Annotated in this window: 109 protein-coding genes, 1 pseudogene and 1 riboswitch (2 of these 111 cut by a window edge); of the genes and pseudogenes, 41 read left to right on the top strand and 69 right to left on the bottom strand. The window is 63.6% G+C overall.

The window, feature by feature from the left end; all coding sequences use genetic code 11:
• Positions 1-405, bottom strand: partial view of a PaaI family thioesterase gene (locus DBV08_RS26610; RefSeq protein ID WP_234036647.1) — the 5' portion only. Its footprint begins 42 nt before the window's first position; only the first 405 of its 447 coding nucleotides appear in the window; it begins with the start codon at positions 403-405; its stop codon lies off the left edge, out of view.
• Positions 406-460: 55 nt separating this feature from the next.
• Between DBV08_RS26610 and DBV08_RS26605 the strand changes: the two genes are divergently transcribed.
• Entirely contained in the window at positions 461-1054 is a 594-nt protein-coding gene (locus DBV08_RS26605) for a TetR/AcrR family transcriptional regulator (RefSeq protein ID WP_124569380.1), read from the top strand.
• A gap of 19 nt (positions 1055-1073) precedes the next feature.
• Here DBV08_RS26605 and DBV08_RS26600 read toward each other — a convergent pair whose 3' ends face one another.
• A complete protein-coding gene (locus DBV08_RS26600) occupies positions 1074-1970 on the bottom strand; it encodes a DMT family transporter (protein WP_124569379.1) in 897 nt (298 codons plus the stop codon).
• An 83-nt stretch (positions 1971-2053) separates the two neighbouring features.
• Between DBV08_RS26600 and DBV08_RS26595 the strand changes: the two genes are divergently transcribed.
• Positions 2054-2944 carry a LysR family transcriptional regulator gene (locus DBV08_RS26595; protein WP_124569378.1) on the top strand — a complete coding sequence of 297 codons (891 nt, stop codon included), beginning with the start codon at positions 2054-2056 and terminating at the stop codon, positions 2942-2944.
• A 1-nt stretch (position 2945) separates the two neighbouring features.
• Here the strand turns inward: DBV08_RS26595 and DBV08_RS26590 are convergent, their stop codons facing one another.
• The 3 genes and pseudogenes from DBV08_RS26590 to DBV08_RS33035 all read right to left on the bottom strand — a co-directional run.
• Positions 2946-3302, bottom strand: a complete 357-nt coding sequence (locus DBV08_RS26590; RefSeq protein ID WP_003941757.1) for a PLD nuclease N-terminal domain-containing protein — start codon at positions 3300-3302, stop codon at positions 2946-2948.
• A 57-nt stretch (positions 3303-3359) separates the two neighbouring features.
• Positions 3360-3983: a TetR/AcrR family transcriptional regulator gene (locus DBV08_RS26585; protein ID WP_095969912.1), complete on the bottom strand. Its 624-nt coding sequence runs from the start codon at positions 3981-3983 to the stop codon at positions 3360-3362.
• Between the two features lie 132 nt (positions 3984-4115).
• A pseudogene (locus DBV08_RS33035) lies at positions 4116-4235 on the bottom strand (DUF1918 domain-containing protein); the annotation flags it as partial.
• A 180-nt stretch (positions 4236-4415) separates the two neighbouring features.
• On the opposite strand from DBV08_RS33035, the gene DBV08_RS26575 reads away from it, so the two are divergent.
• Genes DBV08_RS26575 through DBV08_RS33030 form a run of 3 tightly spaced genes read left to right on the top strand, consistent with a single transcriptional unit; the run spans position 4416 to position 7158 of the window.
• Positions 4416-6428 carry an MFS transporter gene (locus tag DBV08_RS26575; protein WP_124569377.1) on the top strand — a complete coding sequence of 671 codons (2013 nt, stop codon included), beginning with the start codon at positions 4416-4418 and terminating at the stop codon, positions 6426-6428.
• Between the two features lie 11 nt (positions 6429-6439).
• On the top strand, positions 6440-7030 hold the full coding sequence (locus DBV08_RS26570; RefSeq protein WP_095970006.1) for a TetR/AcrR family transcriptional regulator: 591 nt from the start codon (positions 6440-6442) through the stop codon (positions 7028-7030).
• Positions 7027-7158: a hypothetical protein gene (locus tag DBV08_RS33030; RefSeq protein ID WP_260395768.1), complete on the top strand. Its 132-nt coding sequence runs from the start codon at positions 7027-7029 to the stop codon at positions 7156-7158. The genes DBV08_RS26570 and DBV08_RS33030 overlap by 4 nt, the downstream gene beginning before the upstream one ends.
• A gap of 28 nt (positions 7159-7186) precedes the next feature.
• Here DBV08_RS33030 and DBV08_RS26565 read toward each other — a convergent pair whose 3' ends face one another.
• From DBV08_RS26565 to DBV08_RS26550, 4 genes are all read right to left on the bottom strand, one after another.
• Positions 7187-7591, bottom strand: a complete 405-nt coding sequence (locus DBV08_RS26565; RefSeq protein ID WP_124569376.1) for an arsenate reductase ArsC — start codon at positions 7589-7591, stop codon at positions 7187-7189.
• The gene (arsB, locus tag DBV08_RS26560; RefSeq protein ID WP_124569375.1) at positions 7588-8688 is read right to left on the bottom strand and encodes an ACR3 family arsenite efflux transporter; all 1101 of its coding nucleotides are present in this window, start codon (positions 8686-8688) and stop codon (positions 7588-7590) included. Before arsB ends, DBV08_RS26565 begins: the two co-directional genes overlap by 4 nt.
• Entirely contained in the window at positions 8685-9071 is a 387-nt protein-coding gene (locus DBV08_RS26555) for a helix-turn-helix transcriptional regulator (protein WP_095969907.1), read from the bottom strand. Before DBV08_RS26555 ends, arsB begins: the two co-directional genes overlap by 4 nt.
• A 67-nt stretch (positions 9072-9138) precedes the next feature.
• Positions 9139-10023, bottom strand: coding sequence for a metalloregulator ArsR/SmtB family transcription factor (locus DBV08_RS26550; RefSeq protein WP_124569374.1), 885 nt, complete (start codon positions 10021-10023; stop codon positions 9139-9141).
• A 94-nt stretch (positions 10024-10117) separates the two neighbouring features.
• On the opposite strand from DBV08_RS26550, the gene DBV08_RS26545 reads away from it, so the two are divergent.
• Both DBV08_RS26545 and treZ read left to right on the top strand, forming a co-directional pair.
• Complete coding sequence (locus DBV08_RS26545) at positions 10118-11479, top strand: NAD(P)-binding domain-containing protein (RefSeq protein ID WP_124569373.1); 1362 nt, start codon at positions 10118-10120, stop codon at positions 11477-11479.
• A 70-nt stretch (positions 11480-11549) separates the two neighbouring features.
• Positions 11550-13271 (top strand): malto-oligosyltrehalose trehalohydrolase, encoded by a 1722-nt coding sequence (gene treZ, locus DBV08_RS26540; protein WP_124569372.1) that lies wholly within the window; start codon positions 11550-11552, stop codon positions 13269-13271.
• A gap of 42 nt (positions 13272-13313) precedes the next feature.
• Here treZ and DBV08_RS26535 read toward each other — a convergent pair whose 3' ends face one another.
• On the bottom strand, positions 13314-14858 hold the full coding sequence (locus tag DBV08_RS26535) for an MFS transporter (RefSeq protein WP_124569371.1): 1545 nt from the start codon (positions 14856-14858) through the stop codon (positions 13314-13316).
• 128 nt (positions 14859-14986) lie between these two features.
• Here DBV08_RS26535 and DBV08_RS26530 point away from each other — a divergent pair, with 128 nt between their 5' ends.
• A complete protein-coding gene (locus tag DBV08_RS26530) occupies positions 14987-15508 on the top strand; it encodes a TetR/AcrR family transcriptional regulator (protein WP_095969902.1) in 522 nt (173 codons plus the stop codon).
• Positions 15509-15521: 13 nt separating this feature from the next.
• Here DBV08_RS26530 and ilvA read toward each other — a convergent pair whose 3' ends face one another.
• From ilvA to DBV08_RS26515, 3 genes are all read right to left on the bottom strand, one after another.
• Positions 15522-16877 (bottom strand): threonine ammonia-lyase IlvA, encoded by a 1356-nt coding sequence (gene ilvA / locus DBV08_RS26525; RefSeq protein ID WP_095969901.1) that lies wholly within the window; start codon positions 16875-16877, stop codon positions 15522-15524.
• Between the two features lie 78 nt (positions 16878-16955).
• On the bottom strand, positions 16956-18731 hold the full coding sequence (locus DBV08_RS26520; protein ID WP_095969900.1) for a pyruvate dehydrogenase: 1776 nt from the start codon (positions 18729-18731) through the stop codon (positions 16956-16958).
• Between the two features lie 113 nt (positions 18732-18844).
• Entirely contained in the window at positions 18845-19279 is a 435-nt protein-coding gene (locus tag DBV08_RS26515; RefSeq protein ID WP_065456581.1) for a nitroreductase family deazaflavin-dependent oxidoreductase, read from the bottom strand.
• Between the two features lie 234 nt (positions 19280-19513).
• On the opposite strand from DBV08_RS26515, the gene DBV08_RS26510 reads away from it, so the two are divergent.
• Positions 19514-19747 (top strand): hypothetical protein, encoded by a 234-nt coding sequence (locus DBV08_RS26510; RefSeq protein ID WP_095969899.1) that lies wholly within the window; start codon positions 19514-19516, stop codon positions 19745-19747.
• 95 nt (positions 19748-19842) lie between these two features.
• Here the strand turns inward: DBV08_RS26510 and dnaE are convergent, their stop codons facing one another.
• From dnaE to lspA, 5 genes are all read right to left on the bottom strand, one after another.
• Positions 19843-23379 (bottom strand): DNA polymerase III subunit alpha, encoded by a 3537-nt coding sequence (dnaE, locus tag DBV08_RS26505; RefSeq protein WP_007733155.1) that lies wholly within the window; start codon positions 23377-23379, stop codon positions 19843-19845.
• 99 nt (positions 23380-23478) lie between these two features.
• On the bottom strand, positions 23479-24417 hold the full coding sequence (gene rarD / locus DBV08_RS26500) for an EamA family transporter RarD (protein WP_124569370.1): 939 nt from the start codon (positions 24415-24417) through the stop codon (positions 23479-23481).
• Positions 24414-25085 (bottom strand): hypothetical protein, encoded by a 672-nt coding sequence (locus tag DBV08_RS26495; RefSeq protein WP_124569369.1) that lies wholly within the window; start codon positions 25083-25085, stop codon positions 24414-24416. The genes rarD and DBV08_RS26495 overlap by 4 nt, the downstream gene beginning before the upstream one ends.
• Complete coding sequence (locus DBV08_RS26490) at positions 25082-26008, bottom strand: RluA family pseudouridine synthase (protein WP_007733161.1); 927 nt, start codon at positions 26006-26008, stop codon at positions 25082-25084. The genes DBV08_RS26495 and DBV08_RS26490 overlap by 4 nt, the downstream gene beginning before the upstream one ends.
• Positions 26005-26592, bottom strand: coding sequence for a signal peptidase II (gene lspA / locus DBV08_RS26485; protein WP_260395778.1), 588 nt, complete (start codon positions 26590-26592; stop codon positions 26005-26007). The genes DBV08_RS26490 and lspA overlap by 4 nt, the downstream gene beginning before the upstream one ends.
• A 167-nt stretch (positions 26593-26759) precedes the next feature.
• On the opposite strand from lspA, the gene DBV08_RS26480 reads away from it, so the two are divergent.
• From DBV08_RS26480 to DBV08_RS26470, 3 genes are all read left to right on the top strand, one after another.
• Complete coding sequence (locus DBV08_RS26480; protein ID WP_124569367.1) at positions 26760-27686, top strand: hypothetical protein; 927 nt, start codon at positions 26760-26762, stop codon at positions 27684-27686.
• Positions 27674-28450, top strand: a complete 777-nt coding sequence (locus tag DBV08_RS26475) for a sensor domain-containing protein (RefSeq protein WP_124569366.1) — start codon at positions 27674-27676, stop codon at positions 28448-28450. The genes DBV08_RS26480 and DBV08_RS26475 overlap by 13 nt, the downstream gene beginning before the upstream one ends.
• 142 nt (positions 28451-28592) lie before the next feature.
• Positions 28593-29984 carry a glutamate decarboxylase gene (locus tag DBV08_RS26470; protein WP_095969894.1) on the top strand — a complete coding sequence of 464 codons (1392 nt, stop codon included), beginning with the start codon at positions 28593-28595 and terminating at the stop codon, positions 29982-29984.
• A gap of 82 nt (positions 29985-30066) precedes the next feature.
• Here DBV08_RS26470 and DBV08_RS26465 read toward each other — a convergent pair whose 3' ends face one another.
• The 26 genes from DBV08_RS26465 to DBV08_RS26335 form a co-directional block, all read right to left on the bottom strand.
• A complete protein-coding gene (locus tag DBV08_RS26465) occupies positions 30067-30570 on the bottom strand; it encodes a hypothetical protein (protein WP_124569365.1) in 504 nt (167 codons plus the stop codon).
• A gap of 116 nt (positions 30571-30686) precedes the next feature.
• Positions 30687-32051 (bottom strand): DNA polymerase IV, encoded by a 1365-nt coding sequence (locus DBV08_RS26460; RefSeq protein ID WP_095969893.1) that lies wholly within the window; start codon positions 32049-32051, stop codon positions 30687-30689.
• Between the two features lie 36 nt (positions 32052-32087).
• Positions 32088-32426: a TfoX/Sxy family protein gene (locus DBV08_RS26455; RefSeq protein WP_095969892.1), complete on the bottom strand. Its 339-nt coding sequence runs from the start codon at positions 32424-32426 to the stop codon at positions 32088-32090.
• Between the two features lie 67 nt (positions 32427-32493).
• Positions 32494-35607, bottom strand: a complete 3114-nt coding sequence (gene ileS, locus DBV08_RS26450; RefSeq protein ID WP_124569364.1) for an isoleucine--tRNA ligase — start codon at positions 35605-35607, stop codon at positions 32494-32496.
• A 314-nt stretch (positions 35608-35921) separates the two neighbouring features.
• Entirely contained in the window at positions 35922-36230 is a 309-nt protein-coding gene (locus tag DBV08_RS26445; protein WP_124569363.1) for a hypothetical protein, read from the bottom strand.
• Between the two features lie 49 nt (positions 36231-36279).
• Positions 36280-37107, bottom strand: coding sequence for a DivIVA domain-containing protein (locus DBV08_RS26440; RefSeq protein WP_003941722.1), 828 nt, complete (start codon positions 37105-37107; stop codon positions 36280-36282).
• Positions 37108-37233: 126 nt separating this feature from the next.
• Positions 37234-37512 (bottom strand): YggT family protein, encoded by a 279-nt coding sequence (locus DBV08_RS26435; protein ID WP_003941780.1) that lies wholly within the window; start codon positions 37510-37512, stop codon positions 37234-37236.
• A 4-nt stretch (positions 37513-37516) separates the two neighbouring features.
• Entirely contained in the window at positions 37517-37663 is a 147-nt protein-coding gene (locus DBV08_RS26430; protein ID WP_235169615.1) for a hypothetical protein, read from the bottom strand.
• A gap of 38 nt (positions 37664-37701) precedes the next feature.
• Positions 37702-38352, bottom strand: a complete 651-nt coding sequence (locus tag DBV08_RS26425) for a cell division protein SepF (RefSeq protein ID WP_003941752.1) — start codon at positions 38350-38352, stop codon at positions 37702-37704.
• An 85-nt stretch (positions 38353-38437) separates the two neighbouring features.
• Positions 38438-39187, bottom strand: a complete 750-nt coding sequence (locus DBV08_RS26420) for a YggS family pyridoxal phosphate-dependent enzyme (RefSeq protein WP_124569362.1) — start codon at positions 39185-39187, stop codon at positions 38438-38440.
• A 6-nt stretch (positions 39188-39193) separates the two neighbouring features.
• Complete coding sequence (gene pgeF / locus DBV08_RS26415) at positions 39194-39961, bottom strand: peptidoglycan editing factor PgeF (protein WP_095969888.1); 768 nt, start codon at positions 39959-39961, stop codon at positions 39194-39196.
• Between the two features lie 108 nt (positions 39962-40069).
• Positions 40070-41257 carry a cell division protein FtsZ gene (gene ftsZ / locus DBV08_RS26410; RefSeq protein ID WP_095969887.1) on the bottom strand — a complete coding sequence of 396 codons (1188 nt, stop codon included), beginning with the start codon at positions 41255-41257 and terminating at the stop codon, positions 40070-40072.
• Positions 41258-41514: 257 nt separating this feature from the next.
• Positions 41515-42321: a cell division protein FtsQ/DivIB gene (locus DBV08_RS26405; protein WP_019748870.1), complete on the bottom strand. Its 807-nt coding sequence runs from the start codon at positions 42319-42321 to the stop codon at positions 41515-41517.
• Entirely contained in the window at positions 42318-43826 is a 1509-nt protein-coding gene (murC, locus tag DBV08_RS26400; RefSeq protein ID WP_124569361.1) for a UDP-N-acetylmuramate--L-alanine ligase, read from the bottom strand. The genes DBV08_RS26405 and murC overlap by 4 nt, the downstream gene beginning before the upstream one ends.
• Positions 43823-44992 carry an undecaprenyldiphospho-muramoylpentapeptide beta-N-acetylglucosaminyltransferase gene (murG, locus tag DBV08_RS26395; RefSeq protein WP_019748872.1) on the bottom strand — a complete coding sequence of 390 codons (1170 nt, stop codon included), beginning with the start codon at positions 44990-44992 and terminating at the stop codon, positions 43823-43825. Before murG ends, murC begins: the two co-directional genes overlap by 4 nt.
• Positions 44989-46467, bottom strand: coding sequence for a putative lipid II flippase FtsW (ftsW, locus tag DBV08_RS26390; RefSeq protein WP_124569360.1), 1479 nt, complete (start codon positions 46465-46467; stop codon positions 44989-44991). The genes murG and ftsW overlap by 4 nt, the downstream gene beginning before the upstream one ends.
• A complete protein-coding gene (gene murD / locus DBV08_RS26385; protein ID WP_124569359.1) occupies positions 46464-47987 on the bottom strand; it encodes a UDP-N-acetylmuramoyl-L-alanine--D-glutamate ligase in 1524 nt (507 codons plus the stop codon). The genes ftsW and murD overlap by 4 nt, the downstream gene beginning before the upstream one ends.
• A gap of 5 nt (positions 47988-47992) precedes the next feature.
• On the bottom strand, positions 47993-49075 hold the full coding sequence (gene mraY / locus DBV08_RS26380) for a phospho-N-acetylmuramoyl-pentapeptide-transferase (protein WP_003941699.1): 1083 nt from the start codon (positions 49073-49075) through the stop codon (positions 47993-47995).
• A complete protein-coding gene (murF, locus tag DBV08_RS26375; RefSeq protein WP_124569358.1) occupies positions 49072-50631 on the bottom strand; it encodes a UDP-N-acetylmuramoyl-tripeptide--D-alanyl-D-alanine ligase in 1560 nt (519 codons plus the stop codon). Before murF ends, mraY begins: the two co-directional genes overlap by 4 nt.
• Positions 50628-52262, bottom strand: coding sequence for a UDP-N-acetylmuramoyl-L-alanyl-D-glutamate--2,6-diaminopimelate ligase (locus DBV08_RS26370; protein ID WP_124569357.1), 1635 nt, complete (start codon positions 52260-52262; stop codon positions 50628-50630). Before DBV08_RS26370 ends, murF begins: the two co-directional genes overlap by 4 nt.
• A 151-nt stretch (positions 52263-52413) precedes the next feature.
• Positions 52414-54288 carry a penicillin-binding protein 2 gene (locus tag DBV08_RS26365; RefSeq protein WP_095969881.1) on the bottom strand — a complete coding sequence of 625 codons (1875 nt, stop codon included), beginning with the start codon at positions 54286-54288 and terminating at the stop codon, positions 52414-52416.
• Entirely contained in the window at positions 54285-54929 is a 645-nt protein-coding gene (locus DBV08_RS26360; protein ID WP_124569356.1) for a hypothetical protein, read from the bottom strand. The genes DBV08_RS26365 and DBV08_RS26360 overlap by 4 nt, the downstream gene beginning before the upstream one ends.
• Positions 54926-55939, bottom strand: a complete 1014-nt coding sequence (gene rsmH / locus DBV08_RS26355) for a 16S rRNA (cytosine(1402)-N(4))-methyltransferase RsmH (protein ID WP_007730079.1) — start codon at positions 55937-55939, stop codon at positions 54926-54928. Before rsmH ends, DBV08_RS26360 begins: the two co-directional genes overlap by 4 nt.
• Positions 55940-56129: 190 nt before the next feature.
• Positions 56130-56561 (bottom strand): division/cell wall cluster transcriptional repressor MraZ, encoded by a 432-nt coding sequence (gene mraZ, locus DBV08_RS26350; RefSeq protein ID WP_003941779.1) that lies wholly within the window; start codon positions 56559-56561, stop codon positions 56130-56132.
• A 596-nt stretch (positions 56562-57157) separates the two neighbouring features.
• Positions 57158-57604, bottom strand: coding sequence for a DUF3040 domain-containing protein (locus DBV08_RS26340; RefSeq protein ID WP_003941660.1), 447 nt, complete (start codon positions 57602-57604; stop codon positions 57158-57160).
• Between the two features lie 237 nt (positions 57605-57841).
• Positions 57842-58393 (bottom strand): SAV_6107 family HEPN domain-containing protein, encoded by a 552-nt coding sequence (locus tag DBV08_RS26335; RefSeq protein WP_235169621.1) that lies wholly within the window; start codon positions 58391-58393, stop codon positions 57842-57844.
• 147 nt (positions 58394-58540) lie between these two features.
• Here DBV08_RS26335 and DBV08_RS26330 point away from each other — a divergent pair, with 147 nt between their 5' ends.
• The 3 genes from DBV08_RS26330 to DBV08_RS26320 all read left to right on the top strand — a co-directional run bounded on the left by DBV08_RS26330 (position 58541) and on the right by DBV08_RS26320 (position 61591).
• Positions 58541-59146, top strand: a complete 606-nt coding sequence (locus tag DBV08_RS26330) for an N-acetyltransferase (protein ID WP_003941672.1) — start codon at positions 58541-58543, stop codon at positions 59144-59146.
• Complete coding sequence (locus DBV08_RS26325) at positions 59143-60741, top strand: NAD(P)/FAD-dependent oxidoreductase (protein ID WP_124569355.1); 1599 nt, start codon at positions 59143-59145, stop codon at positions 60739-60741. The genes DBV08_RS26330 and DBV08_RS26325 overlap by 4 nt, the downstream gene beginning before the upstream one ends.
• A 70-nt stretch (positions 60742-60811) precedes the next feature.
• The gene (locus tag DBV08_RS26320; protein WP_124569354.1) at positions 60812-61591 is read left to right on the top strand and encodes an LppM family (lipo)protein; all 780 of its coding nucleotides are present in this window, start codon (positions 60812-60814) and stop codon (positions 61589-61591) included.
• A gap of 43 nt (positions 61592-61634) precedes the next feature.
• Here DBV08_RS26320 and DBV08_RS26315 read toward each other — a convergent pair whose 3' ends face one another.
• Entirely contained in the window at positions 61635-62624 is a 990-nt protein-coding gene (locus DBV08_RS26315; protein WP_020908084.1) for a methylenetetrahydrofolate reductase, read from the bottom strand.
• A 170-nt stretch (positions 62625-62794) separates the two neighbouring features.
• On the opposite strand from DBV08_RS26315, the gene DBV08_RS26310 reads away from it, so the two are divergent.
• The 4 genes from DBV08_RS26310 (at position 62795) to DBV08_RS26295 (ending at position 68160) form a co-directional block, all read left to right on the top strand.
• Positions 62795-63934 (top strand): polyprenyl synthetase family protein, encoded by a 1140-nt coding sequence (locus DBV08_RS26310; protein WP_095969876.1) that lies wholly within the window; start codon positions 62795-62797, stop codon positions 63932-63934.
• 2 nt (positions 63935-63936) lie between these two features.
• The gene (crtI, locus tag DBV08_RS26305) at positions 63937-65529 is read left to right on the top strand and encodes a phytoene desaturase family protein (protein WP_124569353.1); all 1593 of its coding nucleotides are present in this window, start codon (positions 63937-63939) and stop codon (positions 65527-65529) included.
• A 98-nt stretch (positions 65530-65627) separates the two neighbouring features.
• Positions 65628-67196, top strand: coding sequence for an alpha-(1->6)-mannopyranosyltransferase A (locus DBV08_RS26300; RefSeq protein ID WP_124569352.1), 1569 nt, complete (start codon positions 65628-65630; stop codon positions 67194-67196).
• 19 nt (positions 67197-67215) lie between these two features.
• A complete protein-coding gene (locus DBV08_RS26295) occupies positions 67216-68160 on the top strand; it encodes a phytoene/squalene synthase family protein (RefSeq protein WP_124569351.1) in 945 nt (314 codons plus the stop codon).
• Between the two features lie 35 nt (positions 68161-68195).
• On the opposite strand, the gene DBV08_RS26290 is transcribed toward DBV08_RS26295, so the two are convergent.
• On the bottom strand, positions 68196-68564 hold the full coding sequence (locus DBV08_RS26290; RefSeq protein ID WP_095969872.1) for an Rv2175c family DNA-binding protein: 369 nt from the start codon (positions 68562-68564) through the stop codon (positions 68196-68198).
• 318 nt (positions 68565-68882) lie between these two features.
• Here DBV08_RS26290 and pknB point away from each other — a divergent pair, with 318 nt between their 5' ends.
• Positions 68883-70946 carry a Stk1 family PASTA domain-containing Ser/Thr kinase gene (gene pknB / locus DBV08_RS26285; protein WP_124569350.1) on the top strand — a complete coding sequence of 688 codons (2064 nt, stop codon included), beginning with the start codon at positions 68883-68885 and terminating at the stop codon, positions 70944-70946.
• Positions 70947-70973: 27 nt separating this feature from the next.
• Positions 70974-71402, top strand: coding sequence for a protein-tyrosine phosphatase family protein (locus tag DBV08_RS26280; protein WP_124569349.1), 429 nt, complete (start codon positions 70974-70976; stop codon positions 71400-71402).
• 81 nt (positions 71403-71483) lie between these two features.
• Here DBV08_RS26280 and DBV08_RS26275 read toward each other — a convergent pair whose 3' ends face one another.
• The 8 genes from DBV08_RS26275 to DBV08_RS26240 form a co-directional block, all read right to left on the bottom strand.
• Complete coding sequence (locus tag DBV08_RS26275) at positions 71484-72869, bottom strand: class II 3-deoxy-7-phosphoheptulonate synthase (RefSeq protein WP_007730070.1); 1386 nt, start codon at positions 72867-72869, stop codon at positions 71484-71486.
• 90 nt (positions 72870-72959) lie between these two features.
• A complete protein-coding gene (locus DBV08_RS26270) occupies positions 72960-73451 on the bottom strand; it encodes a polyadenylate-specific 3'-exoribonuclease AS (RefSeq protein WP_003941683.1) in 492 nt (163 codons plus the stop codon).
• Between the two features lie 66 nt (positions 73452-73517).
• Entirely contained in the window at positions 73518-74324 is an 807-nt protein-coding gene (locus tag DBV08_RS26265; RefSeq protein ID WP_095969868.1) for a 1-acyl-sn-glycerol-3-phosphate acyltransferase, read from the bottom strand.
• Between the two features lie 94 nt (positions 74325-74418).
• Complete coding sequence (locus tag DBV08_RS26260) at positions 74419-75459, bottom strand: ROK family protein (RefSeq protein WP_020969875.1); 1041 nt, start codon at positions 75457-75459, stop codon at positions 74419-74421.
• Between the two features lie 124 nt (positions 75460-75583).
• Positions 75584-75979 carry a hypothetical protein gene (locus DBV08_RS26255; RefSeq protein ID WP_124569347.1) on the bottom strand — a complete coding sequence of 132 codons (396 nt, stop codon included), beginning with the start codon at positions 75977-75979 and terminating at the stop codon, positions 75584-75586.
• A complete protein-coding gene (locus tag DBV08_RS26250) occupies positions 75976-77226 on the bottom strand; it encodes an ArsA family ATPase (protein WP_095969866.1) in 1251 nt (416 codons plus the stop codon). The genes DBV08_RS26255 and DBV08_RS26250 overlap by 4 nt, the downstream gene beginning before the upstream one ends.
• The gene (locus tag DBV08_RS26245) at positions 77227-77664 is read right to left on the bottom strand and encodes an SRPBCC family protein (RefSeq protein ID WP_003941701.1); all 438 of its coding nucleotides are present in this window, start codon (positions 77662-77664) and stop codon (positions 77227-77229) included. It lies immediately after the preceding gene.
• A 63-nt stretch (positions 77665-77727) separates the two neighbouring features.
• Positions 77728-78114 carry a polyketide cyclase / dehydrase and lipid transport gene (locus tag DBV08_RS26240; protein ID WP_095969865.1) on the bottom strand — a complete coding sequence of 129 codons (387 nt, stop codon included), beginning with the start codon at positions 78112-78114 and terminating at the stop codon, positions 77728-77730.
• Positions 78115-78273: 159 nt separating this feature from the next.
• Between DBV08_RS26240 and DBV08_RS26235 the strand changes: the two genes are divergently transcribed.
• Entirely contained in the window at positions 78274-80085 is a 1812-nt protein-coding gene (locus DBV08_RS26235; RefSeq protein ID WP_124569346.1) for a long-chain fatty acid--CoA ligase, read from the top strand.
• Positions 80086-80167: 82 nt separating this feature from the next.
• Here DBV08_RS26235 and DBV08_RS26230 read toward each other — a convergent pair whose 3' ends face one another.
• The 4 genes from DBV08_RS26230 to DBV08_RS26215 all read right to left on the bottom strand — a co-directional run bounded on the left by DBV08_RS26230 (position 80168) and on the right by DBV08_RS26215 (position 84740).
• Positions 80168-81295 (bottom strand): glycosyltransferase family 4 protein, encoded by a 1128-nt coding sequence (locus DBV08_RS26230; RefSeq protein WP_095969863.1) that lies wholly within the window; start codon positions 81293-81295, stop codon positions 80168-80170.
• A 77-nt stretch (positions 81296-81372) separates the two neighbouring features.
• A complete protein-coding gene (locus DBV08_RS26225; protein WP_260395766.1) occupies positions 81373-82731 on the bottom strand; it encodes a hypothetical protein in 1359 nt (452 codons plus the stop codon).
• Between the two features lie 74 nt (positions 82732-82805).
• Complete coding sequence (locus tag DBV08_RS26220; protein ID WP_124569345.1) at positions 82806-83858, bottom strand: C40 family peptidase; 1053 nt, start codon at positions 83856-83858, stop codon at positions 82806-82808.
• Between the two features lie 324 nt (positions 83859-84182).
• Positions 84183-84740 (bottom strand): C40 family peptidase, encoded by a 558-nt coding sequence (locus tag DBV08_RS26215; RefSeq protein WP_003941754.1) that lies wholly within the window; start codon positions 84738-84740, stop codon positions 84183-84185.
• 14 nt (positions 84741-84754) lie between these two features.
• A riboswitch (cyclic di-AMP (ydaO/yuaA leader) is annotated at positions 84755-84933 on the bottom strand.
• 521 nt (positions 84934-85454) lie between these two features.
• Here DBV08_RS26215 and DBV08_RS26210 point away from each other — a divergent pair.
• Together DBV08_RS26210 and DBV08_RS26205 are read left to right on the top strand one after the other, a co-directional pair.
• Positions 85455-87215, top strand: coding sequence for a DEDD exonuclease domain-containing protein (locus DBV08_RS26210; RefSeq protein WP_185564920.1), 1761 nt, complete (start codon positions 85455-85457; stop codon positions 87213-87215).
• 78 nt (positions 87216-87293) lie between these two features.
• A complete protein-coding gene (locus tag DBV08_RS26205) occupies positions 87294-87569 on the top strand; it encodes an Lrp/AsnC family transcriptional regulator (RefSeq protein WP_003941677.1) in 276 nt (91 codons plus the stop codon).
• 8 nt (positions 87570-87577) lie between these two features.
• On the opposite strand, the gene trpD is transcribed toward DBV08_RS26205, so the two are convergent.
• Both trpD and DBV08_RS26195 read right to left on the bottom strand, forming a co-directional pair.
• Positions 87578-88669 (bottom strand): anthranilate phosphoribosyltransferase, encoded by a 1092-nt coding sequence (gene trpD / locus DBV08_RS26200; protein WP_124569343.1) that lies wholly within the window; start codon positions 88667-88669, stop codon positions 87578-87580.
• 112 nt (positions 88670-88781) lie between these two features.
• Entirely contained in the window at positions 88782-89270 is a 489-nt protein-coding gene (locus DBV08_RS26195; RefSeq protein ID WP_124569342.1) for a hypothetical protein, read from the bottom strand.
• Between the two features lie 127 nt (positions 89271-89397).
• Between DBV08_RS26195 and DBV08_RS26190 the strand changes: the two genes are divergently transcribed.
• The 4 genes from DBV08_RS26190 (at position 89398) to DBV08_RS26175 (ending at position 93728) form a co-directional block, all read left to right on the top strand.
• A complete protein-coding gene (locus DBV08_RS26190; RefSeq protein ID WP_095969859.1) occupies positions 89398-90009 on the top strand; it encodes a heme-copper oxidase subunit III in 612 nt (203 codons plus the stop codon).
• 64 nt (positions 90010-90073) lie between these two features.
• Positions 90074-90925, top strand: coding sequence for a cytochrome c (locus tag DBV08_RS26185; RefSeq protein WP_003941682.1), 852 nt, complete (start codon positions 90074-90076; stop codon positions 90923-90925).
• Entirely contained in the window at positions 90922-92064 is a 1143-nt protein-coding gene (locus DBV08_RS26180; protein ID WP_007730058.1) for a ubiquinol-cytochrome c reductase iron-sulfur subunit, read from the top strand. Before DBV08_RS26185 ends, DBV08_RS26180 begins: the two co-directional genes overlap by 4 nt.
• Positions 92065-92123: 59 nt before the next feature.
• Complete coding sequence (locus DBV08_RS26175; RefSeq protein WP_007730057.1) at positions 92124-93728, top strand: cytochrome bc complex cytochrome b subunit; 1605 nt, start codon at positions 92124-92126, stop codon at positions 93726-93728.
• Positions 93729-93873: 145 nt separating this feature from the next.
• On the opposite strand, the gene DBV08_RS26170 is transcribed toward DBV08_RS26175, so the two are convergent.
• Positions 93874-94170, bottom strand: a complete 297-nt coding sequence (locus tag DBV08_RS26170; protein ID WP_124569341.1) for an antibiotic biosynthesis monooxygenase — start codon at positions 94168-94170, stop codon at positions 93874-93876.
• A gap of 66 nt (positions 94171-94236) precedes the next feature.
• Between DBV08_RS26170 and DBV08_RS26165 the strand changes: the two genes are divergently transcribed.
• A complete protein-coding gene (locus DBV08_RS26165; RefSeq protein ID WP_095969857.1) occupies positions 94237-94626 on the top strand; it encodes a DUF3224 domain-containing protein in 390 nt (129 codons plus the stop codon).
• A 102-nt stretch (positions 94627-94728) separates the two neighbouring features.
• On the opposite strand, the gene DBV08_RS26160 is transcribed toward DBV08_RS26165, so the two are convergent.
• A complete protein-coding gene (locus DBV08_RS26160) occupies positions 94729-95145 on the bottom strand; it encodes a cytochrome c oxidase subunit 4 (RefSeq protein WP_003941723.1) in 417 nt (138 codons plus the stop codon).
• Between the two features lie 39 nt (positions 95146-95184).
• Positions 95185-96249, bottom strand: a complete 1065-nt coding sequence (locus DBV08_RS26155) for a cytochrome c oxidase subunit II (protein ID WP_124569340.1) — start codon at positions 96247-96249, stop codon at positions 95185-95187.
• Positions 96250-96568: 319 nt separating this feature from the next.
• On the opposite strand from DBV08_RS26155, the gene asnB reads away from it, so the two are divergent.
• Positions 96569-98494, top strand: coding sequence for an asparagine synthase (glutamine-hydrolyzing) (gene asnB, locus DBV08_RS26150; protein ID WP_019748911.1), 1926 nt, complete (start codon positions 96569-96571; stop codon positions 98492-98494).
• Positions 98495-98557: 63 nt separating this feature from the next.
• On the opposite strand, the gene DBV08_RS26145 is transcribed toward asnB, so the two are convergent.
• The 3 genes from DBV08_RS26145 to DBV08_RS26135 form a co-directional block, all read right to left on the bottom strand.
• Positions 98558-99535, bottom strand: coding sequence for a carbohydrate kinase family protein (locus DBV08_RS26145; RefSeq protein ID WP_124569339.1), 978 nt, complete (start codon positions 99533-99535; stop codon positions 98558-98560).
• 196 nt (positions 99536-99731) lie between these two features.
• Positions 99732-100082: an iron-sulfur cluster assembly accessory protein gene (locus tag DBV08_RS26140; protein WP_007730053.1), complete on the bottom strand. Its 351-nt coding sequence runs from the start codon at positions 100080-100082 to the stop codon at positions 99732-99734.
• A gap of 149 nt (positions 100083-100231) precedes the next feature.
• Entirely contained in the window at positions 100232-101299 is a 1068-nt protein-coding gene (locus tag DBV08_RS26135) for a glycerate kinase (RefSeq protein WP_124569338.1), read from the bottom strand.
• 134 nt (positions 101300-101433) lie between these two features.
• Here DBV08_RS26135 and DBV08_RS26130 point away from each other — a divergent pair, with 134 nt between their 5' ends.
• From DBV08_RS26130 to DBV08_RS26105, 6 genes are all read left to right on the top strand, one after another.
• Positions 101434-102090 carry a DUF3043 domain-containing protein gene (locus tag DBV08_RS26130; protein WP_007730051.1) on the top strand — a complete coding sequence of 219 codons (657 nt, stop codon included), beginning with the start codon at positions 101434-101436 and terminating at the stop codon, positions 102088-102090.
• Positions 102091-102092: 2 nt separating this feature from the next.
• Positions 102093-102680 (top strand): bifunctional adenosylcobinamide kinase/adenosylcobinamide-phosphate guanylyltransferase, encoded by a 588-nt coding sequence (gene cobU / locus DBV08_RS26125; protein ID WP_260395765.1) that lies wholly within the window; start codon positions 102093-102095, stop codon positions 102678-102680.
• Complete coding sequence (cobT, locus tag DBV08_RS26120) at positions 102677-103825, top strand: nicotinate-nucleotide--dimethylbenzimidazole phosphoribosyltransferase (RefSeq protein ID WP_124569337.1); 1149 nt, start codon at positions 102677-102679, stop codon at positions 103823-103825. Before cobU ends, cobT begins: the two co-directional genes overlap by 4 nt.
• Positions 103826-103827: 2 nt before the next feature.
• Positions 103828-104595, top strand: coding sequence for an adenosylcobinamide-GDP ribazoletransferase (locus tag DBV08_RS26115; protein WP_080656754.1), 768 nt, complete (start codon positions 103828-103830; stop codon positions 104593-104595).
• A gap of 9 nt (positions 104596-104604) precedes the next feature.
• A complete protein-coding gene (locus DBV08_RS26110; protein WP_124569336.1) occupies positions 104605-105579 on the top strand; it encodes a GlxA family transcriptional regulator in 975 nt (324 codons plus the stop codon).
• 126 nt (positions 105580-105705) lie between these two features.
• Positions 105706-106527: a dienelactone hydrolase family protein gene (locus tag DBV08_RS26105; protein ID WP_124569335.1), complete on the top strand. Its 822-nt coding sequence runs from the start codon at positions 105706-105708 to the stop codon at positions 106525-106527.
• Here the strand turns inward: DBV08_RS26105 and DBV08_RS26100 are convergent.
• Both DBV08_RS26100 and gcvT read right to left on the bottom strand, forming a co-directional pair.
• Positions 106521-107624: a branched-chain amino acid aminotransferase gene (locus DBV08_RS26100; RefSeq protein WP_095969850.1), complete on the bottom strand. Its 1104-nt coding sequence runs from the start codon at positions 107622-107624 to the stop codon at positions 106521-106523. The two genes, DBV08_RS26105 and DBV08_RS26100, sit on opposite strands and share 7 nt — an antisense overlap.
• Positions 107625-107656: 32 nt before the next feature.
• Positions 107657-108757 (bottom strand): glycine cleavage system aminomethyltransferase GcvT, encoded by a 1101-nt coding sequence (gene gcvT / locus DBV08_RS26095; RefSeq protein WP_095969849.1) that lies wholly within the window; start codon positions 108755-108757, stop codon positions 107657-107659.
• A 158-nt stretch (positions 108758-108915) separates the two neighbouring features.
• On the opposite strand from gcvT, the gene DBV08_RS26090 reads away from it, so the two are divergent.
• Positions 108916-110433, top strand: coding sequence for a leucyl aminopeptidase (locus tag DBV08_RS26090; protein WP_095969848.1), 1518 nt, complete (start codon positions 108916-108918; stop codon positions 110431-110433).
• A gap of 55 nt (positions 110434-110488) precedes the next feature.
• On the opposite strand, the gene DBV08_RS26085 is transcribed toward DBV08_RS26090, so the two are convergent.
• Positions 110489-110839, bottom strand: a complete 351-nt coding sequence (locus DBV08_RS26085; RefSeq protein ID WP_003941713.1) for a hypothetical protein — start codon at positions 110837-110839, stop codon at positions 110489-110491.
• Between the two features lie 364 nt (positions 110840-111203).
• Here DBV08_RS26085 and sucB point away from each other — a divergent pair, with 364 nt between their 5' ends.
• The 4 genes from sucB to lipA form a co-directional block, all read left to right on the top strand.
• Positions 111204-112940: a 2-oxoglutarate dehydrogenase, E2 component, dihydrolipoamide succinyltransferase gene (gene sucB, locus DBV08_RS26080; protein WP_124569334.1), complete on the top strand. Its 1737-nt coding sequence runs from the start codon at positions 111204-111206 to the stop codon at positions 112938-112940.
• A gap of 120 nt (positions 112941-113060) precedes the next feature.
• Positions 113061-113948, top strand: a complete 888-nt coding sequence (locus DBV08_RS26075) for a TIGR01777 family oxidoreductase (protein ID WP_124569333.1) — start codon at positions 113061-113063, stop codon at positions 113946-113948.
• Between the two features lie 29 nt (positions 113949-113977).
• The gene (lipB, locus tag DBV08_RS26070; RefSeq protein ID WP_124569332.1) at positions 113978-114739 is read left to right on the top strand and encodes a lipoyl(octanoyl) transferase LipB; all 762 of its coding nucleotides are present in this window, start codon (positions 113978-113980) and stop codon (positions 114737-114739) included.
• 51 nt (positions 114740-114790) lie between these two features.
• Positions 114791-115343 carry the 5' portion of a lipoyl synthase gene (gene lipA, locus DBV08_RS26065; protein WP_003941610.1) on the top strand. 458 nt of this gene lie beyond the right edge of the window, so only the first 553 of its 1011 coding nucleotides appear in the window; it begins with the start codon at positions 114791-114793; the stop codon falls past the right edge of the window.

Here is a 115343-nt window from a genome sequence, read left to right as displayed (position 1 = left end):
GAGTGGAACCAACAGAGTGGTGCCGAACGCGACGAGCACGGATTCGCCTTCGCGTTCGGCATGTACCTCGGCAGTGACGAACACCTGCTTACGCCCGGCCTTGACCGAGCGTGCCGTGGCGACGAATGCGGTTCCGACTCCTGGGCTCACGAAGTTGACCGCACAGTTGGATGCGGCCACTACGCCCACCTGTGTGAAGGCGGCAAACCCACATGCGGTGTCCACGAGCCCCGCCACGAGCGCAGCGTGCAGGTGTCCGGAGTACTGGCCGAGATCCTCACGCCATTCGAGCCGCAGGCGCACGCGACCCGGTTCTGCTTCCGTGACCTCGAAGCCCGCCCACCGATTGAAGGCCGCCGACGCGTTGACCGCGCGCAATTGTTCGAGTATCTCCGCATTCTCCATGTAGACCAGTCTACATAGATTGTGATGGTTCGCTGGGGTGTTTAAGCTCCAACGCGTGGCGACTCCCCCGAAACACCGCGAGGCACTTGTACGAGCTGCGGCCGATCTGTTTCGCCGCCAGGGATATGCGGCAACAGGCCTCAACGAGATCCTCAAGTCGAGCGGGGCGCCGAAAGGTTCGCTCTACCACTACTTTCCCGGCGGCAAGGAGCAGATCGGCGAAGAGGTCGTCCGCGTCGGCGGGCAGTTGGTCACCGACACTCTGACCGAACTCGCCGAGAGCCAATCAGACGCCGGATCGCTGCTGCGCGAGTACGCGCGGTTGCTCACCGGATGGGTCAGCGATTCGGACTTCCACGAAGGCTCGCCGATCACGACGGTGTTGTTGGAACTTGCCCCCGATTCGGAGAGCGTGACAGCCGCCGGACAGGCGGTCTACCGACAGTGGACTTCGCTACTGCGCGACTCACTGGTCGAATCCGGGGTCGCACGTACGCGAGCGGAACGACTTGCCGTCCTTGCAGTGTCCGCACTCGAGGGTTCGCTGGTGCGGGCTCGCGTCGAACGATCAGGTCAGCCGATTCTCGATTCGCTCGGCGAGGTCGCCGACGTGTTCGACGGAGCAATCGCTGCGGCAGCCGTGCACTGAGCGAACGACACTCTCGGTCTCATGAAGGCGCCGAAAGGTACGTTCGCTCGGAATCGGAGGGTGGCGCGGCCGGCCCCTGAGCACGATCTCTCGCGCCACCTCGGGCCGCGCCGATACCGGCGACGACGACGCACGCGATACCTGCCACGGCCAGAAGGCTCGGGACCTGGTGCAACACAATCAAACCGATGAGCTGAGCGAACGCGGGTTCGAGACTCATCAGCGTGCCGAACGCTGCCGTCGACAGCCGCCGCAGCGAGACCATCTCCAAGACGAAGGGCACGACGGGCAGCAGAATCGCGAGCCCGAGGCCCACGAGGATCAGGTGCGGGGTCAGCCGCCCGATGGCCGAATGCCCCACGGCAATTGTTGCGGCCAAACCAGCTACGGCCATCGACACCGCCAGCCCGTTGATACCGGCAACCTCGTCGCCGACACGCTGGGTGAGCAGTATGTACATCGCCCAGCAGAGCGCTGCGCCGAGCGCGTACCCCACTCCCACCAGATCGACCGTCCCCGCCCACGGTTCGGTCAGAAGGACTACGCCGACACCGGCCAGAACCGGCCACAGAACACGGCTGCGCCCTCGCAGCAGAGCAACTGTCAGCGGACCTAAGAATTCCAAGGCGCTTGCCGTGCCCAGCGGCAGACGCTCCACGGCCGCCATGAACAGGAGCGTCATCCCGGCGGTCACCACACCCAGGACCACGCAGGCCAGAAACGCCTTGCGGGTGAACGCGGACGGCCGGGGCCTGACGATAATCAAGAGAATGATGCCCGCCCAGGCAAGGCGCACCCACGCCGCTCCGTCCGCGCCGAGCTGATCGATCAGACTCACCGAGACGGCGAGGCCGAGCTGTACGCACAACATCGCCAGAACAGCCAGACCGACGCCGGCTCGCGCTCTCGTATCCATATCTGCATTGAACGGGACACCAACCGTTCGCGTCCACGCGATTTCAACCCACATTATGTTCACGATTAGTGAATGATCGACGAATGGAAACCCGTCGACTTCACCTTCTTCTCGAACTCTCGCGTTTGGGTTCGATGCGCGCCGTCGCCGAAGCGCACAACCTCACGACGTCGACAGTGTCCCAACAGCTCGCTGCTTTGACCACCGAAACCGGAACAGCGTTGATCGAGCCGGACGGCCGACGCGTTCGCCTCACCCCCGCCGGGCAACGACTCGCGGATCATGCGGTCACTATCCTGGCGGCGCTCGACGCCGCTCGACTGGACCTCGATCCGGACGCGGAACCGGTGGGAACGCTGCGAGTCGGCGGATTCGCAACTGCCATCAGAACCGCCATGCTCCCTGTCGCCCGAAGCCTGCAACACAGTCATCCGCTGGTGGACGTGGTGATCTGCGAATACGAACCAGTCGAGGCCTTCGCACTCCTCGAACGCGACGACCTCGACCTCGCACTGACGTACGACTACAACCTCGCCCCCGCGTCGCCGAGTCCACTTCTCGAAGCAGTTCCGCTCTGGTCGACGCCGTGGGGACTGTGCGTTCCCGACAACGCCCGAACGCCCGACGAGGGAACGAATTCCAGGATCGATCTCCGAGCCTTCGCAAACACCCCATGGATCGTGAACTCACGAAACACCGCCGACGAGCGCGCCGTGCGAACCCTCGCGTCGCTGGCTGGATTCACCCCACGGATCACTCACCAGATCGACAGTCTCGACTTGGTCGAACTCTTGGTCCTCAGCGGCTACGGCGTCGGACTGATGCCGCTCGAACGTAAAACTCGCGAAGGCGTGCGGGTCGAACCACTCATCGATCCGCCCGTCATCCTCACGTCCTACGCGGTAACCCGTCGTGGCCGAACGTCCTGGCCGCCACTTCGACTCGTTCTGGACCAGCTCATGACGTATCGATAACTCACATTCGATCAGCGTCTCCGTCGCGGCGCTGCTGCTTGGCGATTCGGCGCTGCTCCTCCGCCCGCTCACGGCACTGACGAAGGAAGGCTTCGTCCGCCGCCGGATCCTGCGCGACCGCGCGTCCCGGACGCTCGTATTCGCCGTAGCCGGTGGGGCCGACGTACCCACGAGGTGCATTCTGCCCGCGACCCACCACGAGCCAGAGCACCGAACCGAGAGTGGGAAGGAAGATGATGATCAGAATCCAGACGACCTTGGGCAGGTACTGGATATAGGCGTCATCTCTCGTGATGGCGTCGACGATGCAAAAGATCCAGAGCAGCATCGTGATGAGGCCGAACAAGGCATAGGGCACGCTGGCGATTCCTCCCGAGAATAAAAAACCCTCGCCATGCTAACCAAAACAGACCAATTAGTACATTAGATTCTGTCGAATGTTGAACTCCAGCCACGAGCGGTATGCGTCGAGATCCCAACCACTGACTCGACGCAGTTGTTGATGGAGCTGTGGCGAGACGAAGGCGGCAAGTATTCCCGCGGCCTTCTCGAGCGAGATCTCCGGCCTCAGCAAACCGTGTTCCGACAGACCCTCCGCTATCGACATCGCATTGGCTGCCGATTGCTCGGCCGACTCCTCGGACAGACGTCGCATGTCGGAATCGGCACCTGACGATTCCACGGTGACCATCATGAGAGCACCGGCACGCTCGAGCATGCCGATGCCCTGTGCGACGATCTGCGAGACGATCCGCCGAACGTCATCGGGGTCCGAGGCCGAACTCGGCGCACCGAGAGGAAAGGGCTCGGCGTCGAGCGCTGCAGCAAGTGCCGCTTCGAAGATCTCGAGCTTTCCGCCGGGGAACGCCGTGAACACGGTCCGATTGGCCACACCGGCGGCGTCGGCAATCTGTTTGACGGTGGCGCTGACATACCCGTCGCGCACGAACAGAGTCGTCGCCGCATCACGAATGAGTTCCTTGGTTCGTTGCGCGGAAGCCTCACGCACACGGGAGTGATACTGGCGTTTACCCTCCATTGCGCACACTTTAGCCGCATTCGATGCAACAGCCGTGCAGGGAAAGAAGAGTGCAGATCAGGAGCCTTTTCCAGGGTGGTCGATCCAACCGTCACTGCCGGGAAACACGAGTGCCTCGTGTCCGTTGTCCTACCTGACCAGATAGGGCGGTCCCCCATCCTCACCGTGAACTTCGAGGACCTCGGCCGTCACCTCGGACTGACCGACCACTCGCCCCTGAACATGAAGGCGGTCACCTACTTCGGCACGCATCACTCCTCCTCGCTGCCCGCCAAGCGCAGGCACAGAACACCACTGTCGTTGTTCCCGCGATACCGGCGGGGAAACCAGTGACATCACCGAAGTCGTGACCGAAGACACAATCTACCGATGTGACAATCAGGGGTGAACAGTGATTCACTCAGGGGTGAACTACCGTTCACCCCACGCCTCGTGAAGGACCGTCTCTTGGCATTGCACTCGTCTCCGACCCCTCGCCGTTCGAGTCGGCTCATCACCGCAATCCTCTGTCTGTCCGGCACCGTGGTCGCACTGCAACAAACCATGGTCATTCCGTTGCTGCCCGAGTTTCCGAAGATCCTCGGCGTCAGCGCGGACGACGCTTCCTGGCTGGTCACCGTCACCCTGCTGACCAGTGCCGTCGCCACCCCGATCGTCACCCGCCTGGCGGACATGTTCGGAAAACGACGCATGATGCTGATCTCGATGACCACGATCGTGGTCGGATCACTGATCGCAGCGATCGGCGGCAACTTCGTTTCCCTCCTCATCGGGCGCGGACTTCAAGGCTTCGCCATCTCGATGATTCCGGTCGGAATCAGCATCATGCGCGACGAACTCCCCAAGGAGAAGGTGGCGTCGGCAACCGCGTTGATGAGCGCCACTCTCGGAGTCGGTGCCGCACTCGGACTCCCGCTGTCGGGGTTGATCTTCGAACACCTCGGCTGGCCCGCCATCTTCTGGCTCTCGGCGATCGTGGGCGTCCTACTGATCGTCGCAGTGGCCGTCGTTGTCCCGGAATCAAGTGTTCGCACCCGCGGCAAGTTCGACTTCCTCGGCGCAGTCATGCTCTCGGTTTCACTCGCCGCACTCCTCCTGGCCATCTCCAAGGGCGCCCGCTGGGGATGGACCAGTGAACCGACATTGCTGATGTTCGTCATCGGGATCGTGACACTCGCACTGTGGTTCCCGTACGAACTTCGGGTCACCCAGCCGATGGTCGACTTGCGCACGTCAGCCAAGCGGCCAGTACTGCTGACCAACGTCGCGTCGATCCTCGTGGGCTTCTCGATGTACGCGAACAACCTTTCGACAACACAACAACTTCAGATGCCGAAAATCTCCGGCTACGGCTTCGAACTGGGCGTGATGGCGGCTGGGCTGTGCATGATTCCGGCAGGACTCGCGATGGTCTTCTTCGCTCCCGTGTCCGCGAACATAACCAAACGATTCGGCGCGAAAACCACCCTGATCGTCGGCGGCACGGTGCTCGCGCTCGCCTACATCGCGCGCGTGTTCCTGACCGGATCGATCGCACTGATCATCATCAGCGCAGCGGTGGTCAGCATCGGAACTGCAATCGCGTACTCCGCGATGCCGATGCTGATCATGCGCTCGGTCCCGATCACGGAAACCGCGTCGGCAAACGGCCTCAACTCGCTCCTTCGCTCGGTCGGTACCTCGATCTCCAGCGCGGTGGTCGCCGCCATGCTCACCTCGATGGTTATTCCGTCCGGACCCGGCGAGGGCCTTCCGTCGATCGACGCCTTCAAGAACATCTTCTGGCTCGCCGCCCTGGCCGCGGTTGCCGCTGCCGGTGCTGCTGCCTTCATTCCTCGCCGCGGCGCAAAACCGGAAACGGCACTTCGCCCGGTCACACCGGAAGGTTTCGAGCTTCCCGACGCCGCCGTGAGCGATACGGAAATAGTGGTTGCCGGTCGCGTCGTCCGAGCGGACAGTCGCCCCATCAGGCAGGCCGTGGTCACCGTGATGGACATGGACGGGCGTCCGATCGACTGGAGCCGCGCCGACAACGAGGGCAATTTCTCCCTCGCTCTTCCGCAGCCCGGACGGTACTTGGTGGTGACGAGCGCCGACGGCTGGTCCCCGATCTCACAGGTGGTCGGTTTCGACAACGCGCAATCGACGCACACCGTCGAACTCGGTGAGCGCCTTACCATCTCCGGCAAGGTCGGTGTGGGTGGGCAGACAACTTCGGGAACTGTCGTCACACTCACCAAACCGACCGGCGAGTTCGTCGCATCCACCGTCACCGACGGAGCCGGATACTACGGAATCGCTCTCCCCACATCCGGTCGATACATCCTCACCGCGTTGACCGCGAGCGGACACGGCACACTCGCGAGGCAGATCGCGGTCATCGCGCAGTCCACCGTCGTCGACTTCGACGTTCCCCTCGATGCAGAGCCGCTGACAACCGTATGAGCAGGCCTGCCATGAGCACCGCTGAAGAGAGCATCCTCACGGCCGCGACATCCTTGTTCGCGGAACGCGGGTATGCCTCGACGAAGATCAAAGATGTTGCGGCAGCCGCCGGATACTCCCCCGCGCTGGTCATGAAGATCTACGGCAGCAAAGCTCGGTTGTATTCGGCGGCGATCCCGTCCGCACCTCCGATGGACGAGGAGCCGAACGGCGACTCCTCAGGTGGCTTCGGCTACTGGCTGGTCGAGAGACTCGTTGCCCGTAGGGAAGCCGACGAAACCGATCCGTGGGCAATGCTCGCCGTACATGTTCACGAAGCCCCGGATCCCGGCGCAGCCAGGGCTGAGATCAAGGAACGATACGTTCACGGGATCGCGCGACGCATCGGCGACACCTCGCCGGATTTGGTTCGTAGCCAGCTGGTCGTCTCACTCGTGCTCGGGCTTGCCACAGGTATGCGAACGCTGGACCTTCTTGGCGAGGATTCGTTGTCGTCGAAGGATTTGATCAAGCAGTACGGGAGACTCGTACAAACGATCGTCGACGAGATCGAACCCGTATCCGAGCAGGAACCGGACATCAATGGCACGGTGGAGGGATGACTACCTACCGATACCTCGACGCCGATCGGAACCTCCTCGAAGAGAAAGATTTCGAAACCGAGCAGGATGCACAGGAATACCGGCTCTCGGTCCTCGGTGCCGAACACATCGAGCCCGCCGACGGATGATCCGGTCGACCCCGATCGATCAGTGAGACTACGCAGGCGTCGTGAGTTCGGCGATCAGGGCTTGAACGCGACGCTCGATTTCGTCGCGGATCGGGCGAACCGCGTCGAGGCCCTGTCCGGCCGGATCATCGAGAACCCAGTCTCGGTAGCTCTTACCGGGAAAGATCGGGCACGTGTCGCCGCAGCCCATGGTGATGACGACATCCGAGTCCTGGACGGCGTCCGCTGTGAGGATCTTCGGAGACTGAGCTGAGATGTCGATACCGCGCTCTGCCATCGCCTCGACCGCTGCCGAATTGACGGCCTCGGCGGGTGCGGATCCGGCGGAACGGACCTCGATAGCATCACCCGCGAGATGGCTCAGAAACCCGGCTGCCATCTGCGATCGGCCGGCGTTGTGGACGCACACGAACAACACGGATGGTGTACTCATGACCTCGCGCTTTCTCGACCAGGTGAAACCTCTTCGACGGCAAAGCGTTTGCGTAGAGCAAGGGAGACGTACACCAGACCGACGAGCACCGGCACCTCGATCAGCGGGCCGACGACACCGGCAAGCGCCTGTCCCGAAGTGGCGCCATAGGTGGCGATGGCAACGGCGATCGCAAGTTCGAAGTTGTTGCCCGCGGCGGTGAACGCGAGGGTCGTGGTGCGTTCGTAACCCAATCCGATTGCGGCGCCGAGGATGTAGCCTCCGCCCCACATGAGTGCGAAGTACGCGAGCAACGGCAGCGCGATCCGGACGACGTCCCATGGTCGCGAGGTGATCTGTTCACCCTGCAAGGCGAAGAGGACGACAATCGTGAACAGAAGACCGTAAAGGGCCCACGGACTGATCGCCGGGATGAACCTGTTGTCGTACCAGTCACGCCCCCTTGCCCTTTCGCCGAAGTAGCGGGACAGGAAACCGGCAACCAGCGGGATTCCGAGGAAGATCAGAACAGATTTGGCGATCTGCCAGGGTGACGTGTCGATCGTGGTTTGTTCGAGGCCGAGCCAACCGGGTAGGACGGACAGGTAGAACCAGCCGAGAACGGCAAACATGAAAACTTGGAATACCGAGTTGATCGCGACCAGAACGGCGGCGGCTTCACGGTCACCGCAGGCCAGGTCGTTCCAGATGATGACCATCGCGATGCAGCGAGCGAGGCCGACGATGATCAGCCCGGTGCGGTATTCGGGGAGATCCGGCAGCATCAGCCAGGCGAGGGCGAACATCAATGCGGGCCCGAGAACCCAATTCAGGACCAGGGAGCCCGCGAGTAGTTTCTTGTCGCCGGTGACCGTGTCGAGTCGGTCGTAGCGAACTTTCGCCAATACCGGGTACATCATGATCAGCAAGCCGAGGGCGATTGGCAACGAGATCCCGTCGATCTGCACCTTCTCGATGACCGTGTTGACGCCGGGTATCCACCGCCCCAGCAGCAGTCCTGCAACCATGGCGACGCCGATCCACACCGGTAGATAGCGGTCGAGGGTGGAGAGTTTGCCGACCACTGCAGGGTGGTCGACGCCGGCAGCCTTGCTCATGCCGTGACCTCAGCGCAAGAGCCTGCAGCACTCACGCTCGTACCTTCAACCAGGAGTACCGCGGAAAGCTGCTGCAGCGCAGCCGGAATCACCCAGTAGTACACCCAGGTCCCGCGTCGTTCACAGTCGAGTAGCCCGGCCTGGCGCAACACCTTGAGGTGATGCGAGATAGTCGGTTGGGACAGGTCGAACGAGTCGGAGATGTCGCAGACGCAGGCTTCACCACCCTCGTGACTCGCCACCAAACTGAGCAGACGGAGGCGGACCGGGTCACCGAGCGCTTTGAACATCCGAGACAGGTCGCCGGCCCAATCCTCGGTCAACGGTTCACGCACGAGTGGGGTGCAGCACGCTTCGTACTCCAGGGCGCCTTGATTCGACATTCTTCGATATTGACAGACTTCGAATCAAGGCGCAATCAAGTGATCCGCGATTACGGACCCCGGCCCGTCAAACGGGGGCGGCCACCGCACGTCGTTCGAGGAGAACAGTGTCACGCCAGACACCGTCGAGTTGGGCAATCTTTTCCCGGAGACCGATAGTTCTGAATCCAGCCGAATGATGCAGTGAGATGGAGGCACGATTCTCCGGAAAGATCGACGTCTGCAAAGTCCAGAAACCATCAGCGTCGGCGGCCATGACTTGCTTGCGCAACAGCGCTTTTCCGACGACCCGACCACGCATGCCGTCCGCAACATACACGGAATTCTCCGCAACCCCGCGATAGCAGTCACGCTCGGAGACTGAACTCAGCGCCGCCCAGCCGACTACAGTGCCCTCGATAGTCGCCACCCATCGATGATGCAGCAGCCACCGATCTTGGAGGTACTCGCGCACGGGGACCTCCGTGGCGAAGGTGGCATTTCGAGTATCGATACCCTCGCCGTAAATCCGAAGAACCGAATCCCAGTCGTCGTCGGCCATCGCCCGGACAGCGACGTCGTCAGGCAGATCACTCGGGCAGCATGGACGCGGTCCGAGCACCCCCATCACCACATCCGCCGCCTGCGGCAGCGCAACACAGCACGTCGGATTCACCGCGACGACCGTGCTGGTCCCTTCCCTACGCAGGTTCACGAAACCCACGTCGGCGAGCTTGCGCAGGTGGTGCGACACCGTAGGCTGCCCGATCCCCAATGCCTCGGCGAGCGCTCCGACGGTAATACCACCGACCGCGCTCGCCACCCGGTGAAGCAATCGGACCCGCATCGGCTCCGCCAGGCAGGCGAACCACTGTGCGTAGGTATCGGCGTCGCCCTGCGCGAGGACGGAAGTACCCACCTGTTCCGGGCCCGAATCTCCGACGCGCACCGTTGGCGTCTGCAGCGATGTCATCGCTTCACTATATCGACAGCCGTCGATGGTTGCCTACATTGATGATTGTCGATACAGTCCGAATAGATCGATAATCGTCGATGAAAGGTACGACATGAACCCCCTACCCGTGGTCGTGATCGGAGCAGGCCCGATCGGCCTGGCAGCCGCAGCCGAATTGCGCGAACGTGGACTCACCCCGCTCGTCTTCGAGCGCGGAGGCGCAGCCGGTACCGCGATCTCCGAGTGGAATCACGTTCGACTGTTCTCACGTTGGTCCGAACTCGTCTCCCCAGCCGCACGCCGACTCCTCGACCAGAATGGATGGGACTCCCCCGACGGTGAGACGTACCCGACCGGCCGGCAATGGCGCGAGCACTATCTCGAACCACTCGCCGCTGCACTCGGCGACCTGGTCCAGTTCGACACCGAAGTGAGCGGCATAGCGCGGCGCGGGCGTGACCTGGTCGTCGACGCCGGTCGCGACACCGAACCCCTCTCGATTCACCTCCGCCGCCATGACGGAACCGAGGATCGCGTCTTGGCCCAGGCCGTTGTCGACGCATCCGGCACCTGGGGCACTCCCAACCCGCTCGGCGGTGAAGGTCTGCCAGCATTGGGCGAAGTCGCTGCTGGGTCCGCGATCAGGTACCGAGTTCCTGATCTCGACGATCCGACGGTGCGCGCACAGTTCACCGGCACGCACACTGTCGTCGCCGGAAGCGGCCACTCTGCGCTGACCGCGATCGTTGCGCTGTCGGGGCTTGCAGAGAAGGATCCGAGCACCCGTATCACCTGGGCAGTCCGCCGAGGAAACGTCGGCTCGGCATTCGGCGGCGGCGACGCTGATCAACTCCCCGCACGCGGCGCCCTGGGGTTGCGCGCGAAGAAGGCCGTCGATGCGGGATTTCTTCGGGTGGTCACCGGCTTCCGTACAGCCGCTGTGTCAACAATCCCGTCGGGGCGACTCAGACTTACCTCCGACGCCGGTGAGCACATCCAGGACGTGGACAACGTCGTCACACTGACCGGATTCCGCCCCGATCTGTCCTGGCTTTCGGAAATACGACTCGCCCTCGACCCGGTCTTACAGGCGCCGGTCGAGCTTGCTCCGCTGATCGACCCGAACGTCCATTCGTGCGGCACCGTGTATCCGCACGGTGCGAAGGAGCTTCGCCATCCGGAGCAGGGCGTGTACTCGGCAGGAATGAAAAGCTACGGCCGGGCACCCACCTTCCTGGCGATGACCGGCTACGAGCAGGTTCGCAGCATCGCAGCCGAACTCGCCGGCGATCACGAAGCCGCGGCCCGCGTCGAGTTGATCCTTCCGGAGACCGGGGTCTGCGGCGGCGCAGGCGTTTTCGACGAACCTGACACAGCAGAAACCGGCACAGGAAAAGCCGAGGGTGGATGCTGCGGCGCACCCACTCCGGAACTGATCACGCTGTCCGCACCGTCCGGCAACACCTGCGGATAGAAACCGTCCATGACGACCGATCCCGCCCCGCCAGGCTGCCGCATCCGACCGAACAAGGCATGCTGATCGTGTGCATACTTTCGAGGTCTGGGCGCCCACGCCGGAATCGGTCCGGGTCGACGTCAACGGAGTCACTCACGACATGGAACGCACCGACGACGGGTGGTGGCGAGCCGAGGTCGACTGCGACAGCCAGGCCCGTTACGGGTTTGTCGTCGACGGCGAAACGCTGCCGGACCCGCGATCACCGCGACAGCCCGAGGGCGTGCACCTTCACTCCCAACTGCACCGGTTGGACGAGTCGTCCTGGACCGACTCTCACTGGACCGGAAGGCAACTTCCGGGATCGTCCGTCTACGAACTGCACATCGGAACGTTCACCCCCGAAGGAACTTTCGACGCCGCGATCGAGCGCCTCGATCACCTGGTAGACCTCGGCATCGGGTTCGTGGAGCTCATGCCGGTCAACGGCTTCAACGGAACTCACAACTGGGGTTACGACGGTGTGCTCTGGTACACCGTCCACGAGGTCTACGGCGGCCCGGACGGATTGCAACGTCTGGTGAACGCTGCCCACGAACGCGGACTCGGCGTGATCCTGGACGTGGTCTACAACCATCTGGGCCCGTCGGGCAACTATCTCGAACGGTTCGGTCCCTACATCGCGGACGGGGCGAACACCTGGGGCCGAACCATCAACATCGGCGGCCCGCAGTCGGGCGAGGTTCGCGAGTACATCATCGGCAACGCCTTGCGATGGATGCGCGACTTCCACATCGACGGCCTACGCCTCGACGCAGTCCATGCCCTGGTCGATCACACCGGGACGCACATCCTCGAGGAACTCGCCGTCCGAACGGAAACACTGTCGACCCATCTGGGTCGACCGCTCACGTTGATCGCCGAAAGTGATCTCAACGACGCCACTCTCGTCACGCCACGCGCGGCAGGCGGGTTCGGCCTGGACGCGCAGTGGGACGACGACATCCACCACACCATTCACGCGGCCGTCTCGGGTGAACGCCAGGGCTACTACGCCGACTTCGGTTCGTTGGAGTCACTTGCGAATACGTTGCGGCGCGGTTTCTTCCATGCCGGAACCTATTCGTCGTTTCGTGAGCGGGTTCACGGTCGGCCGATCGACATCACGCATCAGCCGGCCAGTGCTCTGCTCGCGTACACGTGCACCCACGATCAGATCGGCAACCGCGCGATCGGCGACCGCCCGAGCGCCTATCTGACGCCAGGCCAATTGGCGATCAAGGCGGCGCTGGTCCTGCTCTCGCCGTACACGCCGATGCTGTTCATGGGCGAAGAATGGGGAGCCACCACCCCGTTCCAGTTCTTCACCTCGCACCCGGAACCGGAACTCGGCGAAGCCACCGCCACAGGCCGCAAGGCGGAGTTCGCGGCACACGGCTGGAACAGCGACGACATTCCGGATCCGCAAGATCCACAGACATTTCTGCGATCGAAACTCGACTGGGACGAGCGAGCCGACGAGACGCATGCTCGTATCCTGGCGTGCTATCGCGATCTACTTGCCCTGCGCAAGAAGCGAATCGAGATCACCGATCCTTGGCTTGGGCACTTGCACGTCGACTACGACGAGGACGGCCAGTGGATCACCCTGCGCCGCGGCGCATTACAGATCGTGTGCAATCTGGGAACGGACGCGGCCTCGGTCCCGGCCGGCGGAACCCCCATTCTCTGGTGGGATCCGCCGACACAGGACGAGACCGCGTCCGCAACCGTCGTGCCTGGGCACTCGTTCGTCGTACTCGAACGCTGACTACCGGGATTTCCGTAGGAGTCAGCGCTACTTCTGCACGGGTCAGCGCTTCGCGTTCTCTGGTGTACTCCGCAGCATCCGCAACACCAATGCGGCACTGACGAACAGAACCAAGGCGGTAGCGCCGGCAGCAACGTGCATACCGTCGACGAACGCCGACTTCGCGGAATCGGCAAGCACCGAACCGAGTTCACCGGGCAGGTACGTCGCTTCCTGCAGCGCACCACCCAAAGTGCCCTGCGCGGCGTGCGCCTGATCTGCTTCGAGCATCGACGTGTCGATTCCCTTGCGGAAGATCGCCATCACCACGCTGCCCAGGATCGCCACGCCGAGCGCGATACCGAGTTCGTACGCCGTCTCCGACACCGCGGACGCAGCACCGGCACGCTCGGGTTCCACCGAACTGACCACAAGATCCGACGTCAGTGTCAGTGCGACACCAACTCCTGCACCGGCCAGACCGAAGCCGATCACGAACATCAGCGGGCCGCTGTCGACGCCGAGGGCGAGCAGCATCGCAGCACCGATACCGGCAACCGCGAGGCCTGCGCTGAGCACGTGAGACACCGACCACCGGCGGATCAACCATGCCGCCGCAACCGCAGTGAACGCGCTGAGCAACATGCCCGGAAGCATCAACAAGCCGGCGTTGAACGCCGAGTTACCGAGTACCAACTGCAGGTACTGCGAACCGAAGAACAGCACGCCCGCCAGCGCGAAGATCGAGAGCAGGTTGGTGATGACCGCGGTGGAGAACGACGCGTTGGCGAACAGTTTCAGATCCAACATCGGATCCTTCAGCATCCGCTGACGACGCACGAACACGTAACCCGCCACGAGACCAACCAGGCCGATGACCAGCAGCGTGCCACTGACGCCGTGCACCACGGATTCCTTGACCGCGTACACGAGCGGCAACATGGTCGCCATCGACAGACCTGCACTGATGAGGTCGAATCGACCCGGATTGGGGTCCTTCGACTCCGGGATCAGAATCGGGCCGAGTACCACCAGCGCGATCATGACCGGGATGTTGATCAAGAAGACCGAGCCCCACCAGAAGTGCTCGAGCAACCAACCACCGACCAACGGGCCGGCTGCGGTACCGCCACCTGCCATCGCGCCCCAGACGCCGATGGCTTCGGTGCGCTGACGCGGGTTGACGAAGATCGTGCGGATCAGACCGAGGGTGGCCGGCATCAGCGTTGCACCGGAGATGCCCTGCAGCACGCGGGCGGCGATGAGCATTTCCGGACTGACTGCGAGGGCCGCGATGATCGAGGCCAGACCGAAGCCCACGGCGCCGATCAGGAGCAGTTTTCTCCTGCCGATCCGGTCACCGAGCGTACCCATCGTGATGAGCAGACCGGCGAGCACGAACGAATAGACGTCGATGATCCACAGCAACTGCGTGCTGCTCGGTTCGAGGTCCGCGCTGATGAACGGAAGCGCAAGATCGAGCACCGTGCCGTCGACTGCGATGAGCAACACAGCAAAGGCAAGGACTATCAAGCCCGCCCAGTCACGCTTTGTCGCCCGAACCTCGTCGGGATTGATTGCAGACGTGTGATCTGCCGACACTGACATTGCTCCCCTGCGACTTTCTCTGAGTTCTTTCGAAAAGATTTCACTGAACCGTCCAGCCGGTACAGTAGGTCTACGGTAACAGTGAACCGTCCGAGCGGTAAAGTTATTTCCGGGTAGGGTCACATCACATGGCTGCCGACACTCGCGATCGAATTCTCGACGCACTGGAGAAGCTGCTGCTGGTCAGCGGCGTCGCCCAAGTCACGCTCGAAGGCGTTGCCGCCGAGGCGGGGGTTTCCAAGGGCGGGCTGCTCTATCACTTCCCCAGCAAGGAAGCACTCCTCGCGGCGATGGTCCGCAGACTCGGCGAACGCTCGGATCAGCAACTCGAGGACGCCGTTGCCGGCGGTACGACGGTCACCGAGTTCTATCTACAGATTCCCGATGCCAACGAAAGCGAAGAACTCTCCCTCTTCCGCTCCATCATTGCCGCGCTCCGAACAGTCGACGGACAACACGACGAAATCCAGAAGGCTGTCACACATGTGATGCGGAGCTGGGACAAGGGTCTCCAGACCGAAATCGCCGATCCCGTACTGGCCGAGATCATCCGCCTCGTCGGCGACGGCCTGTACCTGGCGGCCATGCTCGGGCTCCCCCAGCCCGACCCCGAGCTGCATCGACAGGTTGTCGAGCGGCTCAGGCCCTGACCGGGGGCGTCCCTTACGTCAGATAGCGGTACGCCGGGCTTCCCGGCTCGAGCCTCTCGGACTGCATCGGCGCGCGCTCCATCCGCTCGAGCAACGACGCCAACCCGTCGGCGGAACCGAGTTCGATACCCACCAACGCGGCGCCCGTCTCACGATTGTTTCGCTTGACGTACTCGAACAGTGCGATGTCGTCGTCCGGCCCGAGCACGTCCGAGAGGAAGCGACGGAGCGCTCCCGGTTCCTGCGGAAAGTCCACCAGGAAGTAGTGCTTGAGCCCGAGGTGAACGAGCGAGCGCTCGAGGATTTCGCCGTAACGGGAGACGTCGTTGTTGCCACCGGAAATCAGACACACGACGGTCGATCCCGGCTCGAACGTCAGATTCTGAAGTGCCGCAACGGAGAGCGCCCCCGCCGGTTCGGCGATGATGCCCTCGCTCTGATAGAGCTCGAGCATCGCCGTGCAGATAGCGCCCTCGTCGATCTGATTGACGACGAACGATCCCGAACCGGAGCGCGTCTGAAGTTGACGAGCCACGAGCGGCAACGACGCGTGCGACACGACGGCAGCACCCAGACGTGAGACGACCTCGTAGGGAACGTCGCCGATGCGCTTGACGGCGGCGCCATCCACGAACGGATCGACGTCGGGAAGAGTTACCGGGCCGCCGGCAACGAGAGCGGCTGTCATGGATGCCGCGCCGGACGGTTCAATTCCGACGATCGACGTCTTGGGCGACCGCTCGTGCAAGTAGGTTGCTATCCCCGCGATGCAACCGCCGCCGCCGACCGGCACCACGATCGTGTCGAGAGGTGCGTCCAGTTGCGTGAGGATCTCGGCCGCGATGGTTCCTTGCCCCGCAGCGGTGCGCACGTCGTCGAACGGGGGGACCATGGTTGCGCCGGTTTCGGCTACGTCCTCTGCGGCGGCAGCAGCGGCGGCGTCATAGGTCTCGCCGATCATGAACAGTTCGACAAACGCTCCGCCGTGGGCGCGGATGCGATCACGCTTCTGCTTGGGGGTATTGGCCGGAACATAGATCCGACCCTTGATCTGCATGGTTCGGCACGCGAAGGCAACACCCTGAGCATGGTTTCCGGCGCTGGCGGTCACCACGCCTGCCGCACGCTCGGCCTCGTTGAGCTGAGCGATCAGGTTGTACGCGCCGCGAATCTTGTACGAACGGACGCCTTGGAGGTCCTCGCGTTTGAGGTACACGTGCGCGCCGGTCAACGCCGAAAGGCGGTCGCTGTACTGCAAGGGGGTAGCCGCAATGACGTGCTGAATTCGCTCGATGGCCGCGTCGATCTCCTGCGCGTCGAGCGCGGGGAGGGCGGACTTGGTTACTACGACATCGGGCGAGTTAGACACTCCGCCATTTTCGCACGTCGGGGATCAACCTTCCCACCGCCCCGCCCCGCATCGTCGGCAGGGCAGGGCGGGAGTAGGTCAGCCGCGAGGATCCAACTGCGAGGGGCGTGGCACGTTCCGCAGATTCGACTTGGCCATCTGTACTGCCTCGCCGACGCCGCCGTTCATCACCATCTTCGACATCGCCAGGGCGAAGCCCTTCATCTGACCACCGGTGATGGTGGGCGGCAACGACAATGCCAGCGGATCGGTCACCAGATCGACCAAGGCCGGACCGTCGTGATCGAGCGCGGCGCGTAGGCCCGCTTCGATGTCCGCGGGATTCTCGATTCGGCGCGAGAAGATACCGAGCGCAGCAGCAACCGCCGCGTAGTCGACAGCGGGCACGTCGACCCCGAAATCCGGAAGGCCGTCCACCAGCATCTCGAGCTTGACCATTCCGAGTGTCGAGTTGTTGAACACCACGATCTTGACCGGCAACTTGTACATCGCGACGGTGACCAACTCACCGAGCAGCATCGACAATCCGCCGTCGCCGGACACCGAGATGACCTGACGTCCCGGACTCGACCACGCCGCACCCATCGCGTGTGGGAGCGCATTGGACATGGATCCGTGCAATGCCGAGGAGATGAAGCGCCTCGACCCGTTCGGATTGAGGTAGCGCGCCGTCCACACATTGCACATTCCGGTGTCGGCGGTGAAGATCGCGTCGTCCGCAGCCAGATCGTCGAGGATCGAGGCCGCATACTCGGGATGGATGGGCGTGCGCTGCTTGACCGGATCCGTGTATGCACCAACCACTTTGGTCATCAGAGTGTTGTGCTTGGCGAGGGTGTCCTCGAGGAACCCGCGGTCGGTCTTGCGATCGAGCTGCGGAATCAGTGCACTCAATGTGCTCGCGACGTCGCCGTGCACAGCCAGGTCCAGGCTGGTTCGACGCCCCAACCGCTCGGCCGCGATATCGATCTGAGCAGTGCGAACATCATCGGGCAGGAATTGATCGTAGGGGAAGTCCGTACCGATCAGGAGCAGGAGATCGGCGCCGTGGATACCGTCATGCGCCGCACCGTAACCGAGCAATCCGGTCATCCCGACGTCGTACGGGTTGTCGTACTGGATCCATTCCTTGCCACGCAGCGAATGCCCGATGGGAGCACCGACGGTTTCGGCCAGCGCCAACACCTCTTCCCGTGCGTCTCGCACACCCGCGCCGGCGAAGATCGCAACCTTGCGCGAGCCGTTGATCACGTCTGCCAACGCCTTCACGTCACCGGCGTCCGGAACGACTGTCGGCCTACGAGTTTCAACGAGCGTCGGCGGGGTCCCTTCGGCCGGACAATCGGCGATGTCCCCGGGAAGCACGATCACCGAGACGCCGTTTCGAGCCACCGAATGCTGAATCGCCGACTGCACCACGCGAGGTGATTGGACTGCCGTGCTGACGAGTTCGGTGTAACTCGAACATTCGATGAAAATCCGCTCGGGATGCGTTTCCTGGAAGTAGCCCATTCCGATCTGGGCGCTGGGGATGTGTGAGGCGATCGCGAGGACCGGGGCTCCCGAACGATGAGCGTCGTACAGGCCGTTGATCAGGTGAAGGTTTCCGGGACCGCAGGATCCTGCACACACTGCGAGTTTTCCGGTGATCTGGGCATCCGCTGCGGCAGCAAACGCGGCTGCTTCCTCGTGACGGACGTGTATCCAGTCGATTCCGCCCTTTTCGGAACCACCGGTGCGACGAACCGCGTCGACGATGGGATTGAGACTGTCACCGACAATGCCGTAGATCCGACTGACACCCGCGTCGACGAGCTGCTGAACCAATTGATCTGCAACGGTTTTCGGACTCATCAGACCTCCATGACACACTCACGGGAGTCGGGATCGCCGACCCCCGCGAGTGACGATTTACTTGTGATTTATGCACTGATTCTTGCGAAATGGTTTCTTGTGGAAGGCTGGCGCTACTTGGGTTCGAGCACGAACACCGGAATCTCACGGTCGGTCTTCGTCTGATAGTCGGCGTAGTCGGGGTACGCAGCGACAGCGCGCTCCCACCAGATCGCCTTCTCGTCGCCGGTGACTTCACGAGCAACCAGGTCGAAGACCTGCGTCGCGTCACGCAGGGTGACGTGCGGATCGGCCTTGACGTTGTAATACCAGACCGGATTCTTCGGAGCGCCACCGAGCGAAGCCACAACGGCATACGAGCCGTCGTGCTCGACGCGCATCAGCGGCGTCTTCCTGACCTTGCCGGACTTTGCCCCGATTGTCGTGAGAACGACGACGGGCATGCCGTTCATGTCGTTTCCCTCGGTGCCACCGGAGTTCTCGATGCGTGCGACCTGATCGGCGGCCCACGACGCTGGACTGGGTTCGTACTCACCTGTGATTGGCATGTGTACCAGTGAACACCCCCTCGACTGCCTTGGCCACCGAACCGCGCCGACCAGGTCTGTAGCCGACATCTCCCCCTGGTTGATCGATTAAGTGAGCTGCCGATCATTAAAGTTCGCTTGCCCGAACTCTCATCTCTGGCTACTCTGAAACCACAGCTTCGAACAGCCGTATCGCCCCGGCGTCACCGAGAAGCCGGCACCACCGAGAACCGGCACCACCGAGAAAGGGACGAGATGACCACCGCAGATATCTCCACTCGCGAATCACGCCCCTCGTCCGACCATTGCATCGATCTCGCCGGTACTCGCTGGCCGCTGTACAAGATCGAAGCTCTCGCGGTTGGCTTCGTGCTGTTCGTCATAGCAGGCGCCGTCACCCAGTCGATGCAGGTTGCAGTGCTGACTGCCGCAACAGCCGCTGTGATCACCTGGTGGGCACGGCGCGTGTACTACTCGCGCACCACCTGATCACTTCACTCCCCGAACTCCAGCGGACCACGAAGGGACCTTGCTGCTGATGCAGCAAGGTCCCTTCGTGTGGTTCAGGTGCGCTCGATCGGTGGTCAGACCGTCAGGCAGCTTGGCCCGAGCAATGCCTTCAGGTCGCCCATCAGCGCCGAGGACGGTTCGACCCGAAGGACGTCGTCGACCTTCCACAGGCTGATCTCGGTTCCGCCGATCAGCCGGACGTGGACGTCGGACGTTCCCGGATGTCTGGTCAGCACCTGTTTGAGAGCACTGAGCTTGTCCTTGGTGCACTGCCGAAGCGGCAGCGAGACCGACAGGGGGCGTGCGACGCCGATGGCCGAAATATCAGGCACCGCGAGGTCGTTGCCGATCAGCGACATCCGATCGTCTCGGATCGAGACGCGAGCCTTGACCAACACGATGGCATCCTCGGCGATGTCCATTCCGTACACGGCGTACGCCTGTGGGAAGAACAGCACCTCGATCCCACCCACGAGATCTTCGAGCTGCACGATGCACCAGGTCAGACCGTTCTTGTTGACCCGGCGGTCCACCGAGGCAATGATGCCGCCGAGAGTCACCTGAGCGCCGTCCTGAACGCCGCCTTCGAGTATCGCAGCGATGGACGTGTCGGATTGCTGGCGAAGAATGTGCTCGACACCGTTGAGAGGGTGACCGGAGACGTACAGCCCCAACATCTCTCGTTCGAGTGCCAGGCGATGCTTGGAGTCCCACTCCTCCTCGGGAATCTTGACGTCGAACACCGAGGTGATCGACTCGTCGGCCTCGGCACCACCGAAGAGATCGAACTGTCCGATCGCCTCCGCCTTCTTGGTGCTCATCACGGAATCGATGGCGTCGGCATGAACCAACATCAGGCCCTTGCGCGGATGACCCAACGAGTCGAAAGCACCAGCCTTGATGAGAGATTCGGTGACCTTCTTGTTGCAAGCCATCGCGTCGATCTTGCCGAGGTAGTCGGAGAAATCGGTGAACTTCGATTTCTCGGTGCGCGCCTTGATGATCGAGGCGACGACGTTGGCGCCGACGTTGCGCACCGACCCCATACCGAAACGGATGTCGTCGCCGACGGTCGCGAAGTCGACTCGCGATTCGTTGACGTCCGGCGGGAGCACGGTGATGCCCAACTTGCGGCAGTCGGCGAGGTAGATCGCGGACTTGTCCTTGTCGTCACCGACGGAGGTCAGCAGACCCGCCATGTATTCGGCCGGGTAGTTCGCCTTGAGGTACGCAGTCCAGTACGACACGAGGCCGTATCCGGCGGAGTGCGACTTGTTGAACGCGTAGCCGGCGAACGGAAGGACGGTGTCCCACAGCGCCTTGATGGCCGCCTCGCTGAAGTTGTTGTCCAGCATGCCCTGACGGAACCCGGCGTACGCCTTTTCCAGCTCGGACAGCTTCTTCTTACCCATGGCGCGACGCAGCAAGTCGGCCTGGCCCAGGGTGTACCCGGCCACCTTCTGCGCCAGTTGCATGATCTGCTCCTGGTAGATGATCAGGCCGTAGGTCTCGGAGAGGATTTCCGCGAGCGGCTCCTCCAGCTCGGGGTGAATCGGCTTGACGTCTTCCAAGGCGTTCTTACGCTTGGCGTACGAGATGTGGGCGTCCACACCCATCGGTCCCGGGCGATACAGTGCCAAAGCGGCCACGATGTCGCCGAATCCGGTGGGCTGCATCAGTTTCAGCAACTCGCGCATACCGCCGCCGTCGAGCTGGAACACACCGAGGGTGTCGCCGCGGGCGAGCAGTTCGTATGTTGCAGCATCGTCCATCGGCAATGTGTCGAGGTCGAGGTCGATGCCGCGGTTGGCTTTGATGTTCTCGAGCGTGTCGCCGATGACCGTGAGGTTTCGCAGACCCAGGAAGTCCATCTTGAGCAGACCGATGGCTTCACACGAGGGGTAGTCCCACCCGGTGATGATGGCGCCGTCCTGGGCACGTTTCCACACCGGGATCGCGTCGGTGAGCGGTTCGGACGACATGATGACTGCGCAGGCATGGACGCCGGCGTTGCGGATCAGCCCTTCCAGGCCCACCGCGGTCTTGTAGATCTTCGCGACGTCGGGGCTCGAGTCGATGAGCGCCCGAACCTCGACGGCCTCCTTGTACCGCTCGTGCTTCGGATCGGTGATACCGGAAACCGAGATGTCCTTGGCCATGATGGGCGGCGGGAGTGCCTTGGTGATCTGATCAGCGATGGCGAAGCCCGGCTTGCCGAACTGGACGCGAGCCGAGTCCTTGATGGCAGCCTTGGTCTTGATGGTGCCGAAGGTGATGACCTGGGCGACCTTGTCGTTGCCCCACTTGTCCGTCGCGTAACGCACCATCTCGCCGCGACGGCGATCATCGAAGTCGATATCGATATCGGGCATGGACACGCGCTCGGGGTTGAGGAATCGCTCGAACAGCAACCCATACGGGATGGGGTCGATGTTGGTGATACCCATCGCGTAGGCCACCAACGAACCGGCGGCCGATCCTCGGCCGGGCCCGACGCGGATTCCGACGTCCTTGGCGTGGTTGATCAGGTCGCCGACCACGAGGAAGTAGGCCGGGAAGCCCATTTCGTTGATGACGCCGATCTCGTAGTCGGCGCGGGCGAGGTACTCCTGTGGAGGTCCGCTCGGGAAGCGGCGGTCGAGTCCGCGCATCACCTCGGCACGCAGGAAGGTCTGCTGTGTATGACCCTCCGGGACCGGGAAGATCGGCATGCGGTCGTGGAACGCCCAGACGTCCTCGTACGACTGCACACGCTCGCCGATGGCAACGGTGTTGTCGCATGCCCCCGGTACCTCGTTGTCCCAGATGGCGCGCATCTCGGCAGCGGACTTGAGGTAGTAGCCGTCGCCGTCGAACTTGAAGCGAGTGGGATCGGACAGCGTCTTGCCGGTCTGGATGCAGAGCAGCGCCTCGTGGTTCTCGGCTGCGTCCTTGGTGACGTAATGGCAGTCGTTGGTGGCAAGTGGCGGGATACCGAGTTGCTTGCCGATGTCGAGCAGTCCCTCGCGCACACGGCGCTCGATCGAGAGACCGTGATCCATCAGTTCGAGGAAGAAGTTGTCCGGTCCCCAGATCTCCTGCCACTTCGCGGCAGCTTCGAGGGCCTCGCGATCGTGGCCGAGACGAAGACGGGTCTGGATCTCACCGGACGGGCAACCCGTGGTGGCGATGATGCCCTCGGCGTGCGCGGCGATGAGCTCTTCGTCCATACGCGGCCATTTGCCGAGCTGACCTTCGATGGATGCGAGCGAAGACAGCTTGAAGAGGTTGCGGAGCCCGGTCGCGTTCTCGGCCACCATCGTCATGTGGGTGTACGCGCCGCTGCCGGAGACGTCGTCGGACTTCTGGCTGCGATCTCCCCACAGAACTCGCTTGGTGTTGAAGCGGGATTCCGGCGCGATGTAGGCCTCGATGCCGATGATCGGCTTGATGCCGGCACTCTTTGCCTCGTTGTAGAACTGGCTGGCGCCGTACATGTTTCCGTGGTCGGTCATGCCGACGGCGGTCATTTCGAGACGAGCGGCCTCCTCGAACATGGCGCCGACCTTGGCCGCACCGTCGAGCATCGAGTACTCGGTGTGATTGTGAAGATGTACGAACGAGTCAGCCACGTGCGCCTCTCTGAAGGTCTGGGAGCGAGATCGAGTGTATGCCGCGTTGCCGACACGTTCGGCGACCGCCATCGTGGAGTCGCAGCGTGCCGCCTCGGATCACGTGACCGGAACCTCAGGTTCGACGCTCGACCTCATCGAACGCCGAGAACGCCGACCGGCGACGAAGGTGTCTGTCGTGAAGATCACCAGCGCGGCCCAGATCAGAACGAAGCCGATCCAGCGTGACGCCGGCATGTCCTCGTGCATGACGGCCACTCCCCACGCCATCTGCAGTGCCGGGGTGAGGTACTGCAGCATGCCCATCGTCGCCAACGGAACTCGCTGCGCGGCGACGCCGAACAGGAGCAGTGGCAGCGCGGTGACCGGGCCGGCGGCAAGTAGCAACAGACTGTGTCCGGCGCCGCTGCTGATGAATGCACCGGCCCCGGTCAGGCCGAGAAACACGAGGTAGCCGACCGCGAACGGAGCAGCAACAACTCCCTCGGCGGTCAAACTGGTTCGAGGATCGAGCGGAACCACCTTCTTGACCAACCCGTAGGTTGCAAACGAACCGGCGAGAAGCAAAGCGACGATCGGGGGTTTACCGAAGTCGACCGTGATCACGACAACTGCCGTGGCGGCGAGGACGAGCGCAGCGATCTGCGCGGGACGCAATCGCTCGCGGAAGATCACGACGCCGAGCAGAACGGTGACCAGCGGGTTGATGAAGTACCCGAGGGCCGCCTCCACGACGCGGCCGGACACCACGGCATAGATGTACGTCCCCCAGTTCACTGCGATCGCCGCTGACGCCGCGGTCACCAGCAGCCAGGTGCGTGCGCTGATTCCGCGAAGCGATCCGAGACGGCCGGCAAAGGCCAACACGATCAGCATCAACAGAAGGGTCCACACAACACGGTGCGCAAGGATCTCGACCGGATCGGCGAAGTCGAGAAGCCCGAAGAAAGCCGGAAACGTTCCCCACAACAGGAAAGCCGCTACGCCGTAGAAGATTCCCGAGGACGATCGGGAATCAGCGCGTTTGTCCTCGCTCACGGGACCGGACCGTCGTCGGGACCGGGAGCAACGACGTCCACGTACTCCGGCAGCAAGGGACGGACGGCCGCCAACCAGGGCGAGGCGTCGGACGGCAATGCTTCCACTGCACGGACGTTCGACTCACGTGCGATCGCGTCGAGTCCTTCGGGAGTAGCTCGCACCAGTACACCTACCGCACAGGCGCACCCTGCGGACAGTTGCTTCGCCGACGCGAGAGCGACCTGTTGCTGACGGTCGGTGTCGCCGCCGAGCGAGGCCAGTCGCGTAGCTGCCACACCGGGCGATCTGCGCACTGCTTCGTCGTTGTCGGGAACGGGCACCGACATGAGCGGCGTCTGGACGCGCTCGATCGGTACTCGGTACATGACCCTCGCCACCCGAACATCGGGCACACGAACACTCGAAACCTGAGAACTGCTGGTCGTCGTGATGACCTCGTCGACGGTGAGTGCCTTCGTGAAGGAGACCAACGCCCACACCGGCCCGTCGAGGGCCGCAATCGAATCTCGCGCTCGGACGAGGTAATCCGGCACAGCTTCCCCACTGTCCGGGCCGAGAGTGTCCGTCCTGATCGGCGGGGTCGGCACGGGATTCGCGAACCCCACACCGACCACCGCCGCCACTGCGACGACGGCCAGCGCGGGAGCGAGCCCGCGCGGTGTCATGAGGACCGGAGAACTTCGAGTGCGTGTTCGAGATCCTTCGGGTACTTGCTCTTGATCTCGACCCAGCGGCCGTCCGCCGGGTGTGCGAAGCCGAGCGAGACTGCGTGCAGCCACTGGCGCTCGAGACCGAGCCTTTCGGCAAGTCGAGGGTCCGCGCCGTAGGTCAGGTCGCCGCAGCACGGATGGCGCAACGCCGAGAAGTGGACGCGAATCTGGTGTGTGCGACCGGTTTCGAGGTGCACGTCCAGCAGACTTGCTGCCTGGAACGCCTCGATGGTGTCGTAATGCGTGACGCTGGGCTTGCCGTCGGCCGTGACCGTGAACCGCCAGTCGTTCCCGTGGTGGCGTCCGATGGGCGCGTCGATCGTTCCGCTGCTCGGGTCGGGGTGTCCCTGAACGAGAGCGTGGTAGCGCTTGTCGATGGTCCGCTGTTTGAACGCACGCTTGAGCAACGTGTACGCGCGCTCGGAGGTGGCAACCACCATGACACCCGACGTTCCGACGTCCAGACGGTGGACGATGCCCTGACGCTCGTGAGCACCGGACGTCGAGATTCGGAATCCGGCCGCGGCAAGTCCACCGATGACGGTCGGTCCCGTCCATCCGACGCTCGCGTGCGCGGCAACTCCGACGGGCTTGTCGACTGCCACGACGTCGTCGTCGGCGTAGAGGATCTCCATCCCCTCGACGGGCGTCGCCTCGATGGTCAGTGGCCGCGGTGGTTCGGGCAGAACTACTTCGAGCCACGATCCTGCGGTCAGACGATCGGACTTGCCGACCGCCACACCGTCGACGAGAACCGAGCCTTCTTCCGCGAGTGTCGCGACCACGGTTCGCGAGAGTCCGAGGAGGCGCGCCAAGCCCGCGTCGACGCGCATGGCATCGAGGCCGTCCGGCACTGGCATCGAACGCGATTCCCTCACTTGGATTCTCCCTCGGCCGCTGTCTTCGTACCGGAGAGCTTCGTGTCGTCCGCCTTGTGATCACGCAAGCGCTCACCATTGGGTTCGAAGCCGAAGAGAGTCAGCACGACGAGCAGTATCGCTCCACAGACGATCGCGGAGTCGGCGATGTTGAACACCGGCCACCAACCGACGGAGACGAAGTCCACCACATGTCCGCGCATGATTCCGGGAGAGCGGAAGAATCGGTCGACGAGATTACCCAACGCGCCGCCGAGAACCAGGCCGAGGCCGAGCGCCCACCACGGTGATCGGAGCGTTCGACCGATCTTGATCACACCGATGACGACACCGATGGCGACGAGGGTGAGGATCCACGTCATCGAGGTCGCCATCGAGAACGCTGCTCCCGGATTGCGGACCATCGTGAATGTGACCACGTCACCGATGATTTCGATCGGCTGCCCCGGCTTGACCGCGGCGACGGCCCACACTTTCGTGAGAATGTCCGAGAGCAGGATGACAGCGGCGATGGCAATGAGCATGGTCAGCCGGCGGGGCTTTGCGGCCGGCGCAACTCCCAGGTCACCATCTTCCGATTTCATGGCTTCCGGTTTCACGGTGTGGGGCTCGTCGGCCTTCGAGATTTCGGTAATCGGCTGATCCTCCGCGCTGACATCTCGGTCTGGGTGGTCTGTACTCACGCAACCATCATCCCTCATGTTCACCGCACCCGGTCACGCACTCTGCAACTGCGGCTAGCCTGGAGCGCGTGCCACTGCTGTCCACGACCGGCCGACGAGTTCCGTTCGCCCTCGCTGCCCTCGCTCTCACCACCGTTCTCACCGCTTGCGGCGACTCGGATCAACCTCCGAACACCCCGACCTCCTCGCCGAGTGAGGTCACTGTTCCGGTGACCGCTGCGACGGTCGAAGTACTCGAGGCGGGAAGCGAGCCGCGCGAGGTTTTGCGTACGAACTTGCCTGTCGGCACCACGCAGACGGCGACGCTCGTCACCCAGGCCGTCGTGAGTCAGCAGATCGATCAACAGCCCGCGCAGGATTTCTCTTCGCCGGAGATCACGATCCCGCTCTCGGCAAACGTGACCGCGGACGACCCCACCGCTGTCGTGGACCTGACACTGTCGTCGATGACCTCGCCCGATGCAACGCTGCAGGCAGCACTGAGCGGGGCCGACGGATCTGCGGCCGGATTGTCGGTCACGGATTCGGGCGCCATCACCGCCCTACGGTTGAAGCCGTCCGTTAACTCGGCCAATGCTGCCCGCGCTGCAATCGAACAGGCGCTCGGCCAAGCGGTCTACCGGACCGTTGGACTCCCCGACGCTCCGGTCGGTGTCGGCGCACGTTGGGTGGTTCGGCAGCAAGTCAGCAGCGAAATCCTGCTCGATCAGACAACCACCGTCACGCTCACCGCGCGGGAGGGCAATCGGCTTTCGCTCGCGGTGGACGTATCGCAGACCCCGCAGAGCCCGGTCTGGAACCTGGCCGGTGACGCCGGAACGCTCAACATCGATCAGTACGTCATGGCCGGCTCCGGAAACCTCACCGTCGACCTCGCACTCCCCTTGCCGATCGACGGGCAGATGACCGTCGGCGGCGACCAGGCATACGGCGACCCGGACAGTTCCTCGGTGATCCGGCAGACCATCTCCAACAGCATTCGGTGGGAATCGTGACACGCCGATCGCTTCTCGCACTGGGCCTGACGGCAACGGCAGCACTGTTCGTCGTCACCGGTTGCGGCTCGGACGAATCCCCGAGTGCCGACACGACGACGCCGGTTTCCGCCCCACAGGTCGGTCTGGCGCCGTTCACGGCTGCTCCGGCCGCACCGCTGAGCGGGGCACCTCTCGACCGTGATGCGCTGCAACGAGCCGCGCTCACCCTCTCCGAACTACCTGTCGACTTCGACGTAGTTCCCGACCCGGTCGACGACCTCGGCCTCGCACCGGCGCCGGAGAGTTCGGAGGCGGACAAGTCGAGCACCGCCCCTGCCGTCTGCGCTCAGGTTCTGGCACCGATAGCCACCCAGGCCGCCGGATCCGTCGCCGACCTCTCCGACATGTTCACCGGCCCCGATTTCACGAGCATCGATCAGGACTCTGCTTCGTACGCCGACGGCGCAGCGGCAGCAGCAGCTTTCGAGAAACTTCAGACCACGCTGGCCGGGTGTGCGGAGTATTCAGGAACCGATGCCGACGGAACGACAATCACCTATCGCGTCGGCGGAGCCACGAACCCGAACGTCGGCGACGCGTCTTTCGCTTTCCGAATCATTACGGAGAGTGGCGGTTTCACCTTGGTCGCCGATGCAATCGTGGCCGCAGTCGGGACCACGTTGACTCAGGTGTCCGCGACGGCGCCGAGTCCGATCGCCCCCGATGTTCTGCACTCGATGGCATCGGCCGCCGCAGATCGCCTGCGCGCACAAACGCCCTGACAACGAGCGGATTCGTCCCGTCTCGGCCTGACGCGAATGATTCGGGACCACAGACCCTTTGACAACTGCCCGTCCACACTGAACGGTGAGAGTAGGTACGAAACAGACCAACGCGACACACTGATGTGAGGAGCAGAAGTTCATGCCGGAACCCAGAAGGTCAGATCACACCGATTACGTAGCCGTCAATCCGATCTTCTCGAGGCCTGGCGAGGATTCGGTTGCATCGAAGTACACACTCGAACCCGACGGCATGCTTCCCGAGACCGCCTATCAGATCGTCCACGACGAAACGATGCTCGACGGCAATGCGCGGCTCAATCTCGCGACGTTCGTCAGCACGTGGATGGACGATCACGCCACCAAACTGTATGCCGAGTCGTTCGACAAGAACATGATCGACAAGGACGAGTATCCGCAGACCGCCGCGATCGAAACCTACTGCTGGCGCATCCTTGCCGATCTCTGGCACTCACCGTCCCCCAAGGACGCAATCGGTACCTCGACGATCGGTTCTTCCGAAGCCTGCATGCTCGGTGGCCTGGCGATGAAACGACGCTGGCAGCACGCGCGAAAAGCCGCGGGCAAGTCCACCGAAAAGCCAAATCTCATCATGAGTTCCGCGGTCCAGGTTTGCTGGGAGAAGTTCTGCAATTACTGGGACGTCGAAGCGCGTTACGTGCCGATCAGCGAGGAACACCGCACCCTCGACGGTCACGATCTGGACAAGTACGTCGACGAGAACACCATCGGCGTCGTCGCGATCATGGGCGTCACGTACACCGGGATGTACGAGCCGGTCCTGGAAATCTCGAAGGCTCTCGACGCCATTCAGGAGAAGACGGGCCTCGATGTCCCCATACACGTCGACGGCGCTTCCGGTGCAATGATCGCCCCGTTCCTCCAGCCCGAACTCGAATGGGATTTCCGCCTCCCGCGCGTGCACTCCATCAACACCTCGGCTCACAAGTACGGGCTCGTCTACCCGGGCCTCGGATGGGTGGTGTGGCGGTCTCAGGATCTACTTCCCGACGACCTCGTCTTCAAGGTGAGCTACCTCGGCGGCAGTATGCCGACCTTCGCACTGAACTTCTCGCGACCCGGTGCTCAGGTGATCCTGCAGTTCTACTTGTTCCTGCGTCTCGGCCACGACGGCTATCGCGCGATCCAGCAGTCCTCACAGGACGTGGCGAAATTCCTCGCCGAAGGGATCGGGAAGCTCGACGCGTTCGAACTGTGGAACGACGGTTCCGACATCCCGGTCTTCGCGTGGCGCCTCGCCGAGGGCCACACGTCCAACTGGACGCTGTACGACCTGTCGGACCGACTACGCGGCAAGGGATGGCTGGTGCCGGCCTATCCCATGCCGGACGATCTCGCGGATCTGACAGTGCAGCGCATCGTGGTTCGTAACGGACTGAGCATGGACCTGGCGGCCAACCTGCTGCGCATCATCGAGGAGGAAACCGCGTTCCTCGACGAGCTGGACAGCCCGATGCCGCGGCCACGGGTCACCGAGGGATTCCATCACTGACGACGCCTACCGCAGAAAGAGCGGCCGTCGACTCCCCTTCGGGAGTCGACGGCCGCTCTGTGTTTCAGGTGTTGCGCAGAGATCAAGCAGCGCAAGCAGGCGAGGTCAGACCTGCAACGCCGACGATCTGGCAAGCGGTGGTCTTCGAGAGCTTCCAGACGCCGTCCTCGTAGACGAACGAAGCCTGCAGGCCCTGCTGCAGCGGCTGACCGTTGACAACGATGTTCAGCGAAGCTGCTGCCGTCTCGCTGCCCGTGTCGGTGACCGGGTCGAGGATCTCGACCTGGGCGCCGGCAGCCTTGGCGGCAGCGGCGACCTGGTTGATCAGCTCGGGATCCTGCTCGGCGCCCTGGACGAGGTTGACCTTGTCTGCGGCCGGAACACTCTCGTCGAGCGCCTGGGCAACCTTGCCGTTGAGCTCAGCGGACGTCGGCAGGACAACCTCGGACGTGGGTGCCGCAGCGGTGGTGGTTGTGGGCTTCGCCGAAGTCGTCTTGTCGGAGTCTCCTCCGTCCGAACCACACGCGGTCATCGTGAGGGCTGCTGCGATCGCCACGGCTGCAACGGTCATCTTCTGAAGCTTCAACTTCTCAGTCCTATCCATTCGGGTGTTCACATTCGAGCGTCAGTCGAACATCGTGCTTGCTCGAGGATCGTCGACAACATTACCCAACGGTAAGCGGAAAAAGTCTAAGGACATCCTCAGAGAAGGCTGTCGACCGCATCTGCAACCTCGAGCACCTCGTCGGATTCGGCGAAGGTCTTGGCGATTCCCGTTCCGCTGGAACGGGTTTCGAAGCGAACGGTGACCACGCCGTGCCCCGCGCCCTGCACCCAACCGTGTCCGTATTCTGGATGCTTCACGTCCAAACCAGGGTGCCAGTAGCGCTGAGGGACTCGTGCGGCCACCGGAGCGTCGAGTTCGGCCTCATCGAGAGCTCCGGTGAGTGTCTCGACGGGATAGCCGGGAACATCCTGATCCAACTCGGGAAAAAGTGATCCTTGCCGAACCGTGGACAAACCGGCGAATCCCACACCGACCAGGCGAATCGGCCCCAATTCCTGTGGATCGATGACCTGTTTCTGCGCTGTCGCGATCAGGATCTGGCGGTCGATGGTGGCGAACGGCAGCGTCACGGATCGAGTCAAGATACTCATGTCGGACTTCTTGAGCTTCAGTACGACGGTGCGAGCAGCTCTTCCGTCCTTCTCCAGCCTGGAAAATGCTGCACGACCACTACTTTCGACGGCCGCGCGCAATTGTGCCATCGTGACGATGTCTGCGGCGAACGTGGATTCCGCGCTGATCTGCTTGGATTCGGCACGCTCGGCGACCGGCCGGTCGTCGATCCCCTGCGCGAGCCGATGCAACCCCGGTCCGACAGTGGTTCCGAGTATCGACGCCACCTCCGCCATGGGAGTGCGGGCAAACCCTCCGATGGTTTCGATGCCGAGACGCTTGAGCTTTTCCTCGGCAACAGGGCCGATCCCCCACAGCTTTCGCACCGGAAGTGGATCGAGCAACTCGTGCTGCATCCCGGGAGGAATCACTGCGACGCCGTCGGGTTTTGCCAGTCCCGACGCGATCTTGGCAACCTGCTTACCTGCGCCGGCACCGATCGAGGCCACCAACCCTGTCTCGGCTTTGATCAACGCCCGCAGGTCTTCGCAGAACGCGCGCACCTCGTCGGCCCCGACGCCGGCCAACTCCACCGGTTCTCCGAAGGCCTCGTCCACCGACAACTGTTCGAGGATCGGCATGCGCAGGCGCAAAGCGTCGAACGTGCGTTTACTCAGAACCGAATACAACGACATCCGAGGCGGCAACACCACCGCTCCGCCACCGACCATCCGGCGTGCTTGGTGCATCGGCATTGCCGAACGGGCACCGAAAACTCTCGCTTCGTAGCTTGCCCCCGCGACCACTCCGCGCCCGCCCAAGCCGCCGACCAGCACCGGGCGACCTCGCAGAGTGGGACGGGTCAACTGCTCGGCGGAAGCGAAAAAGGCATCCATGTCGAGATGCAGCACCCACCTGCGACTTCGTGTGGGATCACCTTGATTCATCGGGAGTTACGGTTCTCTCAAAAGTAGGTGCAGAATCTACGTCCGCGCCTTCTTCTTGGGCGACTTCTTCTTCGGCAGGGGCAATACGTCGGCAGTCCGTTGGATGAAGGCGTGCAGATGATCGAGGTCCTGCAGCCGTTCCTCCGGCACCCGGTAGTAATCCTTTGCCCCCGGGTACGGCGGAGCCAGATCGGCCTCTGACCCGAAATCAGCACTGACCTCGGTGGGTTTGACGAACAAGACGTCTCCGCAGATCAAGCCCACGATCTTCTCGTCGCAATACAGTCCGTACTCGCCGAACATCGCCCTTGCCCGCACGTCGAGCGGTTCCAACTGCTCGAGAATGCGCGCCACGGTTTCCTTGCTCGTACCCATGAGAGCAAACTACTCCGGCACCCCGACATACAGACAGTCATCGGGAGCCGGAGTAGTCGCGTCGGTACTAGACCTTCGTGATCGCGGCGCGGATACCGTCACCGAGATCGACGGCGTCGTCTCCTGCTTCACCCACCGAGAACGAGGTGGCCAGAACCTCACCGGCGATCAATTCGCGATGACGCTCCGCCCACTCCTTGCAGTCCTGCGGAACCTCGAGCACGACGTTGATCCGGTCCGAGACATCCAAACCGGCGGCACGACGCGCATCCTGCAACTGACGGATACGGTCCTTGGCCCAGCCCTCGGCTTCGAGTTCCTCCGTCACAGCGGAGTCGAGTACGACCAGTCCCGCACCGTCGGGCAGTGCAGCCGTCGAATCCGGCTCGGCTGCAACCAGTTTCTGCGTGTACTCCTCTGGCAGCAGTTCGATGCCCGCCGCAACCACGACGCCGTCCGCGTTCTCGGTCCAGTCGCCCGCCTTGACCGCCTTGATGACAGTCTGAACGGACTTGCCCAGACGCGGTCCTGCAGCACGCGCGTTCACCGCGATCTCGAAGCGCCCGTGCACGTCGACGTCATCGGTCAGATCGACCTTCTTGACGTTGACCTCGTCGGCGATCAGTCCGAGGAAAGGACGCAGACGCTCGGCGTCCGGCGCCGCGACCGTGACCTCAGGCAACGGAAGACGAACACGCAGATTCTGTGCCTTGCGCAGGCTCAACACCGTGGAGCACACGGTCCGGACGTCGTCCATCGCCGCTACCAGCTCGGGGTTCGCTGGGAGCTCCGACGCCTCCGGCCAATCAGCCAGGTGAACCGAGCGCTCCCCGGTCAGCCCGCGCCAGATCACCTCGGACACCAACGGCAACAGCGGCGCGGCGAGACGCGTCACGACCTCGAGCACGGTGTGCAAGGTGTCGATCGCGTCGCGATCCTCGTCCCAGAACCGCGAACGAGAACGTCGCACATACCAGTTGGTGAGCGCGTCACAGAACAACCGAAGCTCGTCGCACGCGCCGGCAATGTCGTTGACCTCGAGGGCCTCGGTGATCACGTCGCGGGTGGTCGCGAGCTTGGCCAGGATGTACTGATCGAGGATGTTCTCCGAATCGGTACGCCACACACCGGATTCCGGCGCGTACAACTGCAGGAAGCTCCAGGCGTTCCACAGCGGGAGCAACGCCTGACGCACACCTTCGCGGATGCCCTGCTCGGTCACGATGAGGTTTCCCCCGCGCAGGATCGGCGAAGACATCAGGAACCATCGCATCGCATCGCTGCCGTCGCGGTTGAACACCTCCTTCACGTCCGGATAGTTGCCCTTGGACTTGCTCATCTTCAGTCCGTCGTCGCCGAGCACGATGCCGTGCGCGGCAACGGTTTTGAACGCCGGACGATCGAAGAGTGCGGTGGCCAGCACGTGCAGCGTGTAGAACCAGCCGCGAGTCTGGCCGTTGTACTCGACGATGAAATCGCCCGGGAAATGGCCCTCGAACCATTCACGGTTCTCGAATGGGTAGTGCACCTGCGCATACGGCATCGAACCGGATTCGAACCAGCAGTCGAGCACCTCGGGAACACGGCGCATCATCGACTTCCCGGTCGGATCGTCCGGATTCGGGCGGACCAGGTCGTCGATCATCGGCCGATGCAGATCGGTCGGACGCACACCGAAGTCTGCCTCCAACTGGTCGAGCGATCCGTACACGTCCGTACGCGGGTACTGCGGATCGTCCGACACCCACACCGGGATCGGGCTGCCCCAGTAGCGGTTTCGGCTGATGTTCCAGTCGCGGGCACCTTCGAGCCACTTGCCGAACTGGCCGTCACGGATGTGCTCGGGCACCCAGGTGATGTCCTTGTTCAGCTCGACCATGCGGTCGCGGAACTTGGTGACCGCGACGAACCACGACGGAACCGCCATGTAGATGAGCGGCTGCCCACTGCGCCAACTGTGCGGGTAGGAGTGCTCGATCGTCTCGTGCCGCAGCAGCTTTCCGGCAGCCTTGAGGTCCTTGATGATGACGGGGTTGGCGTCGAAGACCATCAAGCCCTCGTACGGCGGAACCATCGAGGTGAACTTTCCACCCGGATCGAGTGGCTGCACGACCTCGATGCCGTTTGCCGTGGCGACATCCATATCCTCTTCACCGAAAGCCGGTGCGAGGTGGACGATTCCGGTTCCGGAGTCGGTTGTCACGTAGTCGGCCGAGAGCACGACGTGTGCGTTCGGATGTCCGAGGAAGAAGTCGAACGGCGGCTTGTACGACAGTCCGACCAACTCGGTGCCCTTGTGACGCGAAACGACCTCGGGGTCCTCCCCCAGCTCACGTGCGTAATGAGCCACCCGCGCTTCCGCGAGCACGTACCGCTTTCCGTCCTCACCGAGCACCTGAACGTAGTCGACCTCGGGATGCACCGCAGTCGCCAAGTTGGACGGCAGGGTCCACGGGGTCGTGGTCCAGATGATCGCGTTTGCGCCGTCGAGGGGTGACCCCGGAGCGACCAGCGGCATGTCGACCGTGACTGCGGGATCCTGACGCATCTTGTACGCGTCGTCGAGGCGAGTCTCCTGATTGGACAGCGGAGTCTGCTCGTACCAGCTGTACGGCAGCACGCGGAAGCCCTGATAGATCAGGCCCTTGTCGTGCAGCTCCTTGAAGGCCCACATGACGGACTCCATGAAGTCGACGTCCAGGGTCTTGTAGTCGTTGTCGAAGTCGACCCAACGTGCCTGGCGAGTGACGTAGTCACGCCACTCGTCGGTGTACTTGAGCACCGAGGCCTTGCAGTACTCGTTGAACTTGGCCAGACCCATGACTTCGATCTCGGCCTTGTCCTTGATGCCGAGTTGCTTCTCCGCTTCGAGTTCCGCGGGCAGGCCGTGGCAATCCCAGCCGAAGCGTCGCTCGACCTTGCGTCCACGCATGGTCTGGAAGCGCGGCACCAGGTCCTTGACGTACCCCGTCAGCAGGTGACCGTAATGCGGCAAACCGTTTGCGAATGGCGGTCCGTCGTAGAAAACGAACTCTTCGTTACCGTCCCGATTGGCAACCGACGCACGGAAGGTGTCGTCGTCGTCCCACTGTTTCAGGACTTTCTGTTCCAGATCGGGGAACTTGACTCCGGTGTCGGCGGGGACACCGTAGTCGACTTTGGGATACCCGTTACTCGCCATGGCGATCTCCTCGTGCCAGTCGGACTCGGCACGGGGACGACGTGGCGCTTGTGCGCCGACACCGCGGTACCACCCCGTTTGCACCCCGCCGATCCGCGCTTGGATCCCGAAGTGCCACTCGATCGAGCTGTGACGGGCCCACCCGTTCGGTTCTACTGAGTTCTCGTCGCCTGAAGCGGCAAGAACCGTTCTTCCGAAAGCTCCCCGGTGATTGCCGGATCAAAGCCAGGTATTCGTGATCGACAGTCTAATACTTGTCCTACGACGTGTCGGTACCGCCCAGGACTTCGGTATGCCCAGGACTTCGGTAGAGCTTAGGTCTTGCCGCCCGACGCTTCGCCATGGTTTCCCGGATTGTCGTCGTTGACAGTGGCTGCATCACCGGTCGAGGAATCCGAGGAACTCTCGCCTCGACCGTAAGGCGACGACATGCCACTGCCCGATACCGGGTCATCCAACGAAGGAACCGCCTTCCTGCTGGTCAGCGCACTGACCAGCAGGAGGACGGCACCTGCTACACAAATCGCGATACATGCCCACGCCCAGATCAGCGACCCTGTGGTCAGGGCAACGATCAGGAGTGCGAAGCCAACTCCCGCGAGAACCAACGTCACGACCAGCACGTATCAACCTTTGTCCGGTCCGATAGCTGAGCCGACGGGGCGCTCTCGGTCAGCTGTTCCCCTTGGCGAAGGACGGGCTGTAGGAATCCTGTCCGCCGTCGACCGGAACGGCCGAGCCACGCTGTTCGAGCTCTTCGAGCTGCGATTCCAGGTAGGACTTCAGGCGCACCCGGTACTCACGTTCGAACGTCTTCAGCTGCTCGATACGGCCTTCGAGGACCGAACGCTGCTGGTTGATGGTCGCCATGATTTCGGTGTGCTTCTTCTCGGCGTCCGCCTTGAGAGCGTCTGCCTTCTCCTGAGCCTGGCGAAGCTGGGTCTCGGAGCGGGTCTGAGCGTCGGTGAGCATTGCCTCCGACTTGTTGCGCGCATCCGCGATCATGCCGTCGGCCTTGCTGCGAGCCTCGCTCATGAGCTGCTCGGAGTTGGTGCGAGCACTGCCGAGCAGCTGCTCGGACTCGGTCTTCGCATCGTTGGTGAGACGATCCGCCATCTCCTGAGCCAGTCCGAGGACCTTCGCGGCCTGCATGTGGGTGTCGCCACTCTGCGGCGCTGCAACGGCAGCGGCGGCGGGAACCGGTGCTGCAACAGGTGCAGGCTTGGGCGGCTCGACGACCCGAGCGGGCTCCGGCTTGGGCTGCGCTGCGACGGGTGCCGCTTGCTGAGCCGGTGCCGGCGACTTCTTGGCAGCCGCGAGCTCCTGATCCAGCTCACCTACGCGCTGGCGCAGGTCCGCATTCTCTTCGATGAGCTGCGACAGCGCCTGTTCGACGAGGTCGAGGAATGCGTCGACCTCGTCCTCGTTGTAGCCACGCTTGCCGATAGGCGGCTTGCTGAACGCAACGTTGTGCACGTCAGCTGGAGTCAGTTGCGGCATGGAAGGATCCCTTCACGCGTCATTTGGCGGTCTAGCAAGCATTCAGTTGCAACACAGTCTACGTAGTGGCGAACCACCGTATGAGTTATGGGTTCCATTCTGGCACACCACTCACTCGGACTGCGCTCAGCGAACAACCGACATCAGGATGATGACGATGAAAAGCAAGACCATGATGGATAGATCCAAGCGAACTCCACCGAGGTTGATCGGGGGGATCAACCTGCGGAGCAGTTTCACCGGAGGATCGGTGATCGTAAAAATGGTTTCGAGAATGACAGCGACCAATCCGGTCGGTCGCCAATCTCTGGCAAACGAACGAACGAACTCGACGATCACTCTGCCGATCAGCAACAGCCAGAAGACAACCAGCACCAGATAGATCACAGAGAGAAGCGCGTCCACACCCTCACTCTGCCTGACTTCTGCGTTGTGTCCAAAACAGACACACCGCAGCAATTCCGGAACCGGTCCGCATCGCGCCCGCCTTGTAACGGCCGGCGATGGGCCCGAATGCGGCGCCCGCCGAGACGGGACGCCGTTCGAATGTGCTCACGTCACCCCTGCTCAGGGGCCGGACTGCGGTCGAGACCATCATTTCTGGCTGTAGAAACCCGTCTCGGCGATCCGACGGCGTTCCTCAGCGGAAACGTCGATGTCGGCCGGTGAGAGAAGAAACACTTTGGTGGCTACCTTGTCGAAAGAACCACGCAACGCGAACGCCAGGCCGGCCGCGAAATCGACCAGACGCTTCGCGTCGGCGTTGCTCATGTCGACCAGATCCATGATGACGGGAGTGCCGTCGCGGAACCGCTCACCGATGGTGCGGGCCTCTGCGTAGCTCTGCGGACGCAGCGTCGTGATCTTGGCGAGCGGGCCGCCGTCATCGACAACAGGTGCACGTCGCGCTTCGGGACGCTCTGCACGAGCGTCGACCGCGAGGTTGCCGCGGCTTGCCGGGCGCGGCGCCATCGCCGGGCGGCTACTGCGACTGGGAACGGTGTCGACGCGGGGCCGGGAATCGTAGCGATCGAACTCCGCGTCCTCTTCGTCACGACGACTGGGCGCGTAGCTCGCCTTCGAGAAGGCAGGTTCGACGAATTCGCGGTCGTCGCGCTCGGCATAGCCGTCGTGACTACGACGGGGTGCGCGGCGAGCCTGATCGGGCTCCTCCACGTATTCGTCCTCGTAGTCATCGAGGGGAACCATGCCGAAGTAAGCCTTGAACTTATGCAGGTTGCTCATTGATCGACCTTCCTTGGCGCGGCGGAATCAATCCGACTGCGACCGGTCGCAGCGGTGTGGACGGGTTGGGCGATCACCTGAGCGATCACCTCGAGATTACTGGTCGTGAGCCGAGCAGTGCGGTTCCGACACGCACGCAGGTTGATCCATGGCGCACTGCGGCCTCCAGATCACCGGTCATTCCTGCCGAGAGTTCGGTTGCCTGTGGATGCGATTCGAGAATCAAAAGATGTGCCCTGCGGAGGATTTCGAACTGCTCGTCCGGTTCTGACCCAAGCGGCGGGACGGCCATCAGTCCCGCGAATTCGAGACCTTCGGCTGATTCGATCCGCTCGGCAAGAGGGGTTAGCTCTCCCGTCGGAATTCCGCCACGCGCAGGGTCGCCGTCCAGACTTACCTGGATGAGCACCCGCAGCGGCGCTGTGCGCTCTCCGTCGGACAAAGCTCCGAGCGCCGCCCGATCGAGCGCATCGGCCAGTCGCGCACTGTCCACCGAGTGAATTGCGTAGGCCCACTTCGCTACCGAACGCGCTTTGTTGCGCTGCAACTGCCCGATCATGTGCCAGCGAACCGGATCGTCGATCGCGCCGCTCTCTGCAGCGCGGTCGAAGTCCGCAACCTTCTCCACTGCTTCCTGCTCACGAGACTCACCGAATTCACGGCAACCCAGTTCGTACAGGATTCGGGCGTCGGACGCCGGAAAGAATTTGGTAACTGGCAGCAGTGCTACGTCGGAAACTTCACGACCGGCGGCAAGGCAGGCGGCCGCCAGTCGCGCCCTCACCGAGTCGAGTGCCGTCGATATTTCTGTCAGCCGCATATCCGTCTGGCGCATTTCTGCCTAGACGGTTTCCTGCGCTGCGGGCGCTTCCATCCAGATCACTGCAGCTTGACGCCCGGTCAGAGATTCTCGGCGATGACTGAACAACGCGCGATCCTCGATCGTGCACCGGGGGTCCTCGGCGACACCGGACACACCCGCGGCGAGCAACTGCTTACGCAGTCCCGCACGTAGATCGAGTCCCGGCGTGCCCTTCTCGGTGCGAGTTGCGCTGCCCGGCAAGTGCTTTTCCACGTCTGCGCGCATCGCGGCGGGAACCTCGTACTGGCGTCCGCTGGCTGCCGGACCGAGGAAGGCGCCGATACGTGAGACGTCCGCGCCCTGTCGCACCATCTCCGCGAGGACGCGCGGGACGATACCGATGCGGGCACCGATCCGTCCGGCATGAACGGCCGCGATCACACCGGCCTCCTCGTCGGAGAGCAGAACGGGAACACAGTCTGCACTGAGGGTGGCGAGTGCCAGGCCGGGAACGGTGGTGACCAGAGCGTCCGTCACCGGAATCACTTCGTCGGTCGGTTCCGTCACGACAGTGACGTTGCGCGAGTGGATTTGTTCCATCCACACGAGATGGTCAGGCTCGACGCCTATTTCGCGCGCCAGGCGACGGCGATTCGCATCGACGGCCGCCGGATCGTCTCCGACGTGATCGCCGAGATTGAACGACTCGTACGGTGACGCGGAAACACCACCGGCTCGGCTGGTCACGACGCGGCGAATGCGGGTGCGGGTGGTCGACTTCTCGGTACTCAAGATATGTGTGCTCACAAACGTCGAAAGTTGTCGTCCGGCTCAGACGTGACCGGACATCCAGTCAAGAACAGGGTACCCAGAAATTCCGGGCACCCTGTTCGCGAAACTGTTTGTAGCCCTACGTCAGCGACGCATGAAGACCGGCACATCGACGTCGTCGTCGCCGTCGTCTTCCTGGACCGGCGCATGGCGTGGGCCACCGATCGGAGGCAAGCTGCCCGAACCGGTGGTCTCGCGCGCTGCGGAAATCGGCTGCTCGCCAGCAGGTTCGGCGGCCACCGGTGACCGGCCGACCTCACCTGCGCGCCCGGCACCGATTGCTCCACGTCCCTGCGCGGTCGACTCCACGGGACGGCGAGCCGGAGCTCCTCCGTCGAATCCTGCAGCGATGACCGTCACACGAACCTCGTCGCCGAGTGAATCGTCGATGACCGTTCCGAAGATGATGTTGGCGTCGATGTGCGCAGCTTCCTGCACCAGCGAAGCCGCCTCGTTGATCTCGAACAGACCCAGATCGCTGCCGCCGGCGATCGACAGGAGAACGCCGCGGGCGCCTTCCATCGATGCTTCGAGGAGCGGGGAATTGATCGCGGATTCTGCCGCCTTGATAGCGCGTCCCTCACCACGTGAGGATCCGATGCCCATCAAAGCGCTGCCGGCGCCGGACATGACACCCTTGACGTCCGCGAAGTCGACGTTGATCAGGCCCGGGGTGGTGATGAGGTCGGTGATGCCCTGGACGCCGTTGAGGAGAACCTCGTCGGCGCTGCGGAAGGCATCCATGAGGCTGACGGCCGCGTCACCCAGTTGGAGCAGGCGATCGTTGGGAATGACGATCAGCGTGTCGCAGGACTCGCGGAGCGCCTGGATTCCGGTATCCGCCTGTCCCCCACGACGCTTGCCCTCGAAGGAGAACGGCCGAGTCACGACGCCGACGGTGAGTGCGCCCAGCTTCCGGGCGATGCTTGCCACGACAGGGGCACCACCGGTTCCGGTGCCACCACCCTCGCCTGCGGTCACGAACACCATGTCGGCGCCCTTGATGACCTCTTCGATCTCGTCCTTGTGATCTTCGGCTGCCTTGCGACCCACTTCAGGGTCAGCACCGGCGCCGAGGCCACGGGTCAATTCACGACCGACGTCGAGCTTGACGTCGGCGTCACTCATCAGAAGGGCTTGCGCGTCCGTGTTGACCGCGATGAACTCGACTCCCTTGAGTCCCTGTTCGATCATGCGGTTGACTGCGTTCACGCCGCCGCCGCCGATGCCGACGACCTTGATTACGGCGAGGTAGTTGTGCGGGGGCGTCATCGGCTCTCGCCTTCCGTGTCGTGTTTCACGCTGCTTGTCAGTGCTGCTGTCTTTGGTACTGCTGGGTCTTTGTTACTGCTGGGTCTTTGTTACTGCTGGTGTTCGAGATAAACTCTAAACCTCAACCACAGGGTTAGAGTTATGTCAAGTATTCGATCTGAAACGAAACGCTATGCACCGTCGTCGCGTTCCGCCATTAGGCGCGCCGGGACACACCGAAGTATTTGCCACGCACCGACGCACGAGTGCACCGCGCGCTATCGGACCGTCGGCAGATCAGGACTGGACACGTCGTACGTCTGCCCCGGCTGAGTCAACAGCGGAAGCGTCACGGCAGCCTTACGATCCGAGTGCTCGACACCGCCCCAGTTTACGACGCGACCGTCGAGCAGGGTCAGCGTGACACTCGAAATCGACCGAGCGGCAACCTCTCCCACCTGAAATCTCAGATCCGGCGGCAACACCGACAACACCTCGAGAGCAGCGAGCGTCGGCTCGTCGTTCCACCCGGGCGTCGGTGTCACCAGACGCGGAACCCCGGGCGGCGGGACGCCCATCTCGAAATCGACACCCTTCTCGTCCAGCAGGTGTGCGCCCTCAGGTGAATCGACGAAGACAACCGGTACCCGTTCGGTGACGGTGACGCGGATGGTCGACGGATACATCCGCTGCACACGAGCAGAGGCCACCTTCGGAATCGTCGCGACACGTGCCGCGGCGGCGCCGGTGTCGACCCGCATCAACGGCTGACCGGTCGGTACGGCCAGGAGCGAAAGGATCTGTTCCTCACTGACGGTAGTCGCACCGAGAACTTCGGTGCCCCGGACCGAGAGCACCGGAGACAACCAGGCCGTCAGCGCGATCCCCACCACCAGCACGATTGCCAGCGGGGCCACGATCAGCGGTCGCTTGAACCACTTACGAGTCGGTGTGGGTTCGGGAGCCGGCTCCGTCGACCGCGTCGAGTATCGCGATTCGGTGCGAGTACTACGCCGACGCGTGCTGGTGGCGCGTCTGGCTTGAGGGTCTCGACGCCCGCGCCGACTTCGTGCGTCGGGTGTCATCGCGGCGCGGGATGCGGCGCCGAACGCAAAGCATCGAGGATCTGTTTGCCGAGCATGGTGACGTCGCCGGCACCCATCGTGATGACGATGTCGCCGGGGTGAGCCAACGCCGCAACCTGCTTCGGCGCCTGCGACAGATCAGGTTGATAGTGAACAGGTTTGGTGACCGATTGAGCGACCAGCGCACCGCTGACGCCCGGCATCGGCTCTTCGCGAGCGCCGTAGACGTCGAGAACCACTACCTCGTCGGCCAAGTCCAGTGCCTGCGCGAACTCCTCGGCAAACGCGGCTGTGCGCGAATAGAGATGAGGTTGGAAGACCACGATCACGCGTCCGGCGGCCGAGTTGGTCGACGACGAATCGTCTTCCGGTCGAACCAGATCCGCCGCCGCGCCGAGGACCGCGCGAACTTCGGTCGGATGGTGGGCGTAGTCGTCGAACACCCGGACACCACGCTCGCGGCCGGTGAACTGGAATCGGCGGTGGACGCCGCCGAATCCGGCGAGCCCCTCGACGATTTCCTCCGTCTCGGCGCCGGCGTCACGGGCGGCCAGCAGAGCGGCAAGTGCGTTGAGCGCCATGTGACGACCCGGTACTGCCATCCGCACCGTTCGCGCAGCGCTCTCGCCGGCGAGCTGGAACTGCAGGACTCCCCCGACGTCGTGTGCATGGAAGCCAAGTAGTCGGACTCCGACCTCGACGCCGTCGACAGGCTCGAAGGCAGTGCCCGCCTCCACTTCCCGCGCGTCTGCTGATCCGTAACCGAGTACCCGGATGTCCGAACGACCCGAGGCCACGATTCGCTTCGCGAGGTCTGCAGATCCCGGATCGTCGAGGCAGGCAATCAAGAGTCCGCCCGGACGTAGCTTGTCGACAAAATCGTCGAACACCTTCACGTAGGCTTCGACGCTGCCGAAGTAGTCGAGGTGATCGGCCTCGATGTTGGTCACGACGATCACGTTGGGGTCGTACTGAAGCAGCGACCCGTCGCTCTCGTCCGCCTCGGCGACGAAGACGTCACCGCTACCGTGATGGGCGTTCGTTCCCGCCTCGTTGAGTTCGCCACCGACGGCGAAAGACGGGTCGAAACCACAGTGCTGCAGGGCGACCACGAGCATCGAGGTCGTCGACGTCTTGCCGTGTGTACCCGAAACCAGGAACGTGCGATTGCCCTGCATGAGCGAAGCAAGGACAGCCGGTCGAAGAATCACCGGGATTCCGCGGCGAGCGGCCTCGACGAGTTCCGGGTTGTCCTTCGGGATGGCTGCGTGCGTCGTGACGACGACGGTCGGACCACCGGGCAGCAGGTCGAGAGCATCGGCGTCGTGGCCGATCCGAACCTGCGCCCCGCGTGCACGAAGCGCCAAGACTCCTCGGCTCTCCTTCGCGTCCGAACCCGATACCAGGCCCCCGCGGGAAAGCAGAATTCGCGCGATGCCGGACATACCGGCACCGCCGATTCCGACCATGTGTACTCGCTCGAGGTGGGCGGGCAGCGCGGTCATCGGTTTCCCCTTGCGTTTTCCTGGACGGCGTTTTCCTTTGCCGCGATGTCGAGCACTATCCGTGCGATCTCGGTTGCCGCCGTGCGGTGTCCGACATTGGCAGCGCCACTGCTCATCTTGTCGAGACGCGCGCTGTCGCTCAGCATCGGCACGACAGTACCGGCGACGAACGTCGGTGTGAGCTCGTTGTCGGAGACGATGATCGCGCCGCCGGCTGCGACAACGGGTTTCGCGTTGAGTTCCTGCTCACCATTGCCGTGTGGCAGCGGAACGTAGACGGCCGGAAGCCCGACCGCAGAGACCTCGGCAACCGTCATCGCGCCGGAACGACAAATGGTCGCGTCGGCTGCGGCGTACGCGAGATCCATCCGTGAAAGATAAGGAACAGCCACGTACGGTGCCGTTTCCGAGTACTGCGTGACCTCGAGAGAGTTCTTGGGACCGTGAGCGTGCAGCACCGAGATCCCGGCCTTGGCCAATTCTTCCGCTGCTCCGGACACCGCGTCGTTGAGCGACTTCGCGCCCTGCGATCCACCGAAGACGAGCAGAACGGGACCGTCCTGCGGCAGTCCGAAGTACTCGCGCGCTTGCGAGCGGAGACCTGCTCGATCGAAATTCGCGATCGACGCCCGCACCGGAATGCCGACGATCTCGGCGTCCTGATCGCCTCGGTTCTTCACACCCGACCCCGGAACGGCAGCAAGCACACGCGTCGCCAGGCGGGCACCGATCTTGTTCGCGATGCCGGCACTGGCGTTCGCCTCGTGGATGACGATCGGAATCTTGCGGCGGCGCCGAAGAACACCACCACGGGCGGCAAGGTAGGCCGGAAGCGCGACGTAGCCGCCGAAACCGACGATCACGTCAGCGTCGACGGAATCGAGTACCTCGCGCGTCTTGCGCACCGAGGCCAGGATGCGTGTCGGCAGTTTCACCAGATCCATCGTGGGCTTACGGGGAAGCGGAACCGGCGGAATGAGTTCGAGGGTGTACCCGCGAGCAGGAACCAAGGTGGTTTCGAGACCACGCGCTGTCCCGAGTGCGGTGATCCTGGTGTCGGGCTGAGCGGCCTTGACCGCGTCCGCGACCGCAAGTGCGGGTTCGATGTGACCAGCCGTGCCTCCCCCTGCCACCACTACCGACAGAGCCGATTTGTTGCCGCTCACCTACGAATTCCTCGCTCTCGAACTTCTCGTGGATCTTGTGCCCTACGTGTCGGCGCCTGCCGACGCTGACCATTCTGCCCTCCCGCGGCGCGCTTCCGTGACCCAGCGGCCGCACCTCGCGTGGAATCCGCAGATGTGCGAGCACCTTGATCTGCCCGCTTGCGTCGATCACCCGTCTCGATCGCGCGCCGGCCGTCGCGTCCGCGTGCCGGTTCGATCTGCCGTGCGGGCTTCGGCCGACGGATCGGCCGACCCCCTGACGGCGGGTGGTACAGCACCGGCTTGGGCAGTCTGAGCAACTTCGAGATCTTGCCGTCCTGCCCGGAGTTCAGAGCGGCAACTGCTTCCGGTTCGTGTCGTGCTGCATTGGCGATGACGCCGAACATGAACAGCGTGATCGCCAGGGACGAACCACCAGCGGAGACCAAGGGCAACTGGAGTCCGGTCACCGGCAGCAGTCCGATGACGTAACCGATGTTGATCATCGCCTGGCCGACGATCCAGGTAGTCGCGGTAGCCGACAGGAGGCGCCAGAACGGATCGATGCTGCGCGCTGCGATTCTCAATCCTGTGTACACGAATACGGCGAACAAACCGATCACGACCGCGCAGCCGACAAATCCCAGCTCTTCCCCGATGATCGCGAAGATGAAGTCGTTGTGCGCGTTGGGTAGGTAGTTCCACTTTGCGACGCTCTGACCGAGTCCGCGTCCGAAAAAGCCCCCGTCGGCGAGCGAATACAAAGCCTGCTTGGCCTGATAGTTGTTGCCCTGCAGGTCGTCGCTCTTGTTGAAGAAGGCCTGAACTCGATCGGAACGATAACCAGCCGTCATGGCCAGCACGCCCGCCACGACGACGCCCGTCACCGCTATCGACCCGAAGAGTTTCAGTGGCAGCCCACCGAACCACAGCAGGGCGCCGACGATGATTCCCAATGCGATGGTCGTACTGAGGTTCGGCTGCGCGACGACCAGGGCGAAGACCAGCATCGCAGCGGGCACGAGCGGAATCAGGATCGACTTCACGGATCGGTCGTCCGGCCGCCTCGAGGCCAACAGATGCGCGCCCCAGATCGCCAATGCGACCTTCATGATTTCCGACGGCTGCACCGAGAACCCACCGACGTTGAACCAGCGACGCGCGCCCTGCGCTTCGGTGCCGATGCCCGGAATCAGGACGAGTACCAGCATGATGAGCACGACGACGAACAGCGGAAACGAATACTGCCGGAGCACTCTCGCCGGGATGCGCAGCGCGACGTAGAAGAGCACCGCCCCGAGAATCGCGAAGATCAACTGCTGAGTGAACAGCGAATATGCCGATCCACCGGACACGTACTGCTCGACGCTCGACGCCGAGAGAACCATCACGAGCCCCAAGACGGTCAACATCGTGGCAATCGTCACCACCAGGTGGAACGACGCCAACGGCCGCGCCAACCAGGCACCGATTCGGGTCTTGGGACCCTTGGTCATCGCAAGTTCCCGGCTTCGCCAGGCGAATCGGTGAACGGATCGGGTAATGCTGCTACAGCGGCGGCGAAGCTGTCACCACGATGTCCGTAGCTCGCGAACATGTCCAGCGACGCGGCGGCCGGGGCGAGTACAACTGCATCACCGGGGGACGCCAACTCGGCAGCTTCGACTACCACTGCCGCCATGACGGCATCCGCGTCGGCACCCGACGGCAGCCGGATGGTGAGAGTCGAGTTGCTGCTGGTTTCGCTCACCGCTTCATCGTCCCCCGACAGCACGTGCACCACGGGAACATCGGGCGCGTGTCGCGCCAGCGCGTCCTCGATCACACCGGCATCACGGCCGAGAAGTACAGCACCGGACAACCGCGGTCCCACTTCGCTCACCAACTGGTCGACGCTTGCACCCTTGAGCAGACCGCCTGCAACCCAGATGACGCGGTCGTGCGCGAGTATCGACGGTCTGGCTGCGTGCGGGTTGGTGGCCTTGGAATCGTCGATGTACACAACGGATCCGACACGGCCGACCAGGGCGCCGCGGTGTGGGCCGACCTTGTGTGCGGCCAGACCGCGTTCGACGACGTCTGCTTCGAATCCGAGTGCCCGCGCCAAGGCTGCAGCGGCAAGCGCGTCCATGACGCCTGCCGGGCCGGCCGGATCGATGGAAGCTGCTTCGGCCAAGCGGACGTGATCGCCGAAAGCGTTGTCCACGAGGTGTCCCGCTTCGACACCCAGTTCTCCTTCGCCCGGTTCACCCAATCTGAATCCGGTGACAATGTCTGCCGTTGCGCGAGTTCCCAGTTCGGAGGCGATCGCGTCGTCGAGGCCGACCACCGCAACCTTTCCACTCAGCGCCCGCGACTTGGCCTCGGCGTACGCGCTCATTCCGCCGTGCCAGTCGAGGTGGTCCTCGGCGACATTGAGGACCACGCCGGCATCCGGACGCACCGAAGGTGCCCAGTGCAATTGGAACGACGACAGTTCGACAGCGAGGTACTCCACGCGCGGCGACGTCTCGGCGAGTGCGTCGAGAATCGGCAGTCCGATGTTTCCGCAGGCACGGCCGACGACTCCGGCGGCGTCGAGAATCGAGGCCAGCATCGACGTCGTCGTGGTCTTTCCGTTCGTCCCTGTCACGACGAGCCATGTACGGGGCCCGCCGAAGTGTCCGCTGTGGTCGACGCGCCACGAGAACTCGACGTCTCCCCAGATGGGAATCCCGTGACCGGCGGCAGCTGCAAGGATCGGTGAATCGGGCCGAAAGCCAGGACTGGTGACGACGAGCCCGTACTCGGTGATCGAATCCGGGGCATCCTCGATCGAGGTGGTGGTCACCATGTCCGCACCGAGCTCGGCGCAGCGCTGCGCGAAGTCCAAGGTCGAATCGGCCACTGTCACGACAGCACCGAGAGCGACGAGAGGTTCGATGGTCGCTTGACCGGACACCCGCCCACCGGCGACCAGCACTCGCGTACCGCGGAGCCAGGACAGATCGTTCTCGGAATCCGCTGAGCTGGTCATGGTTTTCAGCCTCCGAGCGCTGCGAGGTATTCGCTGTAGAAGAGTGCCAATCCGATAGCCGACGCAATAGCAGCCAGCAACCAGAATCTGATGATCACCGTGGTTTCAGCCCACCCGGCGAGTTCGAAGTGGTGATGGAACGGCGCCATTCGGAAGACCCGCCGTCGGCTGGACCGGAACACCGCTACCTGGATCACCACCGACGCGGCCTCCGCGACGAACAGCGCACCGATGACAACCATCAACAGTTCCGTGCTGGTGGTGATCGACAACCCGGCGAGCATGCCGCCGAGGGCAAGAGAACCGGTGTCGCCCATGAAGATCTTGGCGGGTGCGGCATTCCACCAGAGGAAACCGATGCACGCGCCGGCGCCGGCCGCGCAGAGCACCGCAAGATCGAGGGGATCTCGGACGTCGTAGCAACCCTTGCCGGGGTTGGTCTCACACGAGTAGCGGAACTGCCAGAACGTGATGATGACGTAGGCGCCGAGAACGAAACTCATTGCTCCGGCGGCCAGTCCGTCGAGGCCGTCGGTCAGGTTGACGGCATTGGACCACGCGCTGACCAGTAGGTAGCAGAAGGCGATGAAGACCACGGACCCGAGTGAGACGGTGGCGATGTCGCGAACGTACGACAGATGAACACTGCCCGGAGTCAGCCCGTCGTCACCGCGGAATTGAAGGGCCAAGATTCCGAAGGCAATGGCAGCGACGAACTGGCCGACCAGCTTCGCTGTCTTGTTCAGTCCGAGATTGCGCTGCTTGCGGATCTTGATGAAGTCGTCGAGGAAACCGACTCCACCGAGCGCGGTGGTCAGACCGAGAACGAGTAGGCCGGACGCCGATGGCCCCTCCGCGTTGTCCATGCCGAGACCGATGAGGTGTGAGCCGAGATAGCCGGCCCAGATTCCGGTCAGGATCGCGACGCCACCCATTGTCGGAGTGCCGCGCTTGGCCTGGTGACTGGCTGGACCTTCGGTTCGGATTTCCTGCCCGAAACCTTGTTTCGAGAACGCCTTGATCAGGATCGGCGTGAGCATGATGGAGACCGCCAGCGCGATGCCTGCGGCGAGAAGAATCTGGATCACTGCGAATCCCCGCCGTTCTCGCCATCGCTGTTCTCGTCACCGGTGTTGTCGCTGGGCGCTGCGGCCAGAATCGCTTCGGCGACCGTCCACAGTTCGACCGACTTGGACGCCTTCACCAGGACGAGATCGCCCGGTTCGAGTTCCGCTTCGAGAATGGCGATTGCCGCAGCTGCGTCTGGCACGACGACGGACTCGTCACCCCACGACCCCTCCATCACCGCCCCTTGATGCATCGCACGCGAAGTGCGGCCCGTTCCGACGACGATCAACTTGCTGACATCGAGTCTGACGGCAAGGCGACCGATCGCGTCGTGCTCGACAACCGATTCCGGTCCGAGCTCACCCATCTCACCGAGCACAGCCCAGCTACGGCGCCCGAAGTGCCGATCCGATCGCGCCATGGACACCAACGCTTTGAGGGCGGCGCGCATGGAATCGGGATTGGCGTTGTAACTGTCGTTGACGACGGTGACGCCGTCGGCGCGCTCGGTGACTTCCATCCGCCTCGCGGACGCTGCCCTCGTGCCCTCGAGGACACGTGCGATGTCGGCAACCGTGAGGCCGTTCTCGAGTGCGACGGCCGCAGCGGCAAGAGCATTGCTCACGTGATGTTCGCCGTGAACGGCCAATCGAATACGTGCAGAACCCTGTGAACAGTTCAGCGTGAAGGAAGCCCTGGCCTGGTCGTCGACAACCACGTCGGTCGCCCGAACGTCGCAGTCTTCCGACTGACCGACGAATACGATCCGGGCCTTGGTTCGACTCGCCATTGCGGCGACCATGCGATCGTCGGCGTTGAGCACTGCAACTCCACCGTCGGCTGCCGACGGGAGTGCTTCCACCAGTTCACCTTTGGCGACCGCGATCGCTTCACGCGAACCGAACTCACCGAGATGGGCGGTACCCACGTTGAGAACGACGCCGATCTTCGGCGGCGCGATCTTGGTCAGTTCGCCGACGTGACCGACCCCACGGGCCGACATCTCGAGGACGAGGAAGCGGGTCTTCTCGTCGGCGCGGAGCACGGTCCACGGCAGACCCAGTTCGTTGTTGAACGAGCCTGGTGGAGCGACCACCTCGCCGCGCTCGCGAAGCAGCGCCGCAATCAGGTCCTTGGTCGAGGTCTTGCCTGCCGAACCGGTGACACCGACCAGAGTCAGCCCGCCCCCCGAAGCCGACCCCTCTGCCGCCAGTTCGTCGACCACGGCCCTGGCCAGGAGGCCGAGGGCATGCAAGACAGCAGCCCCCGATCCGTCTGTGTCGTGTTCGAGCAACATCACCGCGCTCGGACCGTCGTTCGGTACCGACGGGACAACTATCGCCGGAACCCCGACCGGCCGCGCCGCGAGCACCGCCACAGCACCGGCTGCCACCGCCGCTTCCGCATGATCGTGACCGTCGACGCGTGCGCCGGGGAGTGCGAGGAACAGTCCACCTGGACCAGCCTTGCGCGAATCGAATTCGACGGTTCCTGTCACCTGAGTCGACGGATCGTCGACGTCATGCAGGGTTCCTCCGACGATCTCGGCGATCCGAGAGAGCGTCATCGGGATCATTGCTTGCCTCCATGTGCTGTGTTGATCGCGAATCGGCCGATCATTTCGCCCAACACCTCGCGGTCGTCGAATGGGTGTTTGACCCCGTCGATTTCTTGACCCACTTCGTGGCCTTTGCCTGCGACCAGAACTACGTCGCCTGGCTGCGCCCACCGAACCGCCTGCTCGATCGCGAGCGCCCTGTCCCCCACTTCGCGAACCTCGCCGCGTTCGGATTCGGGAACGTCGACGGCGCCTCGCATCACCGAAGCGCGAATTTTCGCCGGATCCTCGGTGCGCGGGTTGTCGTCGGTGACGATCAGCAGGTCTGCGCCCCTCGCGCCAGCTTCGCCCATGAGTGTGCGTTTGCCGGCGTCGCGGTCACCGCCCGCACCGACGACCACAGCCACTCGACCGGGAACCTGATTGCGCAGCGTGGCGATCACGGCTTCGAGCGCTGCCGGTTTGTGGGCGTAGTCGACCACCGCCAAGAAGCTCTGCCCGCGGTCGATCCGCTGGACGCGTCCGGGGACATCCACCGTTCCGAGTGCTCGAACAGCAGCGTCCGGATCGAGTCCGGCCGCGAAGCTGACAGTCAGCGCCAAGGCTGCGTTGGCCACGTTGTATCGACCCGGGAGGCGAAGCGAGACGGGCCACGATTGTCCGTCCGGCCCGACCAATTCGAAGGTCTGCGAGCCGTCCTCGGCAACCTCGACTGCGCCGACCTTCCACTCGGCCTCGGCCGTCGAGGTCGAGACCGTGGTCACCGCATCGCTCTCGTCGGTCGCGGCCAGCTCAGCCATCCGTCGACCCCAGACGTCGTCGACACAGACGACGGCATGCTCGGCTCGCACCGTCGACTCGGGATCGAACAACCGAGCCTTGGCCTGGAAGTACTCCTCGAAGTCCCGATGGAAGTCCAGGTGATCCTGCGAAAGATTGGTGAACGCGCCGATGTCGAAGCGGATGCCGTCGACGCGTCCGAGAGCGAGCGCGTGACTGGACACCTCCATGACGACGGTATCGATCCCCTGCTCTGCCATCACGGCGAATAGAGCATGGAGTTGCGGAGCTTCCGGAGTGGTCAGAGCGCTGGGCACCCGACGGCCGTCGATCCGAGTCTCGATGGTGCCAACCAGCCCCGGCTTGCGGCCGGCTCCGGCAATCGCCGCTTCGAGCAAGTACGACGTCGTGGTCTTGCCGGATGTGCCGGTAATGCCGACGACCTGCATCTTCTCCGAGGGCCGTCCGTAGATCTCCGCTGAGATCTCACCGAGCACATCCCGCGGGTTCGGATGAACGAGAACCGGGACGGACCGGTCGGGCGCCTTGTCAGCGGCCTCGATCAATTCGAGGCCGGCCTCGTCGGTCAAGATCGCGGTCGCACCACGCCCCAGAGCGTCGACGGCGAACTGAGCGCCGTGGGTCCTTGCGCCGGGCAGAGCGGCGAAGAGGTCATCGCTCACGATTCCTTGCGCACGCAGGTCCACGCCCTTGACGACGACCTCGGACGACTGTGATCCCGGTTGCCCGACCCATTCGAGGCGAGCCCCGGACAGTTCGGAGAGCGCCGTGATCGCGGTAGCAACCGGTTGTGTCGGACGCGTCCCGGGAGCGCCGTCCGAGTTCGACGATTGCAAACGATTCGGCACTGTCACTCGACTCCTGGCAATTGTCGTTGTTCTTTGGCGGTCGCAGCGCAAGCAAAGTTCGGCGTACTGCGATGAATGAGGTTACTGCGACGTTTGAGATTACCGTGTCCGGGATTCACCCGAAGACCGTGTCGAAACCGACACACCGCAATCAGTCCGCCTGCAACACCAACTTGCGACCGGGGTCCGGCGACATCGGGACACTGTCACGCTGGAGCATCCACGACGCGATGTTGTGGAACAGCGGTGCTGCCGATTGACCGCCGCCGCCGTCCACGCCGCGAACCGGTGCGTCGAGCATGATTCCGATCACGAATCGAGGATTGTCCGCAGGCGCGATTCCCGCGAAGGTGATCCAGTAGTTGGAGTTGGAGTAGCACTTGCATGCCGGATCCACCTGCTGCGCGGTACCGGTCTTTCCGCTGACCTGGTATCCCTCGACGCCCGCGGCAACACCGGTTCCTCGTTGGTTGCCGGTGTCTTCCTGAGTGACCGATCGGAACATGTCCCGAACCGTCGCCGCTGTCTGGGCGCTGACCACCTCGACGCCCTCGGGCTGCGGTGTCTCGGTCCGAGTGCCGGAAGAATCGACAGTCGACTTCACGATCCGCGGAGGAATTCGCACGCCGTCGTTGGCAATGGCCTGGTACATCCCGGTCATCTGCAGGGTTGTCATCGAAAGACCCTGCCCGATCGGCAAGTTCGCGAAGGTTCCGCCGGACCACTGGTCACGACTCGGAACGCTGCCCGCGCTCTCGCCGGGAAGCCCGACGTCGGTGCGTTGTCCGAGGCCGAACCTGTTCAGCATGTCTGCGTAGCGATCCTCGCCCACTCGCTGAGCGAGCATCAAGGTGCCGACGTTCGAGGACTTTCCGAACACACCGGTAGAGGTGTACGGAGCCACACCGTGATCCCACGCGTCCTTGACTGTGGCACCGGACATCGTGATGCTGCCCGGGACCTGCAGAACTTCGTCCGGAGTTGTCTTACCGTCCTCGATGGCCGCTGCCGCGGTGACGATCTTGTTCACCGATCCGGGCTCGAACGGCGTACTGACCGACGGATTGCCCATTTCGGCTGTCGGCGCGTTCTTGTCGATGCCGATCGCGGGGTTGAAGGTGCTGTCGTTGGACATGGCCAGCACCTGTCCCGTCTTGGAGTCCATGACCACCACCGAAGCGTTCTTTGCGCCCGACTTGTCCTTGGCGATCTGGACCTGCTGCTGAACGTAGAACTGGAGGTCCGAATCGATGGTCAGCTCGACACCCGAACCGTTGACTGCCGGTTGCTTGTCACGCCAGCTACCGGGGATCACAGCGCCGTCGGAACCGCGGTCGTACGTTTCGGATCCATCGGTTCCGGCGAGCGTGGAGTCCATCGAATCCTCGAGGCCGAGCAAACCGTGCCCGTCCCAGCCGGTCGCGCCGACGAGATTCGCAGCCAGGGAGCCACCGGGGTACTCGCGGATGTCCTGTCGCTCCAGGCCGACCTCCCGGAACTTGTCCGAGATCTCGGCAGCAACTGCCGGGTCCACGCTGCGCGCGAGGTACGTGAACGTCTCGTTGCTGTTCATCTTCTGAAGCAGATCTTTTTCCGGAACGGTATCGCCGAGCTTGGCGTGGATTCCGGCGGCGATCTCAGCGAGGCGATCGCTCACTTCGGGGGCCTGCTTGTCACCCTCGGCACCCTGCTCGATGCTCTTGGCGCGCGCTTCCTCGAGTTCCTTGCGTACCCGCACCGGCTGGAAGGTCAGCGCCTTGGCTTCCATCGTGAATGCGAGAGGGTTTCCGTTGCGATCGGTTATCGAGCCGCGTACGGCAGGATCGACCTGCGTCGTGGTTCGTTGATTGGCAGATTCCGCAGCCAGGCTCGGCGCGTCGATTCCCTGAATCCACAAGAGCTGCAATGCCGCAACGGCGAGCGCACCACACATGGTGATACGACCGACTCGCTGACGAAACGGGAAGGAAGCGGTAGCCGCGCGGCGCGGACGCCGACCGGGGTTGTTACGGGAGTTCTGACTCACCGACGTTCCTCAGGCGGAGCAGGCACCGCCGTCGTGGTGGCGGGTGCTGTCGTCGTGGGGATCACAGGAACCAATTGTTCACTCTGCGCGAGGTTTCGCGTGTTATTCGGAACGCTCGGCGTGGCTCCCGGAACAACGGGTGTCGTTGTGCGCGGGGGCGTCGCGGTCGGTGCGGGCACCGATGTGGGCGCATCGAGCGGCGGCATCGCTCCGGCAGTTGCGGGAGTCGGCGTTCCGACGACCTCGACCGAACCATCGGGATGAACTACCAGGCGTGCAGGGTCCTTGGCGGGGACCATTCCGAGAGCGCTTGCCTGATTTGCCAACTCCGGAGCCGAGTTACGCGACTGGAAGTCGCGTTCGAGCGCTGCTTTCTGCTCGACCAGAGACTGGTTGTATGCACGCGCGTCGCTCAGTTGGTAGGAATCCTCGGCAGCGCGGGTGGTCAGCAGCAGAGTCACCGCGAGACCGATGGACAGAAGTCCGATAACGGAGGCCACGAACGGTACTCGCCCCTTGAGCATCGCCCGAGGAGAGATAGTCGGGCCGGCAGCAGCGACAGTTCCGGTCCGGCCTGCCGCCCGTGCGGTGCGCTTGTCGTATGCGCGTTGCGCTGCACCGGATTTGCCCTGACGACTCATGCCCGCCTCCTGGAAATGCGTTCTGCGGCACGCAAACGCACCGGAGCTGACCGTGGGTTCTCTTCGATTTCCTGCTCTGACGCACGTTCTGCGCCACGGGTGAGAATGCGGAACTCCGGCCCCATACCCGGCAACTCGACCGGTAGACCTTCGGGGCTGGTGGACTTCGAGCGGGGAACCAACTCCGCCTTCACAACTCGATCCTCGAGCGACTGGTAGGACATGAACACCACTCGCCCACCGACTGCCAGTGCGTCGAGTCCGGCAGGAACGGCGGCACGAAGCGAATCCAACTCGGCATTGACTTCGATCCGCAGCGCTTGGAAGGTGCGCTTGGCCGGGTGTCCACCCGTACGCCGTGTGGCTGCCGGGATTGTTCGGTACAGCAATTCGACCAGAGCTGCACTGGTGGTGAATGGTTCACGCTCACGCTGCCGAAGGATCTCGGACGCAATCTTTCCGGCGAACCGCTCTTCCCCGTACGTGCTCAGAATGCGAGCAAGGTCGCCGTGACTGTAGGTGTTCAGGACCTCTGCCGCGGTCAGCCCGACCGTCTGATCCATCCGCATGTCGAGAGGAGCGTCGATCGAGTACGCAAAACCTCGGTCTGCTTCGTCCAACTGCATCGACGACACACCCAGATCGAAAAGGATCGCGTGAACCGACTCCGTCGACGGCAGGCCGGCCTGTTCCAGCGCGTCCTCGATCCCGTCGTACGTGGTGTGTACGAACGTCGTTCGGTCCGCGAACGGCGCCAGACGCTCGGAAGCGATACGGAGTGCGTTGGTGTCGCGATCGAGACCGATGAGGTGAAGGCCGGGGTACTTGCCGAGGAAGAATTCGGAGTGGCCACCGAGCCCCAACGTCGCATCGATCATGTATGCGCCTGCGCCACCGTCGCCAACGGCTGTGATGGCAGGACCGAGAAGATCGTCGGCGCGATGCAGTAGTACGGGGACGTGCGCGAAGCCATCGGCATCCGAGGGTTCGTTCACCTCGTGATCCACCATGATTGCTCCGGCTCCTACTTTCATGATTTCCGATGACTTTTCGAAAAGGTGCTGACTTTCCGAGAAGGCGATGACTGTTCGAGAAGGAGAATGCTTCGAGGTCCCTGCCCGAAGGAGAACCTGGCGCTGGGGAAGTGCGTCAGGGTCTTTCCGGGCAGAGGCCTCGCGGCATTCGCCGGGGGCTCTTCGCTTAGACGATCTCGCTGAGAGATTCGCCTGTTGCCTGCGAATAGTCCTCTTCGTTGTCTCCGAGATACCTCTCCCAGGCTGCTAGATCCCAGATCTCGAGGTAATCGACGGAGCCGGTCACTACGCATTCCTTGGACAGGTTTGCGTAACGCCGATGATCAGCCGAGAGGGTGATTCGCCCCTGGGCATCGGCGTGCTGTTCATCTGTGCCGGCGGCCAGGGCACGTACATACGCCCGAGCTGCCGGATCATTGCGTGGAGCTGCCGCTGCCTTTCGAGCAAGCTTGACGAACTCGTCCCGGGGGTAGATGGCGAGGCTGTGATCCTGACTCTTGGTGATCATCAATCCTCCTGCCAGTTCGTCTCGGAACTTTGCCGGCAACGTGAGCCGACCTTTGTCGTCGAGCTTCGGCGTGAAGGTACCGAGGAACACTCGACACCTCCTGCGAGCTTGCGCTGAAACCCTCCCTATCGAGCGGATCGTGCTTCAGCTCTCCGCCCGAACCCACAGTACCCCACTTTCCCCCACATACAAGGAGCACATGGTCCCTATTCAGCATCATTTGCTGACAAATAGCAGGTCAGCGCAGGTGGGGAGACGTGGGGGAAATTTGTAACCGTGTCCCGGCCCACACCGCCGTCATATCGGCCCCGCACGCCACGATTTGTCGCTCCCCCAGGCAAAATCGCAGTACAAGCGCGGTTTTCGAATAGACGTGAGCGGGACCATGTCTGGTCGTGCGTCGCAGTTCGACCAGGGTGGAGGAAAGTGGAGGGCCGAGTGGAGCGAAGTGGAGGAAGCCCGCGGGAAGGGCTAGAGGCAGCCGGGGTGGCGAGTGATTCGCTCGCGCGTCACTGATTCACTTCGATGGATTGCAGGCACACACGTAAGGCACCCACAACAACGGCGTGTGGCGGTCGGCAACCTTGGTTGCCGACCGCCACACGTGTGGTCGTGCGTGCCCCTACACAGGGCGTCATGTCCGAACTGCATCACTCTCGAAGTACGCCCGACCAAGGGCAGAAGAGCTAGTCCTGCTCGAACCTGCGTTTGAATCGATCTTCCATCCGCGACGAGAATCCGCCGCCGGACTTGCGGCCGCGCCCCCGCCCGGATCCGCCGGCACTACCCCTACCCGGCGGACCGGAGGGATGATTGCCACCCTCGGAAGCGGAGTCGGCAGCCGGCGCGGACTTACGTCCACCACCCCAGAGGAACAACACCCCTGCGCCGAACATGAACAAGAAACCGAACAGGCTGATGATCGGAAAACCGCCCGGCTTGAGCGGGAGGGCAACCCCCGCGATCAGCAGGACCAGACCCAGCACGAATAGAGCCGCTGCTTGGAACCGCCGTCTACTCGACGGCGCCCGCATACGGCCGCCCCTCACATTGGAGGCGAACTTGGGGTCTTCGGCATAGAGAGCGCTCTCGATCTGATCGAGCATGCGCTGCTCGTGCTCGGAGAGTGGCACGGTACCTCCCCCGGCACTGGAAGTTTGGCAACCACCCCACGGTGTGGGGCGGCGGGTAATCAAGTTGGACGATTACCTGTTTTCATAATACGAGCAGTTTAGGTCTCGGACCACCAACTCCGGGTACGAGTTCCGCCACAAGCGTACGTATTCGTGCCGAAGGGCCCCGATTCGGCACCATTTGCCCGTGCGGACCAGGAAATTCCCCGGAAACAACTGCCGACACGGACCATTTGTTCACGACGCTCGCAAATGCTCGGACGTGTCCTGACCGATGAAATCTTCGACCGCCGTGAGAAAACGGCCGACCTCGGCGAAGAATGCGTCGGAATCGGAGTCCGTGATCACGATCGACACACCGGTTTCCACGGCCGCACGCGTAGCGGACCACCCTGCGAAGAACTTCGACCACGCTCCGAACGCGGGCGCTGCGGCGTCCATCAAAACCCACGCGTTTCCGCTTCGCTTGCGCTTCGAGCCGGCACCGGCAGGAGCTGCGGCCAACACTGCCCCGGCACCACGTAACGCGGCCAGGTAGGCACACCGGAACCGGTCGGCAGGATCGCCCGCCCCAATCGCTTCCTCGAGAAGCGCATCCGCCTTCCGGAGCAACCCCCACGCCACACCGGACTTTCCCGCTCGAGCAGTGCGGTGGCTGGCGTCCGTCGCGCCGAAAGACCGCCTCGCCGACATCGGCAATCGAGAAATTGCGGCATCCGACGGACTCGACAACTCGGCAGGAAGAGTTCGTTGGCACTTCACACGTTCAGGCTTCACACGCTCGGACATCGGGGCACCTCCTGCACCGTAAGGATCCAAGACCAGGTGGGCCGGAGATGCCCGCTTCCCTTCGGGCATCTCCGGATCACCCACATCGAACATCTGTTCGACCTATTCAATATAACTGCACCCACCGACACGCCGTCAAGAGAAGAGGTGAGACCGGTCGACCCGCAGATCGCCTGGACACCACATACGGTCGACCTCGATCGCGCAGAATTCGCGAGTCGACTCCACGAGGCACTGGCCGTGTACGTCACTGCGATGGACTATCCGCGAGGAACCGAGTTCCATCGCGCACCGATGTGGCAGGAGCACGCGAACCGGCCTGGTTGGAAGGCCGTCGGCGCATTGGCGGTTCCCCAGCAACCGTCACACGAAAATCTGCCGCTGGTGGGGATCGCTTACGGGTATCGCGGGAGCCCGGACCAATGGTGGCATCAACAGGTACTGCACGGGCTTCGGCGCTCGGGTCGCCCTCAGAGCGAGATCGACGCAATTCTGAGCGACTACTTCGAACTCACCGAACTTCACGTGCATCCGAACGGACAAGGTCACCGATTGGGCGAGTCGCTCTTACGTCATCTCCTCGTCGATCGACCCGAACGTAGCGTTCTGTTGTCGACACCCGAGGTGTACGACGAGGACAATCGTGCCTGGCGGCTGTACCGCCGTCTCGGCTTTCGTGACGTGCTCCGCAGATTTCGTTTCGCCGGCGACAACCGACCGTTCGCAGTCCTCGGCCGTGGACTGCCGCTGTGAGCGCGCTTCTCGACGCCGTCGTCGTCGGCTCCGGACACAACGCGCTCGTTTCGGCCGCCTACCTCGCACGCGAGGGTTGGTCGGTCGAGGTTCTGGAGAAGGACACGGTTCTCGGCGGAGCCGTCTCGACCGTCGAGCGATTTCCCGGATACAAGGTGGACCGGGGTTCGTCGGCGCACCTCATGATCCGACACAGCGGCATCATCGAGGAACTCGGACTCGGCGCGCACGGACTGCGCTACATCGACTGTGACCCGTGGGCGTTCGCGCCGCCCGCCCCGGGCACCGACGGGCCGGGCATCGTGTTTCACCGCGACCTCGACGCAACCTGCCGGTCCATCGAACGAGCATGCGGGACAAAGGACGCCGACTCCTACCGGCGATTCGTCGCCGTCTGGTCGGAGTGCAGTCGACATGTCATGAAAGCGTTTTCCGCACCGCCCACAGGATCGAACCTGATCGGTGCGTTCGGAGGTCTTGCCACCGCACGCGGCAACAGCGAACTGTCGCGGCAGTTCCTCGCGCCTGGCGACGCACTGCTGGACGAGTATTTCGACAGCGAGGCACTCAAGGCTGCGCTGGCGTGGTTCGGCGCCCAGTCCGGGCCTCCGATGTCGGAACCGGGAACCGCTCCGATGGTCGGCTTCGCGGCCCTCATGCACGTCTTGCCGCCAGGGCGAGCAGTCGGTGGGAGCGGCGCACTGAGTGCTGCGTTGGCCTCCCGTATGGCCGTCGACGGCGCCACCGTCGCGCTCGGTGACGGCGTGACGTCGATCCGCCCGAACTCGAATCACTGGACCGCCACAACCGAGAGCGGTCGAGAAGTTCACGCTCGCAAGGTAATCGCGGGTTGCCACATCCTCACGACACTCGATCTCCTGGGCAACGGAGGCTTCGACCGAACCACGCTCGATCACTGGCGGCGGAAGATCAGGGTCGGCCCCGGCATCGGCGCGGTACTGCGACTGGCGACATCTGCGCTCCCCTCCTACCGCGGCGACGCCACGACACGGGAAAGTACCTCGGGATTGCAATTACTCGTTTCCGATCGCGCCCACTTGCGCACTGCACACGGCGCAGCACTGGCGGGGGAACTGCCTCCTCGCCCTGCGGTTCTCGGAATGAGTTTCAGCGGAATCGATCCCACGATCGCCCCGGCCGGGCGGCATCAGGTGACACTGTGGTCGCAGTGGCAGCCGTATCGTCTCAGCGGACATCGCGATTGGGCGTCGGTCGCCGAGGCCGAGGCCGACCGGATCGTCGGCGAGATGGAGGCTTGTGCACCCGGATTCGCCGATTCCGTCCTCGACCGCTTCATTCAGACTCCCCGCGACATCGAGTCGGAATTGGGGATGATCGGCGGAAATGTCATGCACGTCGAGATGTCACTCGATCAGATGATGTTGTGGCGACCGCTTCCCGAACTGTCCGGCCATCGCGTTCCGGGAGCAGACGGGTTGTATCTGACCGGAGCATCGACGCATCCCGGTGGTGGTGTGTCCGGAGCCAGTGGTCGCAGTGCGGCTCGAATCGTACTGTCCGACAGCCGCCGGGGTAAAGCGAGTCAGTGGCTGCGTCGTTCGAGCAGGTCGTGAAGGTCACCCGCCGAACTTCACCCGCCGACACGCCCCCGCCTCGACGACTGGCTACGCCACGGCTGGCACGATGACCACTGTGCAACAGTCCACCGATCCCGCCGCCAAGCCGACCAGTCGGAAACGTTTCCTGACGGTTGCCGCGCTCGCCCTCATGCTTGTTCCCTTGCTTGCCGGGTGCATTCGCGTGCAGGTGTCGATGGGAGTGTCCGCGAACGATCGTGTGACCGGACAGGTGGTAGCTGCCGCTATTCCGGCGAACGAGGCGGACAAGGGTCCGCAGCTGACCCCGCCTTCGTCACTCGAGGACAAGATACGGGTTCAGGAATACAAGAAGGACGGATACGTCGGCAGCCAGGCGTTCTTCAGCGACCTGTCCTTCGGTGACGTCGCCCAACTGGGCTCCATGTATGCCGAGGGATCCGGGTCGTTCCAGATCACCCTCAAGCGATCCGGGGACACCGTCACGCTCGACGGCAAGGCAGACCTGAAAACGGTTCCAACTCAGGGCGCCGACGTCCAGGTCAGCATCGCCTTCCCGTCACGGGTCGGCACGACCAACGGAACACGAGACGGCGATTCCCGGGTGTCGTGGACCCTGCCCGCCGGCGAGGTGTCGACGATGCGCGCCGAGGTCAACTACGCGGACCCCAGCACCCGAAGCTTCGCCGGGTGGGCAGGAATCATGGCCGGGCTGGCGCTCGGTGTCGCGATTATCGTCGGTGCAATGGCCTGGATGGCGCGCAATCGAGCACCGATCAAGCGCGCGCCCGCCGCGAAAGCACCGGCCATGAAGTCACCTGTCACGAAGCACGCTGACCCCGAGAATCCGAGAAACACCACGAAGTAGCGTCTGGCGGTTGCCCGAATGTCGTCGATCGGGCAACCGGAGATCAGACGGCTTGGGCTGTCCCGACAGAGGTGTCGGGGGTGAGACCGAGGCGCTCGAGGACTTCACTGGTTGCACGCGCGAAATTCAACGTGATGAAGTGCAGGCACGGAGCGCCTTCGGCGATCAACCGCTCTCCCATCTCGGTGGCCAGATCGATGCCGAGCTCTCGGACGGCTGCACGGTTCTCTTCCGGGCCGCTGCCGGCCGCGGCGTCGAATCGACGCTCGAGAGCGGGGGGCAACGACGAGCCCGACAGCTCGAGCATGCGCCGCACCGAGCGCAGCGACGTCACCGGCATGATTTCCGGGATGATCGGCTTGGCGCCCTGTTCTGCGTCGTAGGCACTCACCCGGTCACGAAGACGCAGGTAGTCCTCCACGTCGAAGAACATCTGCGTGATCGAGTACTCGGCGCCGGCACGCAACTTCGACACCAGGTACTTCGTGTCGTATGCCAAGTCCGGAGCGCGGTAGTGCCCCTCCGGGAACGATGCGACGCCGACGTGGAAGTCGCCCAGGTCACGGACCATCCGCACGAGTTCCTCGGCGTACTCGACGCCTTCGGGATGCTTCTTCCACTCGCCGAGGGGATCGCCGGGCGGATCGCCGCGCAACACGAGGATGTTGCTGATGCCACGATCGGCGTAGGCACCGACCATGGCGCGAAGTTCTTCGGTGCTGTGCGACACGGCAGTCAGGTGAGCAACCGGCAGCAGGGTCGTCTCTTCGGCCAGTTCACCGGTGACGCGCACCGTACGATCGCGCGTCGAGCCACCTGCGCCGTAGGTCATCGAGACGAACGCCGGTCCGAGCCGCTCGAAGGTACGCACCGCACGCCACAGGCGCGCTTCGGCGTCCGCGTCACGCGGCGGCGAAAACTCGACCGAGAACGGAATACGGCTACCTGTCGAGGAAGCGATCCGATCGACGATCGACGGTGTTCGGGTGGCCCACCCCTCGCTGGAGCGGCCCCTGACTGGATCGAATGTCACCGGTCAAGCATATGTTTTCCACCTGCAAACAAGCTCATCGCCCAGGACTGCGTATCCCGAATGTCAGGATCACGCAGTTCACGGCCCGAACCGCCGTTGATTCCAACCCCCACTAAGCTGGGCCCCAAGCTCGCTTCCGTGTAACCCTCCGGCGCGAGAACATACCGATCTTGGAGGCCACCCTGTCCGCAGGAACCGCGCGCGTTGGACAGAGTTCGACCAACACCGCACCGCATCCGACCTCACTCGAACTGCCAGGCCTGTTCGAAGGAGCGCTCCGCGACTTCTTCGATTCACGCCGCGAACTCGTCTCGACCATCGGCGGTGGATACGAAAAGGCCGTCAGCACCCTCGAGGCCTTCGTCCTGCGCGGAGGAAAGCGCGTCCGGCCGTCCTTCGCCTGGACGGGATGGCTCGGTGCCGGAGGCGACCCGAACGGTAAGGACGCAGACGCTGTGATTCGTGCGTGCGCCGCCCTCGAACTGGTGCAGGCCTGCGCGCTCGTCCACGACGACATCATCGACGCATCCACGACCAGACGCGGCTTCCCGACCGTTCACGTCGAATTCGAAGACCAGCACCGAGGCCAGGAGTGGAGCGGCGACTCCGCGCACTTCGGCGAGGCCGTCGCCATTCTTCTCGGCGATCTGGCCTTGGCCTGGGCGGACGACATGATCCGAGAATCCGGGATCAGCCCCGAGGCGGCCGCTCGAGTCAGTCCGGTCTGGTCGGCAATGCGCACCGAGGTTCTCGGTGGCCAATTCCTCGACATCAGCAACGAAGCCCGAGGAGACGAGACCGTCGAGGCAGCCATGCGGGTCAACCGCTACAAAACCGCCGCGTACACGATCGAACGCCCACTGCACCTCGGCGCCGCACTGTTCGGTGCAGACGCCGAGTTGATCGATGCCTACCGGACGTTCGGCACCGACATCGGTGTCGCTTTCCAACTTCGCGACGACCTGCTCGGTGTCTTCGGAGATCCGTCCGTCACGGGCAAACCGTCGGGCGACGATCTCATTGCCGGTAAGCGGACGGTGCTGTTCGCGATGGCGCTCGCCCGCGCCGACGCCGCAGACCCGGCCGCCGCACAACTGCTCCGCAACGGAATCGGCACCCAGTTGACCGACAACGAGGTCGACAGCCTGCGCCAGGCGATCACCGATCTCGGCGCCGTCACCGACGTCGAAACGCAGATCGACGCCCTCGTCGAGGCAGCTGCGAACGCCCTCGACGCGAGCACGGCAACGGCAGAAGCCAAGTCACGTCTGACCGACATGGCGATCGCGGCCACGAAGCGAAGCTACTGACCGTGGCAGACGTGCACCGCACTCGAACCGTCAGCTCGCCGACCGATCGAGTCGTGATCGTCGGTGCGGGACTCGCGGGACTCTCCGCCGGGTTGTATCTGCGAGGCGCCGGACGCGACGTCACGATTCTCGAGAGCAACAGCTCGGTCGGCGGGCGGGTCGGTGTCTACCAGGGCAGCGACTACAGCATCGACAACGGCGCAACGGTGCTCACGATGCCCGAACTTGTCGACGACGCCCTCGCGGCCGTGGGCGCCGACCCCGACTCGACGAACCCCAAATTCGTTGTGCACAAGCTCGATCCGACGTACCACGCGCGATTCGCAGACGGCACCGCTCTCGATGTTCATGCCGACCCCGAAGACATGGCTGCCGAAGTCTCCCGTGTTTGCGGACCGGAAGAAGCGCAGCGATACCGCGCCTTGCGCCGATGGCTGAGCCGTATCTTCGACGCCGAATTCGATCGCTTCATGGACGCCGACTTCGATTCTCCCCTCGGACTGGTCAATTCGCGTGACGCAATCAAGGATCTGAGCCGTCTCGTCGCGCTGGGCGGATTCGGGAAACTGGGCGGGCAGGTGGATCGCAAGATCCGCGACCCTCGCCTCCGGCGGATCTTCACCTTCCAAGCGCTGTATGCGGGCGTTGCTCCGTCTCGAGCCCTCGCGGTGTACGGCGCGATCGCTCACATGGACACCTCACTCGGCGTCTACTTCCCCGAAGGTGGGATGCACACGATCGCCGAGTCGATGGCCGACGCCTTCACCGACGCCGGTGGAATTCTGCATCTCGGCCGCACGGTCGAACGCCTCGAAGTGAGCGATCGTCGCGTGCGTGCCGTCCACACACGCGACGGTGAGCGCTTCCACTGTGACGCCGCGGTCCTGACCCCTGACATGGCCGTCACGAACTCGCTCCTGCGTCCCCATACGCGATTGCGACCGCGCCCGGTCCGGACATCGCCGTCGGCTGTCGTGATTCACGGCACTGTTTCCTCTGCGGTCGCCGACAGATGGCCCGCGCAGCGACACCACATGATCGACTTCGGCGAGGCGTGGAAGCGCACCTTCGCCGAGATCACGGCACGCCGCGGCCGCGGGCAATTGATGAGTGATCCGTCACTGCTCGTCACCCGACCGGCACAGACCGATCCGAGTCTGGCCTTCTCGCGAGACGGCCGGATCCGTGAACCGCTGTCAGTCCTCGCGCCGTGCCCGAATCTGGACAGTGCGCCGCTCGACTGGTCGACTCTCGGCCCGGCCTACGTGCGCGAAATCATCCTCACGCTGCAAGAACGTGGCTATACGGGACTGGTCGAGGGGTTCGAGATCGATCACGTCGACACCCCACAGACCTGGCTCGAGAAGGGCATGGCCGCGGGTAGTCCGTTCGCGGCAGCACACACCTTCACCCAGACGGGGCCGTTCCGACGCAAGAACCTCGCCCGGGGTTTCGAGAACGTCGTACTCGCCGGATCGGGAACCGTTCCGGGGGTAGGGGTACCGACCGTTCTGCTGTCCGGACGGCTCGCTGCCGAACGTATTACCGGTACACGCGAGCGAGCCAGCGCGGTGAGCACTCGTGCGAGCAACTAAACTAGCCCCTCGTAACCGACCATTCATCCACGATTCACCGACTCGGGCGCTGCACGCGCCGATCGACACCGATCTCCTCGGGGGAGGAACCTGCACCGATGACGTCCTCTGCCGCAGCCACTGAAAGACCGTGGCACCTAAGGGCCGCCAACTTCCTTCGGACCCCCGAAGGTCACAGTGCACTGCTCGGCTTCGTCGGCGCCGCCATGATCACTTTCGGCGGATTCGGTGCCGGGAGCGTCCGGCGCCAGGATCCGCTGCTCGAGTCGATGCATCTGTCCTGGCTCCGATTCGGACACGGATCGATTCTGTCGGCGGCGATCGTCTGGATCGGCGTCCTGTGCATGATCGGCGCCTGGGTTCGGCTGGGTCGCTCGACTCTGCGCGGTGACGTCTCGTTGCGCGGTCTGCGTTACGTCGTTCCGGTCTGGACGTTTCCGCTCCTGTTCGCGGTTCCCATGTTCAGCCGCGACGCCTACTCCTACCTGGCACAGGGCGCCTTGTTGCGCAACGGCTTCGACCCGTACGCCGTCGGGCCGGTCGTCAATCCGGGAATCCTGCTCGACAACGTCTCCAACGTGTGGACGACGACAACGACCCCGTACGGTCCGGTTCACCTTCTCCTTGCCGACGCCATCGTTCGCCTGACCGGCGAGAACGTCATCGCCGGCACTATGCTGTTGCGGATCACGATGCTCCCGGGACTTGCCCTGATGATGTGGGCGGTCCCCCATCTCGCAACGAAGCTCGGCGGAAACACCTCGATCGCGCTGTGGCTCGCAGTACTCAATCCCCTCGTTCTGATCCACCTGATCGGCGGCGTTCACAACGAGATGCTCATGGTCGGCCTCATGGCCGCGGGCATTGCGCTCGCTCTCGAACGTAAGCACCTGTTCGGAATAGGGCTCATCGCGCTCGCCGTCGCGATCAAGGCAACCGCGGGCGTCGCACTTCCCTTCATCGTCTGGATCTGGATGATCCACGAACGGGAGGATGCCGCGGCCGCCGGGCGGGAACCGGCGTCACCGATCCGCTCGTTCGTCAAGACGGCCGGTGCTGGTTTTGCCGTGTTCGTGGCGGTACTCGGATCCACCTCACTGATCGCCGGAGTCGGCCTCGGCTGGACGACGGCACTCTCGGGTTCGGCCAAGATCATCAACTGGCTCTCGCTGCCCACGATCGTGGCGCACATCGGAACCATGGCCACCTCCTGGTTCGCCGGTGACCATTTCAACGACATCCTCGAAGTCTCCCGGACCATCTCGGCGGTCGTGTTGATCGCGATCATCGCCGTCGTGTGGTGGCGTTACCGCAAGACCGAGCGCGACGCCGTCATGGGCATCGTGATCGTGATGGTCGCCATCGTCGTTCTCTCCCCCGCCGCACTCCCCTGGTACTACTCCTGGCCGCTGGCAGTAGCAGCCGGTTTCGCAATGTCGCCGACCACCCTCGCAGTCCTGACCGGACTGTCCACTTGGCTCATGCTGGTATTCCAGCCGGACGGATCCATCGGCCTGTACACGTTCCCGCACGTGGCTCTGGCCGTCTTCGCCGCTGTGGTCGCGGCTCTGTCCTTGCAGACGGAAGATCCACTCCGGCTTCGCGGTCGCCGGCATGAAAAGCCGGCCGAAGTCCCGACAGCGGCCTCGGCGACGTCGACGTCATGATCCGCGTGATTCACGTGTCATGAACACGCTGACCGCGTCCTACGGATTCTGCGAGGGCGTGACGAGGGAACACGGCCGAACGTACTATCTGGCCGCGCGGTTGCTACCCGAGCCTCGACGCCGCGCAGTCCACGCACTCTACGCATTTGCTCGCGTCGTCGACGACATCGTCGACGAACCGTCGGGTCCGCATGAACGCGGCACGGTGCTCACCGACGTCGAACGTGCAGTCGTCACCGCACTCGACAACGCCACTGTGACAGTTGAATTTCCGTCGACGGTTCCCGCCGCCCTGACACGCGTACTCCCGGCCTTCGCCGATGCTGTGAAGACGTTCGACATCCCGCGCGCATATTTCGACGCCTTCTTCGAGTCCATGCGAATGGACGCCCCCGACACGGCGAAGTTTCGACCCGTCTACAACACGATGGACGAGCTTGCCGAGTACATGTACGGCTCCGCCGTCGTCATCGGTTTGCAGATGCTTCCGATTCTCGGAGTGAGCGTCCCGCAGCAAGAAGCTGTAGTGCCCGCGTCGAATCTCGGTGAGGCATTTCAGCTGACCAACTTCATCCGCGACGTCGGTGAAGACCTCGACCGAGGACGTCTGTATCTACCGGCAAGCGAGTTCTCCGCGTTCGGCGTCGACATCGAGATGCTCGAGCACGGGCGCAGAACCGGAACGGCGGACCTTCGTGTCAAGCGCGCACTTGCGCACTTCATTGCCGTCACGCGAGGGCGGTATCGGTCTGCCGAATCCGGAATCCCGATGCTCGACCGGCGGGTCCAGCCGTCGATCCGTACCGCCTTCGTGCTGTACGGAGCGATCCTCGACCAGGTCGAGGGCGCCGACTACCGAATACTGCATAGACGCGTATCCGTTCCCGGACGCACGCGACTTCGTGTCGCTGCGCCGGGTCTCGTCCGGTCTGCTACCTACGCGGCGAAAAACCGCATGGGATGAGTTGTCAGAAGGCCGGCATCCCAGAAAGCGGCGGCTCAGAAAGCCATGGCCTGTGCGCGGCGGATGACCTCACGTGCGAGATGGCCGTGGAGTGCGTCTACCGGGCGACCGGGCAGGGAGTCGTCGGCCAGGAACAACCAGCGAAGGATTTCGACGTCGGTGTAGCCGCCGTCGTGCAACACCGCCAGGAGACCGGGCAGCCACTTGACGATCTGGCCGTCCTCACCGAAGAACACTTCGGGAACGCCGAGAACACCGTGACGCTTGACTGCGATGATCTTGTGATCGCGAAGTAGCTGGTGAACCTTGCTCACCGGCAACCCGACGTTCTTCGCCACATCCACCAGTTGGAACAGGGACACCGAAGAATCCAGGACATCATCACAATAAGGAATCGCGCTCACCGCGAGAAGTTTATCCGGTCCGACGAGCCCGCTGTGTACCGCCCGGTGCAGTGCTCGAAACTGCCGCTCCGCTCAGGTCACAGCGCTCTGTGACGTTCTCGAGACTTCCGCGTCGGTATCGCTGGCTACGATGGACGGGATGCGGCGTATCAGTAACCGGGATTTCGCGGTGGATGTGAATCGGTGCCTCACTGCGGGAGCCAGTACGCGGTATACAACCACCCACATTGCTGACAGCTACCACCCAGACCGCAAGCAGACAGATCGCAAGCACGCAGATCGCAAGCACGGAGGAATAGTCATTACGGAGGTCGAGGGTTGATCGGCGAAATGCTCGAGCGCCGCTATCGAGTGGACGCACCGATCGCGCGCGGCGGTATGTCGACCGTGTATCGAGGCCTCGATACACGGTTGGATCGACCTGTCGCGATCAAGGTGATGGACCCGCAATTCGCCGGCGATCCAGCGTTCCTGACTCGTTTCGAGTTCGAGGCCCGGGCCGTGGCCCGACTCAAGCATCCGGCCCTTGTGGCCGTCTACGACCAAGGCAGCGATCGCAATCACGTGTTCCTCGTGATGGAACTCGTCGACGGTGGAACTTTGCGTGAGCTCCTTCGTGAGCGCGGACCGATGCCGCCTCACGCCGTCGCTGCAGTCGTGGCACCGGTCCTGGACGCGTTGGCGGTGGCGCATCGAGCGGGACTGGTTCACCGTGACGTCAAACCCGAGAACATCTTGATCTCGGACACCGGCGAGGTGAAGATCGCCGACTTCGGATTGGTGCGTGCAGCTGCGGCAGCAACCACCACCTCCAACAGCGTGATTCTCGGCACCGCGGCCTATCTGTCGCCGGAACAGGTGACGTCAGGAATAGCCGACACGCGAAGCGACGTCTACTCCACCGGCGTGTTGATGTTCGAACTTCTCACCGGCACAACACCGTTCACCGGTGATACGTCACTCTCCATCGCCTACCAACGCATCCACGACGATGTCCCACGCCCCGGTTCACGTATCCCTGGTGTACCGGCGCAGTTCGATCGCCTGGTTGCCGAAGCCACTCACCGCGAGCCCGCACATCGTTTCGCCGACGCCGGTGAGATGGCAGCTGCACTTCGCAGTGTGAGCGAGCAACTGGAACTTCCGTCGTACCGTGTTCCGGCTCCGCGTCGAAGCGCCCAGCACCAGAGCGCGCAGGTTGCGCCGGCCCGGCCACAACCGGCGCCTGCGCCCCCCACGGATGTACACCCGAACTCTGCTGCGCGCCCGAACCCTGCTGCCACGACGGTATTGGCGTCCGGCGTGGCCCCGGCTGCGGCAGCCACCACGGCACTCGGCACGGCCTCTCCTCCCCCTGGCGGCATTCAGCACACTCGCGCGGTCACCGCACAAACTGCTCGTCCGGCGACTGTCGGCGGCGACTCGGATTTCGACGACGGTTCCGATTTCGGCGACGACCAACTGGTGCCCGACGATCCGCACGCTCATTTTGTCGAGGCACGACGCAAATCGCGAAGAGCCACTCTGATCTGGCTGCTCGTCATCGCGGTCCTGGCGCTTGCGTTGGGCTTCGGCGGATGGTGGATGGGCTCGGGCCGCTATACAGCTGTTCCCTCGATCGACGGCCTGACCAAGGACACTGCGGTCACCGCGCTGCAGGACGCCGGGCTCTCCCCCGACGTCCAGGGTCAGTATTCCGACGCTCAACCCATCGACACGGTGATCGGGACAGATCCGGCCTCCGGCTCCAGGGTCACCAAAGGCTCGACCGTCGCGCTGCTGACGTCGCTCGGGCGTCCGACTGTCCCGCCCATTCCGGCGGGCGGTGACGTCTCGGCGCTGGGCGCACAACTCGCCGACCGCACTCTCGTCGCGGTCGACGGCGGAGACACCTTCAGCTCCAAGATCCCGATCGGCGGCGTGGCAGCGCTCGACCCGGCACCGGGAACCGAGGTTGCCGTGGGATCCTCGGTCAAGGTCATCACGTCCAAAGGGTCACCGCCCGTGGACATTCCCGATGTGAAGGGCATGTCCGAGAACGCTGCACGCGCCGCCCTCGACAAGGTTGGCATCTCCGTCAGCACCACGAGAACTACGTTCGACGACGCCGTCGAGGGCGGGAACGTGATCGGCACCGATCCCGCAGTCGGCTCCTCCGTCAACGCCGGCACCTCCGTAGTTCTCCTGATCTCCGACTCCGTGAAGGTCCCCTCCCTGATCGGTCGCTCCGTCTCCTCCGCACGCGAAGAACTCGGCCGCCTCGGCCTCGAGATCACCGTGCGTCAGCTCACCCAGAACGACAGCTCGGTAATCATCAGCCAGAGCGTGAAGAACGACCTGGTTGCCAAGGGCACCGATATCAGCGTCGTCGCAATTCCCTGACAGTCCGCTTCGGCCTAGTCTGAATTCATGGCCACGTGGGAACCCGAGAGCCTCGGGATACTCGACTTGCCGTCGGGGAGATCGATTCGGGGTCGAGGACTCCGCAATCCACTTCCTTCCGGACCTCTTCCCACCTTCGGCGTCTATCTGACCGGTAAAGAACCCCCCGCCACCGTGTGGGATTCGGTGTGGGTCCGCTGGCGCGATTTCTGGTTGCCCAGCGATCCCGATGCGCTGCGCAGCGCCCTGCACGAAGTGTGGGTGCGTTCGGAAAGCGAAAGAGTCGAGATCGCGTGCGGAGGTGGATACGGCCGCACCGGAACAGCTTTGGCCGCTCTCGCCATCATGGACGGTGTGTCGAGTAAGGACGCCACCGCGTACGTTCGCGCACACTACTCACCCCGCGCCGTCGAAATGCCCTGGCAGCGCCGATTCGTCACACGATTCACACCATGACGAACGCCCCCACCTGCGCGAGCAGGTGAGGGCGTTTACTGAAAAATCAGCGTCGCGAATCAGATTCGCCGGACCGCAGTGTCAGCCTCGCAGCATCTCGGCCACGAGGAAGGCGAGCTCCAACGACTGTTGGGTGTTCAGGCGCGGGTCACAAGCCGTCTCGTAGCGACCACCGAGATCGAGGTCGGAGATGTCCTGTGCGCCGCCGAGGCACTCGGTGACGTTCTCGCCGGTCAGCTCGACGTGGATGCCACCTGGATGCGTGCCGAGACCGTTGTGCACCTCGAAGAAGCCCTGAACTTCGTCGACGATGCGGTCGAAGTGGCGCGTCTTGTATCCGGTGGAGGCTTCGTGGGTGTTGCCGTGCATCGGATCGCACTGCCAGATGACCTGGTGGCCGGTGGCCTGGACCTTCTCGATGATCGCCGGCAGCAGGTCGCGGACCTTGCCGTTGCCCATGCGCGAAATCAGAGTCAGTCGACCCGGCTTGTTGGTGGGGTCGAGACGCTCGACGTATTCCACCGCCATTTCCGGCGTCGTGCTCGGACCGATCTTGAGGCCGATCGGGTTGGACACCAACTCGGCGAAGGCGATGTGCGCGCCGTCGAGCTGACGGGTGCGGTCGCCGATCCAGAGGAAGTGAGCCGACAGGTCGTAGAGCTTGGGGTGGTCGCTGTCGTTGTCGAGACGCAGCATCGCACGCTCGTAGTCCAGAACCAGTGCCTCGTGGCTGGCGAAGATCTGTGCCTGGTGCAGGCTCGGATCGGTGACGCCGCACGCGTTCATGAACTGCAGGCCGCGGTCGATCTCGGCAGCGAGTTGCTCGTACCGTGCACCGGCGGGCGAGGCCGCGACGAACTCGCGGTTCCAGTCGTGCACCTTGTGCAAATCGGCCATGCCGGCACCGGTGAGCGCGCGGACGAGGTTCATCGCGGCGCTGGCGTTGGCGTACGCACGCACCAGACGCGAAGGATCGTGGGCGCGGACAGCCTCGTCGGCGACGAGCGAATTGATCATGTCGCCGCGGTAGGACTTCAGACCTAGCGAGTCGATGTCGGCAGAGCGCGGCTTGGCGTACTGGCCGGCGATGCGAGCAACCTTGACGACGGGCATCGAGGAACCGTAGGTGAGGACGACGGCCATCTGCAGCAACGTGCGGATGTTTCCCTTGATGTGCGGCTCGGTGTTGTCCGCGAAGGTCTCGGCGCAGTCACCGCCCTGGAGCAGGAACGCCTCACCACGCGCGACCTGCGCGAGACGCTCTTGCAGCGCCTCGACTTCGCTGGCCACCGTGATGGGAGGCACGCTCTCGAGCACAGTCCGCATGGCGGCCGCCTGGTCAGCGGGCCACGAGGGCTGCTGAGCAGCGGGCTTCGCGAGCGCCTCGTCGAGCTGCTTACGCAGTCCGGCAGGCAGCGGCGGGAGTTCGGGCAAGCGGTCGATCGGCACGTCGACAGTCCAGTTCACCTCTACAGGATATTCGCTCGCCCGCCGGCGCGTCACACAGGCTCTCGATCGCAGCCCAATCGGGACACTTCCCGCGCACCGAAACCTGGGTCAGCGAAGTGAACGAGCTGCCGAAATCGCGTCGAACTTCACGAGGTTGTGCCTGGCGTCGGCAAGTGCGTCGTGTGCGTCGGCGGGCGCTGACGGGAGGGCAGGACTGCCGTTGTCTTCCCAGAACTGTCGGAGTTCGCGGGTGTACCGCGGCATCGACTGCGGTAGTTCGGTCATATCGCCCCACAATTGACACAGCGCGACATGGTCGTAGGCGGCGACCCACGCCCAAAGCTCGGGAACGACCATCGGCCGCGGAACGAAGAACTTCAAGAGATCGTCGCGGATCTTCTCGCGTGATTTCCACAGCGGAGACGACGGCTGCGGCAATTTCGGCAGCACGTTCTTGCGCACCCAACTACCGGCGCGGGCAGGATCGAACTCGGTCGAGACCGCGTAGTACTCACGGCCGTCCTCGCAGACGACGCCGATGGACACGAGATCGATGGTTCGACCGTCTTCGATGAATTCGCAGTCGTAGAAGTAGCGCACGTCCGAAAACTATGCCGCACGCGCAGGCTCTGGGGCCAATGCGCGTGCGGCAGGTGTGGGAAATCTCTAGCTGGCCTGTGCGTCCGGGAGCGAATCCTTGTCGGTCTTCGCGGATTCCTTGGACTCGGCCGAGGCCACGAGATCGACAACCGACTCGCCGCTTTCCGCCGGAACGTCGACGGCAGCTTCGGGTTTCGTGGGTGCCTGGTTCTTGAGACTGGCCGCGTAGATGTCCACGTACTCCTGGCCGGAGAGTTTCATCAGCTTGTACATCACCTCGTCGGTCACAGCGCGCTCGACGAAGCGGTTCCCGCCCATGCCTTCGAAGCGGGAGAAATCGATAGGTTCGCCGACGATCACGGTGACCTTGGCCGGACGCCACATCCGTGAGCCGATCGGATTCATCTTGTCGGTACCGACCATCGCAACCGGGATCACCTTGACGCCCGATTCGAGCGCGAGGCGCGCCATTCCGGTCTTGCCCTTGTAGAGGCGACCGTCAGGCGAACGCGTTCCCTCGGGGTAGATACCCAGCAGACTGCCCGAACCGAGAACCTTGAGACCGGCGTTGAGCGCATCCTGCGCTGCGTCCGCGCCGGTTCGGTCGATGGGGACCTGTCCGACCGCGGTGAAGAACCACTTCTGGAATGCGCCTTTGAGACCGGAACCGGTGAAGTACTCGCTCTTGGCAAGGAACGTGATGCGGCGGTTGACGCGAAGTGGAAGGTAGAACGAGTCCAGAACCGCCTGGTGATTGCTGGCCAGGATGGCCGCCCCGTCAGTCGGAATGTTCTCGTGACCCTTGACCGTCGGACGCCCGAGCAGCCAGAGAATCGGCCCCAGCAACACATACTTGAAGAGCCAATACCACACGGCGTCCCTCCCATTCACAGCTGAATTTCGCTGAGTACGACCTTACTGCCGACCCGTAACCCCCGCTACACACGCCCCTGCAGGATCGACCCGATCACAGTCCGGCAGACGTGGTTCCAGCGCCGTCGACCCCACCGAGATCCTGAGGCACCACCGATCGGGCCAAAGCGGCGGCGCCGACCATGCCCGCAGCTTCGCCCAGCTGAGCGGAACGGATTCGGGCCAGTGGTCGGTGCTTCGCCCCGGTCAGCAATGTCGCGTACTGCTCACGGGCGTCGTCGAGAAACAGTGGGGCAGAACTCGCGACGCCACCGGCGATCACCACCAGATCGGGATCGTAGACGTCACCGACCATGGCGAGTCCGACGGCCAGCCAACGGGTGAACTCGGCGATGGTTGCCAGCGCGAGTGGGTCACCGTCCTGCGCGGCGTTCGCGATCCGGCGGCCGGTGAGGGAACCTGGATCCACCGCTACCTCACGCGCCAGAACGGTCGACGCGGCGGGGTCGGCGGCGAGCAGTTCGATGGCCGTGTCGACGAGCGCCGTTCCGCTGCAATAGCGCTCCCAACACCCACGTTTGCCACACGCGCACTGACGCCCGCCTGGCACGACCTGGATGTGGCCCAGTTCGGGGGCGACGCCGTGACTCCCCCGGTACAGCTCACCGTTGATCAGCAGCGCACCACCGATTCCGGTCCCGATTGCCACCATCACGACATTGCGGCCCCCGGCGGCCGCTCCGAATCGGTGCTCCGCGAAGGCTGCTGCGTTGGCGTCGTGTTCGAGCACGACCGGCAGCCCGAGTCGCTTGCTCAGGTCACTTCCGACCGGCGCGTCCACCCACGGCAAGTGCGGCGCGAACCGTACCGAGCTTCGATCGGAGGTGATGAAGCCGGCGACCGCCAACCCCACGGCCGACACCTCGTGCCTGGTGACCAATTCGCGCACGACACGATCGAGACCGTCTTCGAGTGCCCTGGCCGACTGCGGGGTCGGGGCTTGAATCATCTCGAGCACTTGTCCGTCCACGTCCACGACGGAGGCTCTGATGCTCGTCCCGCCGACGTCGATGCCGACCGTCAAGATGTCGTCCATGGTGGAGTCGGAGACCGCTTTCAAGCGGCGCGCGCTCATCGCGACAATTCCCGCGCGAGCGTCGCCCGCTGGAGTGCGCACCCTGTATCGGTGCCTCGTGCGTCGGTGACCATTGTGTCGATTGTGCTCATCGCGGACCGTTCGCTCTACCCGGGGTACGAAGTCAGTCCTTGACCGTCACGTCGATCGGGACAAATGCCGCAGTCCGAGTTCGCTCCGCACCCGGCGCCGTCGGGCCGCTGTCCGGTCCACGATCGGGGCCTGGCGGCCCCCCGAGAAACTCGTCGAGAATCTCGCGAAGCAACGCAAGGAATACCGCTGCTTGACCCGCGAGGAATGCCAACAGTTCGTGGTGCTCACCGCGAACCAGTGCAGCGAGGGCGCACACCGGGCACCAACTGCAGCCGGTGAACACCGGCTGCGTGTCCGCTGACGCCGAGTCACTCGCAACATCGGCCGTCGCTGCTGCGGCCTTGAGCAACACCGGTTCCAGGCGCGTCAGAACGGTTTCCGCCAGCGCGCGAAATTCCGCGACGAGGCGCTCGTGCTCTTCGCTCATACCGGCCACACCGCGGGATCCGGGCTGAACCGAATGATCAGGTAACTGCCGTCCAACTCCGCCCCGTTCACGACACAACGACGCAGCACCGACGCCAAACGAACTCTGCGTCGTACGCCGTCTGCTCCCACCAGCACATCGTCCTCCACCCGGCCCAACGACAACGACGACGGATCCACGAGCGGAAGGTACATCCGCATCACGTACACCGAATCGACTCCGGTCCCCGACTCCAAGGACACCACGATGTTGTCCGCGGTGCCGACGGTGCCCGAATCCGTGCCCGTTCCACCCTCGAACGTGGCCGCGATCTCGCCCAGAGCGGCCAACCCTACCGGTTCGGCGCAGACGCGTTCGACCGTTGTGACGGACATTCCATCGGTTGATTTACGCAATTCGTCGACGACGAGCGCCTGTGACGCCTGGATCGAAGCGAGCCACCGCGCCGCCGGCGAATCGTCGACCGCCTTCCCAGCCGGCGAGTTGAACTGCGGGACAAGGTTGTTGACCACAATCCCGCCTACTCGCAGACCGGCCAGAGCCAGCCCGGACAACGTCCGACGAGTCGCCGCGACCGACACGCCATCGGCCGACGTCACCACACTCACGCTGGTGTTCGCGCGATCCGAGAGGTGAGTCGCGATTCGATCCACCGACGCGAGCACACGTTCGACGACGGACACGAGTAAGAGCAACCGCATGTCCGTACCCGTCACAGCGACCATCCGCCTGTGCCGCGGCCACAATCGCTCGAGATACTCCGACACCATCGACGGCGAACCCAGTATCCGAAGCGCTTCGGCTGCAGCCGGACAGTCCACGACCACGAGGTCGTAGTCACCGCTGTCCGAGAAGTCGACGATTTCGGCGAGCCCGAGCATGTCCTGGATTCCCAGGGATCCCGTCAACTCTTCCGGTTCCAACCCCTCGAACGACGAACCGTGTTCGTGATCTCCCGCTCCGAAAGTTCCTGCAGCATCGATCAAGCCCGACAATCCTCGGAACTTGTCCTCGAGGAGCGCTGACGTGTCGAGTTGCCGGACGTCGAGGCGCTCGGTGAGAGGTGTAGTCGTTCGCGGATTCGGCACGCCCAGGACGTCCGCGAGAGAACCTGCCTGATCGATCGACACCAGCAGCACTCGGGCCCCGGAGGTCGCCGCCGACACAGCCGTCGCCGCGGCAAGCGTCGTCGTGCCTACTCCGCCTTTACCGACGAACAGTTGGACGCGCGATCGTTGCTCCGGCACTCAGCCCTCGACTCGCTTCTTCAGTTCTTTCAGAGCTGTGTCGGTGATGATCTTCTCGGCCTTCCGCTTGAAGAGACCGATCATCGGAATCGTCAGGTCGACCGTCAACTCGTAGGTGACCGACGTGGTGCCGTTCGGGCCGGGCTCGAGTGTGTACGAACCGAATTGGGACTTCTGAATCTCACCCGATATCAGCTCCCAACTCACCGCCATACCGTCCGGTGCCCACGAATACTGCAGTTCGTAGGTGTCCTTCACCATCCCCGCGTCGAGGACGAAACGTACTCGGTCCGCGCGGCCGCCCTGCCCCGGCGCCGTCACCTCGACGGACTTCGCCGCGGCCACCCATTCGGGGTATCGCTCGAAATCGGCGATGACGTCCATCACGGCGTCGGCAGGAGCGTCGATGCTGATCAACCCCTTGGTCTTCTCGGCCATACGACTGCGCTACCTTCCTTCGTCAAGAGTCCAGAACCTGCACAACGTGCACTGCTTCGATTATCAGTCCGGTGCTACGCCGGCGGCGCGTCCCGCTTCGAGTTCGCGCTTGAGCTGGAACGACATGACCTTGCCGTCGACCCGACGCTTGCGGTTCATCCCGGCGAGGTCGAGGTTCGCCAGATCGGACGGTGATACGCCGACCGGTTCACAGTGCAGGAAGTAGTGCGCGATCGTCCCGTCCATCACCGGTTCGAGCCACACCTCCATGGTGCCGACCAACTGACCGGACACTCCCCACCGGAATCCCGCGGGACCGCGATCTTCCCGGACTTCGAGCGCAAGATCACTGAACCAGCGACGCCACTGCGCGCGCGAGGACAACAGTTCGGCGACCCGCTCGGGCGGGGCGGCGATGAAAGTCTGGTCTGCGACCTGAATGCTGCTCACCGAAGTAGCTTCACATATCGCGTCGGCGAAGCGTCGAGGGGTGTCGCAACACTACATACCGGACAGACTGTAAGCCTGGCCACAACTGCGTCGGACATGCGACTACAGTAGGAGACGAAAACCCTACTCGTCAGTATTTCGCAGTGTCGGAGGTATTTCGTGCCTGAGTTCAGCGCACCCCAGACGTTCACCATTCCCGAGGATGCCTCCGCGGTCGACTCGGTCTTCGCCTTCGCGAAGACGAAGCCGGCGGCGGTTGTCTACAAGCGCAAAGTCGGAAATGCATGGGTCGATGTCACTGCAGGCGATTTCGCCGCTCAGGTGACTGCCGTCGCCAAGGGCCTGATCGCGATCGGAGTCAAGCAGGGCGATCGCGTCGGCCTCATGTCGGCGACTCGCTTCGAATGGCCGCTCGTCGACTACGCCATCTGGGCGGCCGGCGGCGTGACGGTTCCGATCTACGAAACCTCCGCAGCCGAGCAGGTTCGCTGGATTCTCGAGGACTCCGAAGCAATCGACCTCATCGTCGAGAACGACGCGCATGCCGCGACCGTGAAGGACGTCGCTGCAGCGGCACCCGCGCTGCGCACGGTCTACCAGATCGATGCCGCGGCAGGCGGTAAAGGTGTTGTCGAGGAATTGACCGCACTGGGCGCCGACATCTCCGACGAGGACGTCCACGCCCGCGTCGCTGCACTGAAGGCATCCGATCCCGCGACCCTGATCTACACGTCGGGCACCACAGGCCGACCCAAGGGCTGCCAGCTGACGCACTCCAACCTCATTGCCGAGTCGAAGGGCATCCTCGACTCCAACCTCGGCACGCTGCTCAAGACTCCCGGCGTCAGCACCCTGATGTTCTTGCCGCTCGCGCACGTTCTCGCTCGCGCAGTCAGCATCGCGTCGTTCGACGCCGGTGCAACGCTGGGGCACACGAGCGACATCCCGAACCTCGTTCCGACGTTCGGCGAGTTCAAGCCCGACTTCATCCTCTCGGTGCCGCGCGTTTTCGAGAAGGTCTACAACAGCGCACGTGCCAAGGCGCACGGCGACGGCAAGGGAAAGATCTTCGACGCGGCCGCAGACACCGCTGTTGCCTGGAGCGAGGCGCAGGACAAGGGCGGCGCCGGCATCGTTCTCAAGGCCAAGCACGCTCTCTTCGACAAGCTCGTGTACTCGAAGCTTCGCACTGCACTCGGCGGGCAATGCCAGCTGGCCATTTCCGGTGGTGCACCCCTGGGCGCTCGACTCGGCCACTTCTTCCGCGGTATCGGCGTCACGATCTACGAGGGCTACGGACTGACCGAGACCACCGCAGCGTTCGCCGTCAACACCATCGGTGCACAGAAGGTCGGCTCGGTCGGAAAGCCGTTGGCCGGCAACTCCGTTCGCATCGCCGAAGACGGCGAAATCCTCCTCTCGGGACCGGTGGTCTTCACCGGCTACTGGCGCAACGAGAAGGCGACTGCCGAGTCGATCGAGAACGGCTGGTTCCACACCGGCGACCTCGGCACCGTCGACAAGGACGGCTACATCACCATCACCGGCCGCAAGAAGGAAATCATCGTCACGGCGGGCGGCAAGAACGTCTCCCCCGCTCAGCTCGAAGATTCCCTTCGCGCCCACCCACTGATCAGCCAGGCCATCGTGGTCGGCGACCAGAAGCCTTTCATCGGCGCCCTCATCACCATCGACGCCGAAGCTCTTCCCGCTTGGAACGAGCGCAACAACAAGGCCGCAGGAACCACAGCTGCCGACCTGGTTTCGGACGGCGAACTGGTCGGCGAAATCCAGGACGCCATCGACGAGGCCAACAAGCTCGTCTCACACGCCGAGGCGATCAAGAAGTTCCGCATTCTTCCGGTCGACTTCTCCGAGGACACAGGCGAACTCACGCCCACGATGAAGCTCAAGCGCAACGTCGTGCACGAGAGCTTTGCCGCCGACATCGAAAAGATCTACGCCAAGTAGCCTTTCGTCGATCAGTCCTCTGCCGACAGGAACGGCCCGCACCGAATTCGGTGCGGGCCGTTCGCGTTCGAGTCCCGGTAGCTCAGCCGAGGAGATTACGCAACTTCGAAGCGAGCGTGTCCCACTTCCATTCTTCGGCAACCCACGCCCGGCCGGCTGCTCCCATCGCTGCCGCTCGATCACGATCGGACAGCACCTCGATCACGGATTCGGCGACGTCACGAACAGAGGTACCGTCGACCACGAGCCCGGTCTTGTTCTGCTGCACGGTTTCCGGAGCGCCACCACTGCGCCCGGCGATGACCGGCACGCCGGTAGCCGAGGCCTCGAGGTAGACGATTCCCAGTCCTTCGACGTCCAATCCGGCGCCTCGGGTGCGGCACGGCATGGCGAAGACGTCGGCAACAGTGTGGTGAGCCGCCAACTCTGCGGCAGGCACCGTGCCGGTGAAGACGACGTGATCGTCCATCCCGGTCTTGCGCGCCAATTGACGGAGATGGTCCTCGTACGGTCCACCGCCGACGATCACCAGCACTGCTCCGTCGATGCTCTTCCGAATCGTCGGCAGCGCCTTGATGAGCATGTCCTGCCCCTTGCGTGGCACGAGCCGCGACAGGCACAAGATCGTGGGCCGCTCTCCCAGCCCGTATCGCTTACGCAGTTCTGCGCGGGCAACCGAGTCCGGGTGGAACACCGACGTGTCCACTCCGGAAGGAAGGTGCTCGAGCGCCGCTTGCGGACCGAAAGCCGCCGAGAACCGCCCACGGGTGTACTTGCTGACAAACGTCACCGCATCCGTGTGATCACCGATCACACGCAACGACTGCCGCGCACCGGGAATCATCGACCATCCGACCTCGTGGCCGTGAGTACTCGCGATCACTCGGCTCGCACCGGCGCGCCGAACAACCGGCGCCAACAACGCCAACGGCGCTGCCGCACCGAACCAGACCGACTCGCAGTCGTGCTTCTTGACCAGCTTCGCAGCCCGACGAGCGACGAAGGGCGACGGCAACATCAGTGTCGTCGGGTGCCGAACGACCTCGAAAGGCTGTGCCGCATCGAACTTCTTGTGCGAGTCGCCCCGCCACCGCGGTGCGTACACCACCAACTTGTCCGGCGGCAGATGCCCGGCGAACGTGTGGAGATAAGACTGGATACCTCCGGGGCGAGGAGGAAAGTCGTTGGTCACCAAGAGGGTCCGGCGCATTCGTCCACCGTAGGGCACGCTGCGCATCGAGACGTGACAAGGTCACCCCGCGCTGCTGTCGACCAGCCGCGAACTACTCAGCCCAGATGGCTGTCGGTCCAGTCGACCCATCCGAGTCGCAGTTCCTCGGTTCCGACGCCCAGGACCGCTCGGATTCGCGAGTCGAGATCTTCGGCCGTCATCTTTCCGGAAGCGAGGGCGCGAAAGAGGTCGGTCAGCTTGGCCTCGCCGAATCGATCGGCGATATACGCGTTGACAGACCACGCCGATTCGTACGCCAGCGAACTCACAACCGGGACACCGCCGAACTGTGTGTCGTCCGGAAACTCCGTCGGTGTGTCGCCGGCACGGACCGCTGCTGCCAGAGTCGGCGCGATCTCACCCCAGGCCCGCGAGGATCCACGATTTCCCGCGTACTCGGCGAACCCTTCCAACACCCACATCGGCGACCCGTCACGGGTTTTCGATCGGGCGGCTATGTGCATGAGTTCGTGGCGCAATACCGTTCGCCTGGTGATGTCGGTCAACCTCGAAGCCGCGGCGGGTGAGAAGACCACCCGCTGGCCGCTCACGTCGGAAGACCCGTCCGTCGTTGCATCCGCGACCGACACTGCGGCAATCGAAGCGCCGTCGTGATGAGAGCCGACCAGTGCGGTGAATTCCTCCGAGGACCCCGCCACCATGAGCACCGCGCGCTCGGACCACCACGGCCCCCACAACTGCGTTGTGTTCTCGATGGCTGAGTCCACATCTGCAGCCAAAGCGTCGACGAACGCCTGCTGACCCGGGTGACCGATCACGAGTGCATTGCGCGCGGCGTTTTCGGCGACGGCCAGCGGGCCGAAGTCCCAGGGGCCGTTCCAGGATTCGCCTGCCGTTCGGGCGCCGTCCAGTCCGACGATCGACCCGTCCGCAAGAACCGACCACTGATCGCCGCGTTTCGCGAGCGTCATGGACACTGCCTTGCGAGTGGGCAATGCGTCGACGCCGTCGAGGGCGTACCGAAACAGAACTTGCGCATTCCAGACTTCGACGTCTCCGTCCGGTGCACCGGTTCGAGGCGCCGGAGTCAGACCGCCGCTGGGGATCTCGTATCCCGAGTCGGAGAAATCGAGCGCTCCCGCTGCAGTGGCTCGTCGAATTTCCGCCTCGAGCACACCGGGTGCGGCAGCATTGTCGACGAACTTCGCCAGCCCCGACGGATCGTCGGACATCTGCGATGCAGCCCATGCGTCGAGAAATGCCTGTACCTGCGCGGTTCGTTCGGCGTCCTGCTCGCTGGCCGCACTTTCGTCGGAATCGGACCTGTTCGTCAGGAAGATCGTCAAACCGAGAACGAGCACCACGGCTACGCCGAGCGCCACGAGGGCCGGATACTCCCAACGGCGTGGTCGATCTGCGCCGACGTCGGGCGTCGTCATCGGTTCAGTCGGCACGGTGCCGAGTGTAGGAGAACTCGACTCGACGCTTCACGGCGGCTGGCCACACGCCGCTCGGGCGCAGCAAGCCGTCAGTAACGACGCGCAGTGGAGAACTCCATGCCTGCCATCGACTGAACCTTCACCGGCACGCCGAACGTCGACGCATGCAGAATGTTTCCGTCGCCGGCATAGATACCGACATGCGAGTTGTCGCTGTAGAAAGTCACGACGTCACCGGGCTGTAGTTGATCCCGCGACACCGGTACACCGCCCTGCGCCTGCGCTTGGCTCGAACGCGGCAGAGTCTTTCCGATCTGCTTGTAGGCCCACACGACCAGACCTGAGCAGTCGAACTCGTTCGGGCCGGTCGCGCCCCAGACGTACGGGTCACCGATCCGCGTGAGGCCTGCCTGAAGCGCTGCAGCACCGGAGCCGGGCGTAAGGTTAGCTAGAATTTTGCTGAGATCGACGTCAGGAGGGAACGGCGTACCGCTCAGTTGGTTACGCTCGTCGTCGGTGAGGTTCTGGAACGCTTTGGTCACGTCGGCGATCTGCGTCTGCAGTTCACTCTGCTTGCGCTGCAAGTCGTCACTGAGTGCGCGGGCTTGATCGGCGGCGGTCCGCGCTTCTTCGGCCGAGCGTTTCGATGCTTCCGAGGCCGCACGGGCAGCGGCAGTGGCTTCGTTGAACTGGGAGACCTGCACTGCCGCGTCGTTGGAAATCACGTCGAGCGCAGACATCTGGTCGAGCAACTGCTGCGGCGAATCGCTGACCATCAACGCAAAGAGGCGATTGGTTCGTGCACCCTGGTAATTCGCTGTGGCAATGCGGTTTACCGCCGGAGCGAATTCGGCGACACGTGCCGAAGCCGCGTCGAGAACACCCTGATCGGCTGCCGATCGCGCGTCCGCATCGTTGGCGACGCCCAGCTTCGCGTCGAGATCGATCTGCGCGTTGTGCAGCGCTTCGTTGGTCTGCTCGGATACCCGGGAGAGTTCACCGAGCTTGTCGAGTGCCTCGGTCGGGTTGGTGATGACGGGGTCGGCACCGGCCTGCATCGAAGGCCCTGCGACGAGTCCGAACGCCAGCACTCCCACGGTCACTGCGGCGCGTACTCGACTGTTGTTTTTCGATGAAACCACGGAATGCAACTCTCCGTCTCGGTGAAGCGACGTCGACCGGGACCGGTCGACGATCTGTTAGCTGGCTGTCAACTATCTACAGTACCTGTCTCGCCCGCGTAATGTCTCGATAAGGTTACGGAACGGCATACGTTTGTGTCTACTCGCCGGTAGGCGTGTCGGGGTGAAGTACCGGGCGAATTGTCGAGAAACAGAAATGTGGGCCTCGAATCGAAGATTCGAGGCCCACATTCGAAGATCCGGAGCTCCCCCGAGCTCCGCCGCCTTGCAGCGGCGGATCGTTCCGACTGCCTACCGGCGACAGCCGTCGAGCGTGATCAGAAATCAGTAACGGCGAGCACCGTCGTACGGCATCGAGGACACCGGAGCGAGCTTCACGGGCTGACCAGCGGTCGACGCGTGGATGACATTGCCGTTGCCGGCGTAGATGCCCGAGTGCGACCCGCCGTAGAAGGAGATCACGTCGCCGACCTGAAGATCGGACTGTGCGACGGCAACGCCGGCTGCAGCCTGGTCGTAGCTCGTGCGAGGCAGGTTCAGGCCGGCCTGCTTGTATGCCCACTGAACCAGACCGGAGCAGTCGAATGCGTCCGGGCCGGCTGCGCCGTACACGTACGGGGAGCCCAGCTTGCTCTCTGCGGCGCGAACTGCCTGCTCACCAACACTGGAGATGGGAGCGGCCGGTGCAGCCGGTGCGATGTCGGTGATGCCCGGAATGACCGGCAACTGAGGAATAGAAACGCCCGGAACCTCGAACGTGCCGACGCCGGGGATGGTGATGGGGTCTGCCGAGGCAGGTGCAGCGGTTGCAGCGAATGCTCCGACTGCGAGCGCGCCGGCTACTGCCAACTGCGCTGAACGCTTGAAACTCTGTGACGCCACTTAAGGGGTGCTCCATTTCTTCCATTCATCCGCCGACCGAGTTAGCTGACGGGTTCGGGCTGGGAAGATCAGCCCTACCCGCGTGGTCTGCAGCGATCCTGCGTGCTGCACCCCAGGCGGGATTCACCCCAGTGGAAACTTGGGTTCCCGGTTCGGGTTCCTCGCGGAGATCCCGATTAGGCGGTTCCTGACGATGCCGGTCCTGTTTGGTCCGGCAAGACTTCGTTAGGTCTCAGGAAGGTTACGAAATGATCGCGACGATGTCGACCGCTTCGTGACAATCGCGCCCGATTCGCCGGAAAACGTGGTGCCGCGCCCGCGATACGCCCGGTGGGTCACGAGGAGATAACAACAGGTCGGTTCGGCACCCCACCCTCCGCCCGCAAACGTGCACCCGCTACCCACTGCCAAGGCTCACCAAACCCGACAATCCGATCTTCCGCGCAGTTCAACGACAATTACTTGAAACTAGAACCTGTTCCGTTCACGGGCGCGAAGTCAGCCACCGATCAACGCAGCAAAGGCCCTCCGAATCGCCCTACCGGCAAGTAGGCAGGAGTCCGCATTCGCGAGTTCCCACCGCAAGTGTGATCCTCGTCTCTCATACTTTTGTCGGGGGTCAATCCGCTGCTTTCGCAATGGAAGTCGGAGTGAGCCGGATTCCGCGTCGGTATTCTCCAATTCCTGTCGGGGGGTCCTTCTACTGTCTGCGATGTGAGTCCCGCCTCGGCCCGAGAATTTCCGTCTCCGCCCCCGTTCTCCGACGGGGAGAAAGTCGACGTCGGGCGGCAACTGAGCTTCGACGAGCTGGACACACCGCTGAGCGAGACGACGTTCGTCGTCGTCGACCTCGAGACCACAGGTGGAAGCGCCGACCAGGACTCCATCACCGAGATCGGCGCCGTCAAGATCCGCGGTGGCGAGGTACTCGGTGAAATGGCAACCCTCGTCGATCCAGGCCGGTCCATTCCGCCGTACATCGTCGAACTGACCGGAATCACCACGGCCATGCTGATCGGCGCACCTCCCATCGAACGTGTCCTACCGGCTTTTCTCGAATTCGCCGAGGGCGCGGTGCTGGTGGCACACAACGCGCCCTTCGACATCGGCTTTCTCAAAGCAGCGGCGTCACGCAGTGCACGCCCGTGGCCTGCGTTCCGTGTGCTGTGCACTGTCAAGCTCGCCAGGCGCGTGCTCACACGCGACGAGGCGCCTTCGGTCAAACTCTCCGCCCTCGCCCATCTCTTCCAGGTAACCACCCAACCGACGCACCGCGCGCTCGACGACGCGCGTGCGACAGTCGATGTCCTCCACGGGTTGATCGACAGAGTCGGGAACCAAGGCGTCCACAGTTACAGCGAACTCGTCGACTACCTGCCCAACATTTCCTCACATCAGCGGGCCAAACGGTCCTTCGCCGCAAATCTGCCGCGAAGCCCCGGCGTCTACCTTTTCCGAGGTCCCTCCGACGAAGCCCTCTATATAGGAACTGCTACCGACCTTCGACGCCGCGTCCGCAACTACTTCACCGGTTCGGAGACCCGCGGCCGAATGAAGGAAATGGTCGCGCTGGCCACCCGTGTGGACCATGTCGAGTGCGCGCACGCTCTCGAAGCCGGGGTGCGTGAACTACGACTGCTGAGCGCGCATGCGCCGCCGTACAACCGTCGCTCCAAGTTTCCCAAGCGAGGTTGGTGGATCACCCTCACCGACGAGGCGTTTCCGAGACTGTCCGTGGTTCGCACGCCCACGACCGATTCGATCGGCCCGTTCACCTCTCGCGCCGACGCAGTCGAGGTCGCGGACACCGTCGCAGAGTTCAGTCGTCTGCGCACGTGTACCAAGCGTCTCGGGCGCGGCGCCGTTCACGGCCCTGACTGCCCCGCTCGTGAGCTGGGGGCGTGTCCGGCCTCCTGGACCCCGGAAATCAACGCAGAGGACTACGCGGCCGCCCCTGAGGCCGTGCGTGGTTTCTTCCGAGGAACCAACGACGCTCCCCTTCGACAGATGCAGGCCCGGATAGACGAGCTGTCCGCACACGCGTTGTTCGAGAATGCTGCTCGTCTGCGTGACCGAACGGTCGCAGTCGCTACCGCGGTGCGGCGCACTCAGCGACTCGCCGCAGTCGCTGCGATCGAACAACTCGTACTCGCCCGACCCACCGGGGACGGCGGCTGGGAGCTGTCGGTGATCCGTTCCGGGCGTCTCGCGTCGGCCGGGCTCGCCAGACGTGGGACTCACCCGATGCCCGTCGTCGACGCCATCACCGCGGCGGCCGAAACCGTCCTACCGGACGACGCACCGTTTCGCGGCGCGTCACCCGAAGAACTGGGACTGATCGCACGGTGGCTCGCGTCGGACGGTGTCCGAATCGTGTCGGCGACGTCCGGCTACGTCGAACCTGTAGGCGGCGCTGGCAAGTGGGAAGCCTGGTGCCGACTCGCGCGGGCCGGTACCGAATCCGAACATCGATGACGTAACGAGGGGACGGCACCCCTAAGCTCGATCGAAACCACCGGGTCATCACAACCCACCGGGAAATCGAGGAGAGAAATGATCAACGCCATCGTCATGATTCACGCCGAGTCCGCTCGGATCCCGGAAACCGCGCAGGCCGTCGCCGACCTGTCCGGGGTGACGGAGGTCTACTCGTGCGCAGGTGACGTCGACTTGATCGCCATCGTGAAGGTACGTGACCACGCCCAGATCGCCGACGTCGTCACCGGAGGAATCAACAAGGTGCCCGGCGTTCTCCGAACCGCCACACACATCGCCTTCCAGTCATTTTCCAGCGCAGACGTCGAGGCCGGATTCTCTCTGGGTGAATAGTCCGTCGATCAGGCTTGGTCGGCCAGCTGGGCGGTGAGCGCCGCCCACTTGTGAAGCAGTTCAGCGCCCGCGCCGCTGTCGATCGCGGCAGCGGCTGCAGTCATCCCGGCCGAGATCGCACCCTCGAGATCGTCACCGACACCGTTGAACGCCGCGATAGCCGCTCCCGCGTTCAGCAAGACCGCGTCTCGGACCGGCCCCTTCTGCCCGGACAGCAGCGTTCGGGCGACGGTGGCGTTGATGTCGGCGTCTCCTCCGCGTAACTCTTCGAGAGGAACGCGGTCGATTCCGAGGTCACGCGGATCCAGCGTGACAGTTCGCACACTTCCACCTCCGACGATGTGAACCGTCGAAGTCGTCGATGTGGTCAGTTCGTCGAGTCCGTCGTCGCCACGCACCACCAACGCCGAATTACCGCGCTGAGCAAGGACTCCCGCGACGACCGAGATCAGCTTCGGAAATGCGCACCCGATAAGCCCGGCACGCGGACGAGCCGGATTGGTCAGCGGACCGAGAACGTTGAATGCCGTCGGGATGCCGATTTCCTTGCGAGGTACCGCCGCAAAGCGCAGTGCGGGATGGAAGACCGGCGCGAAACAGAAGCCGATGCCGACCTCTTCGACGCACCTCGCAACCTGCTCCGGCCCGAGGTTGATGCGAACTCCGAGCGCCTCGAGCACGTCAGCGCCACCACTCTTGGACGAAGCAGCGCGGTTGCCGTGCTTGACGACTCGCACACCGGACGAGGCGACCACGATCGAGGCCATCGTCGAGATGTTCACCGTGTTCGAGCGGTCACCACCCGTGCCGACGATGTCGACGACGTCGGAATCGACCGGCACGCGTCTGGAGTGTTCGAGCATCGCGGCGGCGAGCCCTTCCAACTCCGCGGGGGTTTCGCCCTTCATCTTCAAGCCGACGCCGAAAGCAGCGATCTGAGCGGAGGTGGCATTGTCCGACATGATTTCGCCCATCGCCCAGCGACTGTCGGCTTCCGACAAGTCACTGCCGTCCGTGAGCAATCCGAGAATCATCGGCCATGACCGCACCACTGCACTCGAATCGACGTTCACGGCGTTGGTTGCGTCGGTGCCGGCCATAGTGCCTTGGTCCCCTGTCGTCCATGTGGGCTGTGTTCGTGCTGTCATTTCGAGCTGTCGATGACCCTCGCAGCCTAGTCAGTGAGGTAGCGAGGAAACCGAATAGGGCCGCTCAGGACTTTCGGCGACCGCGTTTGGGCGGCGCCTCCGCGAGAACCGGGGGCTGGAGCGCGTCCCACCCGGCGACCGAACCACCGAGCCGCTGCGCCAGACCGGCCATTCGTGAACGCTCCTGGGAGCAATGCAGCGCGTCGAGCACCTGGACCCGCTCGAAGATGACGCGAACCGAATTCTCGACCGCCTGAGCCACGTCCTCGGGCCGACTCGCGCCTCGCACGTATCCGTCCTGGGCGACGATGCTCTCGGCATCGGCAACCGAGTCCTCCGGAAGGTCGAGATGGTGCCGCAGAACCACTTCGGACTCCGCCATGAACTCCGGCTCGGTGGAGGCGGCACGTTCGAGAGCCGTCGAGCTCGCCTCGGCGTCGTCGAAGCCTTCGGCGACGACGACCAGATCCGACCGCCCTGCATCGAGCGGTGTCGGAATCTTCGTGCCGAAAATTCTCAGGAACCACGGTCTACTCTTGTGTGTAGCTGCCATCGCGCCAGCATATTCCGACCACGCCACCAGCGCGTTCGCCGCCCGATCCCGCGAACTCGAGCCGAGCGACGCGCCGATGGTGGACCCGAGTGGTCGTCTCTTACGACGAAGCGTCATACTTCTGTCTGTGACGAGCGCAGTAGGGACTTCAGGATCGGCAATCACCCAACGCGTGCACTCGCTGAACCGGCCGAATATGGTCAGCGTTGGCACCATCGTGTGGTTGTCAAGTGAGCTCATGTTCTTCGCAGGGCTCTTTGCCATGTACTTCGTGGCACGAGCTCAGGCGAACGGAAATTGGCCGCCGGAGCCAACCGAATTGAACCTGTATCTGGCCGTGCCGGTGACTTTGGTGCTTATCGCATCGTCGTTCACCTGCCAGATGGGTGTCTTCGCGGCTGAGCGTGGCGACGTCTTCGGACTTCGTCGCTGGTACACCATCACCTTGGTCATGGGGGCGTTCTTCGTCACCGGCCAGGGTTACGAGTACTACCACCTCGTGCACGAGGGCACCACGATTTCGAGCAGCGTGTACGGCTCGGTGTTCTACATGACCACCGGCTTCCACGGTCTGCACGTCATCGGCGGTCTCATCGCCTTCGTCTTCTTGATCGCACGTACCCGGGTCAGCAAGTTCACGCCCGCCCAGGCCACCGCCGCGATCGTTGTTTCGTACTACTGGCACTTTGTCGACATCGTGTGGATCGCGCTGTTTGCCACGATTTATTTCATCCGTTAATCAGCTGTACGCCCCAGGCAGCCCCTGACGTCCAGTTCCGTCCCGACATACCAAAGGGATACAGATGAGTTCATCCCCCCCTCCCGCATCCGATAACTCAGCGAATGCCGCGAAGTCGCGTCGCCAGCGGAAAATCCGCCGGCGCGTCACTGGCGCGCTCGTATTGATGATGGGATTGATCAGCGCAGGTTTCCTCGCTTCGGCGTTGACACCAGCTCCGCAGGTTGCGACCGCCAGTGACGATTCAGCAGCCCTGATTCGTGAAGGCAAGCAGCTGTACGACACGTCATGCATCACGTGCCACGGCGCGAACTTGCAGGGCGTGCAGGACCGCGGTCCCAGCCTCATCGGCGTCGGCGAAGCAGCCGTGTACTTCCAGGTCTCCTCTGGTCGTATGCCCGCAGCTCGCAACGAGGCCCAGGCTGCACGCAAGGACCCCAAGTTCGATGCTGCGCAGACCGACGCCCTCGGCGCTTTCATCCAGGCCAACGGCGGCGGCCCGACGCTCATCCGCGACGAGAACGGCGAAATCGCCCAGTCCTCGCTGCGCGGTGGCGACGTCGGACGCGGCAGTGAGCTCTTCCGGCTCAACTGCGCGTCGTGCCACAACTTCACCGGCCGCGGTGGCGCACTGTCCTCGGGCAAGTACGCCCCGGTCCTGGATCCGGCCAGCGAGCAGCAGATCTACGCTGCCATGGTTACCGGCCCCCAGAACATGCCGAAGTTCTCGGATCGTCAGCTGACGATCGAGGAGAAGAAGGACATCATCGCCTACGTCAAGTCGTCGGGCGAGTCGAAGGACCCCGGTGGGTACGGGCTCGGTGGCCTCGGTCCGGCCTCTGAGGGTCTCGCCATGTGGGCCGTCGGAATCATCGCTGTCGTCGGTGCAGCATTGTGGATCGGAGCAAGGTCATGAGCGACGCTGGCCAGCATGGCGGCGATACGCCTAAGAAGTACACAGATGAAGAGCTCGACGCGATGTCACGCGACGACCTGGTCAAGCTGGGTACCAATCTCGATGGCGTCGACGTCGTCTACCGCCGTGATCGTTGGTCGGTAAAGGGCACCAGGGCGGAAAAGCGCGCCGAGCGCAACGTCGCCTTCTGGTTCGGCCTCGCCGGCGTTTCGGCGATCGCGTTCATCGCGATCTACCTGTTCTGGCCCTGGGAGTACGCAGGCGCCGGTGACGAGAACTACGGCAAGTACAGCCTCTACACCCCGCTGATCGGCTTGACCATGGGTCTGGCGATCCTCGGCGTCGGCATCGGTGCCGTTCAGTTCACCAAGAAGTTCATCCCCGAAGAGGTCTCGATCCAGGACCGCCACGACGGTGGTTCCACCGAGGTCGATCGTCGCACGATCGTCGCCGAACTCGGCGACACCCTCGAGACGTCCACCCTCCCCCGCCGCAAGGCCATCAAGCGCAGCTTGATGTTCGGTGGTGGCGCACTCGGCGTCATGATGGTCATGCCTCTCGGCGGACTCATCAAGAACCCGTGGGCCAAGGGCGACGACTCACCACTGTGGGTGTCCGGCTGGACCCCGAACTACCCGGGCGAGACCATCTACCTGCGTCGTGACACCGGCCGTCCCGAGGACATCGTCCTCGTTCGCCCGGAAGATCTCGATGCCGGTTCGATGGAAACGGTCTTCCCGTTCCGCGAGTCCGACCGTGGCGACGAGCATGCTCTGCTCGCAGCACTGCGCGGCATTCGTAACTCGGTGATGCTCATCCGCCTCCGCACGGAAGACACCGCACGTGTCACCAAGCGCAAGGGCCAGGAAAGCTTCAACTACGGCGACTACTTCGCGTACTCGAAGATCTGCACCCACCTGGGTTGCCCCACCTCGCTCTACGAACAGCAGAGCAACCGTATTCTGTGCCCCTGCCACCAGTCGCAGTTCGACGCACTGACCTACGGCAAGCCGATCTTCGGTCCCGCTGCTCGCGCACTTCCGCAGTTGCCTATTACAGTGAACGAAGAGGGCTTCCTGGTCGCCGACGGTGACTTCATCGAAGCACTCGGCCCGGCATTTTGGGAGCGTCGACCGTGACCACAACAACAACCAAACCGTCCAAGATCAGCGCGGCAGCGGCTGGACAAGCGGAGGCTATGGACTCCCGCTACCACCTCGCTGCAGGCATGCGCCGGCAGATCAACAAGGTCTTCCCGACGCACTGGTCCTTCATGCTCGGCGAGATCGCGCTCTACAGCTTCGTGATCCTGCTGATCTCCGGTGTGTTCTTGACGCTGTTCTTCGATCCGTCGATGGCACACGTCGTCTACCAGGGCGCGTACCAGCCGCTTCGCGGTGTCACGATGTCTCGCGCCTACGAGACGACCCTGAACATCTCCTTCGAGGTGCGCGGCGGTCTCTTCGTTCGCCAGATTCACCACTGGGCTGCACTGATGTTCGCGGCGTCGATCATCGTTCACCTCGCTCGCATCTTCTTCACCGGCGCATTCCGTCGCCCGCGTGAAGCGAACTGGGTCATCGGCTGCCTGCTGCTCATCCTGGCGATGTTCGAAGGCTTCTTCGGCTACACCATCCCCGACGACCTGCTCTCGGGCACCGGCCTTCGCGCCGCCTTCGGTGGTATCACGATGAGTATCCCGATCGTCGGTACCTGGATGCACTGGCTGATCTTCGACGGCGACTTCCCCGGCGACCTCATCATTCCGCGCCTCTACGTCGCTCACGTGCTGCTGTTCCCGGGCATCATCCTGGCCCTGATCGCCGGCCACCTCGCGTTGGTCTGGTACCAGAAGCACACGCAGTTCCCCGGCCCCGGCCGTACGGAACAGAACGTCGTAGGCGTCCGCATCCTCCCGGTCTTCGCAATGAAGGGTGGCGCGTTCTTCGCCATGACCTTCGGCGTGCTCGCACTGCTCGGTGGTCTGTTCCAGATCAACCCCGTGTGGAACATCGGTCCGTACAACCCGTCTCAGGTCTCGGCTGGTTCCCAGCCCGATATCTACATGATGTGGACGGACGGCCTCGCTCGACTGTGGCCGGCGTGGGAGATCTACCTGTTCAACCGCTACACGATCCCCGCAGTGTTCGCCGTCGCCCTGATCATGGGTCTCGTCTTCGCACTGTTGATCGCGTACCCGTGGATCGAGAAGCGTCTCACCGGAGACGACGCTCACCACAACATCCTGCAGCGCCCGCGCGACGTGCCGGTCCGTACCGCTATCGGTGCGATGTCCATCGCGTTCTACCTGGTGCTCACGATCTCCTGCATCAACGACATCATCGCGTACCACCTGCACATCTCGCTGAACGCAATGACGTGGATCGGCCGTATCGGCATGGTCATCCTTCCGCCCATCGCGTACTTCGTGACGTACCGGTTCTGCATCGGCCTGCAGCGCAGTGACCGTGCAGTCCTCGAGCACGGCATCGAGACCGGCATCATCAAGCGGATGCCGAACGGCCAGTACATCGAGATCCACCAGCCGCTCGGCCCCGTCGACGAGCACGGACACCCGATCCCGCTCGAGTACCAGGGTGCTGCCGTCCCGAAGAAGATGAACAAGCTCGGCCTCGCCGGCAAGCCCGGCAGCGGTAGCCTGATCACCGCTGACCCAGTCGAGGAGAGCGAGGCTCTCGAAGCCGCTCATCACGAAGCTGAGCACGAGCAGCTTCAGATCCTTCTGGACTACCAGAACCGAACCAACGGCAAGTCCGATGGTTCCAGTGGAGAACTCCACTAGGAACGACAGCTGACGAGTGAGGCCCCGAACCNNGGTTCGGGGCCTCACTCGTTCTCTGAGCAATTCGGTATGGACGCCCCCCCATTGGGTCACCACTCCCCCGCCGCGACGTCTGAGTCCCGGCAGCAGCGGGATTTACACCCTTCTAGGCTTCGAGCACCGGCGAATAGTGCTCCACTGTCGGGAACGGCTCGTAGAAGTGATGGAGGAGTTCTCGCCACCGCTGGTAGCCCGCGGACTGACGGAACCCGACAGTGTGCGATTCCAGGTCGCTCCACTCGACGAGCAGGAGATACCGCTCCGGCGCTTCCAGACAGTGCGAGAGCCGCAGCCTGATGAATCCGGGAACCTCGGAGATGATGGTTCGGGCCACGTCGAACGCGGCCTCGAATTGCGCTGACTGCGACGGATCGACCTGCAGGACGGCATGTTCGAGGATCATCTACGGAGTGTTGCACGTTCTCTCGAGTCCCCTCGAAGCCTTGCCGGCTGGTGAGATACTCGGACCATGACATCTCATGCACGCGGCACCTTCGAGATCGATCTTCGACCTGCCGATCCTGAGCTCTCCGGGCGCGTCGGGCGCTTCGAGTTCGACAAGACGTTCATCGGCGGCATCGAAGGTACATCGACCGGCCTCATGCTGTCCGCCGGCGATCCGAGCAGCGGTGAAGCCGGCTACGTCGCCCTGGAGGTAGTCACCGGGCAGGTCGACGAAGCTGTGGGATCGTTCGCACTACAGCAGTTCGGTCAGATGATCGACGGAACGCAGAAGCTTCTGTACGAGATCGTGCCGGGGTCCGGAACCGGTGAGCTGAAGGGTATCTCGGGCACTCTCGAGCTCGAGATCGTCGACGGGCTGCATCGCTACGACCTCGAATACGTGCTCCACCATTGAGCGGTTGTCGATCGCACCCTCGTACCACCGAAACTCTCATATACGACAACAGAGGCGCCGTACCCGGGTGGGTGCGGCGCCTCTGTTCGAGTGCGGGTGAAACTAGTGCTTCTCGGGTCCGGTGTAGTACTCGAACACCAGGCCTGCAGCGGCGGCCAGCACACAGACAACTGCGACTGCGATGAGCCACGGCTGGAAGTAGGCCAGCGACACTGCTGCGAGTGCAGCGGCGGCAGCAAGCAGGATCGGCCAGAAGCTACCGGGGCTGAAGAAGCCCAGTTCTCCTGCACCATCCGAGATTTCAGCGTCGTCGTAGTCCTCGGGACGGGTGTCCAGACGACGAGCGACGAAGCGGAAGTAGGTACCCACGATGAGCGTCAGACCTGCAGACAGGACGATGGCCGTCAGTCCGGCCCACTCGATACCTGTGCGTGACAGAGCGGTGAACACTCCGTAGATGATCGCGACGAGAATGAAGAACATCGTCAGGATCTCGAAGAGCTTGGCTTCGATCTTCATATCAGCACTTGTCCTTGTTCAGTGAAGAGGCTGGCCGGCTCAGTTGCCTGCAGTGGCGACGGTTGCCTGACGGTACTCGCGGTCGGTGTTGAACGGCGTGGTCGACGTAGCCACCGGCGACTGACCGATTGCCTGCAGAGCCTCAGCGGTCGTCAGACCACCCTTGCCCTCCGCGTCACCCTTGCGCAGTTCGATGTACTTGGCGAAGTCCTCGGGCGAAACCGCACGAACCTCGAAGTTCATCATCGCGTGGAACGTGCCACACATTTCTGCACAACGCCCGACGAACGCGCCTTCCTTCTCGATCTCACTGATCTGGAAGATGTTGTCCGAGTGGTTCTCCTTGGGGTTCGGGAGAACGTCGCGCTTGAACAGGAACTCAGGCACCCAGAAAGCGTGGATGACGTCCGAGGAAGCGAGTTCGAACTGGATCCGCTTGCCGGTGGGCAGAACGAGGATCGGGATCTCCTGGCTGGAGCCGACGGTCTCGATCTTGTCGTAGTGCAGGTAGCTCAGGTCCTCGGTGCTGTTGCCGTGGATCGGGCCGGGAACTTCTTCGCCGTGATCGTTGACAGTGGAGCCCTTGGTCTTGGCAGCCTCTTCGGCCTCGACGTCGATTCCGTTGTACTTGGCGGAGCCGTCACCGAACTCGATGGAGCGGTAGCCGAACTTCCAGTTCCACTGGAAGGCCGTGACGTCTACGACGACGTCGGGATTGTCCGTCTTGTCCAGAACATGGTTCTGAACGATGACGGTGAAGTAGAAGAGAACCGCGATGATGACGAAGGGAACTGCCGTGTAACCGAGTTCGAGCGGCACGTTGTATGCCGTCTGGCGCGGGAATTCCGGCGAGTCCTTCTTCTTACGGTGGAAGATGACGGCCCAGAAGACCAGCCCCCACACCAGCACACCCATGACGAGGGCGGCTACAACCGACCACGTCCACAGCTCACGCATGCGCGTCGCCTCCGGGGTGATGCCCGAAGGCCACCCGAAACGAAGCACTTCGTTGTCGATGGAGCAACCCGACAGCAGCAAGGCAGCAATGCCCAGAGATACTGCCAGCCCCGCTCGCCGAAGGATCCGACCTTGCGCCACGTTCACGCCTTCCTGATCGCCACAAAATTCAACTAGGGCACGCCCGGAGGGAAGGCCCAATTACTACGCAGCGTAGACCAAAGCCGGGCGCTATCCATCCTCGGGTCCTCGCCCGTGTCGCGGCGGACGTCACACAGCTCTCTCAGGTGCTGCTCAGGAACGGCTCAGGTCGTTTCGGCGACGCACATCACGTCGATTCGTTCCGCCGCGATCGGCAGGGACGTCGATCTGCGGCATACTTTCGACAAGAGTTCGTTGACCTCTCCCCGACACTCGTGTCCGGGAGCCTTCTGTACAAAAATTCTGAATCGAGGAACCGGACGCTGTGTGTGGACTGCTCGGGCTACTGACATCTGGCGGAACCAGCGAGGACGCCGTCTCGCGGGTCGACCAGGCGATGCATTGCCTTCGTCACCGCGGGCCGGACGAACACGGGACGTGGAATGACGACCATCTCGTCTTCGGGTTCAACCGCCTGGCGATCATCGACATCGCTCATTCCCACCAGCCGCTGCGTTGGGGCCCGCCGGAGAACCCGGAGCGTTATGCGCTCACGTTCAACGGCGAGATCTACAACTACTTGGAGATCCGTGCCGAACTGGTCAAGGACCACGACGCCAAGTTCTTCACCGAGGGCGACTCCGAGGCCATCGTCGCTGCATTCCACTACTGGGGTGAGGATGCGGTCCGGCGCCTGCGCGGAATGTTCGCGTTCGCGATCTGGGACACCGACACACGCGAGCTGTTCATCGCACGCGATCCGTTCGGTATCAAGCCACTCTTCATTGCGACCGGAGCCGGCGGCACCGCGTTCGGCAGTGAGAAGAAGAGTCTGCTCGAACTCACCGATCTGATCGGCATCGGCACCGAGCTGGATCCGCGCGCCATCGAGCACTACACCGTTCTGCAGTACGTACCGGAGCCGGAAACACTGCACAAGGAGATCCGACGCCTGGAGTCGGGCAGCTTCGCTCGGGTGCGTCCGGGCGAGGAGCCCACGTTCACGCGGTACTTCACACCGAAGTTCCCGGCCAAGCCTTTTGCACCGGGCACCGAGAAGGCGCGCTACCAGGAAATCGCCGAAGCACTCGAGGATTCGGTCGCCAAGCACATGCGCGCCGACGTCACCGTCGGCTCGTTCCTCTCCGGCGGTATCGACTCCACCGCGATCGCGGCATTGGCGATGCGCCACAACCCAAACCTGATCACCTTCACGACCGGTTTCGAACGTGAGGGCTATTCCGAGGTCGACGTCGCGGCAGAATCCGCCGCAGCGATCGGCGCGAAGCACGTCGTCAAGGTGGTCTCCCCCGCCGAGTTCGCCGCTGCCATTCCCGAGATCGTCTGGTACCTCGACGACCCGGTGGCCGATCCGGCATTGATTCCGCTGTGGTTCATCGCGAAGGAAGCACGCAAGCACGTCAAGGTCGTGCTGTCCGGCGAGGGCGCCGACGAGCTGTTCGGCGGTTACACGATCTACCGTGAGCCGTTGTCGCTCAAGCCGTTCGAGTACCTTCCCAAGGGATTGCGTCGCGCTGCGGGCAAGTTGTCCGAACGCATCCCGGACGGCACCCGCGGCAAGAGTCTGCTCAACCGCGGTTCGTTGACCCTCGAGGAGCGCTACTACGGCAACGCTCGTAGCTTCAACGACGCTCAGCTCCGCGCCGTCCTGCGCGATTTCCGTCCGGAGTGGACTCACCAGGACGTCACCGCGCCGATCTACGCGCAGTCCCGGGACTGGGATCCGGTTGCCCGGATGCAGCATCTCGACCTGTTCACGTGGCTGCGAGGCGACATCCTCGTCAAGGCCGACAAGATGACGATGGCCAACTCGCTGGAGCTGCGTGTGCCGTTCCTCGATCCCGAGGTCTTCGACGTCGCGTCACGCGTACCGCTCGATCAGAAGATCACGAAGGACACGACCAAGTACGCGCTGCGTCAGGCCTTGGAAGGCATTGTGCCGCACCATGTTCTGCACCGCGCCAAGCTCGGATTCCCGGTTCCGCTTCGCCACTGGCTGCGCGGAACCGAGCTCTTCGACTGGGCACATCTGCAGATCGAGGAGTCGGGAACCGACCACATCTTCGACAAGCAGGCCGTGGTGAAGATGCTCAACGATCACCGAGAGGGCGTGTCCGACCACAGCCGACGCCTGTGGACCGTCCTGACTTTCATGGTCTGGCACGGAATCTTCGTGGAGAAGCGCATCGTGCCGCAGATCCAGGAACCGGTGTACCCGGTCAACATCTAGGCCTTCGGCCCCGTGAGCGGTTAGGGAGTCTCCGGACTCCTCAACCACTCACGGGGCGGAGCGCTACTTCGGCAGGATCGTCGCGATCTCGTCCGCTGCCGCGCTGCCGTACGCCTCCGTGAGACGCTTGAGCGCCTCGTCGCGGTTGAACACCCACTCCTGGGTTCCGACGGTCTCGAGGACCAATACAGCAACCAGAGATCCCAGTTGTGCGGCTCGCTCGAAGCTCAGGCCGGCACCGTGGGCGAGCAGGAAGCCGGCACGGAAGCCGTCGCCGACGCCCGTCGGATCAACCTTGCCGGTCTCGGGCACTACGTCGACGCGCACCCAGTTGCCTTCGGCATCAACAATTTCCACACCCTTGGAGCCGAGGGTGGTGACTCGGATACCGACCTGCGCGCGGATCTCTTCTTCGCTCAGACCCGTCTTCTGCTGAAGCAGACCCCACTCGTACTCGTTGGTGAACAGGTACTTCGCGCCGTGGATGAGCGCCTTGGCCTCGTCACCGGACAAGCGGGCAAGCTGCTGCGACGGATCCGCAGCGAACGGAATCCCGAGCGCGCGGCATTCGTCGGTATGGCGAACCATGGCCTCGGGGTCGTTGGCGCCGATCAGTACCAGATCGAGCGCACCCGCGGTCTTGGACACCGCAGCGAGTTCGATCTCGCGGGCCTCGCTCATCGCACCGGGGTAGAACGACGCGATCTGCGCCATGTCCTCGTCGGTGGTGCACACGAAACGCGCGGTGTGCGCCTTGTCCGAAATGCGGACGGCACTGCAGTCGACGCCGTTGTCCTCGAGCCACGTGCGGTATTCGGCGAAATCCGCACCGACCGCGCCGACGAGCAGCGGCGATCCACCGAGCACGCCCATGGCGTAGGCGATGTTGCCGCCGACGCCACCGCGGCGAATCACGAGGTCGTCCACCAGGAAACTCAGAGAAATGTGGGCGAGCTGATCGGCGAGGAGCTGATCGGCGAAGCGGCCGGGAAAGCGCATCAAGTGGTCGGTGGCGATGGAACCGGTTACCGCAATAGTCACGGATCGTGGCCTTTCAGCGAAGTGAGTACAAGAATGAAAGAGGAGCAAAAGTTCACGTTACCGCCCGTAGCGCCGTCTTCGGCGTCCGAGCCGTCAGTTCGGAACGGTCTACGTACGAGTCACCACAAACAACTGACGCGAAACCGAATGTCGGTTCCGCGTCAGTTGTTCGTGAATTTAGTTGTGATCGACGGACTCAGTTGAACGAGTCACCGCAGGCACAAGAGCCTGTTGCATTGGGGTTGTCGATCGAGAAGCCCTGCTGCTCGATGGTGTCGAGGAAGTCGATGGACGCACCTTCGACGTACGGCGCGCTCATCCGGTCGACAACCAGGTTGACGCCGTTGAAGTCGACGGTGAGGTCACCGTCGAGTGTGCGGTCGTCGAAGAACAGCTGGTACTTCAGGCCGGCACAGCCGCCGGGCTGCACTGCAATACGCAGCGCGAGGTCGTCGCGCCCCTCCTGATCGAAGAGGGCCTTCGCCTTGGCGGATGCGGCCTCGGTCATCTTGACGCCGTGGGTGGCGGTCTCGTTCTGCACAGTCATGGGCTCTCCCTAATGTTCGTACCAACCCGTGAACGCTTCAACGGTACGCCGCTGCCGACTTATTCCCGCCAGTCCTTACCGGGTGCGATTCGTCTTCATCCTATCCGGTCTTCCCGACACGGCAACGGCGCGTCGACGCTCGTGGATCCTCAGCTCGGGCCGCCGCGCCAGATGTTCCACTCGCGTGCCGTGTGTTCGGCGAGTCCCTCGAGACACGCCGACGCTTCCTTCATCGCACGGTCCACCGACCCGGCGAACTCCGTCACCGATTTCGCCGCGGCTATCGAGGTCGACCCATAGTCCGTCTCGGCGAGCGTCACCTGACCGGCAAAGACGAGCGTCGGAACGCTATGGGCCGCCCCGGCCGACGCGAGCGCAGTGACGAGTTTGCCTCGCAGAGATTGGTGGTCGAACTTACCTTCACCAGTGATCACCAGGTCAGCCGATGCCAATAGCGCTGCCTGCCCGGTGCGCTCGGCGACGACGTCGGCCCCGGATCGCCGCTGTGCACCGAGCGCGAACAACGCAGCACCGATACCACCCGCGGCGCCGGCTCCCGGAAATTCCGACACTCGCTGTCCGGTGACGGACTCCAATTGCTCGGCCCACGTCGCATTCCGCGCTTCGAGAACGGCAACGGCCTCGGCGTCGGCACCTTTTTGCGGGCCGAACACCGCTGCCGCACCATGCTCGCCGAGAAGAACGTGCTCTACGTCGGTGGCTGCGACCAACCGAACGCCCTCCGTGGCCGCCGTCGCCGCCTCCAAGCCGCCCAGCGCCTCCACCAGCCCACGTCCCCCGTCCGTGCAGCAACTCCCGCCGAGTCCGACCACAATCGTCCTCGCGCCGGCATCGAGGGCGAGCGCGATCAGTTCTCCGACACCGCGACTGTGCGCTGCGAGCGCACTCTCGCGCGTCGGCGGTCCTTCGAGTAGACCGAGCCCGACGGCCTGAGCGGACTCGATGTACGCCGTGCCCGAATCGAACAGCCACTGCGCGTCGACGCTCGAGGTCAACGGTCCGGACACCCGCGCGGACCGGACGGCACCTCCGGCTGTTGCCAACACGTCGACGAATCCCGGTCCGCCGTCGGATTGTGGCGCGGTGACGACGTCGTCGCCGGGTCGACCGCGCCGCCAACCGGCAGAAATGGACTCGGCCGCCGCGACGGCAGTCAGGGTTTCGCCGAATGAATCCGGAGCAACTATTACCCGCATAACCGAAGTCTAAGAGTCCCGAATGACCCCGATGTTTCACGATCTCGCGCGTTTCAACGTCTCGGGCGATCGAGTTTTTCAGAAAGACCGAGGTCGGTTTCCCAGACCATGCACTTATCCAATAGCCTGGAGGTGTGAAATTGCTACGCCGCGGTGACTCAGACAACTCCGACAAACGTGACGTCGAGGGCACTGAGGCATCCTCGGCCTCCGAAGAGGCGCCCATCGAGCAGGTGGGCAAGGGCCGCCCTACACCCAAGCGTCGCGACGCCGAGGCGAAGAGGCGTGGCCCCGTTGCTCCTGCCCCGCTGACCGCGAAGGAAGCCCGCGCCCGCCGCAAGGCGACCCGCGGCTCCAAGGAGGACCGCAAGGCCGAAGCCGCCGAGCGTCGCGCTTCGTCGGCAGACCGCCGCGCCCGCATGCTCGCCGGCGAGGACAAGTACCTGCTCCCCCGCGACAAGGGACCGGTTCGCGCCTACGTCCGTGATTTCATCGACGCTCGCCGCAACCTCGTCGGGCTGTTCATGCCGCTCGCATTGATCCTCATCATGACGATGTTCGTCACGCCCGCGCTCCAGCAGATCGTCACGCTGGCAATGCTCGTGATGATGCTCTTCATGGTCGGTGAAGGCATCTGGCTCGGTCGCATGATCAACAACCGCGTCGCCGAGCGCTTCCCCGACAGCACCGACGGCGGATTCAAGCTCGGCTGGTACGCGTTCGTTCGCGCGTCGCAGATCCGTAAGCTGCGCGCACCGAAGCCTCGTGTGGGGCCGGGCGACGCAATCTGAGCGTGACGAACACGTATAGAACTTTGGTCCTCGGCGGCGCGCGGTCTGGTAAGTCCGCGCACGCCGAGGATTTGGTTTGTGCAGGCCAATTACCCGAGCGTTCGGTGCCGATCCGGTACCTGGCGACAGCCAGACGCGATGTCTCCGACGCAGACTGGGAAAGCCGGATCGACCAGCACCGCAACAGACGGCCTTCTCATTGGTCGACGGTCGAAACCGCAGACGCGGGTGACCTCGCGGCGCAACTCGAAAGCGATTCACACACAGCGACGTTGGTCGACGATCTGGGAACGTGGCTGACCACGGAACTTGATCGTCAGAGCGCCTGGGACGCACCGCGCGGCACCATCACTCCCGCGGCGGACAGCCTTGTCGCCAGCGTCGAGAACTACCGCGGTCCCCTGGTGCTGGTCAGCCCCGAAGTGGGTTTGGCCGTCATCCCCGAGACTCGGTCGGGACGATTGTTCCGCGACGAGATCGGCACCCTCAACGCTCGTATCGCCGCGGTGTGCGATCGTGTCGTACTAGTGGTTGCGGGGTTACCGCTCATCTTGAAAGATACTGCTGCACAACCGGAAGGCGCGATGTGAGTACCGAGGCCAGTCCAGATGCCAACCCTGACGTCGCTCCCGTCAGTAGCGCCGACTTCGAACCCGTCACCCCACCCGACCGTGACGTGCGCGCGCAGGCCGACGCACGACAGCGTGATCTGACCAAGCCGGCCGGCTCATTGGGCCGATTGGAGGCTCTCGCCGGTTGGGCATCAGCCTGCCAAGGTGTTTGTCCCCCACATGCTTTCACCCGGCCTCGCGTCGTCGTCTTCGCCGGTGATCACGGAATCGCCCGCAACGGTGTCTCCGCCTATCCCCCGGAAGTGACCGCACAGATGGTCGCGAACTTCCTCGGGGGCGGCGCGGCAGTCAACGTCCTCGCCGAGGTTGCCGGCGCCACTGTTCGCGTCGTCGACATCGCAGTGGACGGCGATACCGATCCGTCCGTCTCGAGCCACAAGGTACGCAGATCTTCCGGGTCCATCGACCGCGAAGACGCCATGTCGAACGAGGAAACACTCCAGGCCATCGCCGCCGGCCGAGCGATCGCGGACGAGGAAATCGACGGGGGCGCAGATCTTCTCATCGCCGGCGACATGGGCATCGGCAACACGACGCCCGCCACCGTACTCATCGCCGCCCTCACGGACAGCGAACCTGTCGCGGTCGTGGGTCGAGGTACCGGTATCGACGACGCCGGATGGATCCGCAAGACCGCCGCAATTCGCGACGCTCTCCGGCGCGCCCGTCCGCACGTTCGCGACACAGTCGCGCTGCTGCGCACGTCTTCGGGTGCCGACCTCGCTGCAATGGCCGGCTTCCTGGCCCAGGCAGCTTCGCGTCGTACACCGGTGATCCTCGACGGTGTTGTCGTCACCGCAGCCGCCATGGTCGCCGACGAGTTGGCTTTCGGCGCACGTGAATGGTGGGTCGCCGGGCATCGCTCCACCGAACCCGCACACTCCATCGCATTGACGCGAATGGGTCTCGACCCGATCGTCGAGTTCGACATGCGACTCGGCGAGGGTTCAGGTGCAGTGACTGCGCTCCCGATTCTTCAGGGCGCCGTGGCAATCCTGAGCAAGATGGCGACATTCTCCGAAGCCGGTGTCAGCACTCAGGGCAGCGCACCTGCCGACGAATCCGAGTCGATCGACCTGACCAAGACCGATACGGCGGAGTGAGCGTGGCGGGCCCGCTGTCCGGAGTGCCGCTCGCATTCTCGTGGCTGACGGTTCTTCCGGTTCGCGGCCCCTCCGACATCGATCGCACGGCCGGTCGTCGCGCCATCGCGGCAGCTCCGCTCACCGGAATCGCTCTCGGCATTGCCGCGGCGTTCGTCCTCTGGGGCACAACCAGTATCGGCCTGAATCCCTATCTCGCAGGCTTGCTGACAGTAGGTGCGCTCGCTCTCGGCACCCGCGGGATGCACGTGGACGGACTGGCAGACTCCGTCGACGGACTGGGTTGTTACGGTCCCCCGGAGCGCGCCCGCGAAGTCATGCACAGCGGCGGTGCCGGACCGTTCGGGGTCGCGGCACTCTTCATCTTCCTCGGGCTGCAATCGGTCTCCTTCGGCGTCCTCGCTGTTGCCGACTCCCCCACGCAGTGGATCGCGGTGCTCGTATCTGTCGCCGCGGGTCGTGTGGCCGTCGTGTTCGCCTGCCGCCGAGGCATTCTCGCATCGAGCCCGAGCGGATTCGGTGCGCTCGTCGCCGATTCGCAACCGCTGTGGGCCGCAATCGTATGGTCGGTTCCGCTGATCGCCGCTTCTGCCTTTGCCACCGACCGGTGGTGGCTCGGCCCTCTCGTGACCGCGTCGGCGCTGCTGGTCAGTGTGCTGTGCGTGCGTCACTGCGTCCGCAGATTCGGCGGACTCAACGGAGATGTTCTCGGATTCGCGCTCGAACTCACGGTGACGCTGACGGCCGTCGGCCTCACTCTCGGACTGTGATCCGACGTCGTGCGAGTCGGAGTCCTTGCGTACGAAGGTTGCCTGGCGGCCGAGATCTTCGTTCTCACCGACCTTCTCCTGATCGCCAATCGCGTCGCTGACGGAGCGTCCACCGACCCCTTCGCGGTATCGGTCATCTCGGCGTCCGGCACGTCCGTCGTTGCGGCAGGCGGATTTTCGATCGGCGCACAGGAGTGGCATCACGACTTCGATCACCTGGTGGTGCCAGGGTTCGAGCTCGTACCGTCCGAAGACCCCGCGACGCGTTTGTCCCTGTGGGACAGAGAAATCGAGTTCATCCGTGCCAGCGAGGCTCGCGGCGTTCGGGTGTCGTCGGTCTGCGTCGGCGCGTATCTCCTGGGTGAGGCCGGACTGCTCGACGGACGCCGATGTACGACGTCGTGGCTGTACGGTACCGACCTCGCGAGTCGGTACCCCGGTGCGACGGTTCGAACCGAGTCTCTGATCGTCCATGACGACGGCGTCACCACCACTGCGGCGTTCACTGCCGCGCTCGACCTCGCAACAGCACTCGTGCGCGAGCATCTCGGCGACAAGATTGCGCGAACGACTGCAAGAATCACTCTGGCGCCGGAAAATCGAACCAGTCAATCTCCGTACATCGTCGACTCGATGCTGCCCGTCAATCACACACAGTTCGCCGACGACGTCGGAAGTTGGTTGGTCGAACGGATCGCGGAGCCATACGACTTGGATCTGCTGTCGGATGCTTTTCACCTCAGCACCCGAACCATGCTTCGGAAGTTCAAGGACGAGACCGGGGAATCGCCGCGCAGTTATCTGCAGCGTGCACGGATCCGAAAAGCGAAACGGTTGTTGGAATCGACCGACTGGTCTCTCGGAAAGATCCTGGGGCACATCGGCTATCAGGATCCTGGAACCTTCCGTCGCCTGTTCACCGACCGCGTCGGCATGAGCCCGGCCGACTACCGAAAGCGATTCCGCAACGGCGGCGCCGGATAGGCCCTACGTGGCGAGCCCGCCCGAAAACGTGGCGAACCGCCCTCTTCTGTAGTTGATCCCTCGCCGAAAGACTGTGCAGAGGAATTGTTTCGACTACCGAGAGGGCTCACCGTGCCGAACCGGAGCATGACCAGAGACGATCCGCTCGACGACTTCGACCGTCGAACGATCACCATCGACGCAGTGACGAAGTCCGTGTACGTGGCGGGCACCGGTCCCGCGGTAATTGTCATGCCGGAAATGCCGGGCATCAGCCCGCATGTTGCACGATTCGCCCGCTGGGTGCGCGACGCCGGCTTCACTGTCTTTGTTCCGTCACTGTTCGGCCGCGACGGAGCAGTCCCCACAGTGGACGAGGGTCTGACGGTATTCAAGAGGGCCTGCGTCAGTGCGGAGTTTCGCGCCCTCGCTGCCGACGAACCGAGCCCGGCGGTCCGTTGGCTGCGTTCACTCGCCGCTTCGGCCCATGTGGAATGCGGAGGCCCTGGCGTCGGAGTGATCGGGATGTGCTTCACCGGTAACTTCGCGTTGTCGATGATGCTAGAACCTTCGGTCGTTGCACCGGTTCTCGCCCAACCGTCGTTACCGCTCGATCGACCGGACGAAACCGACAGCGGGCCAGAAGAACTCGAAGCCGTGCGCTCCAGACTCGAGGCCGAAGACCTCACGGTGCTGGCATACCGCTTTCAAGGTGACCCGTTCTGCCGCGCACAACGATTCGCGGCCTACTCGAAGGCCTTGGGCGAGCGCTTCGTCGGGACGGTACTCCCCAACGAAGCGGCCAACGCGACAACGTCACCGTTCTTCGAACACGTCATCGCCAATCCACACAGCGTGGTGACGGCTCATCTCGTCGACGAGGCAGGGTCGCCCACCACTGTCGCTCGAGACGAGATTCTGCTGTTCTTCCGCGAGCGATTGCTCGCGGAACGAACCAGCGATCAGTGAAGCTTGGTCATCCAGCCGTGAGTGTCGGCGAAGGTGCCGCGCTGAATACCCGTGAGGGTGTCGCGCAGTGCCATCGTCACTTCACCCGGCTCGCCGTCGGCGATGGTGAACTCACCCTCGGCGGACTTCACGCGTCCGACGGGGGTGATGACTGCTGCTGTGCCACAAGCGAAGACCTCGGTGATTTCTCCGCTCTTGCACTTGGTCCGCCATTCGTCGGTGCTGATCTTGCGCTCTTCGACGGCAAAGCCGGAATCGGCAGCGAGGGCGAGCAGCGAGTTGCGCGTGATGCCGGGCAGCAACGAACCGGACAGCGACGGCGTCACGAGGCGAGCGTCGGGACCGGAACCGAAGACGAAGAACAGGTTCATTCCACCCATTTCCTCGACGTACGTGCGCTCGATGGCGTCGAGCCAGACCACCTGGTCGCAACCCTCGTCGGCAGCTTGCGCCTGGGCGAGGAGCGAAGCGGCGTAGTTGCCTGCGAACTTGGCTGCGCCGGTCCCGCCGGGGGCTGCGCGAACGTATTCGGTGGACAGCCACACACTGACCGGCTTCACCCCACGCGGGAAGTACGCCCCGGCGGGCGAGGCGATCAGCAGGTAGCGGTACTCGTCGGCGGGACGGACGCCGAGTCCGGCTTCGGTGGAGAACATGAACGGACGGAGGTAGAGCGCGTCCTCGCCGCCGGCAGCGGGAACCCAGTCGAGATCGACGTCGATCAGTTCGGTGATGGAATCGATGAACATCTGCGCCGGCAGTTCGGGCATGGCGAGACGGCGCGCAGATGCTGCGAAACGCTCGGCGTTGGCCTCGACGCGGAACGAGCTGATCTCGCCACCCGGCTGGCGGTATGCCTTGAGGCCCTCGAAGATGGCCTGTCCGTAGTGCAAAACCATTGCGGCCGGATCGAGCTCGATGTTTCCGTACGGCAACACCTGGGCGTCGTGCCAGCCCTTGCCTGCGGTGTAGTCGATCGAGACCATGTGGTCGGTGAAGTGCCGCCCGAAGCCGGGCGCCGCCAAAATGTCACGGCGCTCGGCGTCGGACTTCGGGGACGAGCTCTGAACACGAACGAAATCGGCGGCACCTGTCATGGGCGCAATCCTATCGAACGTGAAAAAGCTCTCTACTTGGTGTTGGTCTCCACGAACGGAGGAGAGACCACGACGCACCGAAGAGCGCGACCACGGACGTCGACTTCGATCTCGTCACCGGCCGCGACATTGGCTCCGGAATCCAGGAGCGCCAACGCAATTCCCACTTTGAGGGACGGTGAAAACGTTCCCGAGGTGGTCTCGCCGATTGCCTCGCCGTCACGCAGAACACCGAGGCCGGCCCGCAGCACACCGCGATCGAGAGCCTTGATCCCCCAGAGTTTGCGAGCCGGGCCGGCAGCCTTCTCGTCGGTCAAGGTCTCTTTGCCCCAGAATGTCGGCTTCTTCCAACCGATCGCCCATCCGCAGCGCGCTTCGAGCGGAGAAATCTCGAGCGAAAGCTCATGCCCGTGCAGCGGATAACCCATCTCGGTACGAAGAGTGTCGCGGGCGCCGAGCCCGGCGGCCTGCCCACCCTCGGCGCGCACTGCCTCGAGAAGCGCGCGGAACAACGGCTCGCTGTCCTCCCACCGCGGCAGGAGTTCGTAGCCGACCTCACCGGTGTAACCACTGCGGCACACACGAACGGGCACGCCGTTCCATTCCGCATCTTCGTACGCCATGTACTCGATCTCGGTGGGAAGTCCCAGCGCCGTCAGAACAGCCACCGATTTCGGACCCTGAACAGCAAGCACACCGTAGGCACGATGCTGATCCTCGACGGTGATTCCGTCCGGTGCCACAGCGACCAGCGCCGCAACGACGTCCGCGGTATTGGCAGCATTCGGGACGAGGAAGATCTCGTCGTCGCTGACGTAGTACGCGATGAGGTCGTCAATGACGCCACCGGACTCGTTGCAGCACAACGTGTACTGAGCCTTGCCCGGCCCGATCTTGTTCAGATCGTTGGTCAGTGCGGAGTTCACGAATTCTGCGGCGCCCGCGCCACGCACGACGGCCTTGCCGAGGTGACTGACGTCGAAGAGTCCGACATTCTCACGCACAGAGGTGTGTTCGGCCACGACGCCGGCGTAGGAAACCGGCATCTGCCACCCCCCGAACGGCGCGAACGTCGCACCGAGTTCGACGTGGACGGGGTGGATCGGGCCCTGCAACAGTTGTTCGTCGGTCATGGCCCACAACCTATCGGACTTCCCCGATCGAAACATGTCCGCAGCGAGAGCTCACCCGGCCGAGACGATCGCCCGTCCGCAAACTGCAAAGGGCCTAACATCGACTCAGGCATCCGCCAGAACCGGACGCATCGCACACTCACCTCACAGGAGACACCTTGAGCACTCGCACAGCCCGATCGTTGGGACCCGACCTCGTTCTCGCCGGCACAGTCGCCAAGCGCGCAGAGATATTGGTCGTCGGCCTGACGTCGGGTCCGGACGGCCCCGAAATCGCACTCAGCGAAGGCATCGTCGACGAGGACGTGCTTGCCGAGATCCTCGACAGCCTCATCGCCGTCGGCGCCACCGGCAAGCCCGAGCAGCTCACTCGCGTCCCGGCACCGAGCGCGCTGTCGGTCACCAGCGTCCTCGCCGTCGGACTCGGCTCCGCCGACAGGCTCGGCAGTGAGCAGATCCGCAAGTCCGCCGGCGCTGCGGCTCGCTCGCTGTCCGGCATCGACACCGTCGCAACCACGCTCTCGATCCTCGACCTCGGTGCCGCTGCTGAGGGATTTGCGTTGGGCGCGTACAGCTTCACCGAATTCAAGTCCTCGATGACGGCTCCCGGCCCTGATTCGCAGCCACTCGCCCGCGTCGAACTTCTGGTGCCATCGCCGCGCACGAAGGAGACCAAGGCAACGCTGGCACGGTCGGCTGCCATCGCCGAAGCCGTCGCCACCGCACGCGAGTTCGTCAACACTCCCCCCAGCCACCTCTACCCCGCCGAGTTCGCCGCGCGCGCGAAGGCACTGGGCGTCGAGGCCGGGCTCACCGTCCAGGTTCTCGACGAGAAGGCACTCGAGAAGGGTGGCTACGGCGGAATCATCGGCGTCGGCAAGGGCTCGTCACGCCAGCCTCGTCTCGTCCGGCTCGAATACGCGTCGAAGAAGCGTGGCGCCCGCAAGGTCGCGCTGGTGGGTAAGGGCATCACCTTCGACACCGGCGGAATCTCCATCAAGCCTGCCGCCGGTATGGAGAACATGACTTCGGACATGGGCGGCGCCGCAGCCGTCATCTCCACCGTCGTGCTTGCCGCAAAGCTCGGCCTGCCCGTCAACGTCGTCGCATACGTTCCGATGGCCGAGAACATGCCGTCCGCGACCGCGCAGCGTCCCGGCGACGTGTTGACCCAGTACGGCGGAATCACCATCGAGGTCGTCAACACCGACGCCGAGGGCCGTTTGATTCTTGCCGACGCGATGGTTCGCGCGGGTGAGGACAACCCCGACTACATGATCGACACCGCCACCCTGACCGGTGCGCAGATGGTCGCGCTCGGCAACCGCACCCCCGGCGTCATGGGCACGGACGAGTTCCGTGACCGTGTCGCCTCCATCTCGCAGAGCGTCGGCGAGAACGGCTGGGCCATGCCCCTGCCCGAAGAACTGCGCGGAGATCTCGACTCCAAGGTCGCCGACATGGCCAACGTCACCCCGCACCGCTGGGGCGGCATGCTGGTCGCAGCTCACTACCTCAAGGAATTCGTTCCCGAGGGTGTCCAGTGGGCGCACATCGACGTCGCAGGTCCGGCGTACAACACGTCAGGGCCGTGGGGTTACACCGGCAAGGGCGGCACCGGCGTTCCCGTTCGCACGATGATCTCGGTCCTGGAGGACATCGCGGTCAACGGCTGACCACCTGCTGTGCGCCTTTATCAACCCCCCGCGGTTAATAAAGGCGCACAGCAGTTCACGCGCCGTCGCGCAATTCCTGCTCCCGGGCCCGCTTGCGCTCGATGCGCTTACGCTCGTCGTGATCGCGCATACGCTGCGGATATCCCGTTTTGCGGACGTCGTAGACCGGGATCTTCAAGTCCTGTCCCAATTTGCGGGCACCGCGCTCGCCGCCGACTCGGCGACGAGTCCACTCCCCGTCCTTCGCTACGAGCACGACGGTCACCTCGGTCACCGTCGTCTGAGGTTCCACGTACGCCTCTACGCCTTCGTGCGAGTGCGCCCAATTGGCCAGATGATCCGCATCACTCTGCGCTGCGGCCTGGGCCGCACTCGGCGGACGCTTGAAACGATCGAACAGTCCCACGGTCGTACCCTCCTCGGTACCGACGCCGCGGATGCACCCCGGCGATATGTCAAGTTTGCCAGGCGATGTCCGTTGTGCCTGCGCACGACATACCGTTTGGTCCGCTTACGACGTTACAGTCGGACCCCCGACGCATACCTACTCGCCAGTAGCCGACACACCCGAAACGGACGGCATCCCCCTCATCGGACACGCCCGGCGTATCAATGGAAAGATGAACGACGGTGACGCCGCGCCCGCGCGTCGACATCGGCAAAATAGCTACAAGTAGCCGCACGTCGCGCGCCACTCGAGCACAATGCATTACGACCACAAGTCGACAAAATTCAACAACCCGAACACAACTGTCGAGGAGTCAAAAGACATGGCCTTCTCCGTCCAGATGCCAGCCCTAGGTGAGAGCGTCACCGAGGGAACTGTCACACGGTGGCTCAAGCAGGAAGGAGACACGGTCGAAGTCGACGAACCCTTGCTCGAAGTCTCCACGGACAAGGTCGACACCGAGATTCCGTCTCCCGTCGCCGGCGTCCTGACCAAGATCGTCGCGCAGGAAGACGACACCGTGGAAATCGGTGGCGAGCTCGCCCAGATCGGTGAAGCCGGCGAAGCCGCAGCACCCGAGGCAGAAGCACCCGCTCCCGCCGCAGAAGAAGCTCCCGCCGAGGAAGCCCCGGCTGCCGAGGCACCCGCCGAAGAAGCTCCCGCTGCCGAGGCACCCGCTGCTTCCGGTGGTTCCGCTGAAGGCACCGCCGTGACGATGCCCGCCCTCGGCGAGTCCGTCACCGAAGGCACCGTCACCCGCTGGCTCAAGGCCGTCGGCGACGAAGTTGCCGTCGACGAGGCGCTGCTCGAAGTCTCGACCGACAAGGTCGACACCGAGATTCCGTCTCCCGTCGCCGGAATCCTGCTCGAGATCAATGCGCAGGAAGACGACACCGTCGAAATCGGTGGCCAGCTGGCCGTCGTCGGATCCGGCGCACCCGCCGCGGCTCCGGCACCCAAGGCTGCTCCCGCAGCACCGGCCGCACCGCCGGCGCCCAAGGCTGAAGCACCCAAGGCCGAAGCGCCCAAGCCTGCTGCCGCACCGGCTGCGCCCGCTCCGAAGCCTGCTGCAGCTCCCGCACCGGCGGCTGCCCCCGCAGCTTCCGGCGACAGCAGCCCGTACGTCACCCCGCTCGTGCGCAAGCTCGCGACGGATAACGGCGTCGACCTCGCGACCGTCACCGGCACCGGCGTCGGCGGCCGCATCCGCAAGCAGGACGTGCTCGCCGCTGCCGAGGCCAAGAAGGCTCCCGCCGCCGCTGCTCCTGCTGCTGCAGCACCTGCGGCCGCACCGGCCGCCACCGCAGCCGCAGGCGTCCGACCGGAACTGGCACACCTGCGCGGAACCACGCAGAAGGCCAACCGCATTCGGCAGATCACGGCCACCAAGACACGTGAGTCGCTGCAGAACACCGCTCAGCTCACGCAGACCTTCGAGGTGGACGTCACCAAGATCGTCGCCCTGCGGGCCCGCGCCAAGGCCGGCTTCATCGAGCGCGAAGGCGTCAACCTGACGTTCCTTCCGTTCTTCGCCAAGGCAGTCGTCGAGGCGCTGAAGTCGCACCCGAACATCAACGCCAGCTACGACGAGGCTGCCAAGCAGATCACCTACTACGACGCTGAGCACCTCGGCATCGCAGTGGACACCGATCAGGGCTTGCTCTCCCCCGTCATCCACAACGCCGGCGATCTCGGCCTTGCCGGCTTGGCCCGCGCCATCGCCGACATCGCGAAGCGTGCACGCTCGGGTGGCCTAAAGCCGGACGAGCTCTCGGGTGGAACGTTCACCATCACCAACATCGGCAGCCAGGGCGCGCTGTTCGACACCCCGATCCTGGTACCGCCGCAGGCGGCCATGCTCGGAACCGGCGCTATTGTCAAGCGTCCGATGGTGGTCACCGACGAGAACGGCAACGAGTCCATCGGCGTTCGCTCGATGATCTACTTGCCGCTTACCTACGATCACCGTCTCGTCGACGGTGCCGACGCGGGCCGATTCCTCACCACTGTGAAGCAGCGGTTGGAAGAAGCCTCGTTCGAAGCTGATCTGGGCTTGTAAGCATCTGCTCGGCCGGCCGGGGCGTCATCTCCATCAGGAGGTGGCGCCCCGGCTTTTTCAGTACGGTCGGATATATACGTTCGGATATCGAAGCAGGCTGAATCGAAGGAGGCTTTCCGAATGCGAGTAGTCATCGCCGGCTCGTCCGGTTTGATCGGAACGGCCTTGGTGTCATCGTTGCGCTCCGACAACCACGACGTCGTACGTCTGGTGCGACGGTCGACCGCCGGCCCCGACGAATCGCGTTGGGACCCGGACCACGATCGTCTGGACCTCTCCGTCTTGCAAGGCGCTGACGCCGTCGTGAACCTCTGCGGCGTCGGCATCGGCGACAAACGGTGGTCGGGTTCCTACAAGCAAGCGATTCGTGACAGCCGCATCGTCGCGACCGATGTCCTGGCCGAAGCTGTCGCAAGTCAGAAGGTTCCTGTACTCGCCAACGCAAGCGCCGTCGGCTATTACGGCGACACCGGCGACAAGATCGTCGACGAGGATTCGCCGGCAGGTACCGACTTCCTCGCCACGACGTGTCGCGATTGGGAACTTGCCACCGAGCCCGCGCGCAAGGCGGGAGCCCGCGTGGTCAATCTGCGCTCGGGCGTCGTGATTTCACCCCACGGCGGCATGCTCGGTCGGCTTCGACGCATCTATTCGTTCGGTCTCGGCGGACGACTGGGCAACGGTCGCCAGTACTTTCCGTGGATCTCACTCGAGGACGAGTGCGACGCGATCAAGTTCGCGCTCACGAATTCCGAACTCTCCGGTCCCGTCAACCTGACTGGTCCGGCCCCTGTCACCAACGCCCAGTTCAATGACGCCATGTCCCGTGCGGTCCACCGACCGGCTCCCTGGATCGTTCCCGGGTTCGCTCTCGAAGCGTTGATCGGAGAATTCGCCAAGAGCGGCATCCTCGGTGGCCAGCGAGCCATTCCCGCGGCTTTGGAAAAGGCGGGATTCTCCTTCCGCCACAACACGATCGGCGAAGCGCTGGCGGCCGCACTCGGATGATTCCGAAGTCGGGCGTAATCTCTACGTCCATGAGCAGCGCTGCCGTTTCCGCCCGGTTCTCGAAACTGCCGATCGCCGTCGAGCAACTCGGTTTGATCGACTACAACGCCGCGTGGGACCGCCAGCGTGAGCTCGCGGCAGCGCGGGCAGACGACATCGGACCGGACACGCTACTGCTCCTCGAACACCCGCCGGTGTACACGGCAGGACGACGCACGGAACCCGAAGATCGTCCCGTCGACGGCACACCTGTCATCGATGTCGACCGCGGCGGGAAGATCACCTGGCACGGCCCCGGCCAGCTGGTCGGATATCCGATCGTGAAACTGGCCGAGCCCATCGACGTGGTGCGATACGTCCGACGCATCGAAGAAGCACTGATCACCGTATGCACGAACCTCGGCCTGAACTGCGGGCGCATCGACGGCCGCTCCGGAGTCTGGCTGCCTGCCGACACTGCGAACCGACAATGGAAGCCCGAGCGCAAGGTGTCCGCCATCGGCGTGCGCGTCCAACGGGGCGTGGCACTGCACGGCTTCGCCCTGAACTGCAACTCGGTCCTGACCGGATTCGACAACATCATTCCTTGCGGCATCCGTGACGCCGGGGTGACAACGCTGTCGCAGGAACTCGGTCGCGACGTCACCGTGGACGAAGTCACTCCCGCCGTGACCGAGGCAGTGATCGCTGCTCTCGACGGAACCATGCCCGTCACCGAACGGAACGTCGAGCGCGTCACCTTCGAAAGCGCCTCGCCTACTCCGACTTTTACTACCGTTCAGTACAGCTGACGGGCTCGCCCGAACCCCGTTGCAGTAATCACCGGGCGTAGGATCACTGTCGTGACTATCGCCCCAGAAGGACGTAAGCTGCTCCGTCTCGAGATCCGAAACGCGGAGACGCCCATCGAACGCAAACCCAACTGGATCAAGACCCGCGCAAAGATGGGCCCCGAGTACACGGAGCTCAAGGGCCTGGTCAAGCGTGAAGGTTTGCACACCGTCTGCGAGGAAGCAGGCTGCCCCAACATCTACGAATGCTGGGAAGACCGCGAAGCCACCTTCCTGATCGGCGGCGAGCAGTGCACACGCCGCTGCGACTTCTGCCAGATCGACACCGGCAAGCCCGAAGCCCTCGACCGCGACGAGCCCCGTCGCGTCGCCGAAAGCGTTCAGGCCATGGGACTTCGGTACTCCACGATCACCGGCGTCGCCCGCGACGACCTCCCCGACGGCGGCGCCTGGCTCTACGCCGAGACCGTCCGCAAGATTCACGAACTCAACCCGGGCACCGGCGTCGAGAACCTGGTTCCGGACTTCAACGGCAAGCCCGAACTGCTCGACGAGGTCTTCGCCTCACGCCCCGAGGTCCTCGCACACAACCTCGAGACCGTCC

This window comes from Rhodococcus sp. KBW08, assembly GCF_003852455.1.
Taxonomy (GTDB): Bacteria; Actinomycetota; Actinomycetes; order Mycobacteriales; family Mycobacteriaceae; genus Rhodococcus_F; species Rhodococcus_F baikonurensis.
The sequence above is the reverse complement of the archived record's forward strand: the minus strand, read 5'-3'. Positions and strand labels throughout refer to the sequence as shown.

Bases quoted from the DNA above. Each gene is read 5' to 3' on its own strand.
- DBV08_RS26600 (WP_124569379.1), bottom strand. From the start codon at position 1,970: ATGGATACGAGAGCGCGAGCCGGCGTCGGTCTGGCTGTTCTGGCGATG.
- DBV08_RS26595 (WP_124569378.1), top strand. From the start codon at position 2,054: ATGGAAACCCGTCGACTTCACCTTCTTCTCGAACTCTCGCGTTTGGGT.
- DBV08_RS26585 (WP_095969912.1), bottom strand. From the start codon at position 3,983: ATGGAGGGTAAACGCCAGTATCACTCCCGTGTGCGTGAGGCTTCCGCG.
- DBV08_RS26570 (WP_095970006.1), top strand. From the start codon at position 6,440: ATGAGCACCGCTGAAGAGAGCATCCTCACGGCCGCGACATCCTTGTTC.
- DBV08_RS33030 (WP_260395768.1), top strand. From the start codon at position 7,027: ATGACTACCTACCGATACCTCGACGCCGATCGGAACCTCCTCGAAGAG.
- DBV08_RS26565 (WP_124569376.1), bottom strand. From the start codon at position 7,591: ATGAGTACACCATCCGTGTTGTTCGTGTGCGTCCACAACGCCGGCCGA.
- arsB (WP_124569375.1), bottom strand. From the start codon at position 8,688: ATGAGCAAGGCTGCCGGCGTCGACCACCCTGCAGTGGTCGGCAAACTC.
- DBV08_RS26555 (WP_095969907.1), bottom strand. From the start codon at position 9,071: ATGTCGAATCAAGGCGCCCTGGAGTACGAAGCGTGCTGCACCCCACTC.
- DBV08_RS26550 (WP_124569374.1), bottom strand. From the start codon at position 10,023: ATGACATCGCTGCAGACGCCAACGGTGCGCGTCGGAGATTCGGGCCCG.
- DBV08_RS26545 (WP_124569373.1), top strand. From the start codon at position 10,118: ATGAACCCCCTACCCGTGGTCGTGATCGGAGCAGGCCCGATCGGCCTG.
- DBV08_RS26535 (WP_124569371.1), bottom strand. From the start codon at position 14,858: ATGTCAGTGTCGGCAGATCACACGTCTGCAATCAATCCCGACGAGGTT.
- DBV08_RS26530 (WP_095969902.1), top strand. From the start codon at position 14,987: ATGGCTGCCGACACTCGCGATCGAATTCTCGACGCACTGGAGAAGCTG.
- DBV08_RS26520 (WP_095969900.1), bottom strand. From the start codon at position 18,731: ATGAGTCCGAAAACCGTTGCAGATCAATTGGTTCAGCAGCTCGTCGAC.
- DBV08_RS26515 (WP_065456581.1), bottom strand. From the start codon at position 19,279: ATGCCAATCACAGGTGAGTACGAACCCAGTCCAGCGTCGTGGGCCGCC.
- DBV08_RS26510 (WP_095969899.1), top strand. From the start codon at position 19,514: ATGACCACCGCAGATATCTCCACTCGCGAATCACGCCCCTCGTCCGAC.
- DBV08_RS26495 (WP_124569369.1), bottom strand. From the start codon at position 25,085: ATGACACCGCGCGGGCTCGCTCCCGCGCTGGCCGTCGTCGCAGTGGCG.
- lspA (WP_260395778.1), bottom strand. From the start codon at position 26,592: ATGAAATCGGAAGATGGTGACCTGGGAGTTGCGCCGGCCGCAAAGCCC.
- DBV08_RS26470 (WP_095969894.1), top strand. From the start codon at position 28,593: ATGCCGGAACCCAGAAGGTCAGATCACACCGATTACGTAGCCGTCAAT.
- DBV08_RS26460 (WP_095969893.1), bottom strand. From the start codon at position 32,051: ATGAATCAAGGTGATCCCACACGAAGTCGCAGGTGGGTGCTGCATCTC.
- DBV08_RS26455 (WP_095969892.1), bottom strand. From the start codon at position 32,426: ATGGGTACGAGCAAGGAAACCGTGGCGCGCATTCTCGAGCAGTTGGAA.
- ileS (WP_124569364.1), bottom strand. From the start codon at position 35,607: ATGGCGAGTAACGGGTATCCCAAAGTCGACTACGGTGTCCCCGCCGAC.
- DBV08_RS26440 (WP_003941722.1), bottom strand. From the start codon at position 37,107: ATGCCGCAACTGACTCCAGCTGACGTGCACAACGTTGCGTTCAGCAAG.
- DBV08_RS26425 (WP_003941752.1), bottom strand. From the start codon at position 38,352: ATGAGCAACCTGCATAAGTTCAAGGCTTACTTCGGCATGGTTCCCCTC.
- DBV08_RS26420 (WP_124569362.1), bottom strand. From the start codon at position 39,187: ATGCGCCAGACGGATATGCGGCTGACAGAAATATCGACGGCACTCGAC.
- ftsZ (WP_095969887.1), bottom strand. From the start codon at position 41,257: ATGACGCCCCCGCACAACTACCTCGCCGTAATCAAGGTCGTCGGCATC.
- DBV08_RS26405 (WP_019748870.1), bottom strand. From the start codon at position 42,321: ATGACACCCGACGCACGAAGTCGGCGCGGGCGTCGAGACCCTCAAGCC.
- murC (WP_124569361.1), bottom strand. From the start codon at position 43,826: ATGACCGCGCTGCCCGCCCACCTCGAGCGAGTACACATGGTCGGAATC.
- ftsW (WP_124569360.1), bottom strand. From the start codon at position 46,467: ATGACCAAGGGTCCCAAGACCCGAATCGGTGCCTGGTTGGCGCGGCCG.
- murD (WP_124569359.1), bottom strand. From the start codon at position 47,987: ATGACCAGCTCAGCGGATTCCGAGAACGATCTGTCCTGGCTCCGCGGT.
- murF (WP_124569358.1), bottom strand. From the start codon at position 50,631: ATGATCCCGATGACGCTCTCTCGGATCGCCGAGATCGTCGGAGGAACC.
- DBV08_RS26360 (WP_124569356.1), bottom strand. From the start codon at position 54,929: ATGAGTCGTCAGGGCAAATCCGGTGCAGCGCAACGCGCATACGACAAG.
- rsmH (WP_007730079.1), bottom strand. From the start codon at position 55,939: ATGGTGGATCACGAGGTGAACGAACCCTCGGATGCCGATGGCTTCGCG.
- DBV08_RS26335 (WP_235169621.1), bottom strand. From the start codon at position 58,393: ATGTCCGAGCGTGTGAAGCCTGAACGTGTGAAGTGCCAACGAACTCTT.
- DBV08_RS26320 (WP_124569354.1), top strand. From the start codon at position 60,812: ATGACCACTGTGCAACAGTCCACCGATCCCGCCGCCAAGCCGACCAGT.
- DBV08_RS26300 (WP_124569352.1), top strand. From the start codon at position 65,628: ATGACGTCCTCTGCCGCAGCCACTGAAAGACCGTGGCACCTAAGGGCC.
- DBV08_RS26295 (WP_124569351.1), top strand. From the start codon at position 67,216: ATGAACACGCTGACCGCGTCCTACGGATTCTGCGAGGGCGTGACGAGG.
- DBV08_RS26280 (WP_124569349.1), top strand. From the start codon at position 70,974: ATGGCCACGTGGGAACCCGAGAGCCTCGGGATACTCGACTTGCCGTCG.
- DBV08_RS26260 (WP_020969875.1), bottom strand. From the start codon at position 75,459: ATGAGCGCGCGCCGCTTGAAAGCGGTCTCCGACTCCACCATGGACGAC.
- DBV08_RS26255 (WP_124569347.1), bottom strand. From the start codon at position 75,979: ATGAGCGAAGAGCACGAGCGCCTCGTCGCGGAATTTCGCGCGCTGGCG.
- DBV08_RS26245 (WP_003941701.1), bottom strand. From the start codon at position 77,664: ATGGCCGAGAAGACCAAGGGGTTGATCAGCATCGACGCTCCTGCCGAC.
- DBV08_RS26230 (WP_095969863.1), bottom strand. From the start codon at position 81,295: ATGCGCCGGACCCTCTTGGTGACCAACGACTTTCCTCCTCGCCCCGGA.
- DBV08_RS26205 (WP_003941677.1), top strand. From the start codon at position 87,294: ATGATCAACGCCATCGTCATGATTCACGCCGAGTCCGCTCGGATCCCG.
- trpD (WP_124569343.1), bottom strand. From the start codon at position 88,669: ATGGCCGGCACCGACGCAACCAACGCCGTGAACGTCGATTCGAGTGCA.
- DBV08_RS26195 (WP_124569342.1), bottom strand. From the start codon at position 89,270: ATGGCAGCTACACACAAGAGTAGACCGTGGTTCCTGAGAATTTTCGGC.
- DBV08_RS26185 (WP_003941682.1), top strand. From the start codon at position 90,074: ATGAGTTCATCCCCCCCTCCCGCATCCGATAACTCAGCGAATGCCGCG.
- DBV08_RS26180 (WP_007730058.1), top strand. From the start codon at position 90,922: ATGAGCGACGCTGGCCAGCATGGCGGCGATACGCCTAAGAAGTACACA.
- DBV08_RS26175 (WP_007730057.1), top strand. From the start codon at position 92,124: ATGGACTCCCGCTACCACCTCGCTGCAGGCATGCGCCGGCAGATCAAC.
- DBV08_RS26170 (WP_124569341.1), bottom strand. From the start codon at position 94,170: ATGATCCTCGAACATGCCGTCCTGCAGGTCGATCCGTCGCAGTCAGCG.
- DBV08_RS26165 (WP_095969857.1), top strand. From the start codon at position 94,237: ATGACATCTCATGCACGCGGCACCTTCGAGATCGATCTTCGACCTGCC.
- DBV08_RS26160 (WP_003941723.1), bottom strand. From the start codon at position 95,145: ATGAAGATCGAAGCCAAGCTCTTCGAGATCCTGACGATGTTCTTCATT.
- DBV08_RS26140 (WP_007730053.1), bottom strand. From the start codon at position 100,082: ATGACTGTGCAGAACGAGACCGCCACCCACGGCGTCAAGATGACCGAG.
- DBV08_RS26135 (WP_124569338.1), bottom strand. From the start codon at position 101,299: ATGCGGGTAATAGTTGCTCCGGATTCATTCGGCGAAACCCTGACTGCC.
- DBV08_RS26105 (WP_124569335.1), top strand. From the start codon at position 105,706: ATGACCAGAGACGATCCGCTCGACGACTTCGACCGTCGAACGATCACC.
- DBV08_RS26100 (WP_095969850.1), bottom strand. From the start codon at position 107,624: ATGACAGGTGCCGCCGATTTCGTTCGTGTTCAGAGCTCGTCCCCGAAG.
- gcvT (WP_095969849.1), bottom strand. From the start codon at position 108,757: ATGACCGACGAACAACTGTTGCAGGGCCCGATCCACCCCGTCCACGTC.
- sucB (WP_124569334.1), top strand. From the start codon at position 111,204: ATGGCCTTCTCCGTCCAGATGCCAGCCCTAGGTGAGAGCGTCACCGAG.
- DBV08_RS26075 (WP_124569333.1), top strand. From the start codon at position 113,061: ATGCGAGTAGTCATCGCCGGCTCGTCCGGTTTGATCGGAACGGCCTTG.
- lipB (WP_124569332.1), top strand. From the start codon at position 113,978: ATGAGCAGCGCTGCCGTTTCCGCCCGGTTCTCGAAACTGCCGATCGCC.